115 protein-coding genes, 1 other RNA gene, 1 riboswitch and 1 other annotated feature (1 of these 118 running past the window's edge) are annotated in these 115,343 nt (G+C 38.9%); of the genes, 24 read left to right on the plus strand and 92 right to left on the minus strand.

Annotated features, from left to right (window positions below; genetic code table 11):
* Window positions 1-126: 126 nt before the first annotated feature.
* Window positions 127-1,419, plus strand: a complete 1,293-nt coding sequence (locus tag ACPWSO_RS03970; protein ID WP_426081523.1) for an ISL3 family transposase — start codon at window positions 127-129, stop codon at window positions 1,417-1,419.
* Between the two features lie 171 nt (window positions 1,420-1,590).
* Here the strand turns inward: ACPWSO_RS03970 and frr are convergent, their stop codons facing one another.
* The 11 genes from frr to ACPWSO_RS04025 all read right to left on the minus strand — a co-directional run bounded on the left by frr (window position 1,591) and on the right by ACPWSO_RS04025 (window position 15,151).
* Window positions 1,591-2,148, minus strand: coding sequence for a ribosome recycling factor (gene frr, locus ACPWSO_RS03975; protein WP_426081524.1), 558 nt, complete (start codon window positions 2,146-2,148; stop codon window positions 1,591-1,593).
* Between the two features lie 2 nt (window positions 2,149-2,150).
* Window positions 2,151-2,873 (minus strand): UMP kinase, encoded by a 723-nt coding sequence (pyrH, locus tag ACPWSO_RS03980; protein ID WP_426081525.1) that lies wholly within the window; start codon window positions 2,871-2,873, stop codon window positions 2,151-2,153.
* A 133-nt stretch (window positions 2,874-3,006) separates the two neighbouring features.
* The gene (tsf, locus tag ACPWSO_RS03985) at window positions 3,007-3,888 is read right to left on the minus strand and encodes a translation elongation factor Ts (protein WP_426081526.1); all 882 of its coding nucleotides are present in this window, start codon (window positions 3,886-3,888) and stop codon (window positions 3,007-3,009) included.
* A 122-nt stretch (window positions 3,889-4,010) separates the two neighbouring features.
* The gene (gene rpsB, locus ACPWSO_RS03990; RefSeq protein ID WP_426081527.1) at window positions 4,011-4,802 is read right to left on the minus strand and encodes a 30S ribosomal protein S2; all 792 of its coding nucleotides are present in this window, start codon (window positions 4,800-4,802) and stop codon (window positions 4,011-4,013) included.
* A gap of 456 nt (window positions 4,803-5,258) precedes the next feature.
* Window positions 5,259-6,413, minus strand: a complete 1,155-nt coding sequence (locus ACPWSO_RS03995) for a hypothetical protein (protein WP_426081528.1) — start codon at window positions 6,411-6,413, stop codon at window positions 5,259-5,261.
* 228 nt (window positions 6,414-6,641) lie between these two features.
* The gene (locus ACPWSO_RS04000) at window positions 6,642-8,024 is read right to left on the minus strand and encodes a glycoside hydrolase family 1 protein (protein ID WP_426081529.1); all 1,383 of its coding nucleotides are present in this window, start codon (window positions 8,022-8,024) and stop codon (window positions 6,642-6,644) included.
* Complete coding sequence (locus ACPWSO_RS04005; RefSeq protein WP_426081531.1) at window positions 8,021-9,364, minus strand: alpha-L-fucosidase; 1,344 nt, start codon at window positions 9,362-9,364, stop codon at window positions 8,021-8,023. The genes ACPWSO_RS04000 and ACPWSO_RS04005 overlap by 4 nt, the downstream gene beginning before the upstream one ends.
* 22 nt (window positions 9,365-9,386) lie before the next feature.
* On the minus strand, window positions 9,387-10,382 hold the full coding sequence (locus tag ACPWSO_RS04010; protein ID WP_426081532.1) for a LacI family DNA-binding transcriptional regulator: 996 nt from the start codon (window positions 10,380-10,382) through the stop codon (window positions 9,387-9,389).
* A gap of 23 nt (window positions 10,383-10,405) precedes the next feature.
* Complete coding sequence (locus ACPWSO_RS04015) at window positions 10,406-12,724, minus strand: glycoside hydrolase family 3 N-terminal domain-containing protein (RefSeq protein WP_426081533.1); 2,319 nt, start codon at window positions 12,722-12,724, stop codon at window positions 10,406-10,408.
* 31 nt (window positions 12,725-12,755) lie between these two features.
* Complete coding sequence (locus tag ACPWSO_RS04020) at window positions 12,756-14,078, minus strand: PTS sugar transporter subunit IIC (RefSeq protein WP_426081534.1); 1,323 nt, start codon at window positions 14,076-14,078, stop codon at window positions 12,756-12,758.
* Window positions 14,079-14,383: 305 nt separating this feature from the next.
* On the minus strand, window positions 14,384-15,151 hold the full coding sequence (locus ACPWSO_RS04025; RefSeq protein WP_426081535.1) for a TrmH family RNA methyltransferase: 768 nt from the start codon (window positions 15,149-15,151) through the stop codon (window positions 14,384-14,386).
* 115 nt (window positions 15,152-15,266) lie between these two features.
* On the opposite strand from ACPWSO_RS04025, the gene ACPWSO_RS04030 reads away from it, so the two are divergent.
* Together ACPWSO_RS04030 and yidC are read left to right on the plus strand one after the other, a co-directional pair.
* Window positions 15,267-15,542: an acylphosphatase gene (locus ACPWSO_RS04030; RefSeq protein WP_426081536.1), complete on the plus strand. Its 276-nt coding sequence runs from the start codon at window positions 15,267-15,269 to the stop codon at window positions 15,540-15,542.
* A 196-nt stretch (window positions 15,543-15,738) separates the two neighbouring features.
* Window positions 15,739-16,674 (plus strand): membrane protein insertase YidC, encoded by a 936-nt coding sequence (gene yidC, locus ACPWSO_RS04035; protein WP_426081537.1) that lies wholly within the window; start codon window positions 15,739-15,741, stop codon window positions 16,672-16,674.
* Window positions 16,675-16,855: 181 nt separating this feature from the next.
* On the opposite strand, the gene ACPWSO_RS04040 is transcribed toward yidC, so the two are convergent.
* The 6 genes from ACPWSO_RS04040 to recO form a co-directional block, all read right to left on the minus strand.
* Entirely contained in the window at window positions 16,856-17,314 is a 459-nt protein-coding gene (locus tag ACPWSO_RS04040) for a GNAT family N-acetyltransferase (RefSeq protein ID WP_426081538.1), read from the minus strand.
* Window positions 17,315-17,374: 60 nt separating this feature from the next.
* On the minus strand, window positions 17,375-17,941 hold the full coding sequence (locus ACPWSO_RS04045; protein ID WP_426081539.1) for a GNAT family N-acetyltransferase: 567 nt from the start codon (window positions 17,939-17,941) through the stop codon (window positions 17,375-17,377).
* Between the two features lie 534 nt (window positions 17,942-18,475).
* The gene (glyS, locus tag ACPWSO_RS04050) at window positions 18,476-20,557 is read right to left on the minus strand and encodes a glycine--tRNA ligase subunit beta (RefSeq protein WP_426081540.1); all 2,082 of its coding nucleotides are present in this window, start codon (window positions 20,555-20,557) and stop codon (window positions 18,476-18,478) included.
* 2 nt (window positions 20,558-20,559) lie between these two features.
* Complete coding sequence (glyQ, locus tag ACPWSO_RS04055) at window positions 20,560-21,465, minus strand: glycine--tRNA ligase subunit alpha (RefSeq protein ID WP_426081541.1); 906 nt, start codon at window positions 21,463-21,465, stop codon at window positions 20,560-20,562.
* A gap of 302 nt (window positions 21,466-21,767) precedes the next feature.
* Window positions 21,768-22,487, minus strand: a complete 720-nt coding sequence (locus ACPWSO_RS04060) for an AAA family ATPase (RefSeq protein WP_426081542.1) — start codon at window positions 22,485-22,487, stop codon at window positions 21,768-21,770.
* Window positions 22,477-23,256 carry a DNA repair protein RecO gene (gene recO / locus ACPWSO_RS04065; protein WP_426081543.1) on the minus strand — a complete coding sequence of 260 codons (780 nt, stop codon included), beginning with the start codon at window positions 23,254-23,256 and terminating at the stop codon, window positions 22,477-22,479. Before recO ends, ACPWSO_RS04060 begins: the two co-directional genes overlap by 11 nt.
* Window positions 23,257-23,521: 265 nt before the next feature.
* Here recO and ACPWSO_RS04070 point away from each other — a divergent pair, with 265 nt between their 5' ends.
* Window positions 23,522-23,887, plus strand: coding sequence for a hypothetical protein (locus ACPWSO_RS04070; RefSeq protein ID WP_426081544.1), 366 nt, complete (start codon window positions 23,522-23,524; stop codon window positions 23,885-23,887).
* A gap of 135 nt (window positions 23,888-24,022) precedes the next feature.
* Here the strand turns inward: ACPWSO_RS04070 and era are convergent, their stop codons facing one another.
* From era to ACPWSO_RS04110, 8 genes are all read right to left on the minus strand, one after another.
* The gene (era, locus tag ACPWSO_RS04075) at window positions 24,023-24,925 is read right to left on the minus strand and encodes a GTPase Era (RefSeq protein WP_426081545.1); all 903 of its coding nucleotides are present in this window, start codon (window positions 24,923-24,925) and stop codon (window positions 24,023-24,025) included.
* A 34-nt stretch (window positions 24,926-24,959) separates the two neighbouring features.
* Complete coding sequence (locus ACPWSO_RS04080; protein ID WP_426081547.1) at window positions 24,960-25,367, minus strand: diacylglycerol kinase family protein; 408 nt, start codon at window positions 25,365-25,367, stop codon at window positions 24,960-24,962.
* Window positions 25,345-25,821, minus strand: a complete 477-nt coding sequence (ybeY, locus tag ACPWSO_RS04085; RefSeq protein WP_426081548.1) for an rRNA maturation RNase YbeY — start codon at window positions 25,819-25,821, stop codon at window positions 25,345-25,347. Before ybeY ends, ACPWSO_RS04080 begins: the two co-directional genes overlap by 23 nt.
* Window positions 25,821-28,019, minus strand: a complete 2,199-nt coding sequence (locus ACPWSO_RS04090; protein ID WP_426081549.1) for an HD family phosphohydrolase — start codon at window positions 28,017-28,019, stop codon at window positions 25,821-25,823. The genes ybeY and ACPWSO_RS04090 overlap by 1 nt, the downstream gene beginning before the upstream one ends.
* A gap of 27 nt (window positions 28,020-28,046) precedes the next feature.
* Entirely contained in the window at window positions 28,047-28,973 is a 927-nt protein-coding gene (locus ACPWSO_RS04095) for a PhoH family protein (RefSeq protein ID WP_426081798.1), read from the minus strand.
* A gap of 396 nt (window positions 28,974-29,369) precedes the next feature.
* Window positions 29,370-29,819, minus strand: a complete 450-nt coding sequence (locus ACPWSO_RS04100; RefSeq protein ID WP_426081550.1) for a GatB/YqeY domain-containing protein — start codon at window positions 29,817-29,819, stop codon at window positions 29,370-29,372.
* A gap of 25 nt (window positions 29,820-29,844) precedes the next feature.
* Window positions 29,845-30,021 (minus strand): 30S ribosomal protein S21, encoded by a 177-nt coding sequence (rpsU, locus tag ACPWSO_RS04105; RefSeq protein ID WP_002356740.1) that lies wholly within the window; start codon window positions 30,019-30,021, stop codon window positions 29,845-29,847.
* A 184-nt stretch (window positions 30,022-30,205) separates the two neighbouring features.
* Window positions 30,206-30,634 carry a Fur family transcriptional regulator gene (locus ACPWSO_RS04110; protein ID WP_426081551.1) on the minus strand — a complete coding sequence of 143 codons (429 nt, stop codon included), beginning with the start codon at window positions 30,632-30,634 and terminating at the stop codon, window positions 30,206-30,208.
* A 96-nt stretch (window positions 30,635-30,730) separates the two neighbouring features.
* On the opposite strand from ACPWSO_RS04110, the gene ACPWSO_RS04115 reads away from it, so the two are divergent.
* Window positions 30,731-31,576, plus strand: coding sequence for a pyruvate, water dikinase regulatory protein (locus tag ACPWSO_RS04115; protein ID WP_426081552.1), 846 nt, complete (start codon window positions 30,731-30,733; stop codon window positions 31,574-31,576).
* Window positions 31,577-31,774: 198 nt separating this feature from the next.
* Here ACPWSO_RS04115 and thrB read toward each other — a convergent pair whose 3' ends face one another.
* The 8 genes from thrB to ACPWSO_RS04155 all read right to left on the minus strand — a co-directional run bounded on the left by thrB (window position 31,775) and on the right by ACPWSO_RS04155 (window position 41,317).
* The gene (thrB, locus tag ACPWSO_RS04120; protein WP_426081554.1) at window positions 31,775-32,638 is read right to left on the minus strand and encodes a homoserine kinase; all 864 of its coding nucleotides are present in this window, start codon (window positions 32,636-32,638) and stop codon (window positions 31,775-31,777) included.
* Entirely contained in the window at window positions 32,635-33,693 is a 1,059-nt protein-coding gene (gene thrC, locus ACPWSO_RS04125; RefSeq protein ID WP_426081555.1) for a threonine synthase, read from the minus strand. The genes thrB and thrC overlap by 4 nt, the downstream gene beginning before the upstream one ends.
* A gap of 4 nt (window positions 33,694-33,697) precedes the next feature.
* Window positions 33,698-34,987: a homoserine dehydrogenase gene (locus ACPWSO_RS04130; RefSeq protein WP_426081557.1), complete on the minus strand. Its 1,290-nt coding sequence runs from the start codon at window positions 34,985-34,987 to the stop codon at window positions 33,698-33,700.
* A gap of 419 nt (window positions 34,988-35,406) precedes the next feature.
* Complete coding sequence (locus ACPWSO_RS04135) at window positions 35,407-35,694, minus strand: ArsR/SmtB family transcription factor (RefSeq protein ID WP_426081558.1); 288 nt, start codon at window positions 35,692-35,694, stop codon at window positions 35,407-35,409.
* A 123-nt stretch (window positions 35,695-35,817) separates the two neighbouring features.
* Window positions 35,818-36,594 (minus strand): pyrroline-5-carboxylate reductase, encoded by a 777-nt coding sequence (proC, locus tag ACPWSO_RS04140; RefSeq protein WP_426081559.1) that lies wholly within the window; start codon window positions 36,592-36,594, stop codon window positions 35,818-35,820.
* A 223-nt stretch (window positions 36,595-36,817) separates the two neighbouring features.
* Window positions 36,818-38,542: a phospho-sugar mutase gene (locus ACPWSO_RS04145; protein ID WP_426081560.1), complete on the minus strand. Its 1,725-nt coding sequence runs from the start codon at window positions 38,540-38,542 to the stop codon at window positions 36,818-36,820.
* A 99-nt stretch (window positions 38,543-38,641) separates the two neighbouring features.
* Entirely contained in the window at window positions 38,642-39,367 is a 726-nt protein-coding gene (locus ACPWSO_RS04150; protein ID WP_426081562.1) for a nitroreductase family protein, read from the minus strand.
* A gap of 504 nt (window positions 39,368-39,871) precedes the next feature.
* Window positions 39,872-41,317 (minus strand): PLP-dependent aminotransferase family protein, encoded by a 1,446-nt coding sequence (locus ACPWSO_RS04155; RefSeq protein ID WP_426081563.1) that lies wholly within the window; start codon window positions 41,315-41,317, stop codon window positions 39,872-39,874.
* A gap of 118 nt (window positions 41,318-41,435) precedes the next feature.
* Between ACPWSO_RS04155 and thiD the strand changes: the two genes are divergently transcribed.
* Both thiD and ACPWSO_RS04165 read left to right on the plus strand, forming a co-directional pair.
* The gene (gene thiD / locus ACPWSO_RS04160) at window positions 41,436-42,269 is read left to right on the plus strand and encodes a bifunctional hydroxymethylpyrimidine kinase/phosphomethylpyrimidine kinase (protein ID WP_426081564.1); all 834 of its coding nucleotides are present in this window, start codon (window positions 41,436-41,438) and stop codon (window positions 42,267-42,269) included.
* A gap of 2 nt (window positions 42,270-42,271) precedes the next feature.
* Complete coding sequence (locus ACPWSO_RS04165) at window positions 42,272-42,808, plus strand: ECF transporter S component (RefSeq protein ID WP_426081565.1); 537 nt, start codon at window positions 42,272-42,274, stop codon at window positions 42,806-42,808.
* Between the two features lie 110 nt (window positions 42,809-42,918).
* On the opposite strand, the gene ACPWSO_RS04170 is transcribed toward ACPWSO_RS04165, so the two are convergent.
* From ACPWSO_RS04170 to guaC, 3 genes are all read right to left on the minus strand, one after another.
* Window positions 42,919-43,908, minus strand: coding sequence for a permease prefix domain 1-containing protein (locus ACPWSO_RS04170; RefSeq protein WP_426081566.1), 990 nt, complete (start codon window positions 43,906-43,908; stop codon window positions 42,919-42,921).
* Entirely contained in the window at window positions 43,908-44,237 is a 330-nt protein-coding gene (locus tag ACPWSO_RS04175; protein ID WP_426081567.1) for a PadR family transcriptional regulator, read from the minus strand. Before ACPWSO_RS04175 ends, ACPWSO_RS04170 begins: the two co-directional genes overlap by 1 nt.
* A gap of 159 nt (window positions 44,238-44,396) precedes the next feature.
* The gene (guaC, locus tag ACPWSO_RS04180) at window positions 44,397-45,374 is read right to left on the minus strand and encodes a GMP reductase (RefSeq protein WP_426081568.1); all 978 of its coding nucleotides are present in this window, start codon (window positions 45,372-45,374) and stop codon (window positions 44,397-44,399) included.
* Between the two features lie 259 nt (window positions 45,375-45,633).
* On the opposite strand from guaC, the gene ACPWSO_RS04185 reads away from it, so the two are divergent.
* Both ACPWSO_RS04185 and ACPWSO_RS04190 read left to right on the plus strand, forming a co-directional pair.
* Window positions 45,634-46,260: an MBL fold metallo-hydrolase gene (locus tag ACPWSO_RS04185; RefSeq protein ID WP_426081569.1), complete on the plus strand. Its 627-nt coding sequence runs from the start codon at window positions 45,634-45,636 to the stop codon at window positions 46,258-46,260.
* Between the two features lie 22 nt (window positions 46,261-46,282).
* Window positions 46,283-46,990 carry a histidine phosphatase family protein gene (locus tag ACPWSO_RS04190; RefSeq protein WP_426081570.1) on the plus strand — a complete coding sequence of 236 codons (708 nt, stop codon included), beginning with the start codon at window positions 46,283-46,285 and terminating at the stop codon, window positions 46,988-46,990.
* Window positions 46,991-47,131: 141 nt separating this feature from the next.
* Here the strand turns inward: ACPWSO_RS04190 and ACPWSO_RS04195 are convergent, their stop codons facing one another.
* From ACPWSO_RS04195 to ACPWSO_RS04215, 5 genes are all read right to left on the minus strand, one after another.
* Window positions 47,132-47,980 (minus strand): MurR/RpiR family transcriptional regulator, encoded by an 849-nt coding sequence (locus ACPWSO_RS04195; RefSeq protein WP_426081571.1) that lies wholly within the window; start codon window positions 47,978-47,980, stop codon window positions 47,132-47,134.
* Window positions 47,981-48,100: 120 nt separating this feature from the next.
* Window positions 48,101-49,546, minus strand: coding sequence for a PTS transporter subunit EIIC (locus ACPWSO_RS04200; protein ID WP_426081572.1), 1,446 nt, complete (start codon window positions 49,544-49,546; stop codon window positions 48,101-48,103).
* A gap of 17 nt (window positions 49,547-49,563) precedes the next feature.
* Window positions 49,564-50,454, minus strand: coding sequence for an N-acetylmuramic acid 6-phosphate etherase (gene murQ / locus ACPWSO_RS04205; RefSeq protein WP_426081574.1), 891 nt, complete (start codon window positions 50,452-50,454; stop codon window positions 49,564-49,566).
* Window positions 50,429-51,517 (minus strand): DUF871 domain-containing protein, encoded by a 1,089-nt coding sequence (locus ACPWSO_RS04210; RefSeq protein ID WP_426081575.1) that lies wholly within the window; start codon window positions 51,515-51,517, stop codon window positions 50,429-50,431. Before ACPWSO_RS04210 ends, murQ begins: the two co-directional genes overlap by 26 nt.
* Window positions 51,518-51,797: 280 nt before the next feature.
* The gene (locus tag ACPWSO_RS04215; protein WP_426081577.1) at window positions 51,798-52,286 is read right to left on the minus strand and encodes a PTS sugar transporter subunit IIA; all 489 of its coding nucleotides are present in this window, start codon (window positions 52,284-52,286) and stop codon (window positions 51,798-51,800) included.
* A 175-nt stretch (window positions 52,287-52,461) separates the two neighbouring features.
* Between ACPWSO_RS04215 and ACPWSO_RS04220 the strand changes: the two genes are divergently transcribed.
* Complete coding sequence (locus ACPWSO_RS04220) at window positions 52,462-53,289, plus strand: undecaprenyl-diphosphate phosphatase (protein ID WP_426081578.1); 828 nt, start codon at window positions 52,462-52,464, stop codon at window positions 53,287-53,289.
* A gap of 103 nt (window positions 53,290-53,392) precedes the next feature.
* Here the strand turns inward: ACPWSO_RS04220 and ACPWSO_RS04225 are convergent, their stop codons facing one another.
* The 12 genes from ACPWSO_RS04225 to ACPWSO_RS04280 form a co-directional block, all read right to left on the minus strand.
* Window positions 53,393-54,022: a V-type ATP synthase subunit D gene (locus tag ACPWSO_RS04225; protein WP_426081579.1), complete on the minus strand. Its 630-nt coding sequence runs from the start codon at window positions 54,020-54,022 to the stop codon at window positions 53,393-53,395.
* A gap of 5 nt (window positions 54,023-54,027) precedes the next feature.
* Window positions 54,028-55,404, minus strand: a complete 1,377-nt coding sequence (locus ACPWSO_RS04230) for a V-type ATP synthase subunit B (protein WP_426081580.1) — start codon at window positions 55,402-55,404, stop codon at window positions 54,028-54,030.
* Window positions 55,397-57,178, minus strand: a complete 1,782-nt coding sequence (locus ACPWSO_RS04235; protein ID WP_426081581.1) for a V-type ATP synthase subunit A — start codon at window positions 57,176-57,178, stop codon at window positions 55,397-55,399. Before ACPWSO_RS04235 ends, ACPWSO_RS04230 begins: the two co-directional genes overlap by 8 nt.
* A 200-nt stretch (window positions 57,179-57,378) precedes the next feature.
* Complete coding sequence (locus ACPWSO_RS04240; RefSeq protein WP_426081582.1) at window positions 57,379-57,690, minus strand: V-type ATP synthase subunit F; 312 nt, start codon at window positions 57,688-57,690, stop codon at window positions 57,379-57,381.
* Complete coding sequence (locus ACPWSO_RS04245; protein WP_426081583.1) at window positions 57,680-58,681, minus strand: V-type ATPase subunit; 1,002 nt, start codon at window positions 58,679-58,681, stop codon at window positions 57,680-57,682. The genes ACPWSO_RS04240 and ACPWSO_RS04245 overlap by 11 nt, the downstream gene beginning before the upstream one ends.
* Before the next feature lie 12 nt (window positions 58,682-58,693).
* Window positions 58,694-59,275, minus strand: coding sequence for a hypothetical protein (locus tag ACPWSO_RS04250; RefSeq protein WP_426081584.1), 582 nt, complete (start codon window positions 59,273-59,275; stop codon window positions 58,694-58,696).
* A 13-nt stretch (window positions 59,276-59,288) separates the two neighbouring features.
* Window positions 59,289-59,762, minus strand: coding sequence for a V-type ATP synthase subunit K (locus tag ACPWSO_RS04255; protein WP_426081585.1), 474 nt, complete (start codon window positions 59,760-59,762; stop codon window positions 59,289-59,291).
* Between the two features lie 14 nt (window positions 59,763-59,776).
* Complete coding sequence (locus ACPWSO_RS04260; protein ID WP_426081586.1) at window positions 59,777-61,777, minus strand: V-type ATP synthase subunit I; 2,001 nt, start codon at window positions 61,775-61,777, stop codon at window positions 59,777-59,779.
* A complete protein-coding gene (locus tag ACPWSO_RS04265) occupies window positions 61,764-62,093 on the minus strand; it encodes a hypothetical protein (protein WP_426081587.1) in 330 nt (109 codons plus the stop codon). The genes ACPWSO_RS04260 and ACPWSO_RS04265 overlap by 14 nt, the downstream gene beginning before the upstream one ends.
* Before the next feature lie 124 nt (window positions 62,094-62,217).
* Window positions 62,218-62,265, minus strand: a sequence feature (sodium ion sensor (DUF1646 type); this cis-regulatory element may regulate processes involved in with the transportation of sodium ions).
* A gap of 85 nt (window positions 62,266-62,350) precedes the next feature.
* Window positions 62,351-62,812, minus strand: coding sequence for a hypothetical protein (locus ACPWSO_RS04270; protein WP_426081588.1), 462 nt, complete (start codon window positions 62,810-62,812; stop codon window positions 62,351-62,353).
* Window positions 62,813-63,012: 200 nt separating this feature from the next.
* Window positions 63,013-63,462, minus strand: a complete 450-nt coding sequence (locus tag ACPWSO_RS04275; RefSeq protein ID WP_426081589.1) for a universal stress protein — start codon at window positions 63,460-63,462, stop codon at window positions 63,013-63,015.
* Window positions 63,463-63,945: 483 nt separating this feature from the next.
* Window positions 63,946-64,137 (minus strand): hypothetical protein, encoded by a 192-nt coding sequence (locus tag ACPWSO_RS04280; protein ID WP_426081590.1) that lies wholly within the window; start codon window positions 64,135-64,137, stop codon window positions 63,946-63,948.
* A 577-nt stretch (window positions 64,138-64,714) separates the two neighbouring features.
* On the opposite strand from ACPWSO_RS04280, the gene ACPWSO_RS04285 reads away from it, so the two are divergent.
* On the plus strand, window positions 64,715-65,626 hold the full coding sequence (locus ACPWSO_RS04285) for a helix-turn-helix domain-containing protein (RefSeq protein WP_426081591.1): 912 nt from the start codon (window positions 64,715-64,717) through the stop codon (window positions 65,624-65,626).
* 42 nt (window positions 65,627-65,668) lie between these two features.
* Here ACPWSO_RS04285 and ACPWSO_RS04290 read toward each other — a convergent pair whose 3' ends face one another.
* Entirely contained in the window at window positions 65,669-66,934 is a 1,266-nt protein-coding gene (locus tag ACPWSO_RS04290; protein ID WP_426081592.1) for an aminoacyltransferase, read from the minus strand.
* A gap of 379 nt (window positions 66,935-67,313) precedes the next feature.
* Complete coding sequence (locus ACPWSO_RS04295) at window positions 67,314-67,547, minus strand: hypothetical protein (RefSeq protein ID WP_426081593.1); 234 nt, start codon at window positions 67,545-67,547, stop codon at window positions 67,314-67,316.
* A 1,438-nt stretch (window positions 67,548-68,985) separates the two neighbouring features.
* Here ACPWSO_RS04295 and ACPWSO_RS04300 point away from each other — a divergent pair.
* The 3 genes from ACPWSO_RS04300 (at window position 68,986) to ACPWSO_RS04310 (ending at window position 70,706) form a co-directional block, all read left to right on the plus strand.
* A complete protein-coding gene (locus ACPWSO_RS04300; RefSeq protein ID WP_426081594.1) occupies window positions 68,986-69,183 on the plus strand; it encodes a hypothetical protein in 198 nt (65 codons plus the stop codon).
* 293 nt (window positions 69,184-69,476) lie between these two features.
* Window positions 69,477-69,746, plus strand: a complete 270-nt coding sequence (locus tag ACPWSO_RS04305; protein ID WP_426081595.1) for a cytoplasmic protein — start codon at window positions 69,477-69,479, stop codon at window positions 69,744-69,746.
* Between the two features lie 579 nt (window positions 69,747-70,325).
* Complete coding sequence (locus ACPWSO_RS04310; protein ID WP_426081596.1) at window positions 70,326-70,706, plus strand: hypothetical protein; 381 nt, start codon at window positions 70,326-70,328, stop codon at window positions 70,704-70,706.
* A 710-nt stretch (window positions 70,707-71,416) separates the two neighbouring features.
* Here the strand turns inward: ACPWSO_RS04310 and ACPWSO_RS04315 are convergent.
* The gene (locus ACPWSO_RS04315) at window positions 71,417-72,115 is read right to left on the minus strand and encodes a hypothetical protein (RefSeq protein ID WP_426081597.1); all 699 of its coding nucleotides are present in this window, start codon (window positions 72,113-72,115) and stop codon (window positions 71,417-71,419) included.
* A gap of 255 nt (window positions 72,116-72,370) precedes the next feature.
* Between ACPWSO_RS04315 and ACPWSO_RS04320 the strand changes: the two genes are divergently transcribed.
* Entirely contained in the window at window positions 72,371-72,817 is a 447-nt protein-coding gene (locus tag ACPWSO_RS04320; RefSeq protein ID WP_426081598.1) for a hypothetical protein, read from the plus strand.
* A gap of 235 nt (window positions 72,818-73,052) precedes the next feature.
* Window positions 73,053-73,193 (plus strand): hypothetical protein, encoded by a 141-nt coding sequence (locus ACPWSO_RS04325; RefSeq protein WP_426081599.1) that lies wholly within the window; start codon window positions 73,053-73,055, stop codon window positions 73,191-73,193.
* 290 nt (window positions 73,194-73,483) lie between these two features.
* Here the strand turns inward: ACPWSO_RS04325 and ACPWSO_RS04330 are convergent, their stop codons facing one another.
* From ACPWSO_RS04330 to ACPWSO_RS04365, 8 genes are all read right to left on the minus strand, one after another.
* Window positions 73,484-74,026, minus strand: coding sequence for a T6SS immunity protein Tdi1 domain-containing protein (locus ACPWSO_RS04330; RefSeq protein ID WP_426081600.1), 543 nt, complete (start codon window positions 74,024-74,026; stop codon window positions 73,484-73,486).
* 74 nt (window positions 74,027-74,100) lie between these two features.
* Window positions 74,101-74,556, minus strand: a complete 456-nt coding sequence (locus tag ACPWSO_RS04335; RefSeq protein ID WP_426081601.1) for a hypothetical protein — start codon at window positions 74,554-74,556, stop codon at window positions 74,101-74,103.
* Window positions 74,557-74,568: 12 nt separating this feature from the next.
* Window positions 74,569-74,775, minus strand: a complete 207-nt coding sequence (locus ACPWSO_RS04340; RefSeq protein WP_426081799.1) for a DNA/RNA non-specific endonuclease — start codon at window positions 74,773-74,775, stop codon at window positions 74,569-74,571.
* Complete coding sequence (locus tag ACPWSO_RS04345; protein ID WP_426081602.1) at window positions 74,772-75,467, minus strand: hypothetical protein; 696 nt, start codon at window positions 75,465-75,467, stop codon at window positions 74,772-74,774. Before ACPWSO_RS04345 ends, ACPWSO_RS04340 begins: the two co-directional genes overlap by 4 nt.
* 438 nt (window positions 75,468-75,905) lie before the next feature.
* Window positions 75,906-76,272, minus strand: a transfer-messenger RNA (tmRNA) gene (gene ssrA, locus ACPWSO_RS04350).
* Window positions 76,273-76,560: 288 nt separating this feature from the next.
* Window positions 76,561-76,989 (minus strand): VOC family protein, encoded by a 429-nt coding sequence (locus ACPWSO_RS04355; protein WP_426081603.1) that lies wholly within the window; start codon window positions 76,987-76,989, stop codon window positions 76,561-76,563.
* A gap of 87 nt (window positions 76,990-77,076) precedes the next feature.
* A complete protein-coding gene (locus ACPWSO_RS04360) occupies window positions 77,077-77,553 on the minus strand; it encodes a GAF domain-containing protein (RefSeq protein WP_426081604.1) in 477 nt (158 codons plus the stop codon).
* Window positions 77,554-77,716: 163 nt separating this feature from the next.
* A complete protein-coding gene (locus ACPWSO_RS04365; protein ID WP_426081605.1) occupies window positions 77,717-78,157 on the minus strand; it encodes an EbsA family protein in 441 nt (146 codons plus the stop codon).
* Window positions 78,158-78,239: 82 nt separating this feature from the next.
* On the opposite strand from ACPWSO_RS04365, the gene ACPWSO_RS04370 reads away from it, so the two are divergent.
* Window positions 78,240-78,644, plus strand: coding sequence for a ribonuclease HI family protein (locus ACPWSO_RS04370; protein WP_426081606.1), 405 nt, complete (start codon window positions 78,240-78,242; stop codon window positions 78,642-78,644).
* Window positions 78,645-78,682: 38 nt separating this feature from the next.
* On the opposite strand, the gene ybaK is transcribed toward ACPWSO_RS04370, so the two are convergent.
* A complete protein-coding gene (ybaK, locus tag ACPWSO_RS04375; protein WP_426081607.1) occupies window positions 78,683-79,171 on the minus strand; it encodes a Cys-tRNA(Pro) deacylase in 489 nt (162 codons plus the stop codon).
* A gap of 122 nt (window positions 79,172-79,293) precedes the next feature.
* Window positions 79,294-80,466, minus strand: a complete 1,173-nt coding sequence (locus ACPWSO_RS04380) for a class I SAM-dependent rRNA methyltransferase (protein WP_426081608.1) — start codon at window positions 80,464-80,466, stop codon at window positions 79,294-79,296.
* Window positions 80,467-80,727: 261 nt separating this feature from the next.
* Here ACPWSO_RS04380 and ACPWSO_RS04385 point away from each other — a divergent pair, with 261 nt between their 5' ends.
* From ACPWSO_RS04385 to ACPWSO_RS04395, 3 genes are all read left to right on the plus strand, one after another.
* The gene (locus ACPWSO_RS04385; RefSeq protein ID WP_426081800.1) at window positions 80,728-82,827 is read left to right on the plus strand and encodes an LTA synthase family protein; all 2,100 of its coding nucleotides are present in this window, start codon (window positions 80,728-80,730) and stop codon (window positions 82,825-82,827) included.
* A 126-nt stretch (window positions 82,828-82,953) separates the two neighbouring features.
* On the plus strand, window positions 82,954-83,658 hold the full coding sequence (locus tag ACPWSO_RS04390) for a hypothetical protein (protein ID WP_426081609.1): 705 nt from the start codon (window positions 82,954-82,956) through the stop codon (window positions 83,656-83,658).
* A 4-nt stretch (window positions 83,659-83,662) separates the two neighbouring features.
* The gene (locus ACPWSO_RS04395; RefSeq protein WP_426081610.1) at window positions 83,663-84,223 is read left to right on the plus strand and encodes a hypothetical protein; all 561 of its coding nucleotides are present in this window, start codon (window positions 83,663-83,665) and stop codon (window positions 84,221-84,223) included.
* A gap of 96 nt (window positions 84,224-84,319) precedes the next feature.
* Here ACPWSO_RS04395 and ACPWSO_RS04400 read toward each other — a convergent pair whose 3' ends face one another.
* The 4 genes from ACPWSO_RS04400 to ACPWSO_RS04415 all read right to left on the minus strand — a co-directional run bounded on the left by ACPWSO_RS04400 (window position 84,320) and on the right by ACPWSO_RS04415 (window position 87,908).
* A complete protein-coding gene (locus ACPWSO_RS04400) occupies window positions 84,320-85,783 on the minus strand; it encodes an ATP-binding protein (RefSeq protein WP_426081611.1) in 1,464 nt (487 codons plus the stop codon).
* Window positions 85,780-86,499, minus strand: coding sequence for a winged helix-turn-helix domain-containing protein (locus ACPWSO_RS04405; RefSeq protein WP_426081612.1), 720 nt, complete (start codon window positions 86,497-86,499; stop codon window positions 85,780-85,782). Before ACPWSO_RS04405 ends, ACPWSO_RS04400 begins: the two co-directional genes overlap by 4 nt.
* Before the next feature lie 162 nt (window positions 86,500-86,661).
* On the minus strand, window positions 86,662-87,189 hold the full coding sequence (locus ACPWSO_RS04410; protein ID WP_426081613.1) for a hypothetical protein: 528 nt from the start codon (window positions 87,187-87,189) through the stop codon (window positions 86,662-86,664).
* A gap of 530 nt (window positions 87,190-87,719) precedes the next feature.
* Window positions 87,720-87,908: a hypothetical protein gene (locus ACPWSO_RS04415; protein ID WP_426081614.1), complete on the minus strand. Its 189-nt coding sequence runs from the start codon at window positions 87,906-87,908 to the stop codon at window positions 87,720-87,722.
* A gap of 191 nt (window positions 87,909-88,099) precedes the next feature.
* On the opposite strand from ACPWSO_RS04415, the gene ACPWSO_RS04420 reads away from it, so the two are divergent.
* Entirely contained in the window at window positions 88,100-88,861 is a 762-nt protein-coding gene (locus ACPWSO_RS04420; RefSeq protein WP_426081615.1) for a threonine/serine exporter family protein, read from the plus strand.
* Window positions 88,862-88,871: 10 nt separating this feature from the next.
* Entirely contained in the window at window positions 88,872-89,330 is a 459-nt protein-coding gene (locus tag ACPWSO_RS04425) for a threonine/serine exporter family protein (protein WP_426081616.1), read from the plus strand.
* Window positions 89,331-89,490: 160 nt separating this feature from the next.
* On the opposite strand, the gene ACPWSO_RS04430 is transcribed toward ACPWSO_RS04425, so the two are convergent.
* The 22 genes from ACPWSO_RS04430 to ACPWSO_RS04535 all read right to left on the minus strand — a co-directional run bounded on the left by ACPWSO_RS04430 (window position 89,491) and on the right by ACPWSO_RS04535 (window position 112,584).
* Entirely contained in the window at window positions 89,491-89,913 is a 423-nt protein-coding gene (locus ACPWSO_RS04430) for a hypothetical protein (protein WP_426081617.1), read from the minus strand.
* A 175-nt stretch (window positions 89,914-90,088) separates the two neighbouring features.
* Window positions 90,089-90,529 carry a GNAT family N-acetyltransferase gene (locus ACPWSO_RS04435; RefSeq protein WP_426081618.1) on the minus strand — a complete coding sequence of 147 codons (441 nt, stop codon included), beginning with the start codon at window positions 90,527-90,529 and terminating at the stop codon, window positions 90,089-90,091.
* A gap of 73 nt (window positions 90,530-90,602) precedes the next feature.
* Complete coding sequence (locus ACPWSO_RS04440) at window positions 90,603-91,157, minus strand: hypothetical protein (protein ID WP_426081619.1); 555 nt, start codon at window positions 91,155-91,157, stop codon at window positions 90,603-90,605.
* Window positions 91,158-91,187: 30 nt separating this feature from the next.
* Window positions 91,188-91,745: a GNAT family N-acetyltransferase gene (locus ACPWSO_RS04445; RefSeq protein WP_426081620.1), complete on the minus strand. Its 558-nt coding sequence runs from the start codon at window positions 91,743-91,745 to the stop codon at window positions 91,188-91,190.
* A 191-nt stretch (window positions 91,746-91,936) separates the two neighbouring features.
* Window positions 91,937-93,775, minus strand: a complete 1,839-nt coding sequence (gene typA, locus ACPWSO_RS04450; RefSeq protein WP_426081801.1) for a translational GTPase TypA — start codon at window positions 93,773-93,775, stop codon at window positions 91,937-91,939.
* A 161-nt stretch (window positions 93,776-93,936) separates the two neighbouring features.
* Window positions 93,937-94,716, minus strand: coding sequence for an inositol monophosphatase family protein (locus tag ACPWSO_RS04455; protein ID WP_426081621.1), 780 nt, complete (start codon window positions 94,714-94,716; stop codon window positions 93,937-93,939).
* A gap of 6 nt (window positions 94,717-94,722) precedes the next feature.
* The gene (locus tag ACPWSO_RS04460) at window positions 94,723-94,998 is read right to left on the minus strand and encodes a UPF0223 family protein (protein WP_426081622.1); all 276 of its coding nucleotides are present in this window, start codon (window positions 94,996-94,998) and stop codon (window positions 94,723-94,725) included.
* Window positions 94,999-95,060: 62 nt separating this feature from the next.
* Window positions 95,061-96,290 (minus strand): voltage-gated chloride channel family protein, encoded by a 1,230-nt coding sequence (locus ACPWSO_RS04465; RefSeq protein WP_426081802.1) that lies wholly within the window; start codon window positions 96,288-96,290, stop codon window positions 95,061-95,063.
* 110 nt (window positions 96,291-96,400) lie between these two features.
* Window positions 96,401-96,475, minus strand: a riboswitch (Fluoride riboswitch).
* 437 nt (window positions 96,476-96,912) lie between these two features.
* The gene (locus tag ACPWSO_RS04470) at window positions 96,913-97,389 is read right to left on the minus strand and encodes a hypothetical protein (protein ID WP_426081623.1); all 477 of its coding nucleotides are present in this window, start codon (window positions 97,387-97,389) and stop codon (window positions 96,913-96,915) included.
* Window positions 97,389-97,649: a hypothetical protein gene (locus tag ACPWSO_RS04475; RefSeq protein ID WP_426081804.1), complete on the minus strand. Its 261-nt coding sequence runs from the start codon at window positions 97,647-97,649 to the stop codon at window positions 97,389-97,391. The genes ACPWSO_RS04470 and ACPWSO_RS04475 overlap by 1 nt, the downstream gene beginning before the upstream one ends.
* Window positions 97,636-97,821 carry a TIGR04197 family type VII secretion effector gene (locus ACPWSO_RS04480; RefSeq protein ID WP_426081624.1) on the minus strand — a complete coding sequence of 62 codons (186 nt, stop codon included), beginning with the start codon at window positions 97,819-97,821 and terminating at the stop codon, window positions 97,636-97,638. The genes ACPWSO_RS04475 and ACPWSO_RS04480 overlap by 14 nt, the downstream gene beginning before the upstream one ends.
* A gap of 242 nt (window positions 97,822-98,063) precedes the next feature.
* Window positions 98,064-98,573 carry an HD domain-containing protein gene (locus ACPWSO_RS04485; protein WP_426081625.1) on the minus strand — a complete coding sequence of 170 codons (510 nt, stop codon included), beginning with the start codon at window positions 98,571-98,573 and terminating at the stop codon, window positions 98,064-98,066.
* Between the two features lie 162 nt (window positions 98,574-98,735).
* Window positions 98,736-99,263, minus strand: coding sequence for a GrpB family protein (locus tag ACPWSO_RS04490; RefSeq protein WP_426081626.1), 528 nt, complete (start codon window positions 99,261-99,263; stop codon window positions 98,736-98,738).
* A gap of 406 nt (window positions 99,264-99,669) precedes the next feature.
* The gene (gene argS, locus ACPWSO_RS04495) at window positions 99,670-101,361 is read right to left on the minus strand and encodes an arginine--tRNA ligase (RefSeq protein ID WP_426081627.1); all 1,692 of its coding nucleotides are present in this window, start codon (window positions 101,359-101,361) and stop codon (window positions 99,670-99,672) included.
* 351 nt (window positions 101,362-101,712) lie between these two features.
* Window positions 101,713-103,893 (minus strand): alpha-galactosidase, encoded by a 2,181-nt coding sequence (locus ACPWSO_RS04500; RefSeq protein ID WP_426081805.1) that lies wholly within the window; start codon window positions 103,891-103,893, stop codon window positions 101,713-101,715.
* A gap of 446 nt (window positions 103,894-104,339) precedes the next feature.
* Entirely contained in the window at window positions 104,340-105,164 is an 825-nt protein-coding gene (locus tag ACPWSO_RS04505; protein WP_426081628.1) for a carbohydrate ABC transporter permease, read from the minus strand.
* 15 nt (window positions 105,165-105,179) lie between these two features.
* On the minus strand, window positions 105,180-106,052 hold the full coding sequence (locus ACPWSO_RS04510) for a carbohydrate ABC transporter permease (RefSeq protein ID WP_426081629.1): 873 nt from the start codon (window positions 106,050-106,052) through the stop codon (window positions 105,180-105,182).
* A gap of 32 nt (window positions 106,053-106,084) precedes the next feature.
* Entirely contained in the window at window positions 106,085-107,341 is a 1,257-nt protein-coding gene (locus tag ACPWSO_RS04515) for an extracellular solute-binding protein (protein WP_426081630.1), read from the minus strand.
* Between the two features lie 78 nt (window positions 107,342-107,419).
* Window positions 107,420-108,436 (minus strand): LacI family DNA-binding transcriptional regulator, encoded by a 1,017-nt coding sequence (locus ACPWSO_RS04520; protein ID WP_426081631.1) that lies wholly within the window; start codon window positions 108,434-108,436, stop codon window positions 107,420-107,422.
* 144 nt (window positions 108,437-108,580) lie between these two features.
* Complete coding sequence (locus ACPWSO_RS04525; RefSeq protein ID WP_426081632.1) at window positions 108,581-109,387, minus strand: alpha/beta hydrolase; 807 nt, start codon at window positions 109,385-109,387, stop codon at window positions 108,581-108,583.
* Between the two features lie 2 nt (window positions 109,388-109,389).
* Window positions 109,390-111,675, minus strand: a complete 2,286-nt coding sequence (locus ACPWSO_RS04530) for a glycoside hydrolase family 65 protein (RefSeq protein ID WP_426081633.1) — start codon at window positions 111,673-111,675, stop codon at window positions 109,390-109,392.
* A 69-nt stretch (window positions 111,676-111,744) separates the two neighbouring features.
* Window positions 111,745-112,584 (minus strand): AraC family transcriptional regulator, encoded by an 840-nt coding sequence (locus tag ACPWSO_RS04535; protein WP_426081634.1) that lies wholly within the window; start codon window positions 112,582-112,584, stop codon window positions 111,745-111,747.
* A 611-nt stretch (window positions 112,585-113,195) separates the two neighbouring features.
* Between ACPWSO_RS04535 and ACPWSO_RS04540 the strand changes: the two genes are divergently transcribed.
* Together ACPWSO_RS04540 and galE are read left to right on the plus strand one after the other, a co-directional pair.
* Complete coding sequence (locus ACPWSO_RS04540; RefSeq protein ID WP_426081635.1) at window positions 113,196-114,374, plus strand: galactokinase; 1,179 nt, start codon at window positions 113,196-113,198, stop codon at window positions 114,372-114,374.
* A 12-nt stretch (window positions 114,375-114,386) separates the two neighbouring features.
* Window positions 114,387-115,343: the 5' portion of a UDP-glucose 4-epimerase GalE gene (gene galE / locus ACPWSO_RS04545; RefSeq protein ID WP_426081636.1), read on the plus strand. Its footprint extends 33 nt past the window's final position; 957 of the gene's 990 nt are visible here — the first part of the coding sequence; its start codon is at window positions 114,387-114,389; its stop codon lies off the right edge, out of view.

Raw genomic sequence — 115,343 nt, forward strand, 5'->3', positions numbered from 1 at the left:
GGCTCTATACTTTTTGATGTTGGTGGAATTCCACCAATATCTTTTTTATTTTCCAAAACAATAGAAAAGACACCTTGAAATCCTTTAGAATTAATTTGGCGAACCAATCCAAAAGGAGGAATCAAGATGTCTCTTACTCAGCTTATCAAAGAAACACTAGATATTCTAGACCTAAATATCACTTTCGAGGAAAATTGTTTAACAAAAGAAAAGTACAAAGGACAGATTTGCGCCATTTATCGTGGAAAACTTTCTTATTCTCCACAAGAATGCATTCATTGTGGGAATGACGTTCTTTCCAATCTAATACGTTGGGGAACAACAACCGTACGGTTGTTAATGAATGACGTCTCCGAATACCGGACGTATCTTGAACTAAAAAAACAACGCTTCAAGTGTAAGGCGTGTCAACGAACCTTTGTTGCAGATACTTCTGTGGCAGAAAAGCATTGTTCTATCAGTGAAAAAGTTCGTTGGTCAGTCGTCACTCATCTAAAGAGAAACACCTCTATGACTGAGATCGCTCGTCAAAAGAACCTATCCGTTTCTTCCATATACCGTGTCATGAAACGGTTCTATCGTCCGATGAACCCCTTTCGAATGCATCTGCCCAAAGTATTATGTTTTGATGAATTTAAGTCTGTCCGCAGTGTTGCACACGCCATGAGTTTTATCATGATGGACGGTGAGACACATCAGTTATTGGATATTGTTGAGAATCGCCAACTTCATTTTTTAGAGCGTTATTTCAGTCGTTTCTCTAGAGAAAATCGTGAAAATGTGCAGTTTATCGTGATTGATATGTATACACCCTACGTTTCACTAGTCAAAAAACTATTTCCAAATGCCCAACTTATTATTGACCGATTCCATGTTGTTCAACACATTGGAAGAACCTTTCGTAACCAGCGAACAAAAGTAACCAATCGATTGCTCCAGAGTAAAGAACCGAAACAGCATTCGATTGGGAAGCAAATGAAGCGATACTGGAAACTTCTCCAAAAAGACGAAAGCAGATTGAACGATGAAAAGCGCCTTTGGCGTCCTGGTTTTAAAAACTGTTTAACAGAAACAGAGATTGTAGATCGCTTGCTTCACGTTTCGCCTGAACTACAAACGGGTTACCAACTATACCAAGATTTGCTTTATGCAGTTAAGAAACGCGATCAAAAATACTTTGAAGAACTGCTTGCTTTTGATCCGACACTTTCAGAAAGTTATCGAACCACCTTGGAGACATTTAAAAAGTTTCTTCCACAAATCAAAAATGCTCTTCAACACACCTACTCCAATGGACCGCTGGAATGTTTAAACAACCATATCAAAGTTTTAAAACGGAATGCGTATGGCTTCCGTAGCTTTTACAATTTCAAACTGCGAATTATGATTCGCCACGGCAACGCTTTAATTGTAAACTAAAAAAGACCAAGAGAAATGTTTCCTCTTGATCTTCAAAAATTCTAAGATTTCTCTTCACCAACATTAGTTGACAAAGAGCCGTTTTTTCGTTCCAAGTTCTTCAATTTTATTCAGTTTTTGTCCTACCAACACAATTTGACGTAGAACCTGTTCTTTTCAAGAGCTTTGATTCTAAACGTCTAAAAGTTCTTTTTCTTTATCAGCAGTGATGTCATCGATTGCTTTTACACTGTCATCTGTCAGCTTCTGTACATCTTTTTCAAGATTTCTAAGCTCATCTTCTGTGATATCACCATTTTTTTGCTGTTTCTTTAAATCATCCATTGCATCACGACGGACGTTTCTCACTGCTACCTTTGCATTCTCAGCTTCTTTTTTCACGTCTTTCGTCAATTCTTTACGACGTTCCTCTGTCAACTGAGGAATAACCAGACGAATCACGTTTCCGTCATTGGTCGGACTAATTCCGATATCACTAGCCTGCAGGGCTTTATCGATATCATCAATTGAGTTTTTATCGAAAGGTGTAATCATTAAAACACGTGCTTCTGGAATAGTGATTGATGCTAATTGATTTATCGGAGTAGGTGCACCATAGTAATCTACAGTGATACGATCCAGCAGACTTGCGTTTGCTCTTCCTGCGCGGATTTGACCTAATTCACGCTGTAGGCTTTGCTCTGCTTTTTTCATTTTTTCTTTTGCAGTTTCCATTGTTTTTCCAGACATTATTATTTCCCCCTAACTGTTGTTCCAATATTTTCACCAAGACATGCTCGGCGGATATTTCCTGGCTCGTTTAGGTTAAAAACGAGTAGTGGAATATCGTTATCCATACTCAAAGAGCTTGCTGTAGAATCCATGACCTGTAGACCTTTTGAAATGACATCCAAATGTGTCAGTTCCTCATACTTTACTGCATTTGCATCAAGCTTCGGATCAGCAGAGTAAACACCGTCTACATTATTTTTTGCCATTAGAATGACATCTGCTTCAATCTCAGCTGCACGCAAAGCTGCAGTTGTGTCGGTTGAGAAATAAGGGTTTCCTGTTCCGCCGGCAAAAATAACAACACGGCCTTTTTCAAGATGGCGTTCTGCTCGTCTGCGGATATACGGCTCAGCAATTTGACGCATTTCAATCGAAGACTGTACACGTGTCGGCACGCCTAGATTTTCCAATGTGTCCTGCAACGCTAAAGCATTCATTACTGTAGCAAGCATACCCATATAATCAGCTTGTGCTCTTTCCATACCCATTTGCGCACCGATTTGTCCGCGCCAGATATTGCCACCGCCGACGACAATTGCCATTTCGATACCTAATTCGTGAACTTCTTTAATCTCTTGTACGATTTCTTTGATGACAGGAGGTTTGATTCCGAATCCATCATTTCCAGCCAAAGCTTCACCGCTTAATTTCAGTACTACACGTTGATATTTAGGTTTTACCATCTTGTCTTTTCCCTCCAGCAATTCTCTACTGTCATTTTATCATAAGACAGTTGTTTTTTCAGATAGTTCTTTGAACTTGCCTAAAAAAAGGGAGCGCATTTAACTGCGTTCCCAACTGTTACAAGTAACAGAATTATTTTTTCATTTGGCTCATTACTTCATCAGCAAAGTTATCTTCACGTTTTTCGATGCCTTCACCAACAGCAAAACGAACAAATGATTTAACAGTTGCGCCTTTTGCAGCAACATATTTTTCAACAGTCATATCAGGATCTTTAACAAACGGCTGATCTACTAATGAGATTTCAGCTTTAAATTTGTTAAGACGGCCAATAACCATTTTATCTACAATGTTAGCAGGCTTGCCTTCGTTTAATGCTTGCTCAGTAAGAACTGTTTTTTCATGTTCAAGCTCTTCTTGAGGGATTTGTGATTCATTGATATAACGAGGATTGATTGCTGCAACGTGCATAGCAACATCTTTCGCTACTTCTTCGTCTGTTGTTCCTTCTAAAACAGTCAATACAGCGATACGTCCGCCCATATGCAGGTAAGCACCGAATGCAGCGTTATCAGCTTTTTCAACTACTTCAAAACGACGGAAGCTGATTTTTTCGCCAATAACTGTTTGTGCTTCAATCAAATCTGTTTCAATGGTACCTTTTTCAGTTTTGATAGCTAGTGCATCTTCCATTGTTGCAGGACGGTTTGTTGCCATTTCCTGAGCAACGTTTTTAACTAAATCCTGGAACATTTCGTTTTTCGCAACGAAGTCTGTTTCAGAGTTGATTTCTACGATTGCAGCAAAGTTGCCGTCAGTTGCAACATTTGCCAAGCCTTCAGCAGCGATACGATCGTTTTTCTTGCCTGCTTTAGCCATTCCTTTTTCACGTAAAAAGTCAACGGCTTTATCCATGTCGCCTTCTACTTCTACCAATGCTCTTTTGGCATCCATCATACCGACACCTGTCATGTCACGTAATTCTTTTACCATTTTAGCTGAAATATCTGCCATTTCTCTATATCCTCCTCAAATAGTTAACATCATTGTTTTAAAAAAGCCATCTCAAAGGAGAAACAGGCCTATTGCGCCAGCCTTTGAGACAGCTCCGTTTTATTTTTATACGTATACTCGTATTATTCTGCAGTTTCTTCGTTAGTACCTTCAACAACTTCAACGATTTCTTCGATTGATGTTGCTTCTTCAGGTGCTGTTTCAACGAACATTTCTTCTACAGCTTGATCTTCACCTTGGTTTCCTTCGATGAACGCATCAGCCATTTTAGCTGTAATCAGCTTAACTGCACGAATCGCATCATCATTTGATGGGATAACAACATCGATCTCATCTGGATCACAGTTAGTATCAACCATAGCAACGATTGGAATGTTCAGTTTTTGAGCTTCCTGAACTGCGATACGCTCTTTGCGAGGGTCAACAATGTACATTACATCTGGAACTCTAGGCATATCAGCGATACCGCCTAAGAATTTTTCAAGACGTTCACGTTGTTTGTTCAAACCAACTACTTCTTTTTTAGGAAGAACGTCAAATGTACCGTCTTCTTCCATGCGGTTAATATCTTTCAAACGTTTGATACGTTTTTGGATAGTATCCCAGTTTGTCAACGTTCCGCCTAACCAGCGATGGTTTACATAGTATTGACCAGCACGGATTGCTTCGTCTTTAATTGCTTCTTGTGCTTGTTTTTTAGTACCTACGAACAATGCAACGCCGCCTTCTTCAGCAACATTTTTCATGTAATCGTAAGCAACGTCTACCAATTTCACTGTTTTTTGCAAATCAATGATGTAGATTCCGTTTCTTTCTGTGAAGATGTATTTTTTCATCTTCGGATTCCAGCGACGAGTTTGGTGTCCAAAATGTACGCCGGCTTCAAGTAATTGTTTCATAGAAATTACTGCCATGTTGTGTTTCCTCCAATTTGGTTTTTTTGTTTCCTCTCCTGCTCTCTTCTTCATGAAGAACCGAAAACGGCACCCCTTCACAAATCAAACACGGATGTGGATTTAGCGCTGAAAAGCAGCACCTTTGATAGTATACAATAGAAAATAAGCAAACGCAAGACAGTGACACATATTTTACTTACGTTTTTATTTATAGATATTGTCAGAGAAAGTAATTGCGGTAGAAACAGCTTTCTTCAAGTACATGAATGAAACGCAATAAGAAGAAATTTACAAAAAGAGATGAAATAAGCACATAAACCATCGCTGTTCCCTGATTCCTATTTAGTACTTCTCAAATTTTTGCTGAATTTCAACTTATTGCTATAAAATTGACTCTGTCTCATCGTTCAGATTTAGACATATCAAAAGTTTAAAACTTATTTAGGTCTCAGTCACATTTTATCTATAATTTTTCTATTTCCAACGCAGCGGAACCTGCCCACGACCTGAGAAATGATAATTTCCTTTTGTGACTGACCAGCTAAAGGGCAGGTATTTTTCTGTTCCGGTAAGATTTTCCCATTTTAGCTCTTCTGAACTGTCAGTATTCTCATCCATACCTGAAGTATACGTAATGGCTTGCCCATCAAACTGAGAAGACAAAATGATTGGATCATAGATTTGATAGCTGTCTGTCCCTTGCTTCAATGTGACTGGCGTCATAATTCCTTCTGCATAAAGAGATATCTCATTTAATTGAGGTAAATTAGATAATGCTGAGATATCAGTCAATAGTGTTCTTGTGTACATATTATCCCGATTGTCGTAATATTCTTCCTCTGTGCCATATCCAGAAAAAGAGAATCTCAACTCTTTCAAACTAGTCAAGTCTTTTAAATCAATCAGTGAGCCTTGATTACTGGCTACAACACTATAAATTTCTTCAAGCTTCGTTAATTTATTAATCGGGCGTAAATCTCCAAAAGGTGTGGTTTGTTCGCCACTTAACCTTTTTAAATTTACAGCAAATTCCAAGCCGTTTAAGCTGCTGTATGGATCTGTCCAGTCTGGTGAAATACCTTCGACGCTTGCTATGAACTTTTTATCAAACAGTTCATATTTTCGAATAAATTCATTTTCATTTTCATTATTTTTATTGTTCTCAGCAAGTGCTTGGTGATAAATATTATCCTGCTCCTCTACATCCTTATCATATTTTTCCATAGCTACTTCTCTTTGCTGATCCAACTCTTCTACTTTTTTATTCAGTTCTGCATATTTACGGTCATATTCTTCTTGAGTAATAAGACCATTGTTCAAATCAGCATCTAACTGATTGTATTGTTCATCATAATCTGCCTGTATTGCTTCAAATCTCGCTACTTCCGCATCAAAGGCGGTTTGCAGCTGTTCTTGTTTTGCTTGGTTTTCTGCCTCTATTTCTTCTCTTTTTTGATCGTACTTGTCTCTCAAATAATACTCGCTTTTATAAACCAATTCATCTCTCAGCGTCGCATCTGGAAAATGAACATAGTCCAGCTCATTTGCAGAAGCCGCTAAAGGAAATCCGAACAATAATCCTAAGCCGCCAGCAACCAATACCCGTTTCAAACAATCAATTTTTTTCATTTTTATCAATCCTTTCGTTTTTAACATAATTATTATAACACAAAGAATTGTTATTTATTTTAAAAATAATTTTTTTATAAAATATCACACAAATAATTTTATAAAACATTGCATATAGTTTAAAAAGAAACCAGCATTGATACTGACTTATTTTGTCAATAACAATACTGATTCCACTCATCTTCTGTAACATTATCCAAACTATACAAAATATTTTAAGCACACGATTTAATTGTCAAACCCGTTTCTTTTAATTAATTCTTTGTACCATATCCCGCTTTTCTTTAGCGTTCGTTTATAATGGTTCTCTAGGTCAACACGATAAAAACCGTAGCGGTTCCGATAGCCGTTTAACCATGACCAGCAGTCAACAAAGGTCCAGGCATGGTAGCCAAAGCAGTTGCTGCCTGCTGTAATTCCTTTGTGAAGCTCTGTCAGATGTTCCTGTATGAATAAAATCCGATAGTCATCCTGAATCATGCCGTTCTCATCAGCAAAGCGCTCTTCCTCCGCTACACCCATGCCATTCTCAGAAACATACCAGGGAATATTCTTGTATTCTTCTTTCATCATTACTGCAACATCATATAGTGCTTCAGGATAAATTTCCCACCCTCGATATGGATTAATCCGTTTGTTAGGTAGATCGTAAGGTAGATAAAAATCCGCTGGTGTTTGCGCTGGAACCCTGACATGCTCCGGCGCCTGTACACGCCTTGGCTGGTAATAGTTCAAACCAATAAAATCGACGGTGTTCTCACGAATCAGTTCTTTATCGCCTACCTTAATTTTTGGAAGCAAATGATGTGTACGAAAAACAGCTGTCAGCTTTTCAGGAATCACTCCATGAACAGCTGGCTCAAGAAAACTTTTGGTATTAATCAAATCAGCCAGTTCTTTCGCCTGCAGGTCTTCTTTTGAGTCACTTCTAGCATAAGCTGGAGAAATATTCAGAATAATACCTATCCTGCCGTTCTTCACTTTGGCATTTCTGAACTCTTCTACTGCTCTTGTATGAGCCATCAGCGTGTGGTAGCCGACCTGAACAGCTCTTTTGAAATCAACAACTGCTGGATAATGATACCCATATAAGTATCCGCATTCAATATGAACCAGCGGCTCGTTAAACGTAGTCCAATAGCTTACAGTGTCACCAAATAGTTCAAATGCTGTTTTTGCATAAAAAGCAAAAGCATCAACTGATTCTCTCGTTTCCCAGCCGCCTTTTTCCATCAGCCACCAGGGCATATCGAAATGAAACAGATTGATAATCGGCTCTATTCCGTTTTTCTTCAGCTCTTTAAAATATGCGCTATAGAAAGCTACGCCTTCCGGATTCACATGCTTGCCGTCTGGAAGCAGCCGAGTCCAAGCAATAGACGTCCGATAGGAATTCATTCCCAGCTCCTTCATACGCTGAATGTCTTCCGAATACATCTCATAGACGTTAGAGGTATTTTCCGGACCCTGCCCCTCATTAAACTTCTCCGGTGCTATTTTGTACCACTTATCCCAAGTAGATGGTGACTTGCCGTTTTCCAGGCTATGTCCTTCAGTTTGCGGTGCTGAGGCTGCCGCTCCCCATAAAAATGCTTGTGAGAATTCTCTCATTGCGTTAATCCCTCTATTTCTATAGTAATTTCAATTCCTGTAACAGCTTCTTGCTGATCAACTGCCGGAACAATCAGAATATTATTGTTAATTGAATAGCTCTTGCCAGATTTCAAGTTGTTGACCTCCGCTACTTTTCCAGGCAACTGGAGTTTAGCTAAGTCCAGCTTTAGGCTTTCCTGTTCCTGATTTATATGAAAGCCGTAAATTTGCTTCTTTTTAGCTGTAAAATACCAGCCGTCTAATTGATCTACATGATGTTTTCGAGTACCATAAATCCCAGTCCCATAAACTGCCAGCCATTTTCCAAGCTGACCCATCAGCTCTTGTGCCTTGTGAGGTAGAGTACCATCAGGTTTTGGCCCAACTCCCAGCAAAAGATTTCCGCCCTTCGAAACGATTTGCAAAAGCAGTGTCAAAATCTCCTCAAAGGATTTATACGTATCATTTGGAACATAGCCCCAGTTTTTCGCTAAAGGAATATTGCTCTCCCAAACTTTTTTAGGCAGCTGCTCTGGTACCTTGCGCTCTGGAGTTACATAATTCTCATACATTCCGCCAATCGTACGATCCACGATTAAAAGCTGCGGCTGCTGTTCTCTGACATCGACAGCAATTTGCTGCATATCTAAAAACTCATGGTTCTCCGTATTCACCCAGCCGCCGTCTAGCCAAAGAATATCTATTTTTCCGTAATTTGTACATAACTCATGCAGCTGATTGGAAACAAACTCTTTGTACTTCTGCCAAACCTTCGGCTTTTTTTCAGGGTCATAACTGGCGTAGCGGCCTTTGGGCCGGCTGTTGGGCTCCCAGTAATAAGGGCTTGCCCAGTCAGCTTTAGAATAGTATACGCCGACAGATAATCCTGCATTTCTAAATGCCTCTGCGGTTTCACCAAAAATGTCTTTTCGCTTACTTGTATGGAAAGGACATATTTCACTGGTCACTTTATAATTCGAATATTGCGTATCATACATTGAAAAACCGTCATGGTGCTTTGTAGTGAATATCATATAACGAAACCCGGCGTTTCGGCAGAGAAGAGCCCACTCAGTTGGATTAAAGCTACGGGGATTAAACGTTTGGCTAAGCGCCCAGTAGTCTTTTCTCAGTACAGCTAAATCTTCCCGCCATGGCTGTTTTCGTGCCCAGTTGTCTTCTTCTGAAAGCTGCCAGGATTCAACAATACCTGCTACAGCGTATAAGCCCCAATGGAAAATCACACCCAACTTGTTATTCTGAAATTGTTCCAGCTCTGAAATGACTTTTTCCGGAAGTTGACTATAACCTTCCTGTTCTGTCAAAAGATTTTCTTCTATATCTTGTCTGATTGTCATTCACTTTTCTTCCCTGTTAAAATTATCGTTGGCAGATAGAATCCCGCCATAAAATTTCATTTTCAAGCATAAACTGCTGGCCTCCGGGAATCGTAGGGTCTTTAACCCGCTCAATAATTCTTTTTGCTGCTAACGCGCCAAAGGCTGCTACCGGCTGTTTAATCACCGTCAGCTTTGGATAAAATACATCGCTTGCTTCGAAGTAATCATAGCTGGCGAAAGAAATGTCCGTCCCGATTTTCAGTTCATGCTGGTGAATACTTTCCAATGCCCCTAAAGACATATTGTAATTGCAGACGAAGACTGCAGTAATATCGCCCAATGCCAGCAGCTCCTCCATTGCCTGAAAGCCGCTTTTTCTTGAGTAGTCTCCAAATAGAATACAACGTTCATCGATTTCTTCTCCCAGTTCAGCAAAAGCTTCATAAATGCCAGCCAAACGCTCACGAGCAACATAATCGATTTGCGGTGCTGCGATGAAACCAATTTTCTGATGCCCTTGTTGAATGATTCGCTTAATTAAATCAGCTGTACTTTTACGGTTATTCAGCAAAATTGAATCTACTTTTGGAAAGCTCAAAGGCGTAATTGCTGAGATAACAGGAATATCCATAGCCGCAATCTGCTCCATTCCCGGCCAGCTTTGCTCCGCACCAAAAACAATTAAGCCATCCACTGTCCGTGACGCCAGAAACTCCAGCTTTCGTCCAATTTGCTCTGCATCATCCCGATATCCTGAAAGCAGCGTGCTGTAGCCTTCCTGCTCAAACACATCTTCAATCGTTGCAACAACAGAGGAGCTGAAATGACTTTGCATGTTATTCATTAAAACACCAATTGAATAGCTCTGATTGCTTTTAAGTCCCTTCGCCCACGGATTTTCTCTGTAGTTCATTTTCTCGATTGCTTGTCTAATACGTTCGCTGTTTTCCGGCCGCAGCTTATGCCCGTTTAGATACCGGGACACACTGCCTACCGAAACTCCCGCCGCCTTTGCAACCTCTTGTATAGTGGCCAAACACAATTCCCCCTCACCAGCACTTAGTCATCTTTAAAATGAATCTGCTGCGTTAAATCATTTACTCTGATTGTAACACTATTTGTTAAATCAAACTGCCCTTGTCTATTAAAATAGGAGAGCTCCTCAAATCCTAGCTCAAAGCAAATTTTTACTGTCTGATTTTTGGGAATAGCGACTTTTTCAAAGCCTCGGAGCATCTTTTTCCGTTGAATGACATCGCCGCCATGCAGCTGACAATACAACAAAACAGCTTCCTGACCGTCATAGCTCCCTTGATTTACTACCCTAACTTCAACTAACAACTTCTTCCCGGCTTTCATTTCCTGCTTTGTAGGAAGAGGCGTCTTGATTGTGAGCGTTTCATAGGAAAATTTCGTATAGCTTTGTCCATAGCCAAAAGGAAACAGAGGGGCTCCAGATGAATCATAGTAATGTTCATTCATTGCAATAGCCCGCTGGTAATAATAGACGGGCAGCTGACCACTTGAGCGAGGGTAGCTTAAGCTGAGTTTTCCACTTGGATTCGTCTTTCCAGATAAAATATCACTAACTGCTTCCCCGCCCTTTTGCCCAGGATACCAGGCAGTAAGAACCGCATTTGATTTCCTACACACCTGCTCCAGTTCATGAGGCCGTCCCTGAACAAGTATTGTTATAATTGGTTTTCCTAATTTGTTGAGTTTTTCCAGCAGGTCAAGCTGTCTACCTCCCAACGTTAATGAAGAAAGATCGACATTTTCTCCTGAATCCATATTGATTCCTTTGGAAGAAACAGCACCGTTACTTAAAAACTCCATATCAAAATTACGGGCGCTGGAGCCGCCAAGCACTAAAATAATCTTGTCGCTTGCCTTGGCCATCTGAACAGCTTCGCTCAACAACAGCTCTTGATTTTCCAGCTTACGGACATCACAGCCTTGAGCGAAAGTCACTTTAGATAGAGGGAATCCATCTTGAATCCCTTTAAAAATTGTTTGCTCCAGCTGTTCAGTTGTTTGCGGAGCTGTATAGTCTCCTAACTGATTATATAATTCATTGGCATTTGGACCAATTACAGCCAATTTTTCCCCGCTATCCTTTAGAGGCAGAATCCCTTCATTTTTTAACAAGGTGATGCTCTCAGCCGTCAGCTGTTGATTCTCCTTCTGGTAGCTGTAAAATCGGTCCTCATACCCCGCTTCCGGTGCTTCAACATACGGACGATCAAAAAGTCCTAGTAAAAATTTGATGCTGAGTACACGATATACAGCTCGATTCAGTAACTCTTCTGGAATAACACCCTGCCTAATACCGCTGCCTATCTGCAGATAAGTCATATCCCATAAGCTTAAATCAATGCCTGCAGCCAGTGCCTGCTTTGCAGATTCTTCCTGTGTACCATAAATGGCTGCTAATCGGTCCAGCGCTGTACCATCCGCCATAACAATTCCCTGATAGCCTAACTGGGTTCGCAAATATTTTTGAAAAAGTTCTTGATTTGTATGACAAGGGATGCCATCCAAGTCATTGTAGGCAGCCATGATTCCAACAGCATTGCCAGCACTTTTCAATAATGGATAATAAACCTCCATGAATTCCCGCTCACCAATCGTTACCGCTCCAGAATTATGCCCGCCTAACGCATCTCCCTGCGCAATACAGTGTTTCAAGACAACACCCATTTGTTCCGGTTTACGATTCGCTTCATTCACTGTCTGATGCAAAAATTGCTGCTTGTCAGAAATCAGCGTACCCTGAAACCCTGATATGATGGAACGATTAAAAGCAGCAGCCAAATATGGATCTTCTCCATAACATTCTTCGGTTCTGCCCCACCGCGGATCCCGGCTAATATCTAGTGAGGAAACCAAGGCTAGATGGACCCCCTTTTGTGCCAGCTCAGCTGCCATATTGCGGGAGGTTGCCTCAATAAGGTCGCGATTAAAAGAGTTCCCTTTACCAATATTAGTGGGATATGAGATGCTTCCTAATCCTTGATGACCATGAGGACACTCTTCCGCCAATAAAACAGGAATGCCTAGCCTTGAATGACGAATAACATAGTCCTGAATTTCGTTTGCCAGCTGCCAGCTGTCACAAGCCGGCACGCCATTTTCCTGATTTACCTTAGACCAGGGATCTGCCCGAAACACGCCATATAATGCCCCCATGCCATGTCCCCAAGCAACATGCTCCTTAAAGTAATCAGTCAGCTGAAAGGTTTGTCCTTTCTTTTCATAGGCTTTCCAGCCATAAAGATGCTGGTTCACCTGACCAACTTTCTCTTCAATTGTCATGCGTGACAATAAGTCTGTTACACGTTCATGAATTGTACATTCAGGATTTTTGTAGTCCATCATTTCCTTATCCTTTCCAATCTGTTCTATCTTACTAAATTGTTTCCAATTTATTCACTTTGTTACTCGCCATAATAAATGGAATGAATAGCAGAATATCCATAATAAACAGTAAAAATGCTAAAATAGCGGCTGGCAGATTTCCACCTGTTGCAATCCACGCTTGAAATACCGGCGGTGTAATCCAAGGGGCTGCCGCAACAGTCTTCCCAATCAACCCAATACTTGTCGCAAAGTAAGCAATAATAAGATTGATCGATGGGATTATGGCACATGGAATCATAAAGATCGGATTCATAACCACTGGTAAACCAAACATAATTGGTTCTGCAATGTTAAAACAGCTCGGCGCTAACCCTAAACGGGCAACATTTTTTTGCTCTTTTCTTTTAGAAACAATAAAGATAGCGATAATTAAAGGCAGTATACAGCCGCCGCCTCCCAATAGACCAAAGCTGCCGACAAAGGGTTCAGTTACGATGTTAGGAATTACGTTTCCTGCTTCAAAAGCTGTCATGTTTTCCTGAATTGCCGTTAACATCGGCGCAGATTTAATCGGTGATAAAATGCTTGAACCATGCATTCCAAATACCCACAATGTATCAGAGATGAACTGAATGAACAGCATACCTGGGGCCGAAAGGACAAACCCTTTCAATGGTGTTTGAATAATTGTATCAACGATATCAGGAATTGTTAGTCCAGTTGTTTTATCTAGTGTAAATACGACCACTGCAAAAATAATTATTACAAGAACTTCCGGAATCAATGAGTTAAAGGATGTTCCAACTGCAGGCGGGACATTTTCCGGCATGTTAATACGCAGTTTTTCAAATCTGGAAAAACGAACAAATAATTCTGTCCCAGCCAAAGCTGCCAGCATTGCCAGAAAAAGTCCTGACGAAGACGTTAACGACTGCAGGTATACACCACCCACTTCTGCGGTAGCTCCATCCGCTAGTGTAACTGTGCTGTTCATCGGCATCATAATGCACATCAAAGCTACACTCAAGCCGCCGGCATGAGTGGGACTAAAGCCTTTGTTGTCAATCTTGCCGGAGTTGGCATACCATGTAGCTAAATTGTAGCCAATGTTGTAGCAGACCAAAATAGCCAAAATTCCCATCGTGCCATTGTTCACAATTCCCGCCAGTCCAGCTAGAAAGCTTAAATCAATAAACTGTTGTACCCAGGCATTTGAAAAAATAACAGCATTCAGTAAGATAAAGAAGGAAGCAGCCATGATTAAAGGCATGGTAATAATAAATCCATCTCGAATAGCACTTAAATGTCGCTGATTATTGATTTTCGCCGCAATAGGCAATAATTTTTCAGATAACTTATCAATAAATTTCATTAGAACTCCTCCAAATTTTATAGTTAGTTCATCATCCTAACTAATTGATTAAAAAAATATATACTAACTTGAATCGATTCAATTTGATAATAACAGGTAAAGCTCATTTTTGCAACCGCTTTTTTGAATCGATTCAAAATTTCTTATTAATTTAGAAGAACTCTTTCAAAATGAACTAAATTCATTGCAGAATCTTGATTTCATACTCTTGTATACTTTTATCCCTCTGTTTACTTGGACGTCAAAAAAATCACAATACAAGAAGTCTGCTTTGCCCCATACAGAACAAAGCAGAGACCAGAATTTTATATAGACAGCTGATACATTAATATTCCAGCGGCTACAGCTACATTTAAAGACTCCGCCTGCCCCTTAATAGGAATATAAACATTTTGCGTCGTTTCCATTAACAATTCCTTTGCGACGCCCTGCCCTTCATTTCCCATAATTAACAAAGAGCTCTCAGATGGCTCAAGAATTGAATAGTCTATTGCCTGTTCATTCAGCTCTGTTCCATACACTGGAAGCCCTGCCGCCTTAAACTGCTGCAGATAATGACTGATTTCGCCTCGAACAATCGGCAGATGGAAATGACTTCCCTGCATCGCACGCAAAACCTTTGTACTGTAGATATCGGCCGAACCTTCACCAATAATCACTCCAGCATACCCAGCTGCATCGGCAGTCCGAACCATAGTTCCAACATTTCCAGGGTCCTGTACGTTATCCAGCGCCAGCCAATTCCCTGATTGTTCCAAGGTTTCGATTTCTTTTGGAATAGCCAGTACACCGATAATTCCTTGAGGAGCAGGTAAATCAGAGAGACTTTTCATCACTTCATCACTGACAAAAATCATCTTAGTTTGATCTTGTTCCTCCAGCCATTGTTTCCATTCCTTTAATCCTCTCTGGTCCACAATCACCCATTGGATGTCAACTAGAGATTTTGCTGCTTCTTCAATTAAATGGAAGCCCTCAACCAGATACTGACCATTTTCCTCCCGATGTTTTTTCCTTTGAAGCTTTTTCAGCTTCTTTATAAACTCATTCTTGTTAGACATAATTTCTTTCATGTTTCCACCTCAACAGCATTATATCATTTTTTTTAACACTTATTCAAAACTTGATTGAAACTAAAAAAATCGCTATCATAGTAAATAAGAAAATAAAGGAACGGGGTGCCTATTCATGAGAAAAATTCGTATGAACGTTCAAGGACGAGTACAGGGTGTGGGCTTTCGCTACACAACAAAAATGGTTGCTGATCAGTTAGGTGTTACAGGAACAGTCAGAAATGAAAACGATGGTTCTGTGTCTATTGAAGCAGTAGGCTCGTTGGAACAAATTGAAGCCTTTATTCAAAAGATTAAGGATTCTCCAACACCTTCCGGAAGAGTTACTTATACTGATATTCAAGACGATCCTTTGATTGAAGATTATTCTACTTTTAAAGTAACAAATTAACCAGCTTTACTTAGCAGGCAGCTGACTGAACTGCCATTTTTCTAGACGCTGCGCTGCTTTTATCATGTACCTCCAGTAAGTAATTCTGCTTTTAATTATTCAATAAGTTTCCTCGGCTTTTCGGAATTATTATTGAAAAATGAATGATTTTAAAGTATAGTTAAGTTTGTGCAAATTTTAGTAAAGGAAGAATTATATGAAGAAATACAATAAATGGATACTTAGTTCAGGCTTAATCACCTTAATGCTTTTTCTTTCAGGTTGTGTAAAAACCGGAAGCGATGGTCAACCTACAGGCGACGGAATTGTTTATCAATTTCTTGTTCAGCCGATGAGCAATCTTATTACTTACCTTGTAAACAACTTTAATTGGAATTACGGCTGGGCGATTGTATTTATTACTGTCATCGTTCGAATCATCATTATGCCTTTAGGCTTGAATCAGTCACGTAAAAGTATGATTCAGACTGAAAAAATGCAGGCAATCAAACCACAGATTGATGCGGCACAAGCCAAGATGAAACAGGCTGTAACACGTGAAGAACAGATGCAGGCACAAACAGAACTGAATCAGGTATACAAAGACAACAATATGAGCATGATGGGCGGAATTGGCTGTTTACCTCTGCTGATTCAAATGCCGATATTCTCTGCTTTGTTCTTTGCTGCCAGATATACAGAAGGTATTAGCGAAGCGAACTTCTTCGGCATTAACTTAGGTACGCCGAGTATTGTTTTCGTAATTTTAGCCGGAATCGCTTATTTAATTCAAGGATATATTTCAACAATCGGTATTCCTGAAGAACAGAAAAAGACTATGAAATCTATGCTGATTATCTCGCCATTGATGATTGTCTTCATGTCCTTTAGCTCTCCTGCCGGAGTAGCATTATATTGGGTTGTCGGTGGTATTTTCAGTTGTATCCAAACCTTTATTTCAAATATTCTGCTGAAACCTAGAATTAAGGCTCAAGTAGCAGAAGAACTCAAGAAAAATCCGCCAAAACAGGTAGTCAGTACCGTAAAAGATGTTACTCCTAAAGAAGTATCATTGACTAAAAGCAATGGGCATCAACCTAAGTATTCTTCTAAAGGCGGACGCAACGCCGGAAAACAGCAAAAAAATAAATAAGTAAACAAAAGCTGGTGTATGAGAAATAATCCAATTCTCACTCACCAGCTTTTTAGTAATAAAAAAACCTACACTCTATTATTAGCCAATGTAACGGTGCAAAGGCCTCTACACACGAGCAGCTATTCCCCACTTTGTCCAGGAATTTTTAACAAGGAATCTGAATGTGAAAACAGCCATCCTAATTCAGAGTTTTTCTCATTTTTATCGTTTCTTTTTCATAGCCCAACGATTCATAGAATGCGGCAGCATGAGTATTTCCAGCAAAAACATTTAAACTGATTCCTTCAAATCCCTGCTCCGCTGCCCAGCGCTCCGCTTGAGTCATCAAAGCTTTACCGACACCTTTTCCCTCCATGTCTTCCGTTGTGCAGATTCTTGAAACATAAGCTTGTTTCTCGCCAGTTAGCCAGTCTTCTTCTGCCTTCATCTCAATAAAGCCTGCACGCTGTCCATCTAAAACAGCAATCAAAAGATGAACCTGTTCCGCTTTTTCTAAATCTAAAACCATCCAATCCATCTGCTGCTTTCTAAATCCTGCATGCTCAATGCGCTGAGGAAGAGGAAAATCAGCAAAACGGCCACATAATTGAATAAGCCACTCCCGATCCTGCTCAGCGATATAATTTCTAAATTGCATCTACTCTACCTCAACTCTCTCTGATAAACTAAAAAATATTTGTTCATTAATAATTCTGCTCTACATCTGTTCTAGTAATACTGCTGACAGTTCTTCATGTGACAATAGATGAATAGGTAAAAAAGGTTCTGGTTCAGAATCACCAGTCAAAAGCTTCTTTTCAAACAAGGCAACATCATGCCAGCGGCCGCACTTGTATCCGATACTGTGATAAACACCTATTCGTTGAAAGCCAAATACTTTATGTAGTTTTTCACTTTTTTCATTAGGAACTGTAACAATGCCATAGACTGTCCTAACCCCTTGGCGTTTCAAGATTGCCAGAAGCATTTGATAAAATCGACGTCCCACTCCTCTTACTGCAGATTTCTGGTCAACATAAACTGACAGCTCGGCAGTCCATTGATAAGCTTCTCTTTCTTTATAACGATGTGCATACGCGTACCCAATAATACGGCCATCCTCTTCCCAAACTAAATAGGGATAGTCTTGACTAATTTCCTCAATCCGCTGTGAAAATTCCGTCTCTTTGGGAAGAGCACATTCAAAGGTCACTGCTGTCTCAATATATTGGGCGTAAATTTTTAATAATACCGGACCGTCCTCTACTCCTGCAAAACGTATCATGCTATTCCCCCTCAATTTCCGATAAAATCTAAAAAAAAGATAGGTTTATCATAGCATATTATCAGTCGTTCAGCTGATTATTTTGTTGCTTTTTTTAAATAATATTAGTGTTTCAAAGATATAGTCAGAATAATCTGGAAATATTAATCAGTTGACAAGTGAAAAAATCGAATGCTTCAGCAATGGATGACTCTTTTCCAGAATTTGTACGAATTATTCAACTAATAACCAAGTACGATATTCTTCACTTAAAACGTTTAGCCATCAGGCCTGTTTCTCTCCAACCAATTTTCTCTTGGCTCAGAAAGGAGCGCTTTAGCTGAAACAGGCTGGCGCTTGCTTGACTTCATTTAGGAATGGCCATAATTTTCTACCGACTTGCTTCCGGCTTCACTGCCTATTCTATTTGTCTGAAGCATGATAAACTATCTTATTTTCTTTACAACACTAGTGAAAAAATAGAAAACGCCCTAAAACAGTTTTTTCCACTGCTTTAGAACGTTTTTCCAGATTCCTATTACCCTGTTTTATAGATTATTTAACATTTAATAAATCAAGACTTGCCAGGGAAAGCACCATTTCAGCAATCCGGTTTAATTCGGCAATTCGGTTTGCTTTGATGTCTTCATCCTCTACCATGACCATCGTCTGATCAAAGTAAGCTTCAATCAACGGTTTCAAGCTCACCAAAGCTTGATAGTTTTCCGCCATTGTATTGCCTTTGAAGTTTTCCTCTACTTCATTGACAGCTTGGTGAAGAGCTTTCTCTGTCTCATTTTCAAATAACGCTTTATTGATTTTTACATCTTTCTGACCGAGTTCCTGACTCTTCTTAGCTAAATTCAATACACGAGTCAACGCTTCAATAGAAGGACGGAAATCCTCATCCTTAAGATGTTCACGAATAATCATTGCTGAAGCAAACAGCTTCATCATGTCTTTTTGTTTCGCTGAAATCACCGCGTCGATGATATCATGACGAATATTTTTAGTTAGAAGCAGCTGGCGTAATCGTGCTTTGACAAAATCAACAACTTCCTTTTGACCGCTTGTTAGCTGAATTCCAAAACGTTCTTGATCTGCATTGATTTCCTGATCAATTTCTTCCTGAAGCTCAACTAGCGGAAACTGCCAGCCCTTGTTCTCAATAATTCGAATAATCCCATAAGTCTGACGACGCAGAGCATACGGATCGTTCGAACCGCTAGGAACCATTCCTACTGTAAAGAATGTAAGGACGCTGTCCAGTTTATCAGCAATCGCCAAAACTGAACCAATTGCCGACTCCGGCAGTTCACCCTCACTGGAAATCGGCAGATAATGTTCGCGAATGGCCTGTGCAACTGCTGCTTTTTCACCTTGCAGCAGGGCATATTTTTCACCCATAATTCCCTGTAGCTCGGGAAATTCTCCAACCATATTTGTAACTAAATCAAACTTATAGATTTGTGCTGCCCGATTTAAATCTGTCAGTTCCTCGTTGTTTAAGCCAATTTTTTCTCCAATGATTTTGGCTATCGCTGCTGTACGCTGCATTTTTTCATAGATAGAGCCAATTTTTTCATGGAAGGTTACATTTTTTAGTTTATTTACACATGTATCAATCGATAATTTTTTATCTTCATTATAGAAGAACTCTGCATCTTCCAGACGGGCAATCAAAACCTTCTCATTCCCCTTAACAACATTTTCCAGATGAACATTGTTGCCGTTTCGAACTGCGATAAAATGAGGCAGCAGTAATCCTTTTTCATTGCGGACATCAAAATAGCGCTGATGTTCCTTCATCGATGTGACTAAAACTTCATCAGGAACAGAAAGATATTTTTCGTCAAATCCGCCAACAAATACTGTAGGATATTCCACTAAATTATTCACTTCTTCTAATAAATCACCAGCCAAAGCTACAGTCCACTGATTCTTTTCAGCAATAGCTTCTGCCTGTTCAACAATCATCGCTTCTCTCTTAACAGGATCAGCGATAACAAATTGCTCTAAAAGCTTTTGTTCATATTCATCTGCGTGAGCAAATGTTGCTTCATCCCCAAGGAAGCGATGCCCTCTTGATTTTCTATCTGTTGCTACATCAAGAATCGTAAATGGAATGACCTCTTCATCTAAAAGAGCGACAATCCAATGAATTGGACGAATGTATTCAAACTCATGATCCGCCCAGCGCATTGTCACAGGGAAAGTTAAGCTCAAAATAACATCCTTTAGGCCTTTCAAGACTTCTTTCGATGCTTGCCCATGAACATATTTTGTTACGTAGACATACTCAACACCATTTAATTCTCTAAAGGTAATCGCATCTGTTGTCAGCCCTTGACCTCGAACAAAGCCCTCGGCCGCTTTGGACCAGTTGCCTTCAGCGTCCTGAGCAATTTTCTTTGCAGGTCCTTTGACTTCTTCTTGCGTGTCTTCTTGTCTTTCAGGAATCGCCGTCACATAGATGGCTAAACGTCTAGGCGTAGAAAAAGTCTGAACAGATTCATAACCTAAATTATGTTCATCTAAAAAGTTTACTACTTTCTCTTCCAGCTGTTTCCGGCTTGGTGTCACCACATGAGCCGGCATTTCTTCTAAGCCAATTTCCAATAATAAATTATTCGCCATAATTATTCCGCTCCTTTCTCAGCAGCTGTTTTATTAAGCAGAGGGTAACCCAGTTTCTTTCTTTCTGCTACAAAGATTTTGGCTACTGAGCGGGCCATATTCCGAATCCGTGCCAGATAGCCGGCGCGTTCTGTAACTGATACTGCGCCGCGGGCATCCAGTAGATTGAAGGTATGACTGCATTTTAAGATATAATCATAAGCCGGGTGAACCAAATCCTCATCAATACATCGTTTCGCTTCTTTTTCAAATTTGTCAAAATTAGCTAAAAGCATTTCCTGGTCGCTAATTTCAAAAGAATATTTTGAATGCTCATATTCCGGCTGCTTAAAAATCTCACCGTACTTTACATCTTGTGTCCATTGTAAATCATAAACACTTTCAACCTCCTGAATATAAGAAGCTAATCGTTCTAAACCATAAGTGATTTCCGCTGTTACTGGCTTACACGGCAGCCCGCCTACCTGTTGAAAATACGTGAACTGTGTAATTTCCATACCATTTAACCAAACTTCCCATCCCAGACCAGCACAGCCCATTGATGGATTTTCCCAGTTATCCTCTACAAACCGGATATCATGCTCTAATGGTTCAATTCCTAATAAACGCAGACTATCCAAGTACAGCTCCTGAATGTTTTCCGGAGATGGCTTCATAACCACTTGGAACTGATGATGCTGATACAGGCGGTTGGGGTTCTCCCCATATCGTCCGTCAGCCGGCCGTCTTGAAGGTTCTACATAGGCAGCGTTCCAAGGCTCTGGACCGATTGCACGAAGAAATGTATACGGACTCATTGTTCCGGCACCCTTCTCTGTATCATATGCCTGCATCAGCATACAACCGTTTGATGACCAAAATTTCTGCAATGTCAGAATCATGTCTTGCACAGTTAATTTCTGTTTCATTTTTTCTCCTCCTATTGACTGTCTTTCTCCCCTTCAGAGTATAGGTGGCACAAGTAAAAAAAGTCCCTATGCCTCTAAAGAGACATAGGGACGAAAAGTCATTCGCGGTTCCACCCTACTTCTGATTAAAAATCAGCAGCTTCATTTACTGTACTCAAAAGCGCCCTTCGAAAGGTTCAGCTTCCGGCTTTCACTCTCCCGAAATCGCTTCTTGTCTGAAAATCTTTCTACTCTTCTTTCTCATTGTACATATTCGTTACTATTCATAATAAGCCGTTCAATTTCAGATGTCAAATTATTTTTCATTCGGATAGAAGTTTTTCGAAAAAATACTGCTCTCTTTCAAAAATCATCGACCAATCCTGATAAATTCTCGTTTCCTTCAATTTCTTCTCCTGAATACTGTCGGCTGAAAACTCATATATTTTAGCATTAGGAAAAAACAGCAGTACAGGGGAATGCGTGGCAATAATAAACTGAGAATCGGCACCAATCAAATCCTTCAGCAGTACCATAACCTGCAGCTGGGTACTCAGCGAAAGACCTGTCTCAGGTTCATCAAGCAGGTAAAAGCCTTTGCCGAAAAAACGGTTTGTTAAAAGCTCTACAAACGATTCTCCTCTCGAATAGCTATGAAGATCCCGTTCAAAAACAGACGGTCCAAAAGCATCCGTTTCCTCTATTTCAGTCATTAAATTATAAAAAGATTCTGCCCGGTAGAAATAGAAATCCTTAGGGTAGCTGGGATACCGTACTGGACGACAAGCATCAGCCAGCGAGTAGTTTTCTTCATAAGTGGAGAAGAGCTGATTCCGTGATCCGCCCTCCATATTCATCCCCATCAAACTGGCTATCATCTCAATCACGGTGGATTTCCCTGTCCCATTTTCCCCTACGAAAAAAGTCAGCGGCTGGTCAAAAACAAGGTCATTCAAATCGTTGAGCGCTGATAGATTGAAGGGAAAGTCTTGTTGCTTTGGCTTTTTATAAACAACTTTTTTTAGATAATTGCTAGTCTCCATTTCGCTGCTCCTTCAAGGTGTTCTCCCAGCTTTTCATCTGATCAATAAATTTTTTACTTTTCAAATGGATTCCCACATACTCGTCATAAAGCTCATCAATAATCTTTCTGATTTCTAGCTTTATTTCCGGCTTAACCTCTATTTTATTCAATTTATCATAGGAAACAGCTGAAAAGAGACGAATAAAGTGAATGGCTCTTGAATCCCCATGATAACGATAGGCATCCATGTGCCAATGAGCTTCACATAGTACACCATTGTATTTAGAGGAATAGTCAAACTTGCCTTTTGTCTGACCGCACACCCGGCAGCTCATCCAGTCAATGGAAATACCAAATCGATGAAGCAGCTGAATTTCATATATATTTGTAATGATTTCCGGATCTTTCCCTTCATTAATCAGCTGTAGTGCCTGTAGCGTAAAAGAGTATAAGCTAGGATCATAGATGCGGTCTTCAATTGCTGTGTCTGCAAGATTAAGAATATAGGTTGCATAAGCATTGAGGAAAATATCCTGCTGAATCGCCAGAAACGGTGTCACTTCTTTACTGCTGTTGATAAAAGATAGTCCTTCTTCTCTAAAATCACCGATGTAAACAGCTTGAGTAAACGGCATAATTGCAGGAGTTAAAGGATTATTTTTACGATGAGCCCCTTTGATAAAAAACATTTGCTTGCCAAAGGATTCTGTAAAAATCTTTACCAGCTTATCCTTTTCTTTATAATCTCTGGCAAATAAAACCAGTCCTTTGCTTTCACCTAAAGCCATTTTCTCACCTGCCTCCTCACTTTATCTATTTTATTTAGAAATCCTATATGCTAAATAGCCCTTTTTTCATGATGAAGACAAAATTATTTTTTTAAGCCTCTATCACTAACTAAATTCATATACATTTTAGCAAAAACTACTATAAAAGAACAGTTACGCATTTACATTCATTTCAGAACCCCGTATACTTTATTAGTCGCTCTATCCATCATGTCTCTACACAGAGCAAACTGAATAGACGATAAATCATTAAGGAGCTGTTTAAATGAAAATAAATATACAAAGAAATACAGGGATTGTTGGAATGGGAACTAAGATTACCTTGAAATCCAACGGAAAATTAGTTACACATTTAAAGAATAATCAACAATATCAAATCGAAAACAACGAGGAGCCCGTTCAGTTAACTGCAAATCAATGGTATTTAGGCAGTACACCCGTCACTGTTCAAGCTGGTCAGACAGTAGAAATTGTTACCAATCCCACAGCACTACTGCTTTTCTTTATCTCTATTGTAACAGTCTTTTTAGGCAGCCTGATTACTCCTGTTTTCAGTGTAGTAGGATTGCTTCTTCTTATAGGAACTATGATTTTTTCATTAAAAAACTGGTTCCGTCTAAATGTAAACTAATTAAACAAGCTAACTGAATCAGTCAGCGAATAAAGCAGCAGCCGTACGCCTTTTTGGCTCCTACAGCTACTGCTTTATTTTACATATACTTTTGTTGTATACTTACTATCCTCTAGTGAAGCTCAACAGCCGGCTTTAATAATCCTCTTCCCGATAACCGAAGTCCTGAAGATAGATTTTTTTATCTCGCCAGTCTTTCTGAACCTTTACCCAAAGCTCTAAGTACACCTTATCATCAAGTAAATGTTCTATGTCACGGCGCGCCTTTGTCCCAATCTGTTTCAGCATCTTTCCACCTTTACCGATGATGATCCCTTTTTGGCTATCCCGTTCAACGATGATTGTTGCTTGAATATGAACCTTATCATTTTCATCCCGTTTCATTGAATCCACAACAACAGCTACGGAATGAGGAATCTCGTCTCTTGTAAGAAGAAGAACCTTCTCACGAACCAGCTCAGAAACAATGAAGTATTCCGGGTGATCCGTGATTTGATCATCTGGGAAATACTGCGGTCCTTTCGGCATCCGTTCAACCAGAATTTCCATCAGACGTTCCGTATTATTTCCTTCTGTTGCAGAAATAGGAACGACCTCGGCAAATTCCATCTGGCTAGAATAATCTTCAATAATTGCCAACAAATCATTAGGATGAACCTTGTCAATCTTATTAATCACCAGAAAAACAGGCGTATTTTGTTGCTTCAGACGATCGATAATAAAATCGTCGCCTTTTCCCCGCTTTTGATCGGCACTAATCATAAAGAGAACAGCATCTACTTCTCTTAATGCGCTATACGCAGTTTCCACCATGAAATCGCCTAATCGATGCTTCGGTTTGTGAATCCCCGGGGTATCAATGAAAATCAATTGAGCCTCTGGTGTGGTGTATACTCCCTGAATCTTATTTCTAGTTGTTTGAGCCTTATCACTCATAATAGCAATTTTTTGTCCGACAATTCGATTAAGCAAGGTAGATTTCCCAACATTAGGGCGACCTACGATTGCTACAAAGCCAGATTTGTGTGTTTCAGTCATTCGTTCTCTCCTTCTATCTGTTCAGTGTCAGTGATTATAAAAAATGGATAAGCAGCTGCCATAGCTTTGGCAGAAAAATGATTGCTCCTACAAGTAAAGAGAAGCACGCTGTTAATAGAACCGCACCTGCCGCCATATCTTTGATTTTTTTTCCAATAGGATGAAAATGATAGTCCGTACACATATCAACGACATTTTCAAATGCAGTATTGATAATTTCAACAAGCAATACCAGAAAAATTGTTAATAGCAAAAAAAGCCATTCCATCGCTTTTAACTGGAAAACAAAACCAGCAATCACTGCTACTCCTCCCATCACTACATGGGTGCGCATATTCCGTTCTTCTTTGAACACTGTACGAATTCCCTGAACAGCAAATTCCAGTGAACTGATAAAATGTTTATTTTTTTCGGTTTGTTTATCTTTTAAGGCCATAAGCATCCAATATCTCTTTCTGTAAGCCGAACATCTCTCTTTCATCTTCATCCGTCATATGATCATAGCCATTTAAATGAAGAAAGCCATGAACCGCTAGAAAACCAAGCTCACGTTCAAACGTGTGTCCATACTCTTCCGCCTGCTCAGCTGTACGTTCAATCGAAATCATCAAATCGCCCAAATTGCGCGGCAGCTCCATTTCCTCATCTTCAAAAATGATTGGAATTTCTCCGTCGCCTTCCTCTTCCATCGCAAAGCTAATGACATCCGTCGCCATATCTTTGCCCCGGTAATCTCTATTGATTACACGAATACCTTCGTTATCCATGAAGGTGACAGACAGCTCCGCATCCTCGGGAATATTCAGAAAATCTGCTGCAAACTGCAGCAGATTTTCTACTTCCCTCAAATGATCAGAAGAGACTTTTTCAGTTTCATCAATAAACGTAATGTCCATTAAACATCTCTCTTTTCTTGTTCATCTTTCATTCTCTCTGCTTCGTCCTTCATTTTTGGATATTTAATCCTTGAGTGGAAGGTACTGCACAGACCATTTACTAAAGATTTTTCAACCATTCGAATTTCTTTCATTGTCAGACCGCATTCATCCAGTTGCCCGTCAGCAATACGTTCTTGAATAACAGAATGTACAAACTCTTTGATTTTTTCATTCGTCGGATTGCTCATTGCCCGCACTGCTGCTTCACAAGTATCAGCGATGTTCACAATACCAGCCTCTCTCGTCTGAGGCTTTGGACCAGGATAACGGAAATCTTCTTCCAGTGTATCCGGGTTCCGTTCCTTTTCCTTCATATAGAAAAACTTCATTAACGTCTTTCCATGATGCTGGCGGCAAATATCGATGACCATCTGCGGCATATTGTATTCCTCTAAGATTTTTGCTCCATCAATAACATGGCCAAAAATAATTTGTTTACTATCTTCCGGCAGTAAAAAGTTGTGTGGATTTTCAGCACCTGACGGCAGATTCTCCACAAAGAAATTAGCATGCTTGATTTTTCCAATATCGTGATAGTAACAAGCCACTCGTGTTAACAACGAACGCCCGCCGATTTCAGCTACAGCATTGGCACTCAAACTTGCAACCATCATGCTATGGTGATAGGTTCCAGGTGCTTCCTCCAAAAGCTGCTTCAAAAGCGGATGATTAGGGTTGCTCAGTTCATTCAGCACAATCATACTGTCATCCGTCACAATTAATTCAATATACGGATGCAGCCCCATTGTTAGTAGAAAGGCCAGCAGTTTTCCGGCAAAAGCCGAAATAAGCAGAGTCCAGGTTTTTCCGTCAACAAAGGACATCCCCTGATAGATAGTTAAAATAAGATCCATCCCTACTGGAAAAGCCACAACCCAAACCATTGCTGTCCAGCCCTGCCGGCTGATTCGTTTTCGATTCACTACAGCTGCCAGCAATCCTGAAAATAAATAGGATACTAGAATAATAGTTAAGATATTCGTTCCAATGGAATCATAAAACACAAACAGTGCAAAGACTACCTGAAAGACTCCAGATAAAATACCAGCACGCCGGTTAACAAAATAACTAAGTACCAATGGTACAAACGCAGCTGGGAAAAACAGTGGAATATACAAAAGCTGTTCACTTTGGAAAATCTGGAAGAATTTCATCACCAGAATACTCAAGGACATTGCGCTCACATAAAATAGAACAAAGGAGCGACGTGTCTGCTCTAAGGTTATTTGCTTCGTAAAGAACAGCAGTACAGCTATCTGAAAGAGAATGGTCAGTCCCAGAGCAACAATCGGAAAAATAGACGGATTCTGATTCGTCATTCCCAGCAGCTCCAGCTTTTCGATGGCTTTTGCATCAATCTGTGTTCCTTCACGAACAATGATTTCACCTTGATAAATCATTACAGGCTGAATCGCTTCACGCGCTGTTTTTTTCAGCTCTTCGGTTTTCTTTTCATTTGTAAATTCGTTAGCAACAATACCAGCGTTCACAACGTAGCGAATCTCCTGCTGCATTAGAGAACTTACATCCAGAAATTGAATTTTATTGATTGCTTTCTGGCGAATCTCAGCTAATTCACTCTCGCGGACATGGTCCTCCATAGTATCATCAATCAGCTTCAGACTTTCGGTTTCAACGGTCGCAATCTGTTCATCCGTCAAATTGAATATATTTTGATAAAACACATTAGGAAATGACTGAAACATTGTTATTTCTTCTTGTGTCAATTTTTCAAAAGTTGCCTTTAAAGCTGCAACCCGTTCCTCATTTGTTGGCTGAGGGATCGTTTCATCTTTTTTAGCTGATGTTTTTTTATTTTCATAGTCCTTATCGATTTTAGCGTTTATTGAATTAACAAGTTCAAAGAGCTTTTCTACCCGTTCATGCTGAATTCCAGCAGTATCTTCCTGATAAATATACTCAGGTGTAACCGCCTCTTCAGCAAGCTTTTTCTTCTGCTCCGTCTCATATGTATTTTCAATATTTTTATTTGCTCTAATTGTCGTTTCAGCTAATTGTCCTTCTTTAATTTCAACTTTCTTTTCATGAACGCTGCTAAACATTATGACGAATATAAGTAATGAAAAAACAACCAGCAACACTGGAATAAACGCTTTTCCCAGTTTATCACGTATTTGTAGCAACCATATTTTCAACTAATTATCCCTCCTTTTCCAGAAGTGCTAAGAGTCTTTCTTTTGTTCTTCATATGCTTGAATGATTTCCGCCACGATTGGATGACGAACTACATCCCCAGCTTCAAAGTGGATAAATGCAATTTTCTTGATAGGTCTCAGTGTTCGTTCAGCGTGAACTAACCCGCTGACAACTCCTTTAGGCAAGTCAATCTGACTTGTATCACCATTCACAATCATCTTGGATTGATAACCAAGACGTGTTAAAAACATTTTCATCTGAGCGACAGTTGTATTCTGAGCCTCATCTAAAATGACAAAAGCATCATCCAATGTACGCCCGCGCATATAAGCCAACGGAGCAATTTCGATGACACCGCGCTCCATCAGCCGGTTGGTATGTTCTACACCGAAAATTTGATACAACGCATCATAAACCGGTCGTAGATAAGGATCAACCTTTTCTTTTAAATCACCTGGCAGAAAACCAAGATTTTCTCCTGCTTCTACCGCCGGACGTGTCAAAATAATCTTTTGAACCTGTCCCTTTTTTAAGGCTGCGATGGCCATCACTACTGCCAGATATGTTTTCCCTGTTCCGGCAGGACCTATACCAAATACAACATCATGATTCTTCACTGCATCAATATAACGTTTTTGACCAGTATTTTTTATACGGATTGAACGCCCTTGGTGGTCTTTAAGAATCTCTTCTTCATACATGGCGATAAACGAATCCAGCTGCTGGCTCCTAGCCATCTTTAAAGCAGTCACAACATCAGGTGTCCCAATCTTGATTCCTCTCTTGATTAGCTCCTGTAACGCCCGAAAGACAGACTCTACAATATGAACATTTTCTTCTAAGCCAATAATCTGAATGGTTTCTCCTCTAGTATTGATGACAACTGCACCATTCTCTTCAAGAAACTTCAAATGCTTGTCATGCGTACCAAAAAGCATACTTGCATCATCCATATCCGTTAATTTTATTTCTAAAGATGTTGCCTGATTTTCGTTTTCCGTCAAAAAATTTCCAGCTCCTTTTTTTCGTACATTCCCTACAATAATACCATATTCTTCCTCTTTAAAAAAGAAGCACTCATAATGGATTAAAAACTTTATCATTCTCTTTTAACGTTTGTTTAGAACTGTCACAGCTTAACCACATTCAAAACAGTAAACCTCGCCAGCTACCTCAGTCTTGACGATTATACTGCGCAACAGGAACCAAAAGCAACTAAATTGAGTTACAGAAACAAATGCCTATGTCCTTCTGTTTTTAAATGGCGGATATCCTCTTTTAAAAATCCCTATAGGACAACGAATAAAGAGACTGGGGATTCTAAAATCCCCAGTCTCTTTAGTTCTTGATCAGTTCTTTTGTAGTGAGTCTTTGACAATTGCATTTACCAACCCGCCATCGGCTTTGCCTCTGACTTGCGGCATTACCAGTCCCATAACTTTCCCAAACTCTGCTTGGGAGGTGGCACCAGTTTTATCGATTGCTGTCTGAACAATCTTGCGGATTTCGTCCTCAGAAAGCTGTTCAGGCAGATATTTCTCAACGATTGCCATTTCAATCTTTGCTTTTTCTGCAAGATCTTCTCGTCCCGCTTTTTCAAACTCTACCAAAGAGTCTCTTCTCTGTTTCATCTCTCGAGACAAAACAGCCAACTCTTCTCCTCCGTCCAAATCACGGCCTACTTTGATCTGCTCATTCTGAATGGCGGCTTTCAACAAGCGAAGAACACCTAAAGCACTTTTATCTTTAGCTCTCATCGCTGTTTTAATATCGTCATTCAACGTTGTCAATAATGACATACAACCAGCTCCACTTCATCAGAAACTAGAATTTTTTACGTTTTCTAGCAGCTTCTGATTTTTTCTTACGTTTTACGCTTGGTTTTTCGTAGAATTCACGTTTACGAGATTCTTGTAGAGTACCCGCTTTCGAAACGGAACGTTTGAAGCGACGAAGAGCGTCATCCAGAGATTCGTTTTTACGAACGACAGTTTTTGACATTGTAATTCCCTCCCTCCGAGCTTAAAAAGTAACCGTTTTTCTTATTTATAAATGTATTTCTTATAAATAAAATACTGTCCTTTTTACATTATATCTAATGCAGATTTTATCGTCAACCTCTCCAACGAAAATTGACAAAAATATTTTGACAATTCAATAATTTTAGACAAATTTTTCTGAAAAATTATTGGCAGTTTTCACATCTTCCTAAAATTTCAAAGCGATGTCCTTCAATACTGCAGCCATTTAGTTGTTCCTCAAAAAAGGTCATTGGGCACATATGGATTTCTTTGGTCTTGCCACATACCACACAGATAAAATGATGGTGATGCTCCATATCATGACTACAGTGGAAACGAAACTTCTTTTCTCCATTTAAGTCTGTTGTCTCCAGCAGCGCCATATCTTCAAAATCGTGAAGATTCCGATAAATCGTATCATAACTGATGCCTTTGTATTCATTGTTCATGAACTCGTAAACTTCTTTAGCAGAGATATAGCGATTGCGTTTAATGAGATAGGCAATGATCGCTTCTCTCTTTTTAGTATATTTTAATCCATGAGTTTTCATGATTTCAAGTGCTTCTGCTACTTGGGACTTCGTCTGCGCCATTTTTTATGCTCCTTCTCAAATCAAAATTATTACGAACTAACTCTTGGCTTGTATGGTATAATAAAGTCATTAAAAAATCAAGAAAGGTCGTTTTTAATGGAAAATAATGACAAAAAAACAGTCACAATATTTGTAATCTCTGATTCTGCCGGTGAAACTGCGTCAAAGCTCGCAGCGGCGATTATGGCACAATTTCCAACCGTAGATTTTTCTTTATACAGAAAAACATTTGTTAAAGAAGAGGAAAAACTAAAAGCAGCACTGGAAGATGCCAAAAATGAAAATGCAATGATTCTTCATACGATTATTAGTAAAGATTTGGTTAAAATCGCACATGAATTTTTTGAAGAGAATGCTCTTTACCATTTTGATATTCTAACTTCTCCAATTGAAGAAATTGAACGTTTCACTGGTATTCAGCGTAGCGGTGAAGCCGGAGCTTTGCATCATTTGAATGAAAATTATTTCAACCGTATTGAAGCGATGGAGTTCGCTGTAAAATATGATGATGGAAAAGATCCCCGAGGCTTCCTAGAGGCTGACGTTGTTCTCCTTGGTGTTTCCCGTACGTCAAAAACACCGTTAAGCTTATTCTTGGCTAATAAAAATCTGAAGGTAGCGAATCTGCCGTTAATTCCGGAAGCACATCTGCCAAACGAGCTTTGGGAAATTGATCCGAAAAAAGTTGTTGGTTTAACTAATGATCCAGATATCTTAAACGGTATCCGTAAAGAACGGATGCGTGCTTATGGTCTGCCTGCCGACACGTCTTATTCTGATATTGAAAAAATTCGCAAAGAATTGGAGTATGCAGCAGATTTATATAAAAAATTAGGTTGTGTAACGATTAACGTTGCTTCTCTTTCAATTGAAGAAACTGCTGCGATGATTCTAAGCGCTCTTCATCTTGAAGATCACAGCTACTTCACTACAGAAGATTAACTAAAAAAAAGAACGGATTAGATGCTTTTGCATGTTTAATTCCGTTCTTTTTATTTTTAGTGAAGTGAGTGGGACATAACTAAATATCCAAACTTTGCCTCATTTAGAATCCGAATCAACAGCGAGATACTAAAAACCCCTAAGTTAGATTTTCGGCTCTAACTTAGGGACGCACTTCATATTGAGTTATGTGCCATGTTAAAACACCTGAACCCCTTCCTGATCAACGGAAAGCAAATGAATCGAAGCGTCTTCTGAAAGCTTTTCAAGCTCTGAAATCATCGCATTCGTCTTTTCTTCCTGTGTCAGGACAAGAACAGTTGGACCAGCTCCACTGAGAAACGCACCGTATACACCGACTTTATGTGCTAGTTCGCGAATATTTGTCAAATGCGGAACAAGATGGCTGCGGTGAGATTCGTGCCAGCGGTCTTTCTCCATCATTACCCCGGCCAAAGGCAAATTGCCGTTCAGAATAGCGGCGATCATCACATTGGCAATCGCACTTGCCTGAACCGCCTGCTGATAAGGCATCATTTCAGGCAGCACACTTCTACTTTCTTGCGTTAGAAGTTCGTGATTAGGCACGTAAGCTATCACATCACACATTGGAAAATGGTGTTTCACATGGCGAACCTCTCCATCAACATAACTGGCCACTACAAAATCACCACAAATTGCCGGTGCTACATTATCTGGATGTCCTTCCATTTCAGTTGCAATCTGTACTTTATCTTTTTGAGACAGATGCATATTCCCTAATCGGTTTGCCAGTTCAATTCCCGCTACAATTACACTAGAGCTGCTGCCCAGTCCTCTTGCCAAAGGGATATCTGAAGTCATTTTTAGTTTTTTTGGTGACAGTTTCGGATTAACCTTCAGCGCCGTCTGAATTAGCAGATTTTTCTTATCTTTAGGTATATCTTCTCCTAAAGAATGATCAATCTCCCAAGCTTCAGCGTCCTTGATGATTTCAATGTACAGGTACTGAGATAAAGCAATCCCGCAGGAATCAAACCCTGGACCTAAATTAGCGCTGGTAGCCGGAACTCTTATTTTCATAAATTAGCCACTCCGTTGCGCAGATGCAGACGCATCTCTTCTAAATCACTCATTTTTGAAATCGAAACATCAACAGCCGTCATCGCTGTATCCGGATCTTTCAAGCCATTTCCTGTGAAGACAGCTACGACTGTTTCTCCTTGCTTGATTTTTCCTGATTTCACATGCTGAATCACCCCAGCAAGTGAAGCAGCAGAACCAGGTTCAATAAACACGCCGTCCTGCGCTGCCACTTTACGATAAGCATTTAAAATCTCTTCATCCGTAACACTGTCGATGTAGCCTTTAGACTCATCTCTAGCAGCTTCTGCCAGTTTCCAGCTAGCCGGATTTCCAATTCTGATTGCTGTTGCAATTGTTTCCGGCTGTTCAATCACTTCACCTTTAACAATTGCTGCTGCTCCTTCAGCTTCAAATCCGTGCATCCGCGGCAATAATGTCCCCTGTACATCATGCCATTCTTTAAAACCTTTCCAATAAGCAGAAATATTGCCGGCATTTCCTACTGGAATCGCCAGAACATCTGGTGACTTACCTAGCTGCTCACAAACTTCAAAGGCAGCCGTTTTTTGTCCTTCCAAACGGTAAGGATTTACTGAGTTTACTAAAGCAACTGCTTCCGTTTCGGCAATATCTCTCACAGCTTTTAAAGCTTCATCAAAGTTTCCTGGAATTGAAATAATATCTGCACCATAGATAATCGCCTGAGCCAGTTTCCCCATCGCAATCTTTCCATCAGGGATAATGACGTAAGCCTTGATGCCTGCTCGGGTAGCATACGCCGCAGCCGCAGCACTTGTATTACCTGTTGAGGCACAGATAATTGCTTTGGCGCCGTCTTCAACTGCTTTAGCGACAGCCATAACCATTCCGCGGTCTTTAAAAGATCCCGTCGGATTCAATCCTTCGTATTTTCCATACAAGGTAATGCCCAATTCCTTTGACAAGCTGTGTAGCGGAATCAAAGGTGTATTGCCCTCTGCTAAAGACAGCATCGGTGTCTTTTCTGTGATGGGCAGATATTCCTGATATTTTTTTAATAGTCCTTCATACATAAAATTATCCCTCCAAAACTTTCAGCGTATTCAATAATTTAAACCCAGCTATTTTCTCAATTCCAGCAGTAACCTGCTGCATCTGTGCTTTACTAATTGTATGAGTAATCGTTGCAAACTTCGCTCTTTCCCCATCCGATTTCTGCTGCAGCAGCTGGTCAAAACTCACATTGGCTTCTGCCATCAGCTGTGTTAACAATAGAATTTGACCAGGCTTGTCCGGTACTTCAATAGAAAAATAATATTTTCCAAATATATTCGCCGCATCAGTCAGTTTTGTCTCATGCTGGTAGGAATTGAACATATGACCGGTTGTTCCTAAACGCATGTTTTTAGCAATAGTAATAATATCACTGACTACGCTAGTCGCTGTCGGCTTGGCTCCAGCACCAGGGCCATAGTACATCGACTCACCCACACCTGCACTGTAGATAAATACCGCATTGAACTCGTCTCTGATAGAAGCAAGCGGGTGAGCAGCCGCTACCAGCATAGGCGCTACCTCAGCTGCAATACCGCCGTTGCTTTTTTCAGAGGAGCCAATCAGCTTAATCTCATAACCAAGATGAGAGGCCATCGCTACATCATCTGACGAAATGCCGCGAATTCCTCTTGTATCTATTTGATCGAGGCTAATGTTCATACCGAAGGCAAACTGGCTAAGAATAACCATTTTGTACGCTGCATCAATCCCGTCAACATCATTTGTCGGATCAGATTCTGCAAATCCCAGCTCCTGTGCTTCTTTTAACGCTGCATCATACGTCTTTTTCTCTGAAACCATCTTTGTCAGCATATAGTTAGTCGTTCCATTTACGATACCAAGAACTTTTTGAATATCGTCTGCTGCAAGACTATTAGCGATTGTTCGTAAAATTGGGATACCGCCCGCTACACTAGCTTCATAATAAAGGTCACAGTGATTTTTTTGAGCTAAGGCAACTAGTTCGCTGCCATGTTGTGCTAACAAATCCTTATTAGCTGTTACAACATGCTTGCCGTTTTCCAATGCTTTGGTAATAAATGTCTTTGCCGGCTCAACCTTGCCAATCAGTTCCACTACGATTTTAATTTCTTCATCGTTGATAATTTCATCTATCGATGTCGTTAAGTCAATATCAAACCGCTCAGATTGATACTGTTTTTCTGCTTCATCACGTACTAAGGCTTTACTGACAACAATCTCCATTCCGGTTACTTGGGAGATTTTTTCACTGTGCTCCTGCAGGATTGTCGGAACACCTGAACCAACTGTTCCCAAACCTAATAAGCCAATCTTCAATTTTTCCTTCATTGTGCTTCCCCCAACTAATTTTTTTATAGATGATACTAGAACCTATCAAAAAATACCAAGTGCCATTACTACTACAGCTATAGCAGAATCAGCTGTTCTTAAGAAGTAAAAGCACCACTCTTTCAGCTCCAGTGTACGAATGTATTGATGGTCTCGTTATTTTGAAAGAATATCGCTTTTAGTGAAATCACTGAGATTATCTTTCAAATACGTTATAAAATGAGAAAAATTTCATTTCATTCTCATAAAACATGTCTCTAGTATACCTAACCGTAAAACAAAAAACTAGCCTTTTCTTTTAATTTCTCACTAAATTAAAAGAAAAAGCTAGTATGAGATTATTGTATTGATGCCCTCTTAAATACCAGTTTCCTGCCATGATAAACATCGGCTATTGTCAGAAAACTGCAAATGAAGAACTAACGATGGCTAATATGTTCAAAGGTCTGGTTCAAAATATCAATCACATGATTATCATCTAGAGAATAATAGATTGTTTTTCCTTCACGTCTTGATTTAACGACGCGATTTTGTTTCAGTAGTTTTAGCTGATGAGAGACTGCTGACTGTTCCATAGCCAGTTCCCCTGCCAAAGCAGTGACATTCAGCTCCCCTTTTTTCAATACAAGAAGTATGCGAAGTCTTGTTGAATCGCTAAGAACCTTATACAGCTGACTGACTTCTTGGATTTCTTCCGTTAATTCCATATACCTCAACTCTTTCTATGGTTCTGATAAATCTATCAGATATAATTATTTTTCTACAGCACCATTAGTTGAGGATAAAGTTTTCTTCAAACTAATAGTCGTTTCAAATCCGCAGTTTTATCCTTAACTGTTTGCCTGCTTCACAGCGTCGATTAGTGCGTAGCGAAACCCGTTTTTCTCTAAAGCAGCTACTCCCTTAATTGTACTTCCGCCGGGAGAAGTAACGCCATCTTTTAACTCACCAGGATGTTTCCCGGTTTCAATGGCCAAACGAGCCGAACCTAAAACCATTTGTTCGACAATTTCATAGGCAAGTGCTCTGGGCAAACCTTCCATTACGCCGGCATCTCCTAAAGCTTCCATAAATATGTCCACAAACGCCGGACTACAGCCGGCAACTGTTCCTACTGTTGCTAACAGATGTTCTGGAACCTCTGTTACTTTGCCAAGGCTTTCCAGCAGTTCCTTTGCTGTTTCTTTTTCTGCTTCTGGAAGGTTGCTGCCGTAGACCACTCCAATCATGCCTTCATTTACGCTGACAGGTGTATTAGGTATCGCATGTACTACATATTTTTCTGACCCAAGAGCTTCCTGCGCCTGCGCAACAGTGTGACCTGCTGCAACAGAAATTACAAGACAGTCCTTTCCTAAAAAAGGAGATAGCTCCTTCAAAATAGACAAAACAATATTTGCACCAGTCGCAATAAAGACAACCTTGCATTCTTGAAATGCTGCATAGTCATCAGCAAGTTGAAATCCCAGCTTACGTTGCAGCTTTTCTGCTGTGCCGCTGGATCCTCCTTTTACATAAAGATGATTCGGTGCGACAGCTTCTGCTTTCAGCAGTCCTTCAATCATTGCACCGCCCATATGTCCTGCTCCAATAAATCCAATATTCATCCCGATTACTCCCTTCATAAAATATCGCCTATATAAATCTCACAAAAATTTAGCTGTTGTCTTATTCTCTATGCTGCAGCTTTTAATTGGCTAGACTGTACTAAAAAATAAAAGCTGACAATTTCTTGTGCACTCAAGTCATTTTACAGTATTCGTATAGAAAAGAAAAGCTGGGACAACCGTCTAAACGCCTGCCCCGCCACTTTACTTTTCTAATGATTTATTATTCAGTAATCTTGTTGATGGCTTGTTCAAAGGCAGTCAGCTTATTGTCCGATTCTTCCTGTGTTTCAGCCACTGTAGCCACATAAAACTTAATTTTCGGTTCAGTTCCTGAAGGACGAATAGCAATCCAACTGCCGTCTGCTAAATGATACTTCAGCACATCGGAAGGAGGTGTAGTCAGTGCTTCCACCTGACCATCAGCCGTACGGCTGGTCAATGCTTTAAAGTCTTCTGTTTTACTTACAGCAATTCCGGCAAATTCACTTGGTGCTTCTTTGCGGAATTTCGCCATCAGCTCTTTAATTTTTTGACTTCCTTCGATTCCGCTAAGTGTAACCGAAATCGTTTTTTCTTTGAAGTAGCCATATTCAGCGAAAATATCCTGAAGTCCATCGTATAAAGTTTTACCTTGTTTCTTATAATAAGCAGCTACTTCTGCAAGCAGAACCAGTGCTTGAATTGCATCCTTATCACGAACGAATGATTTCACCAGATAGCCGTAGCTTTCTTCAAAACCGAACATAAATGTTTGAGAATGATCCTGTTCATATTGCTCAATTTTTTCAGCAATAAATTTGAAGCCAGTCAATACATTAACCATTTTAGTCTGATACTTTTCTGCAATTGCTGTTGCCATTTCACTGGAAACAATCGATTTCAAAACAACCGCATTTTCAGGCAGCTTTCCAGCCTGTTTGTGCGCTTCTAAAATATACTGAATCATGATGGCACCTAATTGATTTCCAGTTAATACCTCATATGAACCGTTTGGCAATCTAACGGCTGCTCCTAAACGGTCAGCGTCGGGATCAGTCGCAATCAGCAAATCGGCATTTTCTTTTTCTCCCAAACGAATTGCGTATTCAAACGCTGAATGTTCCTCTGGATTAGGTGATTTCACTGTGGTAAAGTCCGGGTCAGCAACAGATTGTTCCGGCACTAGCATAAACTGCTTGAAACCAGCCTGCGTCAAAGCCTTTTCTCCCAGCATTTTGCCGGTACCATGAAGGGGCGTATAAATAAGCTTCAAGTCGCCGCCCATTTCATCAATCAGATTTTGATTAATTGTTACAGCTTTCATTTCTTTCAAATAAGCTGTATCTACTTCTTCACCGATAATAGTAATTAAGTCACTTGTTTTTGCAGCTTCTTCACTTAACACTTCTACTTTTAACGGATTCTCTACCTCACGTACATAAGCAGTCAAAGCATCTGCATCAGCTGGCGGCATTTGCCCGCCATCTTCGCCATAAACCTTATAGCCATTGTACGCAGCCGGATTATGAGAAGCAGTAATCATGATTCCTGCAAAAGCTTTAAAATATCTAACAGCAAAGGAAAGCTCCGGCGTTGGGCGTAAGCTCTCAAATACATAGGCAGGAATGCCATGCTGAGCTAATGTTTTTGCAGCCTCCATGGCAAACTCAGGAGACATATGTCGAGAATCGTAGGCGATAGCAACTCCTCTTTTTTTCGTTTCCAGATTCTGGGCATCCATAAATCTAGCTAACCCTTCTGTCGCCTGACGTATAGTAAAAATATTCATGCGGTTGATTCCAGCTCCAATGATTCCTCTCATCCCTGCTGTTCCAAACTCCAATGGTGCATAAAATGCATCTTCACATGTTTCCGGATTGTGTTTCAATTCTGCTAATTCATTTTTTAAGACTTCCGGTAAATTTTCCTCACTTACCCACTGTTCATAGACTTGCTCCCAAGACATGAATAAACACCTCTTTTGACTTTGTTTTTGACTCTCTAATAGTATAGCATTCCTCAAAGGCTTAAGAAAGTAATCCGTGAAAAAACATCTGGGACTTTCTTATTTCAGTAAACGACTTATCCGTAGTACCTGGTCACTAATTAATGCCGGTTCAGCAGCAAAATAATCAGCGAACTTTTGACTCCATTTTTTCGTTTCTCTTGCTTCGCCAAATTTTTCCATAATTTGATCATATTCTTCAATTACCAAATAACTATAAGGTAAAAATTTTTCATAATGAACAACAGCTTCTTCGGGAAGACGAGGCTTCACCGTCATTTCTACTATTGGCTTGCCAATACTTAGTCCAAACAAAGGAAACATTCCCTCAGGAAGCCCCAGCAGTTCACTGATTTCCCGACTGTGTCTTCTAATGCTGCCGACAACCACTGAGCCCAAACCTAAACTATCTGCAGCAATAACGGCATTTTCCATCGCAAGTGCGGCATCAGTTGTCGCAATCAAGACCGGCTCCACACTTTCCCCAGTATGATTTTCTACTCCATACTCCTCGCTTACCTGTCGTGTTCGAGCTAAATCACCAGTAAAAATTAGAAAAACTGAGCTATCAAGCATATGAGGATTGCCCGGATTCCATTCTACCAGCTGTCTCCTTGTTTCAAGATCCCGAATGACAAAAATACTGTAAAACTGACCATTCATCCAGCTCGGTGCCTGTCTGGCTGCATCTACTATTAACTGCAGCTCCTCTTCCGGCAATTCGTAGTTCTCATCAAAATTGCGGTGAGTCCTTCGATTTTTTAACAGTTTAATTGTTTCATTCATCTACTACCACTCCCTTCATTTCACTTTTTATTTTAGCATACCCCGTAATACTATTTATCCATCTCTCACATAAAAAGCTTATTATGCTTTTTCAGATTAAACGCTAAGCTTCTAAAATATTTTTGAAAACCTGCTCTTTTAACTAGAGTATCTCTGAAAAGTAAATTGGCATTCGGATGTTTCAGTGATTATTGTGGAAATTAAACACAACCACAAGCTAGCTCATTTCAGAGTAATCATTTTTACTACTATTGATTGAAAAATGACTTTTACTTTCGTCTGCATACCATTCTGTTAGCAGGTCTTTAGGCAAACAGAACTGGTAATGTGCCGCATAAGCGAGTCGCCAGTTCTGTTTACTTAACTTAAGTATGGTAACAGAATGGTATACACTGTTGCGATGATTATTCCTTGAAAGAAATGAGCGCCGCTTATCTTTGAGAGATAGTCTATATAGTCATTCTCCGCCTGTGTTTTCAGACACGCTCTAAAAACAACGCTGAATCATATATTTGCTGTTCGATTAGCCACTATTTTTTCAGTTACTGTTGCGATCTTTCTTTGGAAATCCGGCAGCTGAGCTTCTGATACTCTGGAAAAATTAATTCGTATACTTTCTCTTGATTCCCCAAATAAAAAGCTTGGCGCAACAAGAAGTCCTTCTTTCAGAAAAAATTGCCATTCTTTTTGACTCAGCTTTCCTCGTTTAAAGGTTGCCCATAAGTAAAAACCTCCTTGGGGACGTTCAACCTGCCAATGCGGCTGCTCTTTCATTATTCTATAGACATTGTTTTCTCTTTTTTTCAGCTCTTTTTTTAATTCAGAAAGCCGGTTGTCAAAAGCTGGATCATTCAAAGCAATAGCCGCTAATAGTTGCGGAAAGATACTTAAAGAAAAATCCATAATTTTTCGTGCCTCTGCAATCTGCCGGTTGACAGAGGGCGGTGCACTTAGCCAGCCTATTTTGGTTGTTGAACCTAATATCTTAGATAGGGAACCGATATAAAGAACATTTTCAGGGTCAAGTTTTTTGAGCGGCGGAATTTGACTGCCTGATACTTCACTAATTTGCCCAAATACATCGTCTTCTAAAATAGGAATCTGATAGCTCTGACACAGCTCAACTAATGCTTGCCTGCGTTTCAGACTCATGACCTTTCCTGTCGGATTCTGAAACGAAGGATTAACCATCACCATTTTTACCCTGTGCTGTCTGATGACCTGTTCCAAAGCCGATAGTTCAATCCCGTCTTCATCCATCGGTACACCATAAAGCCGAATCCCTGCGGCTTGAAAGATGGGCAAATCGTATAAGAAGGACGGGTCCTCTATAGCTACACTATCTCCAGACGTTAAGAGAACCTGCAAAATCAGAAATAGCGCCTGCTGCGCTCCAGAAGTAATGAGCAGACTTTCCTCCGGCACTAAAAATCCATACTGCTGCTTAATCATACGGCTAACCGCTGTTCTTAGCCCTTGATAGCCAAACTCATCCTGCTGCTCTTCTTCCAAAAATTGCTTCCACGTAAGTGAAGGAAGATCAAAGGCTGGAATTAGCTCCAATGGCAGTTCTCCAGTATAAAGATCAAGTACTTCATTATTTTCCTTAGTAAGAAGCTGCTTCATCTGCTCTATAAACGGTTCTGTTTTACTAAAGGCATTTTGCTCCAGATATCTTCGCCAGTCTGTTCTTGCCGTTGACGTAATGCCCCACTTTCCCTCAGCAACAAACGATCCGCTCCCTTGTTTTCGAAGCAGCCAGCCCATTGCCTCAAGCTCTTCTAGTGCATGAACCACAGTAGAACGATTCACCCCCAGCATATCTGCCAGCTTTCTTTCTGCCGGCAGCTTTTCACCTGGAAGCAGTTCTCCGTTTTTTATTAGACCTAAAATATGTTCAACGATTGCCTGATAAAAAGGCAGCCCATCTGTTTTTTTTATCTCCCACATATACTCACCTTCAAATAAAATTGGATGAGTTAAAAATAATCCAATTGGCTGTTTTTGTCAATGAATGACTAGGATAAAATACAACTACTTATTCATTTACTACTAAAGGGGGATAACAATGATTAAAAAAGTTCTTACTGTGGCTGGTTCTGATTCAAGTGGGGGAGCAGGCATTCAGGCAGATTTAAAAACCTTTCAGGAATATGGTACCTTTGGGTTTTCCGCTCTAACAAGCATCGTAACAATGGATCCTGATGAAGGCTGGAGCCATACCGTAACGCCAATCGATCCTGAACTTGTAGATAAGCAATTAAAAACGATTTTTGCCGGCGGTGCCTTAGACAGCATGAAAACCGGGATGCTCGGAACTGTAGAAGCTATTGAAATTACCAGAAAATATATTGATCAGTTTCACATGAATAATGTTGTAATTGATCCTGTGATGGCTTGTAAAGGAACCAGCGAGCTGCTGCAGCCGGAAAATGTAGCTGCGATGACCCGCCTGCTTCTTCCAACAGCGACCATTACTACGCCTAATCTGGTAGAAGCTGGAATTCTCTCTGAAATGGGCGATTTAACCTCTGTGGAGCAAATGAAAGAAGCGGCTAAAAAAATTCGTCTGCTTGGTCCTGACTATGTTGTCATTAAAGGCGGACATCGTTTGCAGACTGAAAAGGCGACCGACCTTTTCTATGATGGAGAAAACTTTACTTTATTAGAAAATGAAAAAATCTCGACAGACTTTAACCACGGTGCCGGCTGTACCTTTGCAGCAGCAATTGCTGCTGGATTAGCAAAAGGATTCTCTGTAGAAAAAGCTGTCCGGACGGCTAAAGCTTTTGTTGCTGCGGGAATTAAAAACGGTCAGCGAATCAATCCATTCTTAGGACATGTGTGGCATGGTGCTTACAATCAAGCAGAAAAACGAATGACTGATATTGAAGGAGTGTAAGGATGACTAAAAAGAATACCACACTTTCAATTGTGCTAATTGCCCTTTTTGCAGCGCTGACTATTATGGGAACAATGATTAAAATTCCTATGCCAACTGGTGCTTTCGCTCATTTAGGAAATTCAGTCCTGTTGCTGGCAGTCTTACTGCTAGGGTATACGAGAGGCGCCTTGGCGGGCGGTTTAGGCTTTGCCATTTTCGATTTGATGAACGGCTTTGCTGCTGAAGCACCCTACTTTTTTGTTGAAAGCTTTATTGTTGGCGGTGCGGCGGCTTTGACTATAATGGCGTTTAACAACAACATCGACAGCTTTAAAAAGCTGATTACTGTCGCCCTCATGACTGGTATTGCCAAAATCATTATGACTCAGCTAAAAAATACTGCGCTAGCTATGTTTGCCGGCAGCAGCTTTACCTTAGCCTTTTCCAGTGCCACCTCAATGCTCTTAGCCACTGTCCTAAACGTTATAACCACAATTGTCATTGTTTCATTTGCTTATTTCCCGTTAAAAAAAGCAATGACTACGATTTTCAGATAAACTAAAAAAGACGAGATAGAAACTGGCTCATTTTGAGCGCTTGAATCTTCTATTCCGTCTTTTTAACTTTTTTCTAAATTCTTGTTTTCATATTTTACTGATTTTCTAAATTACCACTTGTCTTTACTAGTAAAAATACTTTCCAGAATGCCAAATAAAATCCCTGCTACTGGATAAACAATCCAGAAAGTCGTCCAATTTCCAACTACAAACGCTTCAAAAAGTGAAATAATCACGACTATCGGCCAGTAAACTCGCTCAACGATTTGCCAAAAATATGGTTTTTTTTTACGCTTTTCTTCTTTCGCACGCGGTCCTAGCTTATCTTCGTCTGAAATAAAGTATTTGTGCTTCAACAGTTGAGTAAAGCTACCCATAATCACACCAGCATAGATGAAGAGAAAAACGCCAGCTGAAACAATCAGACATGTTAAACCTAACCCCAGCATAGTATATCGATCCGAATCACTGTATGCCGAAAGGGCTACTACTGGGGTTGCAGAGATAATACAAAATACCACCCCAGCTGAAATACTAAACACATAAGAACGCTGGAAGCTCTTTTTTTTCTTTTCAACCAGTCGCTTCACTTGAATTGGAATCAGACGATCATCTAATTCTTTGCGATTATTTCCCATACTTGTTCCTGCAGTGATAAATAGCGGAACTCCTGCAGCGACACCTAAAAATAAGAAGATAATCCCAAACATCTCTCCAACCCTTTCACCATACCAACCTGAAATTCCAAAAAATATAGCTGAACCAATTAAAATAAGAGCAACGCCAATTCCAATAAATAGAGCTCCTTTTTTCTGAACGTTTAAAAATGTTTCTGCTTCTTCAATAGTAATCTCATCTACATCATGGCCAATTTCATCCCGATATTCTTTTTTTAGATTCATTTCTTCCAGAAGCTCATCAATATTTCCAAATTCAGAAATAACGGCTCCAATTGCTTCATTTTCTGTTTTCCCCTGGTTCTTCAAATCTTCATATCGATCCTCCGCCCCTGCAAGCAAATCCTCTTTTAGTTTTAACACTTGTGGTGTTCCTTCAATCCCTAAAAATAGGCTTTCTATGTACTCTCGAATTGTTTTCATCATTTTTCCTCCTTGATAAAGCGTTCAACGACTTTCTTGGTCAGTCGCCATTCTTCTTTTTTTTCTTCCAGATAAATTTTGCCAGATTCTGTGATTTTATAATAGGTTCGTTTTTTACCATGAGTGACCTGTCCTGGATAAGACTCAATGAATTTATTTTTTTCCAAACGGGTAAATGCTGAGTACAACGTCGTTTCTTTTATCGAGTATTTCTCTTCTGAAACCTCCATGATACGTTTAGATACCTCGTAACCATACGAATCACCTTCTAAAAGAATCGTCAAGATGAACGTGTCATTGTATCCTCTGATTGCATCACTGCCAATCATTGAATCACCTCCTAAATTACTTCATCTAACGTACTACGTCTGTCGTTGTAATTATAATAGCACAATTACTACGACAGGTAAAGTAAAAAAAGAAAAGAAAATAGAAAAACAGCAACCTGTCAAAAAAAGACAAATTACTGTTTAATAGTTAATATTTTATTAGATTGTATCTCCATTAAAAATAGAGTTTTTAACAATAACATAGTCCACTTTGCGAATGGATTCTAAATCTTTTCCGCCGGCATAAGAGATAGAGGATTGTAAATCTTGGCGCATCTCAACTAAGGTATCTTCTAGTTTGCCTTTGTAGCGCAGCCAGATTTTTTTCCCTTCTACGTTCTTCTTTTCTCCTTTTTGGAACTCAGAAGCACTACCGAAATATTCTTTGTAGACAACACCGTTCTCTACCTTGGTTTCTCCCGGAGATTCTTCGTGGCCTGCAAATAGAGAACCAATCATGACCATCGTCGCCCCAAAACGAACGGATTTAGCGATATCTCCATGTGTACGAATACCGCCATCTGCAATAATCGGTTTACGTGCTGCCTTTGCACACCAGCGCAGTGCTGCTAACTGCCAGCCACCAGTACCAAAGCCAGTCTTGATTTTTGTGATGCAGACCTTACCAGGACCAATCCCGACCTTTGTCGCATCTGCACCAGCATTTTCAAGCTCGCGAACCGCCTCAGGAGTCCCCACATTTCCCGCAATCACAAAGGTATCCGGAATATGTTTTTTCAAATGCTGAATCATCCGAATCACTGCATTGGAATGCCCATGGGCAATATCAATTGTTACGTAATCAGGAATCAACTGCTGTTTAGCTAGTTCTTCAACAAAAGCATATTCCCCTTCTTTAACACCCACACTAATGGATGTAATCAGATTCTTTTCCTTCATTCGTTTGATAAAAGGAATACGTGCTTCCTCATCAAAACGGTGCATAATATAGAAATAACCTTTTTCTGCTAAAAATTCTGCTATTTTTTCATCAACGATTGTCTGCATATTTGCAGGAACCACCGGCATTTTAAACTGATGCTTACCTAACTGCACTGTTGTGTCGCATTCAGAGCGGCTGTCTACAATACATTTATTCGGAATTAACTGCACATCTTCATAATCAAAAACTTTCATTCTACTATCTCCTAGCATTTTTAATAGTTTTTTAGGCTTAAAATACGTAAAAAGAACAGCAATTATAAAATAATTGTTCGTCTTTTTTTGCGCCCATGATAATTTACATCATTTTGAGAGCTTTGTCAAAGGAATTCTTTAAATCCTTGCTTTTTTCTTCCAGTCCTTAAGATTTTTTAGTACCGAACTTTGTCCCTCGCTAAAAAGTTGTTGTATAATTAAAGCTGAGACTACGAAAAAGAAAGGTTCTGATTTTTTTATGTTGAAAATTGAACAAATTAAAACAGGTATCATTGAAGAAAACTGTTACCTTATTTATAACGACAAATCGCTGCTGATTGTAGACCCAGGTGCGCAGGCACAAAAGCTGCTTGATGCCATTAGTAAAATCAACAAAACGCCTCTAGCTATCCTTTTGACGCATACTCACTACGATCATATCGGTGCTGTTGAAGAATTACGAAAAACATTTGATATTCCAGTTTACGTCAGCCCATTAGAGCAAGACTGGTTATCTAACCCGCAAATGAATCTATCTGGTTTAGCACGTCATGACGATTTGCCTGATATCGTCGTTCAGCCTGCTGAATATGAATTTGAAATGAAAGACTACACCATCGGCGGCATGTCCTTCACCGTTGTGCCGACACCCGGTCATTCAATTGGCAGCGTTAGTTTTATCTTTGATGATTTTGTAGTGACTGGGGATGCGTTATTCCGAGGCAGTATTGGCCGTACTGATTTGCCGACCGGCAATCAGGAACAGCTCCTGCATAGCATTAGAACCTATCTGTTTACTTTACCAGATGAATTTCCAGCGTATTCAGGGCATGGTGAAGCAACAACTATTGGTCATGAGAAGAAAACAAATCCCTTTTTTCAGTAAACGATATAAATGAGGTGAACGTATGACAGAAACAAAGCTTTATATCATCCGCCACGGAAAAACAATGTTTAACACAATTGGGAGAACTCAGGGCTGGTCAGACACCCCTCTGACTGCAGAAGGAGAAGAAGTAATTCATCAATTGGGAGTTGGATTGAAGGGCGTAGCTTTTGAAGAGGCCTACTCCAGCGACAGCGGACGTGCTATGCAGACAGCGCGAATTATTCTACAAGAGCATACTCACGGCGAGCAGCTTCCCTACCGTACAGACAAGCGGATTCGTGAATGGTGCTTTGGTTCACTGGACGGCGGCTATGATGGGGAATTATGGGGCGTAGTTCCTCGAATTTTAGCGTTTAAAAATTATGAAGATATGATGTCCAAATCCATTACGTATGAAGAATTAGCCAGCGCTATCATGGCAGCTGATACGGCTGACTGGGCAGAACCTTACGAAAAGATTCGTGAACGCACATGGAACGGCTTTGAGGATATTGCACACCGCCGTGAAAAAAACGGTGGGGGCAACGTTATGATCGTTTCTCACGGGTTAACAATCTCCTTTTTGCTTTCCCTCATCGACGACTCTCTTCCTATGCAGATGGGATTGGAAAACGGCAGCGTTACGACGCTTCTTTATAATAACGGGAGCTTTACGATTGATAAAATCAATGATTTGAGCTACATCGAAGCTGGAAAAAAAGAACTAACCGAAAAAAATCTTCTATAAGTTAAATATCGTAGAACTTGGAGCAAAAATTAACTGGCTTTGTTTCAAATTCTTCTTGTAAAAGAGTGTAGAACCGAAATAAAAAGACGATAAGAGGATGTTCCCTTCTCCTCCTATCGCCTTTTTGTCTTGTTCTATTTGTTATTGTTTCAGCTGACCAACCGTTTTTCTGGACTGCTGAATATGTTCCAACGTCTCATCATAATTACTGGATGCATAAAGGAAAAACAAAACATCAACTACATACATCTGTGCAATCAGTGAAACCGTCGCCGCACTTCTCAGCGGTGCCTCCTCGCCTTTGGCTGTTAGCAAGACAATATCGCTGTATTTCGCAACCGTTGACTGCTCATTTTGAGTTATTCCTATGGTAGGGATACCATTTTCAGCAGCAATACTCAATAGAGAAATCAGTTCCCTTGTCTCTCCAGAATTGGATACCGCAATAAATAGACTTTTTCCCTTTGTCGTTCCCATAGCTGAAGCAAATAAATGATGATCCAGTGTACAGAATACATTTTTTCCAAGTCTGGTAAACTTTTGATGAATATCCTGAGCGACTAAAGAAGACGCGCCTAAACCATAAACAAAAATCAGTTCGGCCTGTTCAATCAGCTCAAACACTTCAGTTATATTCCTTTCATCTAAAAGATCTGCTGTGCGCTCCACTGCATGAACAAAACGAACGTTCAGCTTCTGTTTGATTGCCTCTACAGATTCATCCTTTTCCACTTCTGTATACATATCTGTTGCCATTGAGCCCAAATTTGCAGAAAGCAGAAGTTTCAATTCGGTAAACCCATTAACATTTATCGAGTGACAAAATCGAATGATAGCCGCAGGACTAGAAGCTGCTTTTTTTGCCAGCTCCTGCGCACTTAAAGTGATCACTTCATTCGTATTATCCAAAATATAGTCTGCAATCTTCTGTTCTGACTTCGGCAGCTGTGCTCGATAATCTTTAATTGACAAAATAATATTCTGCTTCATTCTAATCACTCCCCATTCTTTTTTTCATTAAATGATGTATTCCACATTCTCTATTATAATATATATTTTTGCTTCTTTAACAAAAAAGACAAGAAAATTTTTCTCGTCTTTTTCTGCTATTTATTTCATATCCTTTGGAATCCCAAAGAAGAGCGTCGCTGCAAAACCGCCAGCGTATGCAGCCAGCAAACCTAAAACATAAGCCAGCCATTGATTATTAGCAATCAGCGGAATTAATGCAGCACCACTTGGTCCAATAGCAATTGCTCCAACATTGCCAAATGCCCCGATTACAGCTCCGCCAATTCCTCCGCCTATACAGGCTGTGATAAAAGGACGACCTAATGGTAATGTCACACCGTAAATTAGCGGCTCACCAATTCCCAGAATACCGACGGGAAGTGCTCCTTTAATCATTTCTACAAGCTTCGTATCTTTTCTGCAGCGTATCCATAACGCAATTGCTGCACCTACTTGCCCAGCACCAGCCATAGCCAGAATTGGCAGCAGTAAAGTTTGTCCAGTTTGAGTAATCATCTCCATATGAATCGGTGTTAGAATTTGATGTAGACCAAACATAACCATTGGCAGGAAAGTCAGCCCCAGCACGAAACCAGCAAATGCTCCGCCAGTTTGCAAAACAGTATTAATAATTCCAACTAGACTATTTGAGATAAAACCAGCAATCGGCATAATTAGAAAGATAGTAGTCAAACCGATAACGAGCAACGTAATCGTTGGAGTAATAATAATATCAATTGAATCCGGAATTACCTTATGCAGTTGTTTTTCCAATAAAGAAAGCAACCAAACCGCAAAGATAACACCAATAATGCCCCCTTGACCTGCTGACAACGTCCCACCAGTAAATAAGTTCGGCAATGGTGCATCAGGATTCATCCCTGTCAGCATTGTTACGCCGCCGATAACTCCGCCAAGAGCTGGAGTAGCGCCGAACTCGCTGGCACTATTAATCCCTGTATATAAAACCAGATAAGCAAAAATTCCGTTTTTGATGATATTCAGTACATCCACATACTGCTGCCACGAAGCAGCTAAGTCTCCTGCAACAATCAGGTTGGACATAACCGCAGCAATGCCGCCAATAATTCCGGCGCCTACAAATGCTGGAATTAGCGGAACAAAAATATTAGAAATAGATTTTAAAATGGCTTTAAATGGAGAATTACTTTTGTGCTTTTCTTTTTGTTCAGCCTTCATTTGTGCTGCTTTTTCTTCAACAAGTTCTTTTCCTGATTTTCCGGAGATAGCTTCTGTCTGTTCAGAAGCAGGAAATTCCTCTCCCAGCTTTACGCCGGCAATGTCCACCATTTCCTGTGCAACCTTATTGACTGTTCCTGGTCCAATAACTACTTGTAATGTGTCGTCTTCAACAACCCCCATAACGCCGTCAATCGCCTTCAACTTTTCCAAATCGACTTTATCATAGTCCCGAATATCCATCCGGACACGCGTCATACAATGCCGCAGCTTTTCCACATTACCCATTCCGCCTACTTCTTCATAGATTTCTCTGGCGATTCGTTGAATTTTTTCCTCTGCCATTCTCTTTTCCTCCTTGATTAAGAAATTGTATTTTTAATAAAATGATTGCCCTTAATTAATTTTTCCTCTGCCTCTTCTTTTGAAGAGTTAGTTAAAATCATTACAATTGCCAACTTGACATTCTTATCGGCTTTATTAAAGTAATCAGCAGCTTCCTCATATTTACAGCCAGTTGCTTCCATAATTATCCGCTTAGAACGTTCCACTAGCTTTTCATTGGTTGGCTTGACATCAACCATCAGATTACCGTAAACCTTACCAATTCCGATCATCGAAACCGTTGACAGCATATTCAAAATCAACTTTTGAGCAGTACCAGATTTCAAACGAGTCGAGCCAGTCAAAAATTCCGGTCCAGCATCAACCTCAATAATTGACTGTGCATATTGGCTGATTTCAGCATGCTTATTGCAGGCTAACGAAGCTGTTCCTGCACCAACTTCATTGGCATATTCTAGTGCGCCAATGACATACGGTGTCCGTCCGCTGGCAGCAATACCTACTACATAATCCTCTGCTGTCAAATGAAGATTGATTAGATCCTGCCTGCCAAGCTCTTGAGAATCCTCTGCGCCTTCAACGGCAAGAGTCATCGCTTGTTCACCACCAGCAATTAGTCCCTGAACCATTTCTGGTGAAACACCAAAAGTCGGTACGCATTCCGCTGCATCTAAAACACCTAGTCTACCACTTGTTCCTGCACCAAGATAAACAAGACGGCCGCCTTTTTTAAAGCTTTGAATAATTTTTTCTACCACTACTTCAATAGCAGGTAATGCTTCTTTGACTGCCAAAGCTACCTTTTGATCCTCTTCGTTCATTTTGAGTAACGCTTCTTTCACTGTTAGCTCATCTAAGTTCATCGTATTTGTATTTCTTCGCTCAGTTGTCAAGTTTTCTAAGTTCATTTGTTAAAAATCCTTTCTTAACTAATTTAAATTTCACGCCGCCTTTAATTTGACTAACTAACGACTTATCCAAAGCAGCAATCTCAGCGGCAATATTCACTTTCTCGTCTTTCGGAAGATACTTCCGAATGATTTGTATTTCCCCCATATATCGACCATATTTTTTATTGTCTACAGTTACTAGTCCTAATGTCCGTTCTCTAATAATTTCAGGCTCAATTACAGGGATTTGTCTAAAACGCGCAGCTGCACTGCGAATCACATCTCTTGCTGCATCCAGCCGATTGGTGTGTTCGCCTAAAACATATTCATAAAAACGGCTGCCTACATCTTCTGTTTCCAAAATCAGCTGTTTTTGACTCAGATAACCTTCAAATTGTCGAATCGTTCGGAAATCAATCTCTGGATCGCCAATATAAACTGCATCAACTGCCAGTTCTTTTAATTGGAGTGCAGCAGCCAACGGATTGAGTCCCCGGTGTTCTTCTAAAGTCGGTAGTCCTTCAAACAGAGGACCGCGCAATTCTCTATTTCCCGGAACAAACGCAAAAATTTCAAAACCATTTTCACTCAACCAACGATTTTTTTCTACAAACATTGTTTTATCTAAACCTGTTTCTGGTCGGGGATAATAATTGTGCCAAGCTTCAAAGCTGGAAAAATCTGCCTCATATTTCTTTAGTTCAGCAATATCCTCAGCAGTAATGGTACTGGCATTCAAACCAACAGTTAGCTGATGAGATAGTTCAGCAATCTCTTTATTAGAGATTGCGTAGTCCATTCGCAACCCAGTTACTCCCAGCGCTAAAATTTCATTGACTCGATTAGTGGATAAACCAGCCCGTTCCAACGCAGCCCCGGATATGTCCACCATTAATTTCATTCCTTCAGAAGCTGCAACCCTGCCAAGAGCTTTGAGTCTTTCCAGGTATAATGAAGCATCATCTTCGGGAATATGAAGTGATGTAAAAATTCCTCTAAAACCAATCTCACGTAACTCTTGAATATACTTAATCTTCTGTTCTGTCAGACCCTCTCCTAAAAATATAGAGATTCCATACATAAACTGCTGCCTCCTCTTTAATACGCTTACATTATATATCGATTGAAATAAAATTTCAAGTATAATCAGAAAAATAATCTTATTAGTAAAATTAAATTTCACAAAAATAAAAATAGAAAAGCACTTGCCAAATTGACCAGTGCTCCACTCTCGCTATTTGAATAAATGATTAGTTAAACTATGGAATAGTGTAATCATTAAAATCATCCGGTTTCTTTGATTATCGTTTCAATCTGATTAGTCTACAGTAAATCCATCCATTCTATGTATTTGGTTTTTATCAATCAATGATTTCTCCTATTTTTTCTCCAACCTTTACTTTACCAGACTTTTTCATGACAAACTTTTTTGCTTCGTCATTTGATGTAATCGCAACAATCATATCTGTTTCTTTTCCAAACTCCTTCAACTCATCGAGATTCACCTCTGCGACAACCATTTGAGGCGTTACTAATTCCCCTACGGTGACTTTCAAATCAAAAGGAAATCCCTGTAATTCCCACGTATCAATTCCCATATGAAGCAAAATCTCCACATCATTATCCATTCGTAAATTCATTGCATGTTTGGTCTTATAGATACTAATGATTCTGCCGAAAACAGGCGCATGAATGATGCCGTTTTCCGGAAAAACGGCATAGCCGTCCCCTAATAATTTTTGTGAAAACACTGGATCTGCCACTTCATTAATCTTTACTGCTGTTCCGTCAGCAACAGCATAAAATGAGTTTCTCGCGTCTGCTGCATTTTTTGATAATGGTCTATACATTTCTATTCCTCCAGTATAGCCCCCCTTGTTTCTAGTATAGAAAAACATCTGCAAAAACACAATTAAAACAAATTACTTAAAATTTTAATACATGTAATCTATAGTTGGTTGGTTTTTTTTCCACTTAACGGTATACTATACATGTATCTATTTTTATATAGAAAGGAATGAACTCATGTTATCTAATTTATGGAAAGCAATTATTCTTGGAATTATCGAGGGTATCACTGAATGGCTTCCAATCAGCAGCACAGGACATCTTATTCTAACCGATGAATTTATCAAAATGAACCTTAGTGCTGATTTTATGGAAATGTTCAATGTTGTTATCCAATTAGGTGCTATTATGGCCGTTGTTGTCTTGTATTTTCATAAGCTAAATCCTTTTGCCAAAACAAAAACCGAAGAAGAAAAACAAGACACTTGGGAACTTTGGAAGAAAGTTCTGGTTGCCTGTGTACCGGCAGGCGTGATAGGCATTCTGATGGATGACTGGCTGGATGCCCATTTTCATAACTTTGTAACTGTGTCTATTATGCTGATTGTTTATGGTATCGGATTTATTCTTGTTGAGAGACAAAATAAAAACAAAAAGCCAAAATGTACCAGCTTAAACCAATTCACTTATAAAGCAGCAATTATTGTCGGTTTCTTTCAGGTATTATCTTTAGTTCCTGGAACTTCACGTTCCGGTGCTACAATCTTAGGAGCCATTATGATTGGTGCTTCCCGTTATGTTGCAGCTGAATTCTCCTTTTTCTTGGGAATTCCTGTTATGTTTGGAGCCAGCTTCCTAAAAATTGTTAAGTATTTAATGAAGGGAAATCTGTTTAACTTCTCAGAATTCTTTATTCTGTTAGTAGGGGCAGCTGTTGCTTTCCTAGTTTCAGTTGTCGTCATTAAATTCCTGCTTAACTATATTCGAAAACATGACTTTACTGTTTTTGGCTGGTATCGAATTGTTTTAGGGGTACTTTTAATCAGCTACTGGTTATTCTCGTAAACAAAGAAGAGTCGAAGGATTGCCGTCCTTCAGACTCTTTTTTTGTCGTATTTTGTATTTATTTAGATAGAAGGCAAATAGAGTGGCTGTACTACGCTTCTCTTTATGAACCCATATCTTTGATTTTAATCAAACGCGTAATTTCTCCACGTTCATTTTCTTCCAGCTTCATCTTGATGTAATAGATGGTTTCTTCCAGCTGAGGAATGGTCATATACTCCAGAGCATTTACCCGTCTACGGGTCTTTTCAATCTCCTCTGCCATTAACTGACACGTTTTTTCTACTTCGGCCAGCTCTAAAAGCTTAGGCAAAACAGAAGAAATTTTGTCAAAGGAACGATCCAGCTCTGCATTAGAATTTAGATAACCATAATTTAACGGCGCATCGACAATTTCCTCATCATAATGAAAATTCATAATAGGAACAGCCACACTCATCACATTTTTCTCAATGATGTCCATTGTGACATCACTTGCCGGGATGGAAACCAGTTCCTCAATGAAGGCTTCATTCAGCGTGCTACTGGACAAAACAAAGCTGGACAGGGCTCCGCTTAATTCTTCTTCTACTTCAAGACGAAGTTCATTATTTTTCCTTACCAGCAGAATAAAACGGCGAATCAGTTCATCCTGCTTGTCTTTCAACAGCTTGTGTCCGCGACTGGCAGTGCCCAGCTGCTTTTTCAGACGGGTAAGCTCCATACGTGTAGGATTCACATTCAATCTAGCCATTGTGCTCACTCTCCCTTAGTCAAATAAGCATCCAGCATATCATCCTTGATACGTTTTAATTCAGTTCTCGGCAGCATAGCTAACAATTCCCAGCCAAGATCCAGTGTTTCCTCAATTGAACGATTTTCATAAAATCCTTGATTGATATACTCATTCTCAAAGCGATCTGCAAATTTCGCGTAGATTTTATCTACATCAGATAAAGCCGATTCCCCTAGAACAACTGCTAATTCTTTGGCCTGCTTCCCTTGAGCATAAGCAGCAAACAACTGATTCATCGTTGCCGCATGGTCTCCTCTGGTTTTACCTTCCCCAGTTCCTTTATCCTTCAAACGAGAAAGCGAAGGTAAAACATCAATCGGCGGCTGAATCCCCTTCTTATCAAGCTCTCTTGACAAGATAATCTGCCCTTCAGTAATATAGCCAGTCAAATCGGGAATTGGATGCGTTTTATCATCCTCTGGCATAGTCAAAATAGGAATCTGCGTTACCGAACCTTTTAAACCACGAATACGGCCGGCGCGTTCATACAAAGTTGCCAAATTGGTATACAGATAGCCTGGATAGCCGCGACGCCCTGGTACTTCCCGGCGGGCCGCAGAGATTTCACGCAGCGCTTCACAATAGTTTGTCATATCCGTCATGATAACCAGCACATGCATCCCTTTTTCATAAGCAAGATATTCTGCAGCAGTTAAAGCCATTCTTGGTGTAGCAATCCGTTCAATCGCCGGATCGTTCGCCAGATTCATAAACAGCACCGAACGGTCGATAGCACCTGTTTGACGGAAATCCTCCATAAAGAACTCCGCTTCTTCAAACGTAATACCGATTGCCGCAAAAACAACAGCGAAATCATCTTCACTATTCAGCACGTTGGCCTGACGGGCAATTTGTGCTGCTAAATCTTTATGAGGCAGACCTGAACCGGAAAATACCGGCAGCTTCTGACCACGAACCAGTGTATTCAGATGATCAATTGCAGAGATTCCAGTCTGAATAAATTCATCGGGATAATCTCTACTGACAGGATTGATTACTTCACCATTTATATCCAGACGTTTCTCAGGAAGAATATCAACACCATTATCTTTCGGACGACCTAAGCCATCAAATATCCGGCCAACCATATCTTCCGAAACACCTAGTTCAAGTGGATGACCTAGGAAACGGACTTTTGAATCACGAATATTAATTCCGCTCGTTCCTTCAAAAATCTGAACCATGGCTTTATCACCATTGACTTCAAGCACTTGCCCCCGTCTAATATCGCCGTTTTGCATCCGAACCTCAATCAGTTCCTCATACTTTACGCCTTCAACCTTTTCAACAATCATTAAGGGTCCAACAACTTCATTAATCGTACGGTACTCTTTAATCATTTGTCATCCCCCCATCAGCAACAATTTGTTTCATCGTAGTCTTAATTACTTCTACAAGTTCATCCAGACGGTCAATTTCTTCCTCTGGTACATATTTGCTTCGGGCAATGCGATCACGGATTTCACCTGTTCCATTAATAATCTCAGAGAAGTATGCGTTGAGCTCCAATGCTTTCTTTCCTTCTTCAAAGAAAGTCAAAATCAGTTTCAACATTTTAAACTGTTTGTCTCTTGAGGTAAACGTATCTACGTCGTCAAACGCATTTTGCTGCAAATAATCTTCTCTCAATGATTTTGCGACTTCCAAAGTTAAACGGTCTTTATCAGATAAAGAATCAATTCCGACTAAACGAACAATTTCTTCCAACTGAGATTCTTCCTGTAAAATTCTCATCCCTTCGGCAACCATACCAGACCAGTCGTTTTGCAGCTGCTGATCCAAATACTTCCCGACCTCTGTGCTGTATAGCGAGTAGCTTTGAAGCCAGTTAATCGATGGAAAATGACGTTTTTGAGCGAGGATTGAATCCAATCCCCAGAAGACTTTCACTACGCGCAGCGTGTTTTGCGTCACCGGTTCCGAGACATCTCCACCGGATGGAGAAACCGCACTGATTGCAGTAATACTTCCTTCTCGATGATCTTTTCCAAGTGCCACAACATGACCTGCCCGCTCATAATATTCAGCTAAACGGCTGCCTAGATAAGCTGGATAACCTTCATCTCCGGGCATCTCTTCCAAACGTCCGCTCATTTCCCGTAAGGCTTCTGCCCAACGAGAGGTAGAATCGGCCATGATAGCTACCGAATAGCCCATATCACGGAAGTATTCAGCAATTGTAATACCTGTATAAATTGATGCTTCCCGTGCTGCTACCGGCATGTTTGATGTATTGGCGATAAGCACCGTTCGTTCCATCAATGATTTACCTGTATTTGGGTCAATCAGCTCTGGAAACTCATTCAGAACATCCGTCATTTCATTTCCCCGTTCACCACAGCCCACATACACAACTAAATCCACATCCGCCCACTTGGCGATTTGGTGCTGCACAACTGTTTTCCCAGCGCCAAAAGGCCCTGGTACTGCTGCTGCTCCGCCTTTTGTCACAGGAAAGAATGTATCAATAACCCGTTGACCAGTAATCATAGGTGCTTCCGGATTCATTTTTTCATAAATTGGACGCCCCTTACGAACCGGCCATTTTTGCATCATAGTAAATTCTTTCTCTCCCTGCTCGGTTTCCAAAGTATAAACGGTCTCTTCTATCGTGAATTCTCCGCTTTTCACTTCCTTCACAGTTCCTGATATACCTACAGGAACCATAATTCGATGCTGGATAACATCAGTTTCCTGAACAGTACCAATGATATCCCCAGCAGTAACTTCTGTTCCTACAGTGACAGATGGCTCAAACAGCCATTTTTTCTCACGGTTTAAAGCGGGAATTTTAACACCTCTACCTAAAAAGTTACTGGCAGTTACTTCCGCAAATGTATCCAGCGGACGCTGAATCCCATCAAACATTTGTGAAACTAGCCCTGGAGCTAACTCCACAGAAAGCGCTTCTCCAGTTGAAGTTACGTGTTCTCCTGGTCCAATTCCAGTTGTTTCTTCATATACCTGAATTGAGGCAACGTCTTTGCGCATCTCAATAATTTCTCCGATTACGCCTAAATCTCCTACATGACAAATATCCTGAACACTTGCATCAGACATATTATCTGCCATGATCAGAGGACCAGATACTTTGACAATTTTTCCTTTTTGCACTATCTTTCCTCCTGTTCCGAGAATGAAGCTGAGACAGTTCCAGTCAACCAATCTTTTTAAGTAATAGTCCATTAGAACTATTACTTATTAAAAGAATAAAAAATTAGCTGAACAATAATCATACAGAAATTTCTGTCTCGAACTTTATCATCTGAGAAAGCCGTTATCCCCGCTTTCTCATTGTCTAATTCAATTTAAATTTATAGTATATTCTGTCCAATTGCCTTTTCGACATTTTCCTGAACAGCCTTTCGTCCAATTCCAGTGGTTCCATCATGACTTGGTATCAGGATGATTGCCGGCTTCATTTTGCTCTTATAGCGGTCAATCGTTTCTGTCACTTGTTCAGAAGCCTGTTCAGTGATAAAAATCACGCCATAGTCTTCTTCTGCCATCTGTTCAATACTTTCTCTAATCTGTCTTCCAGACATACCGTAGCGAACATCAAAGCCAAAAAGCTTAAAAGGCATCACAGAATACTTGTCTCCAATTACTCCAATTTTATGAGCCATTGACTGATCGCATCCTTTCCTTCAGTTGTTCTGCCGGGAAATGATTTTTCTTACCGACTACAAGCAAACGTAGATTTTTCCACTCAACTTCTTTAGCATTAAGATAAGAGAGCAGCGGTAGTGGACCAAAGGCTACCACATTTGATTTATTAAAAATATTTGTCAGATAATCATCCTTAACCCTTTCAAAAGCAACTAAATCAAGCTCATGGGTTTCCGAATCAATTAACGGTGTTAAGATATCTCCATATTTTGTAGCTGCAGCAAATGTCGAAAAAACTTCTAATGTGCTTTCAGCGTACGGCAGATAGTCACTTTTCGGAATACTTCCAGAGCTGGAAAGAACCGTAGATAAGAAAGTCTCCGTCTGCTTCTGAACAATGCCTCTCGCCATGATTGAAATATTGGTTAAATCGATGAAACTCATCACTTCAGCCAAAACATCTGCATAGCCGAGCTTTTCAGCTAGCTGTCGTTGAAAGGTAAGAAATGTCCGGTCATAAATAATATCTATAGCCTGCAGTACAGTTGATTCTTCCAAATAATTAAGCACTTCTCGAATTGCCTCCATCAGAATCTCAGGCAGCTCACTAGATACTCTAGTATGAATAGCGCTTTTCACCGCTTCTAACGTATAACGCCCGTCTTCAACAAACAAATGATCCAGATTCTGTCCAGTGACCTCGGCCTTCGTCAGCACCTTCAGGTTATGAAAGGTGAAACGCGAAGTATAAATAGAAATAATTTCAGGCTCAGGCGCCATCTGATATAGCCATTCGTAAAGCTTGCCCTGTTCTTTGGAATAAATGTACTCAAAGTTATCCTCAAAGTCTTCCTGCAAGTAATTGCCATAGACTGTATTTTTCAGCAAATCTCTCATGTCATCGATGCTTTCTGCTGCTAAAAGCTGATCATACTGTCCGGCAGTTAAAAGCTCCGTTTCTTTCAAACGAATTAGAGGATTAATTTGATTGTATGCTGTTTCTTTCATCGTTATCCTCTCCTATCTGAATAACATCTCAGCAATTTTGTAGCTTTCCGCCGTTTGAATTTCCTGTACTAGTGTTGAAAACAGAAAATTATACTCGATACCGTCCTTTGCAAGAACAAAGCCGCTTTCTTTCCTGATTAGCTGATCAGACAACGTTAGCTTTAAGTCTGTCGTGTTAAATGTCTGCAGCCATTCTTGACTAATTTTATCCTGAGAAAACTCTCCAACACTTACTTCAACTTCACCAGCCAACTCCAAATTTGCTAGAATACCTGATGCAAACTGTTGAAACGTAGTCAAATCCCAATGATTCATCTTTTCAACGGTCTCTTTAAATAGTCTGGATAAAAGCTCTTGTTTGTCATTCAATGTAGTTTGTTTTACCTCAAGCTGCTGACGGTTCTGCTTTTGCTTGAATGCTTTTTTCATCTGTTCATCGTTTTTTTTGATTTGCTTCTTTTCCTGAATCTCTACAGCAGCGGCTTGCTCAGCAAATTCATTTTCGATTCGCTCTTTTTCTACTGTCTTGTAGGCCGCCGCTTCCTCTTTTCCTTTTTCGAGGATTTGCTCGACGATTTTTTCAATTGCATCCATAATTAGCCTCCTCTTACTTCACATTCAGTACAAGTAAGAAGGAAATAACGAATCCTAAAATCGCATACGTTTCTACCATTGCTGCATAAATAATCCCTTTTGTGGAATGCTCAGGTTTTTTAGCTAAAATCTGAATACCAGCCGCTGCTACACGACCTTGGGCAATTCCAGAGAACAATCCTGCAAAAGCAATTGGCAGAGATGCAACGAAGTAATCCAACCCTTGAACCATTGTCATACCATTATCCAAATTAATAAAAATTAGAAACGCAATAACGAACCCATACAAGCCTTGTGTTCCGGGCAGCAGCTGTAGAATCAATGCCTGACCAAACTTTTCCGGCTGTTCTGTTGTCAATGCAGCAGCCGCTTCACCAGTGAAGCCAACCCCTTTAGCCGAACCAATCCCTGAAAGAATTGTTGCCATTGCCATTCCTAAAACTGCAAAAATTATACCGCCGTTCTCATTTATTAAATAATCAATCATCTTCTATTCCTCCACTATTTCTTCAATTTCGTCTTTTCAATATTTAAATATTTTTCTTCTGTTTTCAAAGGCTGAAAGGCTCTGCCGCCTCCGGTGTAAAATTTCCCAAAGAACTCCACATATTGTAAACGTGCACCATGTACATAAGCACTCAGCAGACTTAAAAATAGATTCAGTGCATGAAGCGCAATGATTAGCAGAATTCCTACTGTAAAACGTGCAACAGGAGGCATAAATTCCACCAGCATATTAAATGCTGCCGCAATACTCCCGCCGGAAATTCCTAACGCCATCAGACGTGTATAGCTGACTAAATCACCAATGTAGCCTGTTAAGTTGTAAAGCTCGTAAAGTCCTTTAGCCAGACCCTTCGCTTTCGATTTTGTCTGAATAACAGGTACAGCTACAATAGAAAGCGCCGAAATCACTGCAATTACAATGCCCGTAAGGAAAAAGCCGTTGTTTTTCAACACAATTGTTCCCAGTACCGCAATTAAAATCCCCAGCAGCAAGCCCTGCCAAGCAAAGCTAGAGCCAATACTTTCCAGATACTGTTTCCGTTTAGTTAACTCGATTCCGTTAACAATTAGACCGGTCATCAGCTGGATAAACCCAAATGCTACAGACAACAGAAGAATCGTATTTACGTCTTCTGAGGTCGAAAGGATTGGGAACGGCAGCTGAATGCCAAACAAGCTTTCCGGGAAAGACGCTCCGAAAAAGGAACCATAGATAAAGCCCCAAATAATCGTAGGAAAGGATAAGATGAAAAAGAAATCTGCGAAACGCTTCATCCCTCTTGGTAAAATCATCGTTTTCCTTACAACCAGCGTTGCCAGAAGCATCAACAATCCATAACCTAAATCCGCCACCATCATTCCAAAGAAGACCATATAAAAAGGTGTCATAACCGGTGTTGGATCAATCTCATCATATTTTGGCAGGCTGTACATTTCGGTCAACATTTCAAAGGGAGCAACCACCTTATTATTTTTCAGCTGAACCGGCATATCCCCGGCAATTTCTTCCGTTGTCGGCTGTTCAAACACGCTGTATATTTCTGATTTTGGTACCGCATCATACAGCACATCAAGAAACACTTGTTTTTCATCCGATGGAATCCAGCCCTGAATTAAAGAAAAATAGGCAGTATTTAACAAATGAGCCTTTGCTTCTTCACGGTAAATCAATGCGTAAATCATCTCTTCACCGGTATATAAATCATCTAAATGTTCCCGATAAGCTGCCAGTTCATATTTAATCTGCTTCTCTTCGTCAACTAACACAGCGAGTTCTTTTTTAGTTGCCTCATATGCTTCTCGAGGCAATACATCGAAAGAATAATTCAGCTTGTCAAAGCTGACCCGGTTTAACAAATCACTAATCAGCGCTTCACTCTCTTTTAAATAAATTAAACTGTAGTAGACATGATTCGTACTGTGATACAGCTCTTCAGCATAGACAAACGAAAGCTCTTCCATAGCAGTTAAAAAATCCTGATTGTTCGCTGCGTTTACCGAGCCCGAAACAAGAACTGCATCATTTAGGGAAACCGTCTGTGGAACTACATCAAGAGACTGCCACCGCGCCAGCCAATCTTCATCCGTCAACAGCTTTTTACGCTGTGTTTCCACATAATTTAAACGGCTTTTCAACTGTTCAATACCTTCCAAGTATTCAGTTACTTTCTTTTTATTAAAAGAAGCTTCCAAGGATTCCAAGCTTTGAATTCTACGCTTAAATCCTCTTCTTTTTCCGTCGTTAGTTGAAAAATGTTCGATAAACAATAAGGCATCCTGAATTCTCAAAAGCAGCTCTTCGTAAAATTTCTTTTCCGCTTTTTCTTCGCCGACCCGATTTGAAGCAAAATAATTTTCAATATATGATTGATCGACGCTTGCATGGTGAAAATCTTTAATCTCAATTGTCTGCAAACCCTGTATTGCTTGGAGGATTACTTCTTCTTTCTCAGCAGCCGCTATTAGCGTAACCTTTTCCATTTTATTGACTGCCATAAAGCTCATTCACCCTCTCTATGATATAATCAATCATCTGTTCTTTGTTCGCATCATATTTTTCGTGAAACAGCTTCATCTGCTCTTGGGCATCCTTCAGCAATTCCTCTTTTTCTTTTTGAAGATGTTCCTGTTGGAAGTGTTCCGTTTCCTGAAGCAGTTTTTTTACTTTTTCCTGGCTGTTCTTTTGAGCCGCCAGAACTTCTTGTTCCTTTCCTCGCCCGTAATCAGCCATTTCCTTTTGTACGTCCTGTTTCATCTTCTGCACCTGATTTTCAGCTTGACGAATTTGCTCTAACGCATTCAGAACCATCATTTCACCTCCAGTTAAATCTATGTTTTATGACTGCCTTCCAACAGTCATGCGGAAGGCTTCTTTCAATAGAACCTGTACCTTCCTAATAAAATAATACAGAAAAAAGACCGAACTCAACAAACCATCCTTCTCACCCCTTGAAGAACATGATCCTTGAAGCTTCCGCCCAACCATTTTTCTTATTCACATAACAATCATTGTATCAAAAAGCCGACAGAAATTCAATTGCTATCCAAACATTTTCTGTCAGCTAGCAGTTAATTTTTTAGACGGATATTTTTATAATCCTGAGCATTTCCACCGACAATAATGTCTTTAATATCCTCAACGATTAGCCAGTCATCCATGTTCTTTTGGCGGTCATAGGTCATCGGTTCAATTGCTTCTGGATTCTCAATCGTCACTAGGCAAAGTACCTTTTTTCCATACCAGCGCTTTTTCTGTGCTGCAGAGAGCTGCAGCTGTTCTTGCTTGCTTTCTAAAATAGCCGTTGATTCATCTTCCGTCATTTTTTCCGAGTTAAAAACATCTTTAACTACAGCTTTAGCTTTTATCTGACATGAACCATCATTTTCGACAAAGTATAATGTTTCTCCTTTAAACACTCTACTGTGAGGCATTTTCCGGCCGGCAGCTCCCCTGACTATCATAGTTTTTTCTCCTGACAAAATCTTATCAAGAACATTGGATTTTTTATCTGTATACACTAAATGTTCCATAACATACGCTCCTCTCTTTTTTCTGCTTAACAAGCAGTTCTAATTAAGTTTATCATAATTTTCGCTTTCTATTAAAAAAAGAACGAAACAAAACGAATTATTCGTTTTGTTTCGTTCTTCAAGTTCGCATAGGCTCTAAGACAAACGCACTTGCAGCGGTAAAATACTTTGACCGAAGCCTTTTTTCTTAAGATACGGTTTTATTCTTCCTCTGTAACAACCAGCACATCACAAGCGGCATGATTGACCACATAGGAAGTAGTTGAACCAACTAACACACGCTGAATTGCATTTAAACCAGTTTTTCCGATAATAACTAAATCAATTGTTTCTTCCGACTCAGAAAAACCTGCCAACAAAGTTTTAGGATAACCATACAGTACATATGTGGCAACATCATCCAGTCCACCTGCATAAGCTAAGTCAGCTCTTTGCTGCATCTTCTCTTCTTCTTTCACTCTAAGGTCTTCCATCGCATTGGTGACTGAAACTGTCAACTCACCAAAATAATTACTGATTTCTTCAATTATATAGACAATATGAAGTTTGGCCTGATTTCGTTTGGCAATTTCCAATGCTTTATCAAACGCCTTTTCAGCCTGGGGTGAACCGTCTACTGCAACTAAAATATTTTGATATTTATAATCCATGATGAATCCCTCCCTACACTTTCATTCTACTATGAATAGAGTAAAACGGAAAGCAATTCTCTCAGATTCTAAAAGCCCTTTTTCACTGGCAAGCAGCAAATTGTCTTTTCATAAAAAATATGCTATACTAACTACAGAATTTCGTTATCATACATCGTTGCCTTTCATAATTAACACGAAAGGAGAATGATCACTATGACATTCAAAACAAACACTATTAGTTACCGTGTAGCATTTGATACAAAGAACAACGTGTTTATGGTCTATGATGCAAACGACCATAACAAAGTCGCATACGGTGTTACTATCGAACGAGCTATACAGCAACTAAAACAAACTGCTTAAGGAGCTAAACAATCCAATGGATGATTTGTGTAGTACCTCTAGAACAGAATAAAAAGGTATCAGAACAGGAATAAACCTCTCTGATACCTTTTTTGTTTTCACTGCTAATTGATTATTTATCCCACAACCGTCTTTTGCCTATTTTTTAAAGAAGCCTTTTACTTGATCTGCAATCCCGTTAATATCCATATTATCTGGAAGAGATTTCATCAGTTTCGTATATTGCTCTCCAATCTCATCCTTATGTTCTTCCAAGAATTTTTTAGCTTTTTCAAAATTCCCTTCTCCAATCAAATCCGTAGCTTTCTTAATCAATTCGTCCTTATTCATAGTCCGTTCAACTCCCCAATTTCTTTTAAAAATTTATTTTACCTTATTTTATTGCAGAAGAAAACTGTTAATTTCATCAAACAGATATTATTCATTTTATAGCTTTTCCAACAGTATTTTTAGCAATAAAAAAATAAGCTGCAGCATCTCCCCAGACACCACAGCCTATCTTTGCACTTTCCAACTTATTTTTTTCTTTTAGTTGTTTGTTGTTCTTACCTTTTTGTTCTTTCGCACTTACTTGTTTAGCCGATTCGCACTATCGACCTTTAAAATCTTTTTTCGTAAAAACTAGTTATCATACACCCCCCTGTATTACTAAAGTTGTAATAAGAGTTACAGTTACAATTGCTAGACCTGTCATCATAAACCTCCTTATTGCTATTTAAGAAAAATATACTAATGGATAATTTATTTTTCTAGGTAAAGAATAACAAACAAATATGAAGAAATAAAGAGCAACAACTTGTATTTGCATTATTTGCAAAAATTATTCAATTTTTTATAATAAATAAGTTAAATATAGAAGAAATCACACTCTTTTATGTTATAATAGCAAACAAAGGGAGGATTACCTATGAATATCGGGGATACTTTGCGTTTTTTTCGCTCAAAACTAAATTATACTCAAAAAGAAATGCTATCAAATCATAGTGATCCATCTTCATACTCTCGTATTGAAAATGGCAAGCAAGCTATACGAATCAATGAACTTGAGCAAATTCTTGATCGTTTGTCAGTAACAACAGAAGAATTTTTAAGCTTCTCTTCTCAAGATGATGAGCAACAAATTTTTCGAGAACTTTTTTATTATTGTGCACTTCATTTAGAAAATAAAGTCAAAAAGAAGAAGCTTTTAGATTATTATGAACTATTAAAAAGAAATAACACTCGATCATTAAGAGAACTTTCAAACTATATGGGAATTAAGAATTATTTCCATCAACGTTGGGAAGAAGTAGATCCCATTTCTGATCAAGAAATCACCCTTGTCTTCAACTACCTGATAGCCAAATCATATTATATTCAATATGATTTTGTTTTGATGTCGAATACAATGCATTTGTTTAACAGCAAACAAGTTGATTTATTATTTAATCGTGTATATCCCATTAAAGATGAAGAAAAACGGGACACTACTACTAAAAAGTTCGCCTATAATGTAATTTTGAATGTTATATCTATGAAACTATATGAACGTGATTATAATGCAGCAGAAAAATTTATTTTATTAGCAAAAAAATTAGATCGATCTAGTAAAAATTACAGTTATCGCATGAATCTTCAATATCTCAATAACTTACTAAATTATTTAAAAACAGGTGATCTTGCCTACATAAACAAAGTCTACCAATTTATCAATTTATTAGAAGACATAGGTGATAACTTTCATGCTTCACAGATTAATGCAGAAGTAAAAGTTCTTATTTATGATATTAACGATATTAAATCTTCCGATTATAAAGTCGGTTTAATTAAAGACAACTAAAAACAAGCCAGAATAATATTATTTTGGCTTGTTTTTTTCTCTTTACCCTCTTCCTCTTAGCTTACTAATAAACTCACGTGTATGCTTCAGCAGCATATACCCTTTGTATTTAGTCGGGTTGATAATTAGCTTAAAGGTACCGATTTTTTCTTCTGCATATCCGTTAAATGCCTGTTTAAACTTCAGTATTCCGTCCGAACCATCGAAAACACCTTCGATTCCATAAAAATTATATACGGGAATATTTTCGGCAACAGAGTACTTAAGCATTTTGTCTTGAATTAAAAATGGTGCATATAATTTTTTGTATTTCTCTTCTGTACCGGAAAAAAGATATACAGTTTCGTGAGGACACGTTAAAAACAAGGCACAAGCTAAGGACACATGCTCTCCGTTTTCCTTCAGCATCTGCTCACCATCAAGTATCCGCTTTTCGAAGGTTGACAGTTCATCAGAGAACTCGCGTTTTTGATTATTCTTTTTACGGCTGTTAGGATTTACTTCAAGAAACGCTTCAACATCCAGCAGCTTTTGTTCAAGCTTTTTCTTTTGCTCGCTTAAACTATCTAAGTATGTTTGAAAATTGATTTCCGCAACAACAAACTTAGCCCGCTCTCCGTAGGCTTGAAAAACTGTTTGATAGTACTCCAACGTTTTATCCGTAAAATTTCTTCGAACGCTGGTTCGTTCAGTAATTTCTTTAAAAAGTCCAAGCTCTTCATAAGCCAATTCCCGTGTTCTAATACCAAAGCTGCCAGCTTTATTTAAACTGTATTTCGCATCTTTACCATACGATTTCAACAAATCCGACTCTGAGTAACCCGCAAGATCTTTCTTATAAATCCATTGTGGATTCCCGTCAGCAGCATAGCCTTGATAAAAACCTTCATGAGCAAAACCAGAATTTACAAATGTACGCATCAACGCTTCATTTTTTTCACTTAAAGGATTTCCCCGATAATCATAGGTGCTGTATGGTGCGTTAGGTGTGACTGTTAAATACAAGCCCGCTTCATCTTTTGCATGTTTTTTTAGCTTTTCAAAAAACTCTGAAAGCAGTGCTTCGTTCTCCTTTGGAACTTCCAGTCCATCGATATCAAATACATAACCAACACCCAGCTTGGTTTTAGTCATCAGTGCTGCTATTACAACATTATTCTGTTCATCTTTCAGAGCTGGAAAAGACACACTGGCGCCTCGTTGTGTTTTTAGTCTGCCCATCTCTTTCGTTTGAAGGTAGTTTCCATGTTCAGCTTGATTAACATAGCTCTCAAATTCACTTTCATTTAATAAACAAAATATATACATTCAATGTGCTCCTCAATCTTTAACTATTTCCATTAAATTATACCTTACACGAAGTTGGAATTCATCTTATTTTTCTAATGGTCTTTGACTATTATACCTATTCTTAATCTAGGAAAGCAATCAATTTCCATTAAAAGATAATTGCTGTTTTTTATTCTTTAATAATTTTTAACAGTGTCTTATGCAGTCTATGTTAATAGCTGGATACTATTCAATAACAAATAATGAGTAAAATTTTCTAATAGCTTTCAAATAAAAAGCTGTCTTTCTTAATAGTAGGTTTCTACTCTACTTTTAAGAAAAATCAGCTTAATTCTTTTGGATTATTTTTTTGCTGTTCAGGTACGTCTCTCTTTTTTTATAAAGTTGAGTTCCCGAACTATATATCCGCAGCTTCACTGCTTTCCATTTCAGAATTACCTTCCATTCCAGGTGGGCCATCTTCTGGACGATCTCCGTCATTTGGCAGCTCTCCATCCATTGGCTGACGCTCTCTCATGTTTTCCATGCTTGGCTGAGATATCAGCTTATAGCCAAAAAAGCCGATGATTCCTACTGATAGAATGCTGACTACAATGATGCTAATCATCCATTTATTCACAGATTTCTTCATAAAATATTTCTCCTCTCTGACAAAACAAGCATACGCCAGCTTGCTTAAACAGAGCTTAAACAGAAAACAAATATAAATCATACTTTATTAAAAAAATAAAAGATCAGCCCCCAAGCTGATCTTTCTCTATTGGTAATTTTTCATTTTACTTTGCTTCACCATAGCAGCAGCTTTCCAACAAACCATCCAACACTGCTGTTTTTGTGTCAACAAACTCCTTTTTTGATGCTGATCAATAAAAACTATGTCATTTTATCAATCTGTTAAAACGTTCTGAACTCTCTTAGCTTCAGTATGTACTTCACTCCTGCTGTCAGCCCTGTCAAAGCTGAACTTGAAAACATACCTAACAAGTCACCTGTTTTCATTTATCCTCTCCCTTCTTCTGTATTAAAATAATAACATAATTTTTTCCTTGTTTGCACATCTAAAAACAAGTTTTTTTATCACATTTTTTCATTTTTATGCCATTTTTTGATATATAACTATTGTTATTTTATAAACGTTATATTTTCGGATAACAGCACTGAAAGTCAGCTCTCTTCACCCTGGTACTCGTTTAAACCATCCTTCTCTCTTTTACTCATTACATTCTATTTTTCATTTATGCTTTAAACTATTGTTTTTTTACCTGTATTGTTTTGAGTTTTCACCTCCACCATATAGCCTATTTGAACAGTATTTATACTTGGTGATTAGGTTCAGACTTTAGTCTCATTTGCTTTAACTCAGCTTTCTGCTATAGTTAAGTCAGAGGTGTTGTACATGAAAAAAATCTATGGATGGGCAATTAATGTATTGTCCGAGATTATTCTTTGCTTGTTTTTTGAAACTTCCTAATAATTAGGAAGTTTTTTTATTTTATTAGTAAAAACAGTTTTAATATCTTCGTCTTACTTCAAAGTCTTGAATTTTCTGTTCACTCACTCTTCCTCACAATCAACCTTGGTTAAAAAAAGGAGACAATTTTATCCTAAACTCGTAGTATTGAAACTATTACTTGTACTGAGTCGCTAAAAAATTTCAGGTAAAAGCCTTTCCAATGTTTTGATTCCTGTTTTTATTATCTTTTTTTACGTTTTAATTCTATTTTTTTGTATCATTTTCATATTTACTTATGATTTAGTAAACAGTATAATGCGAACAACCTATATTTGGAGGATGTTTTGTGAAGAAATTTAATGTTGGTGAGTTAGTTTTAATAAAAAAAGGAAGATGGTAAAAAGATGTGGGTAGTCATTACAGCGGCTTCTCAAAAAATATTTAGCGGTTCTATATTTGGATGTAATAGCTTAATTATCTCGGAAGTAACGTTCTTAGAAGAAGATATTGTCACTACAATTTCTTCTTTTGAATAGCATCATTCTAGCAAATCCACGTTTAACAAGGGGATTCTTTCTGATATACTTAACTCAATAGCTAAAAGGGGTTGGGAATTATGATGAAAGCTGATGTCTGTCAATACTGTGGTGGTCTGGAAACAGTCCGGGCCAAACAAGTTCATGAAGGGAAAGTTATCCCTGAAAATGCGTTATTAATGATTTCTGGCGAGACCTTACATCATGTAATTTGTAAAGATTGTGGAACGGTTATTCGGTCATTTGTTACTAGTACAGATATATTTAAAGAAGATTAATACAAAAGAGCGGGCAACCAAGAGCGTATTTTAGATTATTGAATAATTTTATAGAAAAAGTCCTACCGTCATTTTCTGATAGTAGGTCTTTTTTGCTGACAACGCTTTAATATTAAACTGCGATTCATTCTTGTTCTCTATCTTTCTGACCATGAGTTTCACTCTATTATTACAGAAAAAATCTAGAATTTTCCAGTTTTTTTTAAGTGCTGCATCCTCTATTCATTATAGTATTTCTCTAACTTCTCTGATATCATTAGCATAAAATTATCCTAACTAAAAAGAGGTTATTTATGAATTATTCCAAAGAGACGCTTAAACATGCACATATTTATTGTACTGGTAATAAAAAGTATTTTGACTATACGGATACATGCGGCTGTTTCTATTGTTTAAAAATATTCTCTCCTATTGAAATCACTTTTTATCTGAATGAAGAGATTGGAGATACAGCGATTTGTCCTTATTGTTCAATTGATTCAGTTTTACCTAACATGAAAGCTCTCAAAATTTCAAATGATTTCCTTACTGCAATGTATGACTATTGGTTTAGCATAAGTTAGTGGAAAAGAGGTGTGTTAAATGAATACTACAATAAATCTATTTATATCCTTAATATTACTTGCTTATCCAATCTGCTCATTTCCTGGAATTTTACGTTCTAAAAGAGAAAAAGGAAAATATTTTTCTGATTCCAGATTTTTGATTACTAAATATCAAGGAAATGGAAACAGCCTGAATATGCACAATGTCCTCGGCTTTTCTTTAACTCTGCTATTGGGACTGACATTTCTAATTACATGCTTAATCGATCTATTCTCTTAAATAATATTTAGTAGTCAAGTGGTGAAGTATATACTTTTTTCAAGTTTAACATATATGCTTAAACAAAAAGGCAGCAGAAACATTATATAAATGCTGATGTTAAGATATCTATTTTTGATGAAAAAGAAAATCGAGCTCTTTTATTGGTTGTTTGTTTGGAGATAACCTCATTGAGCTAAAACTAAAAGAAGAAACTTTTAGGAGCATTCACTACAAAAGATTGGATTTAACAATTAAGTATATCTAGTTTCCTGATAAGTGCTTTTATATTTTTATGGTATATACTTTATTCATTAGAGTAGTTTGGAGGGATTCTTATGTTCAAAAAAGAATTTGATGCTTTTAAAAAAATGATTATCCCCGCAAGTAATCAGCGTTATCTGAGTACACCTAAAAAGAACTATGAACCATTTGGAAAAACGATTGAACGATCACCTGATAACCCATTTAAAACTTCAGATGGTCAGTATATTTATGACTTCTTTGCTTTATTCGAAGGTACTAAGCCTGATATTCTTTTTTCTGAAAAATTGATGCAGCTTGGTGAATGGCACAACTATGGTTCAAAGATTTATCGACTTAACACAACTCATCCAGCAGATGAAGTGAAATCGCTACTTGTTAGTGAGTTAGGAATTAATGATAAAGATGTTTTGATAAGCTCATCTAGTAATGGTAAATGGCATCATTCAAGTTAGAGGTTGTGACAAAAGTGTCCAGCTCCAAGAACCAAGTAGGTACTGTTTAACATCAGCTCGTCCCTCACTGTATTTCACAGCAATAATAAGAATAATCCGAAAATTGTCAAGAAACACTACGAGGGGACCGAGTAACTATTGATTGATCCCCACTTGGAGCTTCTCATATTTTTGATATTATTCGGCTTATTTTCGAGAAAGCTGTTTTTGTAATACTGTTTATTCGGTTTTAAGGATGCCAAAAGTCTGGGATTTTGTTTATGTCTCAGACTCTTTTTCTGTTCTATTATTTGTCCTCCTTAAATCGGTCAATAATTAAATATATATGTTTGCCTTTTTAACTTTTTAGTATTTCAAATAGTGTTGCAGCTACCCTTGCACTGGATAGCAATAAACATTTATGCACATGTCACAAAAAAGACTGCTGAGCCATTCACAAATTATACTGGAATGTGGCTGGCATTTAACGTAAATAATAGACAGCAGAAACACTGTACAACGCATTTCTACTGTCTATTATTAAATCTCTTATGGAGACGGCGGGATTAGAAAATTCGATTTCATACGCCTTAATTATGTGTCAGTATCAATAAAACTAAATACTTTCACTTATCTAAAGTATCATCAAGTTTCATATATTTTAAACTGTCTCGTATTCAATATCGTATTCAATAAAATTCTCATAAGCGTGGGGCGCTTACTATATACTTCTATTCAATTGAGTATCTCAATACATCTTCTACTATTTTACAAATATATATTTTCTTTTTGTTTATTCGATAAATGTATCTTCCTACAGTGAGCGCATATATAGTAACAGTTATAAAAAAAGCGCTACTAGCTTTTAACATTTCAAAGCTAAACAATGGCGAGATTGTTGCAAGTATACTTAAAATACCAAATATATAATACCCTGAAAAAAAATTAAAAGAATTACTATTATAGTTTCTAATATGTATTAACGCAATTTTTTTCTGACTAGGGTCTAACTTTTTCACTCCTGAATCTAGTTTTTTTATGAAATCAACATTATTTCCTCTTACTCCTTCACCTAGATAGATACCTTTTATAAAATCATTTGGAAATGAAAAGTCAAATTTCGAAGCCTCCCCTTCATATTCTTGCAATAAAGAATCTAGTTTTCTCCATTCTTTTGTATAAATCTTATAAGTAAATATAAACATTTGAATCACGCCGTAGATTGCAATAAAGAGATTTACCCATTCAAAAATCCAATAATAATTTTTATGAAATTCTGGAAAAGAAACACGAATTAATGCTATTACGATTTGCATTATAATCATTTGTAATGCTACTTTGTATAGATGTAAAGCTTCCTCGACTCCTTCTTTTATTCCTGAAATAATTATTTTTAATTTTTCAAATAATTTCAACAACTTTCTATTCATCTTAATCACCTCAAATTGATTGTAACATCAAACATAAAGAATTGAAATGCAACCTATTAACTACATCTGTAATTACCTTCTCAATCACAATCCAGTCTGAAGTAACTTACTCAAAAAATGTTGAAGTACTCTTTTTGATTTACTCTATTTTTACAACAATCCATGAGTGCGTAATTATTGTGCTACAAAAGCCTATGAGTAAACTTCTTTATTTGGTATAGTTTCAGTAATATCAAAGGGAGGAGTATAACAGCTATGGGCGAAAAGAGATTTCGAAAAGTCTATGTTTTAAAGTTGAAAGACAAAACATTTTATGTAGGACATACTTCAAGAGATATAGATAAAGTGTTTAATTATCATTTAAGGGGAGATTTTTCATTGACAAGAAATAATCCTCCAATAAAAATACTCGAAGTGCATGATATTGGACTGACGAGCCATTATGAAGGGAATATATATGTTACTAATAAAGTTATTGAGTATATGCTGGAGAACGGAATTGAAAATGTTAGAGGCGGACATTTAACAATTGCTGATAAAAAGCATCATATTGAAGGTGTAGCTTTAGTCAGCATAAATGATAGCTATGTGAACCGAGAAGGATTAAGGCAGTTGGTAGAAGTATATAGTGACGTTTACCCACTTGTTAAAAACATTTATACAAGAGAAGATAGGTATCAACAGCAAATGAAAAAAGATTAGATCGCTTATGCTTCTTTTTTTATTACATAAAAGAAGATGGGCTTATGGCTGTATTAGATAATCAGAAACATGAAAAATTTGTTCAGTTCCTAATCAAAGCTTATATAGAAGATTTCGGTAATTCTATTAGATGGAAAGATTAAACTGTGGATAATAAGCCAATAAAATTTTTAGAAAAAATGTGATTTTGGCTAGGTTCAAGGATTTGCAAGAAATTTCTCGAGATGAAGTGATAATGATAAGAAAGCAAAGGATGGTAAAGCTTTCTGAAATAGCCAAGAATGATGAATATCCAGGCAATCAAATTAAAGCTACAGATACTTTAAATAAAATGGATGCGATTATATCAAGAAAATTAAGTAATCAGGAGAAATAAAATCCTTGGGAAAGTAAGTCGGAGAAAAATAAAGTTAATGTAATTAAGTTTTATGTTACTGATGAATAGTAGCAGTAGGGTATCGAATGCTAACAGTGGTGAGCAGAGACTCCCCCCACCTAGAAAGTAAGTATGTGAAGTCGCAGGAGAACGGTGCAGTCCTTCCCTCGTAGAATTACCGCTTTTCAACTTTTTTATCATATAACTTTTTTTTACAAGCTTTTTTGATATATATATACGATTAATCAACAAAAAGGCTCTCATAATTGAGCAGCCTTTTCTCCATTTTTTCAAATTATAGTACCCATCAATTCAGTAATGAGCATCAGGTGTTCCCTAAGCTTCACTACTTTCAAATTGTTAACATGTTCTGCCCCACCTAATCCTAAAAGAGGAACATAGCCAAAACATTCGTCAAACTTAGGCTTAACATGCATCTCGATAGCGCAAAGATACGGAGACCACTTTAAAACCTCTGCTCTGAAGTCTTTATCAGATAAATCTTCAAAGAAAAATTTAAAACCAGATATTACCGTATCAGTCTTACCATATCTAAATCTTAATATTCTTACAAAACTTCCTTCCCAAATAATTAAGTCCCCCATTGCAGTTGCGAACAAGACAATTCCATCATGGAATCGTTGACTGCCTTCAACCAGTAATTCTTTAAAGTTATCAGGGTTTACAGATTTCATGAATCCGTTTAAAAATGTACCAAATCCGTATTCTTTCCAAAGTAATAACATTTCTTCTGGGATTCTGCCTTGATACATTTTAATTAATTCTTTATTGACTTTCTGCTCTATTATAAAATCATCAAATAATTGATTCATAAACAGTCTCCTTTTCTACCTAGTTAAATCAACTTAACATTCAAATCATTATTGAGCAGTCAAAGCGTTTTGTTTTATCCTTCGATTTCTTTTTTTACTTCGTCAAACCATTTGTCAAAAATATCGGAAGCATCTTTATAGTCAGAATCCGAATATTTAAGATCATAGCTTAAATTTGAGTTGAATTTTCCACTGTTAATGTCATATATCATTTTGAACTCTGTCGGAACTTCTCTATTATCTTCTTTAAATAATTTCATCAGACTTTGTAAATCTTCTGAAAATAGTCCCAGCATTCTATACTGCATTTCATCGCCCATGTTAATATTGCTAAAGTCATTTAATTTAGATAACTCATGCTTTTTAAAGATTCTTTTCCCTACTTGATAAAACACATCACCTGTCACAACGCCTTCTTCTATTGAACCATAAACAAAGGCTTTATCTGCTTTTTTATTAACAAATTCAACGGCTACACTAACCATAGCAAACTGTAAATCCATGAATTTATTGTCAAATGTTTCTGTCATTTCGGCACCTCGCTAAAAATTTTGATTTAATAAAGTTACTGTTTTAATTTCGCCATCTATTTTAGATTTAATATCAAATGATGAAGGTCGTAAAGCGTTATCAGTGTAGTTCACTTTAATTTCTACTGATACATTTTTGCCTTCTGCTATGGCTTGTTTCCATTTCGTTTCCAGTTTATAATAAGATTTTTTATTAACATCTTTTGCTTGTGAAACTATAAAATTTGATTTAAAGTTAGTAGTAGACCTAGAATTGAAGCTACAATTGCAATAAAACCTGTAATGATTTTATTAATAAAAGATAACTTTGCTTTTAAGATATCATTGTTATTTTCACCTTCATCTACTATCCAATTTTTAACTTTTTTTATCTTATCAATAATTTTATCAAATATCAGACAGACTAATTTCGTCAACATAAAGGAAATTGTGTAGACATCCAATAGAAACACCAAAAAAAATAAGCCACTTAAATCCTCTTCTTTAGTTTTGACAATTTCGATAAAATCTAATCCTGCTAGTATATTCAGCATAGCTATTCCTATCACAAAAATTATAAAAAATATTGTTAAGATTGGCATTTTTTTTATACTCGCTTTATACATGAAATATGCGTCCAAACACAATATAGGAATAGCTAACAGTAATCCTGAAATCTGTAATCCAGATTTTATTTCCTCGTGATTAGTAATATTATTAGCGATATTAGCAATTATGTAATAAAACATTATAAAAAGAGGGATTGCTATGATTGTTGATACTACAAATATAAGCCAATTGTTTTCAACAACTTTTTTGATGGGAACAAACTTTATTTTTATTCTTTCAAAAAAACCTTTTTTTTCTTGAGTCACCGATCTTTCATTTTGGTACTCATTCATCTTGTTTACCCATTCACCCACAATTTTCATATTATTAATGTACACTCCTTTTTGTTCAATCATACCAAAAGAAAAAATAAAACACCATATTATATTATTTTATTTTACAATTAGAACTATCACCCTTGGCATTCCTCCTCGATTCGTTGACAAATGTTGACATTTTTATATCTCTTAGCTGATTACAAAAATGACATATACGCTATTGCCTTATTCCTATAAAGGCTAACAATGGTTAACTACTGTACATAAAAAAACGCTCCTTTAGAAAAGGAACTTTCCATAAAATGCTTTGTATAACAACATTTCATTTATGCTCATGTCACTAAGGATACCAAAGAAAAGACCACAAAATTATTCGCTAATTATGTTGGCATTTAAGCTAATCGTATTCAATCTCGTATTCAAAATAATAATAGACAGCAGAAACACTGTACAACGCATTTCTACTGTCTATTATTAAATCTCTTATGGAGACGGCGGGAGTCGAACCCGCGTCCAAACATATTGTCACTTAAACCTCTACGTCCATAGTCAACTCATTTAGGGTTTCGCTTTACAGCTTGCCGAGTGACAGACATTCTGTATTGCTAGTCTGATAAGCTCTTCTAAATTTTACAGACGGAAAAATTTAGCGTATCCCACTTAGTTTGAGACCCTTACTCGAGCACATGGGCGATGCCGAGAGGATCTTCACCCGCTGTTTTTACGCAGCTAGAGCGAAAGTTTTGTTTTCGTTTTTAGCAGTTATATTTAACTGTAACGTTTTTACGTAGACGTAACCTACGAAACGCAATTCAAGCTCAACTATGCCTGTCGAATCCGTAACGCCCCCATGAAAAATTGGTGCTAGAATAGTATAACATAATTATACCATTAAATAAAGCGAGCAGCTCATTCATTTAATATAGTCTTTTCCCGCCTTTAAAACGTTTTTACATATCAGAAAAACATCTACGCAAAATATTTCTCATTTTCTCCATAACAAATCAGCTATGAATCCAATCAGTTTCGCCAAAATCGACCAACTCATTTTTGCGGTTTCAAAGAAGCAGCCGATACTCCTGAGCAGGAACATCAGCTGCTTTTTAATAATTCAACTGGTCAATAGCAAAGGCTGGTCCTAATTGTTCTCTCCTTCCGCATAATAAGAGAACATCCAATTGATGCCGAACTTATCTGTCAGCATCCCATATTTCTTCGACCAAAATGTTGGTCCTAAAGGCATTTCAACAGTTCCACCTTCTGCTAAACGGTTGAATTGACGGTCTATTTTTTCTTCATCATCCGTACTTACGACTAACGAAATATTATTTCCTACGGTCAATGGCTTCCCCATTCCATCCGGCACATCAGAAATCATGACATATGTACCTTCGATAACCATACTGGCATTCAATATTAAATCCTTTATATCTTCTGAAACTGGGTGCTCCGGATCTTCCGGCATATCACCAAAGGTCATAACATTCGCCGAAGGCGTATCGAAAACCTCTTCATAGAATTTGATAACCGCTGCTGCTTCATTTTTAAAATTCAAATAGACTTCCATGACGTTGACATCTCCCTTGTTGTTTTCTATGATTATCTCACAGAAAAGGGCTTTGAACGAAACATCTGCCTACCATTTCTCCACAAGTTAAAACTCAGAATTTTTAAGAAGAATATCTGCAAATTTCTCCAGATATTCCTGATCTATTTCATCATAGCCGGAAGTCACTCCTGCATCAATATCTAAAACACCAATCAATTCGCCTGCTTTTACCATCGGCACAACAATTTCTGATTGGGCTGCAGAATCACAGGAAATATAATTTTCATGCTTTTTCACATCATCAACAATTAATGTTTGACGTTTTTCTGCAGACTCTCCGCACACACCTTTTCCCATTTTAATTCTTGTACAGGAAACTTTTCCTTGAAATGGACCTAAAACCAACTCATCTCCATTGTACAAATAGTATCCAGCAAACACCGTCTCTGGTAAAGCATCAGCTAAGAGTGCTGAAGAATTTGCTAAATTCGCTATTCCATCATGTTCAATTTCTGTCAATCCAGTCAACTGCTGCAGCATTAACTCATAGGCATCTCTTTTTTGTTTATCATCTTTCCACATCTATTTCTTTCCCTTCAGTTTTTTTACCTATCTTATCTTATTTTCCTAAAAAATAAAAGACAGAGAAAACCGCACCATTTTGACGTTCTACTCTATCTAAATAATTGCCCTAAAGTTTTTATCCCCAGAAACGCTATTCCCACAGCGAAGTTTTTGCCAACCTTCAATGTTCTCCTAATTTAAGCTGATCGTCATAAATAATTTTATCTGAAAAACGTTCAGTTTTCTTCAAAGCCTCAATAAGCCCCTGCTTTTGTTTCTTCGTCATAAGATAAATTCTGGACCCGGAAGAAAAATCCTCAGAAATAATCTCGATACTTTTAGTGCCTACTTTGACTAAACGAATGTTTTCCAGCAAAAGTTCTTTTTTATGAAAGGGTAAAAAATAATGAATATACAGACTTGTTGCAGTCAGCTTAAAATAGCGGTTAAATCCTAAATAAGCAAAGATAAAAAAGACGACCATCACTAGATTACTAACAAGATAAGGTCTTGTATACTCTAATGATAAGATTAAACTCATAAATAATATGGCGAACGTGCAGGACCAGTATATAACAGCCGTTGACAATTCTGGTTGCCAGAAATATTTTTTTTGTTTCATACAACGACTCCTTACCTAAAATTTCATATGGTACAATAGTAACACACTTAGACTTTAAACAGAAAATATAAAGGAGAAAATCATGTTACGAATTTATGTAGATGCTGCTACTAAGGGAAATCCCGGACCAAGCGGCGGTGGAATCGTCGTCACAGGGGAGCAAATCCATGAACAGCTCCATTTCTCTTTAGGTGAATGTTCCAACCACGAAGCAGAATTCAAAATCCTTATCCTTGCTTTGGAATGGCTGATTAATCACCAGTTTACCACAACCAGCATTTTTCTTCATTCAGACAGTAAAACCGTCGTACAGACGATTGATAAAAATTATACGGGTAATCCTGTTTTTCAGCCGTATCTCAAACGATTCCAACAATTAGAGTCTCATTTCACACTTTTGCTGATTCAGTGGATCCCTGAAAATAAAAACAAAGGGGCTGACAATCTTGCCCGGCAGGCACTCCAGAAATCATTAAAAGGAAAGTAGTTATTTTTTCAACTGCTTCCTTTTTTTAGAATGTAGATTCATAAAGTAATATCCACGATTTTAGCTCTTGTAAGAGCTGCAATATCCTTTGGTGCAAGCTCAAACTGAAGACCACGCTGACCTGCGGAAACAATAATGGCGGGGTATTGCTCTGCCTCCAATCCGATATAGGTTGGAAACAGCTTCTTCATCCCTATAGGGGAACAGCCGCCGCGAATATAACCAGTTGTCTCTTCCAGCTCTCTCAAATGAAGCATATCAACTTTTTTGTTGCCGCTGACTTTCGCCAATTTTTTTAAATCCAATTCGGTATTTCCCGGAATCACGGCAACAATTGGTCCAGTCTTATTTCCAACAGCTACTAAGGTTTTAAATATTCGCTTTTCTTCAACTCCTAACAGCTCGGATACGCTATCTGTCCCTAAATGTTCTTCACTCCAAGGAAATTCGTACTGCTTGTATGGCAGCTTCTTTTGCTCCACAATTCTCATTGCATTGGTTTTATGAACTTTTGATTTTTTTGCCATTTTAATCACCCCATTATTAAATGTTCACCTAAAACAAAAAGCAGGTCCCTATACAGTCTCTGCTTTTTGAATCTTTATTATTCCCTTAAATCAACTACTGTATGTCGCTTTTTATCATATAGCTATTTTTTTATAGTTAAGAACAATACTTTTAAATAATTTCCCTCAGGAAAATCTTCACTTACTTTAAAATCTCCCGGAAGCTGATAGATAGTTTCTATCGTGTATGAGGAAATACTTTTTTCTTTCAATGCGTCTTTTACTAATTTTGTAAAACGTTCCAGCGAAAGATTCGCTGCATTTGTTGACGCAATGATTTGTCCCTGCTCTGCCAGTATATCAATCGATTGTTCAATCAACTCACCATAATTTTTTCCTACAGTAAAGACTTTTTTCTTATTTCTTGCAAAACTTGGCGGATCAAGAATGATACAGTCAAAAATCAGGTCTTTTCTTTTAGCATACTTGAAGTACTCAAACACATCCATCACAACGATTTTCTGCTGTGCAAGCGGCAGCTGATTTACTTCAAACTGCTCCGTTGTTTTTGCCAGACTCCTTTTAGCCAAATCTACACTTGTTGTACTAATTGCACCGCCCATCGCTGCCGCCACAGAAAAAGCACCTGTATAGCTAAACATGTTCAAGACTGTTTTCCCTGCTGCATAGCCATTTATCAACTCACCACGTACTTCCTTTTGATCCAGAAAAATCCCTGTCATCAGCCCTTCATTCAAGTAGACTGCGTAGGAGACGCCGTTTTCAGTAACCAACAGAGGTTCTTCTGCCTGCTTTCCGTACAAATGCTGAGATTCTGGATAAGAAGAAGTAAATCGAACCTTTTCATATGCGCCGGTTATTTCGTCAAAAACTTTTTTGAAACTTTGGATAATGGCTTCACGCTTCTCATAAATCGTTTCATTATACCAGGAGAACACGACGAAATCGTTGTAGCAGTCAATCGTTACTCCGCCTAAACCATCACCTTCTCCGTTAAATAACCGATAGGCAGAGGTACTACTGTCATTCGCATAAACACTTCTTTCCAGCTTTGCTTTTTTAAATAGCCTTTCAAAAAACGGTACAGATATTTTCTCGTCCCAGCTCAACAGCCAGCCAAGTCCTTTATTCTGTTCTGCCAAATAACCATAAGCGACAAATTTACCAGCCGGATCAGTAAACTCTATCCAGTCTGTAGGCAGCTGACTAGGGCGCTGCTGTAAATCTTCCTCTTTTACCAGCGGGTATCCTTGACGAAACTTATTGGCTGCTTGTTTTTTTACTTGTATTTTCACTTTTTCACCTTATTCTTCTTTTTATTGATTCACAATCAACTGTCCAAAAAAGTATATCAAAAAAAGCCTGTCCTGTCTTTAATTCTATAGATTATTAAAGTTTCTCAAAATTCTTGACAAAACGCTAGAATAATCGTAGGAATAATTGACAGTCTTCGGCGGAAAAGGTAAAATTACATGTATGCAAATCACAATTTTCATGAAAACACATCTAAGTTTTTTCGAACTTAGGGTTGGAAAGGAATTATCATGTTAAATAGAATAAAAAAAATTAAATTACCTGAATTTTTGAATACGCGATTAGGTCTTTTCACAACGGTTGCAGTCCTGTTATGGCTGAAGAATTTACTGGCTTATGTCACGGACTTTCACCTAAGGCTCGAAAATATCAACGAGTACATCATTCTTGTAATTAATCCAATCGCTACGACCTTTTTCCTTTTGGCGATTGCTTTATATGTCCGTAAAACCAGACGCGCTTATATTACGATGATGGTTGTCTTTTTCCTCATGACGCTGTTGCTGTTTTCAAATATTGTCTACTATAGAGAGTTCACCGACTTTATTACAGTCAATACAATGATGGGTGCCGGCAAAGTTGCCAGCGGACTTGGAGAGAGTGCTCTGCGCTTATTCCGTCCTTACGATGTTATTTACTGGATTGACTTTATTATTGTAGGCGGTTTGCTCCTTACTAAAAAAATTAAAATGGAAGACCGGCCAGTCAGAGCTCGGGTGGCTGTTTCAATTAGCTTAGTTTCAGCGTTATTCTTCCTGTTTAATCTATTTCTTGCTGAAACGGAAAGACCTCAGCTGTTAGGCAGAGAGTTTTCTCGTGACTATATTGTAAAATTCTTAGGATTAAATGCCTTCACTGTCTATGACGGAGTGAAGACCTACCAGACAAACCAAGTACGGGCGGAAGCCAGTGCCAATGACATGAAAGATGTTGAAAGTTATGTCGACAGCCATTATGCAGCTCCCAATGATGAAACCTTTGGCATTGCTAAGGGAAAAAATGTCATTTATATTCATTTAGAAAGCTTCCAGCAGTTTCTTGTTGATTACAAGCTGAAAGACGAAAATGGTGTTGAGCATGAAGTAACACCATTTATCAATAGCCTTTTCCATAATCAAAGTACATTCAGCTTTGATAATTTCTTCCATCAGGTTGGACAGGGAAAAACTAGTGATGCTGAAACCTTGTTTGAAAATTCTTTATTCGGACTAAGTCAAGGATCATTATTCACGCAAATCGGCGGTAAGAATACCTTTGAAGCGGCTCCTGCAATTCTCGATCAAACACAGGGATATACAAGTGCTGTTTTCCATGGAAATGCCGGCAATTTCTGGAATAGAAATGAAACTTACAAGCATTTAGGCTATGATTATTTCTTTGATGCCAGCTACTATGATGTCAACGATGATAATTCATTCCAATACGGACTGCATGACAAACCATTTTTCCAACAGTCCGCACAGTATTTGGAACACTTACAGCAGCCGTTTTATTCAAAATTCCTAGCCGTATCTAATCACTATCCTTACTCTCAGTTCACAAATGATGAAGCAGGATTCCCGATTGCGGATACTGGTGATGAAACAATTAACGGCTACTTTGCTACAGCAAACTATCTGGATAAATCAGTTGAAGAATTTTTCAACTACTTGAAGTCCTCTGGATTATATGAAAATTCTGTAATTGTTCTTTACGGAGATCACTATGGTATTTCCTCTTCAAGAAATCAGAATTTAGCTGAACTGTTAGGTAAATCAAAGGCTTCATGGAATGACTTTGACACTGCTCAACTGCAGCGCGTACCATACATGATTCATGTTCCTGGTCAGGAAAACGGCGGTATCAACCACACATATGGCGGACAAGTTGATGCACTGCCTACACTGATGCATTTGCTGGGTGTAGATACAAAAGACTACATCATGCTTGGACAGGATTTATTCTCAAAAGAAAATGAGCAAATCGTTGCTTTCAGAAATGGAAACTATGTTTCACCAAAATATACAATGTTAGGCTCCAACATTTATGAAACAGGAACTGGCAGACTAATTGTTTCCCCTACTGAGGAAATTCAACAGGAAGCTGAAGCAATGAAAGAAAAAGCCAATACTCAACTGGAAATATCTGACCAGATTAATACTGGCGACCTGTTGCGCTTCTATCAAGGCAGCGGCTTGAAATCAATAGATGTATCTCAATATAGCTACAAGGATCAGTTGAAACAACTGGAAGAAATCGAGAAAGATAAAGGCGCTGATTCAACTAGCGTTTACAGTAAAAACGATAATAAGTCCACTGTTGATGAGTATAAAACAAACACTTATCAAGGCTACGAAAAATAAACATACAATAAATACAAAAAGGCTTACGGTTTTTTAAATACCGTAGGCTTTTTTGCTACTTTTTCATAATTAATTCATATTCTTTCTATATACTTTTACTGTAAGTAATTAAAGAGGTGAGTATTATTGAAAAGCCTTCACTATGCTTTTGCAGACTTGCATTATTATAAAAAGTCAACACTTTCAAGTATCGTTTCCGGTTCGTTCTTTCTTGTATTTCTAACAGCACTACTAAATATGTTGGATATCAACAGAATCTGGACAAAGGAACTGCTCACTCTTTCACCTGATAAGGAGACAATTGCAGCTTCCTTAAACTGGAATACCATTTATCTATTGATTTACGTTATTGCAGCTCTTCTATACACAGCTGCTGCTGGAATTATGGCTTATCGTGAAATAGCACAACGGAAAGCAGTTATTCAAAAATGGCGCCTACTTGGTTTTTCAGATTTTTACATTATTAAGCAGTCACTACTCGAAACGATATTGGTTCTTATTAGCGTTTTACTGATAAGCAGTATGTTTTTGCTGGTTTTTCAAAATTCATATGAGTCCTTACTTTTGAAAATACATTCGCTTGTGGGAACGACAGATTTTCGTTTAAGTATTCATGCCTTACAGGATGTTGATAATGTTCCTGCAACTACCAGCAGCTCTATTTATGAATCTGTAGGTGTTTTCGCTGTTAATCACCACAGTCTGTCCTTAACGACAATCTTTAAACGGCTTTTGCAGAACACAGTTTTATTAACTCTAATCAGCAGCAACTGCGCTTTGATTTTTACTATTTTAGGTACGCGTCAATCAAAACTTTTTCTTAGGAAGTGATTATTTGGATACAGTAATTGATTATCGGGAAATCATTAGAAAAATAAACGACACTAGCGACTCAAAGCTTTTTGCTGTTCTAGAAAATGAACAGCAGCTGGAAGCAGAGTTGCCCCACTTCATCCATTTTGCGCTATCACAGGAGCAGAACAAAAGCTTCGGACTGATCTTAGAAGAGTTCACCTTTCTTCCCTATTTATCCGTGATAGATAATTTGTTTGTCTGCAGTGCAACAAAGGAAAATGAACGTAAACGCATTTTACGGGAATGGTCAGCTATCTTTGATCTTCCCATGACAGTTTTCTCTTCTCCCTTTGAACAGCTTTCGCCTTTTGAACAGCTAAAGCTCCAGTTGATGCAGCTAATCTTATCAGAAAAGAAAACAATTATTTTAACAAATGATTTATCAGAGCTGAGCATTCATGAAAAACAGCAGCTGCTCCCATTACTAAAGACCCTGACAAAAAAAGCTTCTGTCAGCCTTTGGCTAATTACTAACGATGAAAAACTGGCAGCCAGCCCCTACATTGATGCTTCACCATCTATCAGTAGATCCTATACATAAGTCTAAGTCAGAAGCATTCTGTCCTTTAGGTTAAATTGAAGAAGCTGAAAAAAGAGTTTAGGAATGATTATTCCTAAACTCTTTTTCTACACTCTTTTATTCTTCAATTTCAACATCAGGGAACGTGATGATAAACGTGGTCCCCTTATCTGGTTCACTTTCTACATCGATTTTTCCTTTATGCAGACGAACGAGCTGCTGCACAATCGGCAGACCTAAGCCGGATTCTCCATATTTAGTATTTTTTCTAGAAGGATCAGCTTTATAGTAGCGGTCCCAGATATTTTTCAGCTGCTCTTCCGACATTCCAATGCCAGTATCAGAAATTTTAACAATTGTTTCCAGATAGCCTTTTTCCAATTGAACATGAATCTCTCCATCGGTTGTAAACTGAATCGCATTCTGCAAAATGTTCACTACAATCTGCACAAAACGGTCGTAATCAGCAAAAACATCAATTGATTCTTCCGTATCAAGATAGAGCTTATCTCCTGCTGCATCTGCTTTAGCTTCCAGCTGGGTGAAGATATTCTTGATGGTTTCAGTAGCATCAAATTTTTTCACAACAATACTAATTTGATTGGTTCTGATTTTTTCATAATCAAGATTTTCATTAACCAGCCGAATTAATCGAGCCGTTTCATTCTGCATCAGCTTAATTGCATTTTCTTTCTGGTTTTCCGGAATCGCATTGTATTCCAACCCTTCCAGCAGACCATTAATTGTCGTCAGCGGTGTTCTCATTTCATGAGAGGCATCTGCCATAAACTGACGCCGCCTTTCCTCTTGACGCTCAATCTCTTCCTGAGACTCAGCCAGAGACTCAGCCATGCGGTTGAAGTCCTCTGCTAAATCATCAAACTCATCTTTGTCATGGACAGCTAGCTTAATATCGAAGTTCCCACTGGTAATTTCCTTCGTAGCCTTACGCATTCGATTAATTCGTTTCACCTGTAAAGTGGCGAAACCATAACTAACAAAAACAGCTACTACACTGGAAATCACAAAGCCTTTAAATAAGTTTGAGGTAACGGAGGTTACACTGTTCGATACATTTTTAGCCGGCTGCGTAATCGTTAAATAACCGACAATCGTTTCAATGCCTAAATTGGTCAATTCAACCTTAACAGGAACCGTCACGTAAGAGGTCGCTCTCGTATGACCAAAAATATCCTTGTCAATCGTCTTATCAACCCGATCGCCTTCGGCCAGGCGATCCAGTTCCTGACTGGAAATTGAAAAATCAAGCTGTTCATTATTTATTTCCGGAAACAGCCGATTCATTTCCACATCAGTATAGACAAACTGAGCCCCCTGATTACTCAATATTTCCTGAGTCATCTCCAAAGCGGCATTCAGTTTTTGTTGTTCACTCCAGCCAACCTGATTGTCAAAATATTTTTTTACATTTAAAGCAGATTTTGCGTATCCGTTGAGCTGGTCATAATTTTCAGCCTGCATCGTCTGTTTCGTAAACTGCGTAAATGATGTCCCAACAATAATAATAATCAAGACAATCAATCCCCAAAAAGCTAAGAGCTGCTGATACAAGTATTTCATGAAGCCACTCCGGAATCATCAAATTTGTACCCAACTCCCCAAACAGTCTGAATAACCTGAGGACCCACCTTTTCAATTTTCTGTCTCAGCTTTTTGATATGAGCGTCCACTGTCCGCTCATCGCCGAAATATTGGTAATCCCAAACCATTTCCAACAGCTGCTCTCTTGAAAAGACCTGCCGCGGCTTTTTCGCTAATGTATACAGCAAATCAAATTCTTTTGGCGTCAATCCTTCAATCAGCTGATCGTCAAGATAGGCTTCTCTGGTTTTCGTATTCATTTTGAAATGCTGTGTCACCACATCAAAGGTCTCATCGCTATTTTCATCGCCGCCTACGTGCTCTACTAATTCAGAACGTCTATGCAGAGCTTTCATTCTTGCGATTAAAGTCAACGGGCTAAACGGTTTAGTCACGTAGTCATCTGCACCCATCTCTAAACCAATTACCTGATCACTTTCCGAATCACGTGCAGTCAGCATAATAATCGGTACTGAGTGGGAAACCTTTCGGATTTCCCGGCAAACAGCCATACCATCCATTGAGGGCAAATTTAAATCAAGCGTCACCATATCCCATTTTTCAGGATTTTCCAAAAACGTGTCCAAGCCTTTTTTTCCATCATACTCAAAAACAGCTTCCCAGCCTTCATTTAAAAAGAACATCTGCATCATTTCCGAAACGGATTCATTATCTTCTATCATTAATACATTCATACGTTTATCATTCCTTTACCAACAGTAGTTATCTCTTTATTAGTATACTCTAAAAACCCTGCAGCTCCAATAAATTCTATATTTCTTCAAGAAAGGTTTGTTAATTATTCATTAATTTTGAGAGACTCTTCCATACTATCCCCATATTCCTCTCTTTTCTGCTTAAAGAGACTTCGTCAAAATAATCATGTGACAATTGTTGCCGTAGACATTCGGCTGAATACCAATGACTTGAAAGCCCCAATCCAGCAGCCAAGAATAATCAATACGTGTTGTTTCCAGGCTGTTCATTGCAGCTGCAACATCTGTGATTTTCTCTCCATTTATCGTAAAATCAACAGTGCTCATTCCCGTTCTCAGCATGGTATACCCTTTGCTCCTTGCATAATTCTCTGCTTGTTCGAACAGCTTTTCCAGTTTATGCTCCAGCTTAAATACACCCTGATCATCATAACCGCAGCATTCCAGTTCCAATGTATTATACGCCTTTAGTTCTCTAAACAACACCCAGCCAGTTGGCTGCTTCTGATCATTTTCCAGATACCAGCCGACAGTATCGATACTTGCCTGAACATCTGTCAGCTGAGCTAAACCATCATGAGCTGTCGGCCACCACTCAGGCTTTATCCGATTCATGAAAGAAGCCACTAACGGAGCATTCTCTTCATTTAAATTGATAACTCTTTCCATTTGTTTCTCCTGACCTATGACCATATTTTATTTTTTCTTTTCAATTAAAAAAATAATGTAAGGTTTCTCCAAAACTATATAAAAATTTCTTACCTCTGTCAATTCTTGTTTAATTGTAGGATTTTTTTGCAGAATTTATAATGTTAGATAGATTAGAAAAGCTGATGGCTCATTCGCCATCCAATCAATAGGTCCCGCATTCAGACGCATGATGCTCTTTATCATAAGGTGGATTCCCTTATTGTTGAAGATAGCTTGCTCATGTAGAGTCTAAATTTCCAGACTTTTGTCACAGTGGATGAGACAGAAGCGCTAAACTTTGAGAAAAGTCGACTTTTTTCCGAAAACTTCAACTCTTAGTGCTTTTAGCACTTAGAAATTGATGCTATCTGAACGAAGTGTAGTAAGTTGTTTTTGTCTCACCGTTTATCGGATTTTAGAAAGGGCAGCGTTTGGACATGTAGTTATGTTCCAAACGCTATATTCATAGATAATTTATAGTCTCTCTACCAACAAAAAAATCCTGACTTCTATTTAGAAGTCGGGATTTCTTTCTTCTTCTTTGTCTGATAAAAGCAGATAATGCTGCCTGTCACCTGTACCAGCAATAACGTTAATAATAAGCCGCTCAGAAAATAATGTTCTCGAAGAATTGCCCTTCGAAGTAAAACCAATACAATCAAGCTACTTGCCGAATACAGCGACCATTGTTTATCCATGCCCAAAGACCCCTTTGTTTTGTTACGTCAAGCATAGGACTTTCATATAGAAAAATCAAGTATCTTTCGGATGAAGGCGGATTCCATTAGAAAATTCTCATTATATCTAAATAGACTTCTTTCATTTGAATCTGCCGCTAAAAATGGTACACTATTTTTGGTATATATCACATTATTTATCGAGGTATTCTATGGAAAAACAATTGGATACAAATATCCAGCTATTATTTGATATCTGTCTGACTGCTGGAAAAATTATGATGGAAAATGGTTCTGAGGTTTACCGGACTGAAGACACAATGAACAGGATTGCCCGAAATGCCGGCTATCCTGATAGTGTTACCCATGTTACTGTTACCGGCATTTTTATGAGCTTTCGTTCCCTACCCTATACTCAACTGGAAAATATTACTGAGCGCAGGATGAATATGGAGAAAGTCGCTGCAGTTAACCATCTTTCCCGCAAATATGAAGAAAAGCAACTATCTCTTGCAGAGCTTCAACAGCAGTTGAAAGCTGTAGATACACAAACGCCTTCTTTTTCTGTTGCTTTACAGATTTTTGCGGCTGGCATTGTCAGTTGTACTTTAATGTACGTATTTGGAGGCTCTTGGATGGATTTTTTACCAGCCTTCTTTATTGGGATGCTGGGTTTCGCAGTCTCTTTCTATATTAAAAAATTCTTGAAACTAAAATTTCTTGATGACTTTGCAGCTGCTGTAGTTATCGGCTTAAGTGCCTATCTGTTGGTTACATTTCATTTGGCTGAAAACATGGATAGTATTATCATTGGTTCAGTAATGCCGCTGGTTCCCGGTGTAGCTATTACAAATGCCTTTAGAGATATTCTTGCAGGTCATCTAATCAGTGGAATGGCACGGGCTACAGAAGCGATTTTTGTTGCCGGATCTATTGGCATTGGCATTGCTATGGTATTTATTTTATTTTTGTAGGAGTGAACAAATGGACGTTATTATTCATCTTTTATTTAGTTATTTAAGTACTGTGGCTTTCGGCATTATCACCAATGTTCCCAGAAAAGCGCTAAATGCCTGCGGGTTAACGGGGGCTGCCGGCTGGGGGATTTTTATGCTGACCAGACATTTAGAGACAGGAGAGGTTTTCGCCAACTTCTTCAGTGCAGTTTGTATTGGACTGCTAAGCATTTTCTTTTCCCGGAAGAAAAAAATGCCGACCATTATCTTTAACATTCCTAGCTTGGTTCCTCTAGTACCTGGTGGTCCAGCTTATCAGGCAATGCGAAGCTTTGTGCTGGACAACTATATCTCTGGTCTGCACCTTACTATGACTGTAATTATGACTGCTGGAGCTATTGCTGCTGGTTTCATGATAACTAATTTGGTTGAACGAATACTCAAACGTTTAAGCACAAGAAAACAGCAGACAAACAACCAGCTTTGATTCATTCAACATACTTTCCTTTTTACGAGAAGATGATTTCACTAAAATAATGGGACAAGCATGGATAAGAGCCACTGCTCTATCACTGCTTATCCCATTATTCATATTTCCTATGCACTAAAACTTGTACAAGAGTCCATATCCAAATAAAGCATTGCTCTTATTCTGTTTCTTCTAGCTGCTGTTGAAGCTCTTTGGCTCGTTCCTTTATCCTCTCCGGTTTTACAGAATAGGTCTTTCCAACAGCAGCCGCTTTAAGCTTCTGCAATACATAATACCAGCCTGCCAAATCTAAATAAAGATTGGGAAAGGTTAAAGGTAGTGTTTCAAAGAAGCGCAGCTTTGTTTCTCCAGTGGTTGTTTCACTTATTGACAATATCACTCTGCCATCCGCCCATGAAAAACCTAACAAGCTTTCTTCCTCATATTCAAAAACAGCCAACTGTTCGCTGAATCCCTCACTTTCGAAGTTCAATACCCGTTCTGCTAATAAACAATCTGCCTTAATCTCGGGAAACCACTGAGAAAATCCTTTGGTGGTTGTTATCAGCTGCCAAATAGCTTGCTTTGGCGCCTGAATCAACAGCTCATTTTCATACTCTATCCGATCACTTTTTTTAATAGGTTTAATGAGGATTCACCTTCCTTGTAGTTCGTTTATCTGTGAGAGCCTGCCGCAAAATAGATTGAGAATTCTGCCGCAGGTTTCTGGCATCTTTGCCTTGATAAGATAATTATAACAGGAGCCGCTGTTTCTATTAAAGATCACGGCTCAACGTCTGACAAGGTACACCATCCTCGTAGTATACTTCAGAAATAAGCTGATAGCCAATTTTTTCATAGAATGGGACTGCTTCTGCTTCTGCATGAATCAAGGTCTTTTTTATATCTAATTGCTTGGCATATTCTTCAAGCCCACGAACAATTTGGGTACCAAGCTGTTGACCTCTATAGTCTGATAATGTAGCAATTCGGGTAAGTCTGGCTATATCGTCAGTTTCTTTGATAAATCGTCCAGTAGCAATTGGCTGATATCCAGCAGAAATAACAGCATACACCGTATCCGGCAAATCAAATGCATCAAATTCCAGCTCCGGCTGCATTCCTTTTTCTAAAACAAATACATTCATCCGCACAAAGCAGCTTGCTGCACGCTGCCACGGCTGACTGCCTAACGTCAGCACCATTTCTTCACCCATCTTTACCTCTCCTTCCTCTTTCAGAACAAAACGATTTAAGTAATCTGTTTTATGAATTTTGCTGCTCATATAACTACTCAGGTATCTTTCCTTGCCGCCATTTTGATACTTTTGACAAATCGGTTCTTCTTCTTAGCCGCAATACCTTCTTCTTATTTTTTAAGATGAATACAGCCTTATAAATACGCCCGTGTCTGACGTTTCGCCCTTTCCAATCAAACTTATGGGAAACCAGCTCATCTTTATCAAGGATAAATGATGGCAAACTAAGCAGATAATGCCGGGTAAAATATAGTTCTTCCAGCCATATAGCCGGCTGATTCATTTCGCCATTTAATAATTCCAACAGCTCTTCCTGTTTTTCTTTGGTTCCATCTTCAAGATATTTCCTAAGTTGATAGTAGGTAAACAGTAACGGGATAAGCTGAAATGAACTAACGAGCAGGAACACGAACAATGATAGAATAAAACTTACTAAAACCAGCTCTCCAAATGAAGTCTCTGATTCCTGTGTTTGTCCAAATACTAAAACCAGCCCCATTATGACTGCTAAAGACCCGCCAGAGAAAATTCCCAGCAGAAGGCCAACACGAATTACTTTTTTTGTATAGTCCCTTAATATTATCATGTTACTCCTTTAACGTTTTTTTCTGGTAGATTAACAGTCTGGTGTATAGTCTGATTGCAGCAAGCAATACTCATTTAAGTCACGCAATTCCCCATAAATCAGCTTATCTTGTTTGCGGATTCCCACCAATGAAAATCCGCATTTTTCAGCAACGGCATTGCTACCTGTGTTTTCAGTATCTGCAATTATTGTAAGCTTATTCAGGTTTAGCATACTAAAGGCGTATCTACATAGCGTCTTAACCGCTTTCTGGGTAATACCCATTTTTGTATAGGATGAATGCAGCCAGTAGCCGATTTCAGCTTTCCGGTCAGATGAATTGATAAAATGGAAGTCAATACAGCCAATGATTTTTGTACCCATCGCTATGAAAAATAACTTATCTGTTCCTTCAGCTGCTCCTTTTAGCTTCAGCTTGATATAATTTTCCTGACTTTTGCAATCGACTACATCATCAACAAAATCTAAGAACTGACGCAAATGTGTTCGGTCAGAATCAATTAATCGAAAGACTTCTTCGGCCATTTGAAGCTCCGGATAGATAAGACATAGCTCATCTTCAATGACTAATGAGAAATAACTATTCATATATCCTCATCCCTTCTTATTTCTTTACGTGATTATAACAAAGAATACATCTTCTTGAAAGGTCGTTTCCATAATCTAGTATTTTATAAAACTAGATACCTGTGAAAGCCAGCCGCTCAGATAACTTATAAAAAAAGCATTTTTTCAACCAATTTTCAGGTTGAAAAAATGCCTTTGTCTTATATCAACTATTACTCTGCTTTTTTCTTTTTCTTAGAAGCTTTTTCACGTTCATTTTTATTCAGAATTTGCTTTCTCAAACGAATACTTTCCGGCGTTACTTCACAGTACTCATCATCATTCAGGAATTCCAAAGATTCTTCTAAAGTCAACTTTTTAGGTTTCTTAATAACTGAAGTTTGATCCTTTGTTGCTGAACGAACATTCGTCATTTGTTTTGCTTTTGTAATATTTACCGTCAAGTCATTATCCCGGTTATTTTCACCAACAATCATGCCTTCGTAAACTTCTGTAGTTGGTTCTACAAAAACCGTTCCGCGTTCTTCAATACTCATGATACTATAAGTCGTTGCTTTTCCAGTATCAATAGAAACCAGTGCGCCCTGATGACGTCCGCCAATTGTTCCCTGAATCATCGGTAGGTATTGATCAAACGTATGGTGCATGATTCCGTATCCTCTAGTCATAGACAGGAATTCAGTTGTGTAGCCGATTAGACCACGAGCAGGCGCTAAGAAAATCAGACGAATCTGACCGTTTCCAGTATGAATCATATCCTGCATTTCGCCTTTACGCTGACTCAGGGATTCGATAATACTTCCCATATATTCTTCAGGTGTATCAATTTGAACTCGTTCAAACGGTTCACACTTCACACCTTCGATTTCTCGTTCGATTACCTCTGGACGCGATACTTGCAATTCATAACCTTCACGACGCATATTTTCAATAAGGATAGATAAATGAAGCTCTCCACGACCTGAAACAGTCCATGCATCTGGTGAAGCAGTAGGATCTACTCTCAAAGATACATCTGTTTGCAGCTGAGACATCAATCTTTCTTCAATTTTACGTGCAGTTACAAACTTCCCTTCACGTCCGGCAAAAGGAGAGTTGTTTACTAAAAAGGTCATTTGAAGAGTTGGTTCATCGATATGCAGAATTGGCAGTCCATCCTGATGATCCACTGGAGTAACTGTTTCTCCAACAAAGATATCTTCCATACCAGATACAGCAATCAAGTCGCCAGCTTTCGCCTGCTCGATTTCTAAACGCTGTAAACCGAAGAAACCAAATAATTTTGTCACCCGGAATTTCTTCACAGAGCCATCCAGCTTCAGCAGGGCAACCTGATCGCCTACGCTGATTGTTCCGCGGAAAACACGGCCAATCCCAATACGTCCCACATAATCGTTATAATCAAGTAGAGAGACTTGGAATTGCAGTGGCTCATCACTATTGTCGACAGGAGCAGGAATATGTTCGATAATCGTATCAAAAATCGGTGCCATAGTTGCTTCCTGATTCGCAGGATCATCTGAAAGACTAGATGTTCCGTTGATCGCTGAAGTATAAATAACCGGGAATTCCAACTGGTCTTCATCCGCACCTAATTCGATAAATAATTCCAGCACTTCATCAACTACATGCTCTGGACGTGCAGAAGGCTTGTCAATTTTATTTACAACTACAATTGGCGTCAAATGTTGTTCTAAGGCTTTTTTCAATACAAAACGAGTTTGAGGCATTGTTCCTTCATAAGCATCTACAACAAGCAATACGCCGTCAACCATTTTCATGATACGTTCTACTTCACCACCGAAGTCCGCGTGCCCAGGTGTATCCATGATATTCACTCGCGTACCGTTGTAATCAACCGCTGTGTTTTTAGCTAGAATTGTAATACCACGCTCTTTTTCAATTGCGTTCGAGTCCATTGCCCGTTCCTGCAGCTGTGTATGTCCATCTAAAGTTTGTGATTGTTTCAGCAGTTCATCCACCAGTGTTGTTTTTCCATGATCGACGTGGGCGATGATTGCTACGTTACGAATATCTTCTCTATATTTCACCATTAATTTGTTTACTCCATTCTCTTAACTTCTGACTTGAATAAAAATCCGACTGTTTATTATAACAAATTTTTTTCATGAAATATAGTCTAAAGTTTTCAGAAATCATGAAAACTTTAGACTATCTGCCCTTTTCTCTCATTATTCAGAGCATTTTAACGCTAATCAGCTGTATTTTCATGAAAAACAGCCATGATTTCTTGATGTGCTTCCGGCGGTGCCGCCACAAAATACTCTCTGCCGTCAAAGGACAGCTGTTCACCGAAAATCGTCGTTGCTTTATAATCAAATGCTTCGATAAGCGCCATTCCAGGTGCGTAATCCCATGGTGCAAGATTGGAAACATAGCCAACATGATTCCCTTTCAGTAAAGCAATCATCTCTAGACCGGCACAACCGCTTACTCGAACACCCATGCTTTTATTTGCAACAGCTTTAGCGCCATGAATATTTTCTCCATACATATAAGCATTAAAACCCAGCAGTCCAGCTCCCAATTCTGTTGTCTGAGGCTTAGACAATTTTTCTTCATTTCGGAAAACACCAGTCTCTTTGCCGCCCCAATACAACTCATTACGCATGACATCATAGATGAATCCTAGTTTACCAATACCGTCTTCAAAGATCCCCAGCATGATGCAGAAATTTTCCTGCTCCATCACAAAGTTCATCGTTCCGTCAATCGGGTCAATAATCCAAACACGTCCGTCCATAGAATCCAGGGTGTTATAGCCTTCTTCCTCACCAAGAATTTTATCCTTCGGGTACACCTGCTGAATTTTGCTAATCAGCAGCTGCTGCGTTTCCTCATCAATATTCGTTACTAAATCTGTACGATTGGATTTCTCCTTGACCTTCAGCGTATTATTCAAGCTACTTTTGATGAATTCTCCTGCTTCCGTCAGCCAGTTTTTGACTTCTTCAACATTAATCATCTGCATCTTTTCTTATCCCCCTACCTTTAATCTGCCTGTCCCCTTTTTCTTGGCTTCTTGTACGGTTCGATACAGCGAATAGCCGGAGACTCGTTCAAACTCATGGCCTAGACGTTTCTCTTCGCCGATACTCCGCACAACCTGTTTGAATTTTTGATAAGCATCAAGAAAGACTTCTACTGCAATTCCTGATTCATTCGCTTGTTCCAAAGCAGACCACAGATTTGTCACACTAACCATTTCATCCGTTGTCCAGTCTAAATCTAGTGGATACTGATAATCCTTCATAGTTTCACCTCATCTACCTCAGTGTAGCACATCTGGAAATTCGCTGAAAGTATTCCCGTCGATTATCTATCATCTTTTTTTTGACTCCAGTTTTCATAGAGCGGGAAAAACAGCTTGCCTTTTCCAGCACCTACCTCCTGAGCTCCATAAATCCCAGTATTTCCAGAGCACATATAGCTGATAATGCAAATCATTAAAAGAAAAACTGCACCCTCACTTCCAAACAGCTCTACGCCCATAATGAAGCAAGCGATCGGTGTATTGGTTGCTCCTGAGAAAACACCAATAAAGCCTAACGCCGCCAAAAAAGGAACGGAAACGTGAAGGACCTGAGCCAGACTACTTCCCATTGTCGCACCAATTTCAAATAAAGGCGTGACTTCTCCCCCTTGATAACCCGCACCTAGAGATAAAACGGTAAACAGCAGTTTTCCGACAAAATCGAATAGCTGACCAGTCCCTTCAAACGCATCTGTCAGCAACGGTAAACTTAAACCAAGATAACGGCTGGTCCCTAAAAGCAAAACAGCTGCAACCACTACTGCTCCCCCTATAAAGTTACGCAGAACCGGATTGGAAAACCAATTACTGTACATCTTTTTCAGAAAAACAATCGACCGGCTAAAAAACCAGCCCATCAGACCAAAACAAATGCCCGCCAATAACAATTTCATAAATAAAGCCACTGACCATTCTGGAATTGTTCCCATTGCATAATGAGTATGAGTAACACCATACATTTCCGTCACTGTGTTCGCAAAAAAAGCAGCAAAAAAACTAGGGAAAATTGCTTCAGAACGGAGCTTTCCTAAAGCCAGTACCTCTAAGCCAAAAATAGTACCTGCAAGAGGTGTACCAAAGACAGAGCTAAACCCTGCACTAATTCCGCTTATTAAGACAATTTCACGTTCATAGCCACTTAACCTGAATATTTTGCCAACTGCATCTGCTATAGCACCGCCCATTTGAACGGCTGTTCCTTCCCGCCCAACAGAACCACCAAAAAGGTGTGTAGTCACTGTGCCAAAAAATGTTAGCGGAATCAGACGCAGCGGCACTTCTTCTTCTCCTCCGTTCGCCTGACGAATGATTAGATTATTACCTCCGGCAGCATTTTTTCCGTATTTTGAATAAAGAAATGCAAAAACTGCACCGCTAAACGGAAGCAGGTAGAGTAAATACGGATGACTTTCGCGAGATGAAGTTACCAGAGTCAGACTGTTTAGAAATAGAGCAGAGAGACTTCCCATTATCAATCCAATAATTACTGTAATCAAAAGCCATTTAACCATGTATATTCCTATAAAAACACCTTTATGTTCTATTTTTTTCAACTCACTCACTCCAGTATCAGTAATTTAGAAAAGCAAAAAAAGCCTACCAAATAAGGGACTCATCCCTTGGTTTGGTAGGCGTCATTAATTTATTTCTTTTCAAAAATAAATGCTTATCGGCGAACACCATCGCCATCATCTTCTGTTTTTCTGTACATAACTTATCATATTATTTTCATTAACGCAAGTGATAGCACTAAAGGATTGGAATACAGATATCAGTTAAACTTCTATTATTTATTCATTTTCATTCTAAAGATTTAGAATGTTCATAACACCAATCTTGATTAAATAGCTGCTCTTTAACTTTTTTTAATTCCGCCAAAGTATAGCTTCTATCCATTATCGGAGTGCATCACAAAAGTGCAGTGGTTATACTGGTGGAACGCCAATTAAAATCGATTATTCTCTTGAACCAGAAGGATAGAAGACGAAAGACATTGAGGCGAAATTAAGCAAATAGTTTAAAACTATCCTTAGCAATCTATTCAAAATGATAACGTTTGATTGCGGAAAAGAAATATAATTACTACCCAATTCTTCGCCTCTATCAATAAATCTGCTACTGGTATAGAAAATATCACATCATCTTCATTTTCTTTTCCTTAAAAGAACTACTAAGTAAATGTATAGTTTCTGCATTTAAATATTCTTTTTGATAGTCCTCCAGATTATTGTTAATCCATAATTGACCTTGTTCTTTTCTAAATAATTGTCGATCGCCAATTTCAAGAAAAAGTGCACTAGTACTTTTTTCTAGTAACATACCCATCAGTTGTAAAGCCTCTAAAATCCCTTTATCAAAGGTTTTATTATAAACCTCAATTGAAAAATATGTGTTTACATTTATCTGATAATTATCTGATACAAAATCAATATCTGATTGCTCATCCAGTTCTATTGAAAAAGAGAATTTATCCATTCCCATATAAACACTTTCTTCTGTCTGGATTATATTCATTTCTTTATTGAAAAAGAGCTTAAAACTCCTTTCGACTTCCTTAAGTAATTCTTCGTAGGTCAGTTTTGTATAAATAAATAACTCATATTCCATCATTACTCCCTCCAAAATACCTGATTCACTTGTCTATCTTTGACAAAAATTACCTCTTTTAACCGCTTTAAATCTTGATTTGGATTTGCTTTTCTATGAATAGCTTCAATTAAATTATCAACTACTTGTTGATCAAAACCATCCAAATTTAGAACTAATCTTTCAGATTGCTTTTTAGTCTTACCTTTCATTTCTCGTATTATATTATCTATACTCTTTCCATTACTAGAAGCATAGCAATCAAAAACTTCATTTTCTATCAGCCAATGTCAGTGTAGTTAGCTCATCAATCGCCGTATGAGCCGCACCATTTCCTGTCACGGTTGTTCGGGTATCCTTTGTAATCATACGTGACTGACTAATCCCTTGAACCCCTTCACTAATACCTGTGGCCAACTGACCAGCAACAGCTGCGTTTGAAAATACAGTCTCCATATTCATCCACTCATTTATTTTAGCAAACTTAACATATTTAAAATTATCAATTTTTAAAAAAAATACAGATAAAATGATAAAATAACTAATTTAAAGACATAGATTGATAACAGCTTAGAGCGCACTTATTCTTTGAGATTCAAACAAACAAAAAAGCCATCTGAGCAATGCCCAGATGGCTTTATACTTGTTATTTCATTTTTTGCTAGTATTACCTATTATTACCAGTAGATGTCATGGTTTTACTGAACAGGTTCCTGATTACGGCTAAAGTATTGAGCCCATTTGCCTTTTACAGCGGAAACAAAAGGAATAGACGCTTCCTTTATTGCACAATATTTATCCACCATTGTCACAATATAGCTTTCTTTATATTTCGGAGGCGCAATCGTTGCCCCCCACATGTGCTTAATAATGATATCACGTTCAAGATCAGATAATTCCGTAATTTTTTCAGCATTTCTTGCTGCAATCCGCGGATGCATATATGCGTGCGAACCTTCGTCGAACTTGGTTGTACGCCAGTCGTAATAAAATAAATCATGAAGCAGACCCGCTCTAGCAGTAGCTCGGGCATCACCATTCCATTTTTTTGCCAGCTTATAGCTGTAGTACGACACGCTGATTGAATGTTCTAAACGAGTTGAGTTTACATGCTGAATGTAATTCCCTAGTCTCTGCACTTCTTCAGTTGCTAATAAATCCTCTACATAAGACATATACTCTTTATCTTCAGTCCATTTTTCCGTCATAGATATGGGTGCCACCTTTATATGTAGTTAAGCTCTTAAGCTTGTGAAAATTATAGCACCCTTTTTTCAAAAATACTAGATTATTTAAACACCGTAAACAAAGCTTAATATTTGTCATCAAAGGGCTTGACAGGGATACCGACCACCCAACAAAGACATCTGTTATTTATTCAACCACAGCCATTTCAAGGCTTCCTTTTCAACTTTCTTCACAAACTCATCCTTGTAATCTCCATAGCTTTCAATATCTTCAGGATAAGCAGCTGCAGCTGTCTGTTTTATTTCACCATACGTTGAAGCTATTTCCCGATGATTGCGCAGAAAATCTCTAAACGCTATGTGCCGGCCAATTTCACTTAAATTATCAAACTGATAGGCATGGATATGATGACTGCGCTGATCTCCCCCTTTAGGAAAGTATCTTCTACCAGGCAATCCATAGGCTCCCCAGCTTTCATAGCCTATTTCAGCCATTACTTCCTGATATTTGTCCAGTTCAGCTATATCTTCTACAATCAAGCAAATATCAATAATCGGTTTTGCCGCCAGTCTCGGAACTGAAGTGCTGCCGATGTGAACTACACTGACAACCAGTTCATCCGGCAGAGCTTGCTTTAAGCACGCCTTCTCCTCTTCAAACAAATGCGGCCATGCTGGATTATAAGGAACCACTTCAATTTTTCTGCTCATTTTCTTTCCTTCTTTCTTCAAATATAAAGTCTTTGCCTAAAAATGTACTCCATCCTTTTCAATTCTTTCCATTGATAGTTTGTGTTAGTAAAAACTCTTTAAGAAAAAATCGCCAATACTTTTAAGAATTCCTGCATAAAAGAACAACTAACCGTAAACTGAATTTTTTTAATGTTACAGTTTATCAGAAAGCTAGTCATCTCATAGATAGAATACCGAAATTCTACTTAAACCTATAGCTCTCTTCTTTGGAAAAAAGGATTGTGTAGGGAATGATAAATAACCTAGCATCATACGTTTTTTGATGTAGAGCTTTTAAATCAATCATAGTTTATCAAGAGTAAAAACCGGACAACTATGCTACAGCACAATTATCCGGTTCTAGCTATTTACTTCTACTTAGCTTCTACATTTCATCTGGTGCATGCAAACCTAGCAAACGCAAATCCTCTTTTAACAGCGTAGCCATGCTGTAAACTAGTGCCAGACGAGCATCCCGCTGTTCGTCCTCAACTAGAATTTTTACATGAGCATAATATTTATTAAAAGCTTGTGCTAGTTGAATAGCATGCTTCGCAATAACAGATGGCTCATATTTTTCAGCAGCCAACAGAACTGTATCTGGGAATTTCTGCAGCAGCTTGATAATTTCCCAGCTTTCCGAATCATCCAAAACATATGTTGCTTTTTCATCCGGTGTAAATTCTGCTTTTCTTAAGATACTCATCGCCCGAGCATGTGTATACTGAACATATGGACCTGTTTCTCCCTCGAAACGAACCACTTCATCAAGAACAAAATCGAAGTTGTTCAGACGATCATTTTTCAAATCGTGGAAAATAACTGCGCCGATCCCAACCTGTTTTGCAACCTCTTCACGATTGTTCAAATCAGGATTTTTCTCCATAATCTGCTGTTCAGCCGATTGAACCGCTTCGTTCAGCACTTCTTCTAATAAAACAATCTTCCCTTTACGAGTAGAAAGCTTCTTCCCGCCTTGTGTAATCAAACCAAAGGGAATATGGTGCATATCATCTGACCAATCAAAGCCCATCTCCTTGAGTACAGCTTTCAACTGCTTAAAGTGGTTTGACTGTTCATTACCAACCGCATAAATAGACTGGGCAAAATCATAAGTCCGTTTACGATACAAGGCTGCAGCCAAATCTCTGGTAATGTACAGCGTTGCTCCATCTGATTTCCGAATTAGCGCCGGATTCAAATTATAGGCTGTTAAATCAACAATATCTGCTCCCTGATTTTGTTTTAGCAAGTGCTTCTCTTCCAGCATAGTAATAACTTCATCCATTTTATCATTGAAGAACGCTTCTCCATTGAATGAATCAAAGGTTACACCAAGCATATCGTAAATCTTATTGAATTCCTGTAAAGACTCATCTCTGAACCATTGCCACAGCTGGATGGCATCTTCATCGCCTTCCTCCAGCTTTTTGAACCAGGCTCTTGCTTCATCTTCCAGCTCCGGCTCTTCTTCTGCCACTTCATGGAAATGTACGTATAGACGCAGCAGTTCGCTAATCGGCTCTTTTTTAACAGCTTCTTCTGAACCCCATTTTTTGTATGCCACAATCAACTTACCAAACTGTGTGCCCCAATCGCCTAAGTGATTGATTTTAATCGGCTGGTAGCCAATCTTAGCCATAATATACGCCAGTGAATTACCGATTACTGTAGAACGTAAATGCCCCATAGAAATTGGTTTTGCGATGTTTGGTGAAGACATATCGATGGTTACATTTCTATCGTTCCCCACGGACGCGTCGCCATAATGTGCTTTTTCTTCAACGACAGCTTTGATGACTGCCCCGCTGACCATTTTTTTATCCATGAAGAAATTCAAATACGGTCCGACTACTTCAATTTTTTCAAATGAGGTTTTATCAATTTGATCAGCCAAATCTGCGGCTATCTGCTGAGGAGCTTTTCTAAAGATTTTAGCTAGTGAAAATGCTGGAAAGGCCACATCCCCATGATCAGCTGACTTAGGATTTTCTAAGAGCTGAACAATTTGTTCAAATGTCAGGTCATCTTTTACAACGGCAAAAATTGCTTCTGCAACGAGTTGTTTGTTATTCATATTCTGCCTCCTATAAATTAAAATAAAAAACGTCCCTAACCACCCGACAACCGGATGATTAGAGACGAGAAATTCCCGCGGTACCACTCTACTTATTTGCTGTCTAGCCAGCAAATCTGCTTCACTCTGATAACGGTTGATTAACCGGTCGCTATACGACAGTAGTAAAGTGCGCTTCCCGCTATCTGCTCATTTTCGGCTCCCATCGCCCCGAAATTGCTGTGATGATTTAAATAGGGTACTCTCTTTACTTTTGTACTTACTTCCCGAAGTATATCAAAAATTTTTGTATTTGACTAGTGGTTTTCTTATTTTCAGCAGCTTTTGCAGAAAATTGCTTTTGCAGCTCCCTTAATCTGCTGCCTCAATATATATTAACTGACTTGCGTAGTCTCCCCATGCTTCTGTATCAATATAGAGTCCAATATTCATTAGTTCGTCGCCGCCCACAACTTTGTCCTTAATCCGATAGCTTTTCTCAGGATTCAACCCTGTTAGCTTCAACACATGGAAAGGAGCAGAGGCTTCTGCCAGTACTCTGCTGTAAAAGACCAGCGCTTCTGATTGATCAGGAGCAACAAACTGCCAGGAAACTTCATTCCCTTCAAACGGACTCTTCAAACGATAGTATGTGCCGTATTGAATCAGTTGCCGATGACTTTTATAAAAGTTTGTTTGCTCCTTCAGCTCCTCCCTTTCTCCATCAGAAAGATGCGTCAAGTCCAGCTCATAGCCGAAAAGTCCAGACATCGCCACATTCCCTCTTGTTTCCAAGCTAGTAGTACGACCGGTCTGATGATTAGGGACTGCTGCAACATGAGCGCCTATTGTTGAAACTGGATAAACCAAGCTAGTGCCATATTGAATTGCCATTCGTGATACAGCATCTGTATTATCGCTCGCCCAAACTTGAGGCATGTAGTAAAGCATCCCCGGATCAAAGCGGCCGCCCCCTCCTGAACAGCTTTCAAAAAGAATGTCAGGATATTCTGTGGTCATTCGTTCAAGAAATTCGTACAACCCTAAAATATAACGATGAGCGGTTTCACCTTGTTGTTCTTTTTTTAGAAGTACCGAATAGACATCCGTCATATTACGGTTCATATCCCATTTAATGTAATCCACTTGAACGTGATCTAAAATAGCCTTCATTTGCTGATAAACAGTTTCCCGAACATCCGCTCTGGAAAAATCAAGAACAAACTGACCGCGCCCAATCGTTTTTTCACGTCCTGGAACATGAAATGCCCAGTCTGGGTGTTTTTTATAAAGTTCGCTTTGTTCTGATATCATTTCCGGCTCAAACCACAAGCCAAAGGACAAGCCGAGTCCATGAATCTCTTTTGACAACTGAGCCAAACCTCTTGAAAGCTTACCTTCATATTCATACCAGTCACCTAAGGAAGAATTATCTGCATCTCGTTTTCCAAACCAGCCGTCATCCAAAACAAAAAGCTCTGCCCCCAGTTCTTTCGCTTCCTTCGCAATCTCCATAATCTTTTCTTCGTTAAAATCAAAAAAGGTTGCTTCCCAATTATTCGCCAGAACAGGACGCGGTTCATACTTAAATCTTCCCCGGATTAGATGGTGTTGAAATAGATAGTGAAAGCTTTGAGACATGCCGTTTAATCCTTCATCAGAGTATACCAGTACTGCTTCTGGCGTATAAAAATCATTGCCTGCTTCAAGACTCCAAGAGAACTGCTGAGAATTAATGCCCATTGTGACTCTTGTTTGCTCATAAGGATCACGTTCAATAGTCGTCTCATGATTGCCGCTATACACAAGAGAAAAGCCATAGGCTTCTCCCGCTGCTTCCGTCGTCTCAGGTGCTACTAATGCTGCAAAAGGGTTTTCGTGATGGCTGCTTGATCCTCTTCTACTACTTAAAGCTTTTGTACCTGGAGCAACCACTTCCCGCTGAATCATTCGTTCTCGTGACCATGAGCCGCTAAGATGAACCAGTTCAAAAGAACTGCTGGCAAAATCCAAAGACAGGCTAGCTAATTTTTGAATAGCAAGCGTTTCTGCCGACTCATTCCTCAGTCGGCTGGAGCGCACAAGAACGGCTTGATTGTCAAAAACAGTGTAAAATAAATCCAGATAAATGTCATAAAGCTGGTCTTTTAATGTAATAATCAGAGTGCTTGCTTCTTTTTCCATAGCATATGTAGCCGGCAGTCCGGGAATGGATTTTTTCCCTTGAATGATTTCATAATCTTCAAAACGAAAGTCACTCACACTGCTGCCGGATTCGTGTAGAAGCTCAAGCGCAGGCACTCGAAAGTCTCCAGGATTTCCGGGTAATTCCTGCAGCACAGTATCAAAAGAAAATAACCGATCCTTTGCCAATGGTGGATTGGGAGAAAAAGAACGGTCTGCTCTAGGATAACGAAATTGTCCGTGATAGCTCTGGACTGCTTTCCCAAAATAGAGGTGAGCCAGCAGACCGCCGTCCTCCACTTGAATCAAGTAGCTGATTTTATTTGTTGACAGATGGAAAACCTGCTGTTTTTCATCGTAAGTTATCATTTTCATTTTTTTCAGAACCCTTCTTTCCAAAAACTGAAGCAGACAGTATCCTAGTTTTACTACAAACGTAGGTTCTGCTGTTCTTTTTTGTTCAATAAATATATAGTTAATCTTTTTAGTAGAGTGGAAGCATATTAACAAAAAAGGGATGCAACATTCATTAAAAAAGCAATGCGACATCCCTGAAAAGCATCTTCCAAGTTAAATCCTTTAAAATCTGCTTCTTTCTCTTTAATCGACTAGATGAGTCTATTTAATTGGAACACATACCAATCAGCTGCGATTCAAAATAAGCCTTTAGTCGCTTTCATCTGCCAAGTCATCCGCAGCTTTTCTAACCCAAACAAATAATAAGTAAACCAAAATCTTTTGAGGCTATCGTACTTCATTTTTCGCTTATGATATAGACTCTTCTAAGAGACCCATTTATTCATTATTCCTTTATTTTATTTAACAGAACCATTTGTCATACCTGAGATGATGTTCTTTTGGAAAATCAGATATACAATCAAGATAACCAAAATCCCTACAACATAGGAAGCAAAAGAAGGACCAAAATCGTTAAAGTATTGTCCAGAGTAATTGTACTGGAACAGCGGCAGCGACCAATTAGATGAATCCTTATTCAAAATCAAAAGCGGCAACAGGAAATCATTCCAAATCCAAAGTGCGTTAATGATTAATGTTGTTGCATGCATTGGCTTCATCAATGGAAAAATAATTTGAAAATACATCCGCAGCTTCCCTGCGCCATCAATTTCAGCAGCTTCGTCAATTTCTTCTGGAATCGTATTTTTGATGAATCCGACATATAAAAACAACGTCTGCGGAATGGCGTAGGCTAAGTATAAAAGAATCAGCCCAGGTATATTAGACATATTCAGCTTGCTCATTAAGCTGGTAATTGGAATCATGATTACTTGAAAAGGAACAAAAATCCCTAAAATCAGCAAGCTGTACATAATACCAAATGCTTTCTTCCTCGAAATATTTCTAGCAATAGAATAAGCTGCCATTGGAACAAAAATCGTGATTAAAAAAATTGAACAAACGGTGATAATAACTGAATTTTGAAAATATTGACCAATCCCATCATCCAGTAGACGGGTAAAGTTCTCACCTATGAAAGGTGCTGGTATACCTAGAAAATCTCTAGTAATCTGCTTCGTTTCTTTAAAGGCGCTGATAAATGTGTAAAACAGCGGAATAAAAATCAGAACCAGTCCAATCATTAAGCCAAGATATTTAAAAACAGCTGACTGCTTTTTCATGATGTTTTCCCCTCTCTACACTTCATATTTCCGTGACGTACGGATTTGCAGAACTGATATCAGACCAATAACCAGAAACAGAATAACTGCAATCGCGTTTGCATAACCAAACTTATTACTCTTGAATGCATAATTGTAGACCAACAAACCAACCGAGGTTGTTTTTCCACCTGGACCACCACCCGTTAGAGAGTAAAGAAGATCAAAAGCAGTCAGTCCGTTCTTCAATGCCAGGATAAAGACCATGCTGATTGAAGGCAGCAGAAACGGAACCTCTACATTCCAGAAGCGCTGTCCCGCTGAAGCACCGTCAATCTCAGCAGCTTCCATTACATCTTTTGGAATACTTTGTAATCCAGAAAGGAAAATCACCACGGGAATAGCGATTCCCTGCCACAAAGCGACAAACAAAACGCCCAAAACCGCTGTTTTTTCATTTGCAATTAAATTTTCCTGCAGAAACGGAATATTCAAGGCCTCACCAATCTGGGGCAGCCCGTAATTAAATATCTGTTTAAAAATCAATCCTAATGTAACCGTACTCAATACTGCCGGAAAAAAGTAAACAGTTCTAAAAAAACCAGAACCCTTCAATTTGCTGTTCAGCAATCTGGCAATAAAAATACCGATGACAATTTCTCCTACAATCAGGCCCACCGTGAACAATACGGTGAACCAGATTGAAGAGCGCAGCTTTTCATCAGCCAAAATTTCCTTGAAGTTGTCTGCGCCGATAAAATTGTAATTTGATGTTAGACCTGTCCAGTCCGTCAAACTATAAAAGAACCCCTGCAGCATTGGAAAATAGAAGAAAACCAGCTGCAAAACGATAGGGATGATCAAGAATGAATACGCCCAGCCAAGATTGAGGACACCCTTCTTTTTCATTTGATCGTTACCCTCTTTCTATAATAAAGTTATTATTTCATGCTGTTGAAGAATGTGTTCAAATTTTTGGCCAGCTGACTACGGTCGCCGCTGACAATATAGTCAACTGTGGCATACCAGAAATCCGCCTCTGAATCCCATTCATTATGCAGCCAGATAATTTGCTTATCTGTTCCTACTAGTTTAGAAACTTCTTCAATTTCAGGGAACTTATCAGCAGTATCTACTGATGTAACAAATGTTGGCGAACCGTCTACATCATAATACTTCTGCATTGCTTTTTCACTGGCCAGATAGCTGACAAATTTCTCAGCAGCTTCTTTATTTTTTGTCGTTTTACTGATGGATACAGCCAAATCAGCAGCTCCTGCTGTCAGCTCTTCCCCAGCTTCTTTACCCGGATAAGCGAACATGCCAACTTCAAAATCGGGCTCCTGACTTTGAATAGCAGGCAATGCCCAGATACCATTAGGGAAAATTAAAGCTTCTCCTGTAGCGAAAGCTGCAACTGCGTCATCATAGGTCGCGCCATTTGCATTTTTCTGAGTATTTTCGTGCATGATATCCAATTCATCAGCAACTTGTTCAAAGGTTGAATCATCTACCTTGATAGCATCCTTAGGACTGCGAAGTAGGTAGTCATTGGCTTGTTCATGTCCACCGGTTAGTGTTGCCCAGGCTAATTGATGGAAGCCATTTAAGAAGCCTGCCGCATCCGTTGTCAACGCAGCAGAAAAAGGTGTTTGGCCGTCTTTCTTAATAGCAGCAACTGTTTTTTCAAACTCTGCCCAGGTTTTAGGTGCTTCCAAGCCTAATTTTTCAAAAGCTGTCTTGTTGTAGAAAAAGCCGTAAGCATTGTTGGTCAAAGGAACCGAATAAACCTTATCATCTACAGCATACGATTCAGGTACACCTTCCTTGATATCTTTCAAGATGTCGCTGTCTGTCAGATCCTCAAACATATCGTTTTTTGACCATTCAACAAAATCCGGTAAGGCTGGAAAAGCGTGAACAACATCTGGAACATCATCACTTGCCATCCGTGTTTTTAAAACAGTCAACCCATCGGGAACATTCGTCAGATTGACCTTAATATCAGGATTTTCTTTCTCGAAATCTTTAATGATTTCCTTCATCGTCGGCACCATTTCCTGCTTTTGGAAAAAGAACTCAATTTCCTTCTGTTTACCGCTATCCGCAGCTCCCTCCTTTTTACTTCCACAGGCGGTCAAAATCCCTCCTAATGTTAATGCAGCTGTCAGTAACACTAATTTCTTCATCGGTTTCATTTCTGTTACCCCTTTCATCATTTTGAAAAAGCGTTTCCACTAACTATGTGCACACATTACTGTTTACTAAAATTCTTGTCAATACTTTTGTTCACTTTCCCGAATAATTATTTCACCCGGAATGACACAGCGAATTGGATAGCTTCTCACTCCATCTATTTTCTCTTTGGCAAAGCGAATTGCCTGTTTTCCCAGTTCCATTGTCCGCAGCTCTACAGTAGACAGCGGCGGCGTCAAATATTCCGCTACCTCAATATTGTCAAAAGAAACTAGCGAGATATCTTTCGGAATCTTGACCTCCGCTTTCTGCAACGCCCGATAAACCCCTACAGCCATCGGATCGCTGGCAACCATTATTGCCGTGGGCAAATCGCCTTTTTGCTCCTCAATCAGCTCTTCTGCCAGTTTCATACCATTTTGTGTATTCCATTCACCTAGCTTCATAACAATATTTGCTTCCAATCCACGTTCAGCCATCCATTTTTTATAAGTAACTGCCCGAACATCTGCATCATCCTTCACCGTGACTCCCTCAGGGCGATGGCTTGTATGAACCCCGCCGATAAAAGCAATCCGCCGATGACCATTTTTATATAAGCGGTCAAGATTCTGCCTAGCTGCTCCTTCAATATCAGAATAAACCGTATCGTATTTTTCCGAAGTAAACGGGTCGTCAACAACCAGCAGCTCATTATTGTGCTGATAAATTTCCTCTAGAAAAGACTCTTCCAAATGCCCAAGAATAATCAGGCAGCCAAAGGCTTCCAGCTCTTCCAGTTTGACTCCGCTATCTAAACGAAAGAAGCGGTTAGCAGCTATCTTCTGTTTCTTTGCCTCTTCAAAAATCCCTAGGCGAATTGACCGGAAATACGGATCATCAATCTCTTCAGCTTCCGATACAGTAGTGATGATAGCAATTGAAGCTGTTCTGGAACGCGTACTTTGCCCCTTTTTATAATCCAGCTCCTTCACTGCCTCTTCAATTCTTTTTTTCGTTTCATTTGTAATGGACAGCTTTACATCTTCATTCAAAAAGCGTGAAACGGTTGTGGGCGATACGCCAGCCCTTCTTGCTACATCTCTAATTCCTGCCATATTCTTTTCCTCCTACTATAAGTAATCAACTATTTTTGTTTACTGTTTACCGTAACTATAAATCTAATTATTGTTTTTTTCAAGAGAAAACACAAAAAAAGTAAACAGCATGTTCACCTGTTTACTTAATTGCTTTTTTATTCCTTATTTCACTTCATCCAGCCATTTAGCCATATCCTCAGGCCATGATTGAATACGAGGTAAAATCATATCACGTTCTGGTGATTTCGTTTCTTCTGTTCCCAAAGATAAGCCGTGAGGTCCCTTAGGATATAAATGGAACTCACAGAAAATTTTTTTCTTCACCAACTGTTCAACTAACAATAAACTGTTTTGAACAGGAACTACCTGATCTTCAAGTGTATGCCAGATAAAAGTCGGTGGAAACGCTGCTGTGACTTGTTGTTCAATGGATAATTGATCTCGCAGGGTTTCCAGCCGATCTCCTAAAAGTTTCTTAAAGCTGGAGACATGCACATGACTACCGCCTGAAATGACAGGATAACATAATATCAAGCCTGCTGGTCGAAGTTGCTCTGAATCATTTGTCAAATCCGACAACAGCTTATCCTGCCAAAATGCACCCAAACTAGCCGCCAGATGCCCACCTGCTGAAAAACCCATCACGAAAATTCGCTGATGGTCAATCCCATGAACTGCTGCCAGGTCTTTGATGCAAAGTAGTGCCTTACCCAGCTGTCTTAGAGCTGTTGGGTATTCTGCCGGTGCGACACTATACTTCAAAACCGCCGCGTGGAAGCCTAATGCAAGCATTCTTAACGCCACCGGCTCCCCTTCCCTGTCGGAAAGATTTTCATAGCCGCCCCCGGGACAAATTAGAATCAGCGGCCGTTTTCGTTTTGGATCTATCCCTGCAAAGTTGTCTTGAATGTAGAGACTTAATTCAGCAGTCCAGCCCTCTTCTAAAATTTCTTGCTTGGCATAAAACATAATTAGCCCTCTTTTCTGTAGGGAATTTTTAAGCTCTGACTGGCTGTTAGGGTATACTCATGGTCATAAACCACAATCCTCTTTGGTTCATTTCCCTCTGTTGTTAGAATAATTTCCTGCTTTCCAGCAGCAACCTTTATTGGACTGCCCTGATAATTAACCGTGAAATGTAGTGCGTGCCATTTTTTAGGTAGTCTTGGATTCAATGCTAAGTGGTCTTTTCGAATCCGTAATCCGGCAAAACCAAAAACCAATCCTAAATAGGTTCCTCCCATGTTCGCAGCATGAATACCGTCCTGCGTATTGCCATGAGAATTTGTAATATCAATTTTAGAGGACTCGTCAAAATAGTGATAAGCCTTCTCTACGTCGCCGATTTGATTTGCGACAATACTAAAGATACAGGAGGACAGAGAAGAATCATGAGTCGTCAGCTTCTCATAATAATCGTATCCTCGTTTCATCTCTTCTTTATTAAATGCTTGATCATGTAGAAAATAAGCCAAAACTAAATCAGCCTGCTTACAAACCTGATGACGGTATAAGAATAATGGATGGTAGTTAAGCAGCAGCGGGAACTTCTCTTTAGGCAGCTCCTCAATCGGCAGTACTGGTTTAGCCAAAAAGCTATCATCCTGCGCTTGTATCTGCAATTCCTCAGAATAAGGCAAATACATAGCTTCAGATGCTTTTCGATAGTCTGCTATTTCTTCGTCAGTTACACCGAGACGGTCTAAAAAAGGCGCCTGTTTTTCTTTCAGCAGTGGATAGTGATCCGCTAGCCAAGACAGTTGGTACTGTACAGATATATTTGTATAGTAATTATTATTAACGACACAGGTGTATTCATCCGGACCAGTCATACAGTTCAGCTTAAAACTGCCGTTTTCGTAGCTGCCTGCGTCCAGCCAGAGGCGGCTTGTTTCAATCAGGATTTCTCCACCGTAAGAGAGTAGTGTCTCCAAATCTCCAGTTGCCTGATAATACTGAATAATAGAATACGCAATGTCGCTGTTGATATGGTATTGGGCAGTACCAGAAGGGTAATAGCCGGAACATTCCATACCGCTGATTGTCCTCCAGGGGAACAAAGCACCTTGCTTATGCCCAAGAACAGCCGCATTTTCTTTAGCCGATTCCAATATATTGTAGCGAAATTCGATTAGCTTCTTAGCAATCTCAGGATGAGTCAAAGTAAAGAATGGCAGCATATAGATTTCAGTATCCCAAAAATAATGTCCTTCGTATCCTTCTCCACTCAATCCTTTTGCCGCAATATTAGAAATACCGTCTTTGCCAGCAGATTGAAGTAGACTGTATAAGCTGTAATTCAACGAGTCATTCAACAGCGGATCCCCCTCAACAGAGACGGAAGATTGATTCCAAAAAGCAGCTAAATATTCTTTTTGCTTCCGATACCAGCCCTCCAGCGGCTGTTTTTTCACCTCTTTAGCCAGAAGGCTGGCATCTGTTTTTAAATCATATCGGCGTGAGTCTAAAAATAGGCTATACTTATTCAGACTGATTGTTTCTCCCTCAGTTATTTCACCGTCAAAAACAGTCGTTATTCCTTCGTGTTCTTCAATAGCCCCTAATTCCAAGCTGTCGGATACTTCATGAAAAACCACTGTTTGTACACGTAAGTTGGAGTTGGTTGTTTCTGCGGTAATAGAAGACATCTGCTTTTCCTCGTCATATACGCACTCCTTAACGGTTAGATACTTCTCTGCTTCAGCAGCCATTCTGGGATCATCAGGATTCACAAAGTTTTCAGCAGTCCCGAAATGCTCGGAGACAATTGAGACTTTCCCGGAAAAATCTCTAGATTTCACTTCAACCTCAATCGTAAACAAGGGCAATAATACCAGTGAAGTCATTCTACGGTAGCTAATCTCAACCTCTTTGCCCTGTTTGCTTTTCCAGACAAAGCTGCGCAGCGCTAAACCATTCTCCATATCTAAAACTCTGGTTAACCCGTGTATCCTATCGGTAAAAACTGTCACTTCCTCTTCATCCAGATAAAGGTGAATGCTCTGAGTATCTGCAACGTTTAGCAGCACCTGCTTCTTATTAGGAAAACCATATAGCTGTTCCGCCTGTTTCATATCAGCAATATCATAAAATCCATTGATGTATTGGCCTCTGCTGGAAACAAAACTCTCTGGATACCCCTCTTCAAAATTTCCACGAACACCAATATAGCCATTTGCAGTATGAAATAGTGTCTCTTGCAAAAGAAGTTCTTCATTTGTTAAGGAAAAATCTTTACGAACCATTTTTTTACTCATGCTGAACGCTCCTCTCATTTGGCTTTAGTTTATCATTGATGCTGGTTTTATTTCTCCTCGATTCCTCTTTTATTTATGTTGATTTCTTATTTTCATTTGATATTCTTTTGGCGTCAGCTGATATTTTTTCTTAAAGCCCTGAATGTAGGAATGAATACTGGAAAAGCCGTTTTCTATTGCGATATCAGTCACTGTTTTATTGGCGTAGTGCAGCTCCTTTAATGTTTTATTTAAACGAAACTCTATCAAATATTGATAAAAACTTATTTTCATTGTTTCTGTAAAAATTTTTGAAAAATAAGAAACTGAATAACCAGAGGCTTTGGCAGCCTGCTCCAAACTTAATGGATTTTGATAGCTCTTTTCAACTAAACTCAACACGGGAGAAAGCCGCTCTTTAATCTCCAACTGACTTTCCGCTGCAGTAGCTGCCGCCCAAGTATTTCGGTAAAGCTGAACCAGTAAATCCAGCAGCAGTGAACCAATTTCTCCTTCATAGTACGCTTCTTCACTTTGGTAAAGACGTCCGATTTCTTCAACAATCGGATAGAAAAGATGCTGTTTGCTCTGTACAGCCAGTTGGTTAAAGCGACCTTGATCATAATAAGGAAACCAGCTTTGGACAAAATCTGATGGAATCAACAAGGTAACACCTTCCATTTTATCCTCAGCAGCAACTGAAAAAATCTGATGGGTATCCCCACTATTAATGACTATTAGTTCTTTTTCTTGTAGTATTTGCTGCTTGCCTTCTATTTCTATGCCAACTCGCCCCGAAGCGATGAGTAGTATTTCAAGACTCCTGTGCCAGTGAACAGGAGAAGAAAGCTCAGGACCACTCAGCCTCTGATTCCATATTTTTAAAGGCAGCAGCGGGTTCTCACTGCGAACGACTTCATGTATCAACATTTCAACTTCCTCACTTCCAGCAACAGCTGTTACTGTTGCTTATTATACCCTACGACACAGCACAAAACTTTCGACAGCTCTCTTATACTTATCTAAACAAACATCACCAGCGACAAGCTCTGCTAACTATTGCTTGTCAAAAATGTTCTTTTAATGATGCTAAAAAGAGTTTGGACAAAAATAAATACTCATCCTTTTCTTTAAAAGACAATAAAACGGCGTTCCAGCAATCGTTTATTACACTACGCTTCGATAGCATCAACTTCTAATGTACGAAAGCACTAAGAGTTGCAGTTTTCGGAAATCAACCGAACCATTCCAAAAATACGGGAAGCTCCAGCTGGGCAACAATCAACAGCTACTCGATTTCCTCGTAGCATTTCTTGACAATTCTCGGATAACTTGTCTTGTTGCTGAGAAACACAGTGAAGGACGAGCTTTGAGAACCGCACCTTCCTGGTTCTCAAAGCTAAACACTTTTGTCTCGCCCTCAAACGCCTACCTACTATACCACAAATAAAAAACAATTTAAAACGCTTTCTATTTTCCTCTTGAGTTTATTTAGTAAATATTTTATAATATATTTACTAAATAAATTACGAGGTGATTTTGTGAAGGCAAAGCTGCAAGAACTCTATAAAAATCGTTTTAACTCTGAAAATGGTCAGTTTTATTTTGCTCCCGGCCGCATTAACTTAATTGGTGAACACACAGACTACAACGGCGGACATGTTTTTCCAGCAGCAATTTCCATAGGCACGTATGGTTTAGCTGAAAAAAGGACAGACAGAAAAATTTGTCTCTACTCAGAAAACTTTCCTCAGCTAGGTGTTATTGAGTTCAGCTTAGATGACTTGGATTATCGTAAAGAGGACGATTGGACTAACTACCCTAAAGGCGTTATTCGCTATTTAATTGAAGATGGAGCCGTTATCAATCATGGCGTGAATATCCTTTTCTACGGTACGATTCCTAACGGTGCCGGCCTTTCTTCTTCCGCTTCTATCGAACTACTGACGGGCGTAATTCTGACTGATTTGTTCGACTTAGATGCAAATACACTTGACCTAATCCGAATTGGAAAGCTTGTTGAGAACAAATTTATCGGCGTAAATTCAGGCATTATGGATCAGTTTGCCATTGGCATGGGTAAAAAGGACCACGCTATTCTATTGGATACCAACACGATGTTTTATGAGCTGGTTCCCGCTGCCTTTGGAGAATACGCTGTGGTTATTATGAACACCAACAAACGCAGAGAGCTGGCCGATTCTAAATATAATGAACGCCGGGCAGAGTGCGAAGAAGCGTTAAAAAGACTTCAAGAAGCTTTAGATATTGATTCTTTAGGTGAATTAGACGAAGAAACCTTTGAAGCAAATACTCATCTGATCAAAGACGAAACCTTAATCCGTCGGGCAAAACATGCAGTTACTGAAAATCAGCGGACATTAAAGGCCAGACAAGCACTAAAAGAAAATGATTTGATTACCTTTGGAAAGCTGCTAAATGCTTCCCATTACTCCCTACAGTTTGATTATGAAGTAACAGGTATCGAACTCGACACACTGGTAGAAGCGGCACAGAAACAGCCGGATGTTCTTGGAGCTAGAATGACTGGAGCCGGATTTGGCGGCTGCAGCATTGCCTTGGTGAAGGAGCAGTCTATCCCTACCTTCACTCAGGCTGTTGGCACAGCCTACAAAGATAAAATTGGTTATGAAGCAGACTTTTATACAGCTCATATCAGTGATGGTGCCAGAAAATTAGACATAGAGGAAGCATTCTAAGGAGGAAAAATAATGGGTATTTTAGTATTAGGCGGAGCCGGTTATATTGGTTCCCATGCAGTCGATCAGTTAATTACTGCAGGTGAAGAAGTGATTGTCATTGACAATTTATTGACCGGACATAGAAAAGCAGTCCATCCAAAAGCAGTCTTTTATGAAGGCGATATCCGCGATAAAGAATTCATGGAAAAGATTTTTGAAAAAGAAAATATTGAAAGCGTCCTTCATTTTGCTGCCAGCTCTCTGGTGGGCGAATCGATGGAGAATCCTTTGAAATACTTTAACAACAACGTTTACGGTATGGAAATCCTATTAGAGGTTATGGCTGCTTATCAGGTGAAGCACATTGTCTTTTCCAGCAGTGCCGCAGTCTACGGGGAACCAGAAACCTCTATTATTACAGAAGAACTGCTTCCTAACCCTAAGAATCCCTATGGAGAAAGCAAGCTGATTATGGAAAAAATGATGAAGTGGTGCAGTCAAGCCTACGGCATTCAGTTCGTTGCTCTCCGTTACTTTAATGTTGCCGGAGCTAAGTCTGACGCTTCAATTGGAGAAGATCATACGCCTGAGACTCATTTGGTACCGATTATTCTGCAAACTGCATTAGGACAAAGAAAAGAGCTGGCCATTTTTGGTGATGACTATGCTACACCTGACGGCACCTGCATTCGGGATTATGTCCATGTGGAGGATTTGATTGCTGCTCATCTTTTAGCTTTGAAGTACCTGAAATCAGGAAACAACAGTGCCGTTTTCAACTTAGGCAGCAGTCGAGGCTATTCAGTTAAGGAAATGCTGGAGGCTGCCAGAGAAGTCACAGGCAAAGAGATTCCTGCTGTTGTAGCGCCAAGAAGAGCTGGCGACCCAGCGGTTTTAGTCGCATCCAGTGAAAAAGCAAAAGCAATTTTAGGCTGGACACCTGCCTACACGACAATCAAAGATATTATTAAAACTGCCTGGGATTGG

This window comes from Enterococcus sp. LJL51 (assembly GCF_049894025.1).
GTDB lineage: Bacteria > Bacillota > Bacilli > Lactobacillales > Enterococcaceae > Enterococcus_L.

Excerpts from the sequence above, each read along its gene's own strand:
- ACPWSO_RS03970 (WP_426081523.1), top strand. The coding sequence starts at position 127 with ATGTCTCTTACTCAGCTTATCAAAGAAACACTAGATATTCTAGACCTA.
- frr (WP_426081524.1), bottom strand. The coding sequence starts at position 2,148 with ATGTCTGGAAAAACAATGGAAACTGCAAAAGAAAAAATGAAAAAAGCA.
- pyrH (WP_426081525.1), bottom strand. The coding sequence starts at position 2,873 with ATGGTAAAACCTAAATATCAACGTGTAGTACTGAAATTAAGCGGTGAA.
- tsf (WP_426081526.1), bottom strand. The coding sequence starts at position 3,888 with ATGGCAGATATTTCAGCTAAAATGGTAAAAGAATTACGTGACATGACA.
- rpsB (WP_426081527.1), bottom strand. The coding sequence starts at position 4,802 with ATGGCAGTAATTTCTATGAAACAATTACTTGAAGCCGGCGTACATTTT.
- ACPWSO_RS03995 (WP_426081528.1), bottom strand. The coding sequence starts at position 6,413 with ATGAAAAAAATTGATTGTTTGAAACGGGTATTGGTTGCTGGCGGCTTA.
- ACPWSO_RS04000 (WP_426081529.1), bottom strand. The coding sequence starts at position 8,024 with ATGAGAGAATTCTCACAAGCATTTTTATGGGGAGCGGCAGCCTCAGCA.
- ACPWSO_RS04005 (WP_426081531.1), bottom strand. The coding sequence starts at position 9,364 with ATGACAATCAGACAAGATATAGAAGAAAATCTTTTGACAGAACAGGAA.
- ACPWSO_RS04015 (WP_426081533.1), bottom strand. The coding sequence starts at position 12,724 with ATGATGGACTACAAAAATCCTGAATGTACAATTCATGAACGTGTAACA.
- ACPWSO_RS04020 (WP_426081534.1), bottom strand. The coding sequence starts at position 14,078 with ATGAAATTTATTGATAAGTTATCTGAAAAATTATTGCCTATTGCGGCG.
- ACPWSO_RS04025 (WP_426081535.1), bottom strand. The coding sequence starts at position 15,151 with ATGAAAGAAATTATGTCTAACAAGAATGAGTTTATAAAGAAGCTGAAA.
- ACPWSO_RS04030 (WP_426081536.1), top strand. The coding sequence starts at position 15,267 with ATGAGAAAAATTCGTATGAACGTTCAAGGACGAGTACAGGGTGTGGGC.
- yidC (WP_426081537.1), top strand. The coding sequence starts at position 15,739 with ATGAAGAAATACAATAAATGGATACTTAGTTCAGGCTTAATCACCTTA.
- ACPWSO_RS04040 (WP_426081538.1), bottom strand. The coding sequence starts at position 17,314 with ATGCAATTTAGAAATTATATCGCTGAGCAGGATCGGGAGTGGCTTATT.
- ACPWSO_RS04045 (WP_426081539.1), bottom strand. The coding sequence starts at position 17,941 with ATGATACGTTTTGCAGGAGTAGAGGACGGTCCGGTATTATTAAAAATT.
- glyS (WP_426081540.1), bottom strand. The coding sequence starts at position 20,557 with ATGGCGAATAATTTATTATTGGAAATTGGCTTAGAAGAAATGCCGGCT.
- glyQ (WP_426081541.1), bottom strand. The coding sequence starts at position 21,465 with ATGAAACAGAAATTAACTGTGCAAGACATGATTCTGACATTGCAGAAA.
- ACPWSO_RS04060 (WP_426081542.1), bottom strand. The coding sequence starts at position 22,487 with ATGGAGACTAGCAATTATCTAAAAAAAGTTGTTTATAAAAAGCCAAAG.
- recO (WP_426081543.1), bottom strand. The coding sequence starts at position 23,256 with ATGGCTTTAGGTGAAAGCAAAGGACTGGTTTTATTTGCCAGAGATTAT.
- ACPWSO_RS04070 (WP_426081544.1), top strand. The coding sequence starts at position 23,522 with ATGAAAATAAATATACAAAGAAATACAGGGATTGTTGGAATGGGAACT.
- era (WP_426081545.1), bottom strand. The coding sequence starts at position 24,925 with ATGACTGAAACACACAAATCTGGCTTTGTAGCAATCGTAGGTCGCCCT.
- ACPWSO_RS04080 (WP_426081547.1), bottom strand. The coding sequence starts at position 25,367 with ATGCTTATGGCCTTAAAAGATAAACAAACCGAAAAAAATAAACATTTT.
- ybeY (WP_426081548.1), bottom strand. The coding sequence starts at position 25,821 with ATGGACATTACGTTTATTGATGAAACTGAAAAAGTCTCTTCTGATCAT.
- ACPWSO_RS04095 (WP_426081798.1), bottom strand. The coding sequence starts at position 28,973 with ATGGATGATGCAAGTATGCTTTTTGGTACGCATGACAAGCATTTGAAG.
- ACPWSO_RS04100 (WP_426081550.1), bottom strand. The coding sequence starts at position 29,819 with ATGTCATTATTGACAACGTTGAATGACGATATTAAAACAGCGATGAGA.
- rpsU (WP_002356740.1), bottom strand. The coding sequence starts at position 30,021 with ATGTCAAAAACTGTCGTTCGTAAAAACGAATCTCTGGATGACGCTCTT.
- ACPWSO_RS04110 (WP_426081551.1), bottom strand. The coding sequence starts at position 30,634 with ATGGCGCAGACGAAGTCCCAAGTAGCAGAAGCACTTGAAATCATGAAA.
- ACPWSO_RS04115 (WP_426081552.1), top strand. The coding sequence starts at position 30,731 with ATGGAAAATAATGACAAAAAAACAGTCACAATATTTGTAATCTCTGAT.
- thrB (WP_426081554.1), bottom strand. The coding sequence starts at position 32,638 with ATGAAAATAAGAGTTCCGGCTACCAGCGCTAATTTAGGTCCAGGGTTT.
- thrC (WP_426081555.1), bottom strand. The coding sequence starts at position 33,693 with ATGTATGAAGGACTATTAAAAAAATATCAGGAATATCTGCCCATCACA.
- ACPWSO_RS04130 (WP_426081557.1), bottom strand. The coding sequence starts at position 34,987 with ATGAAGGAAAAATTGAAGATTGGCTTATTAGGTTTGGGAACAGTTGGT.
- ACPWSO_RS04135 (WP_426081558.1), bottom strand. The coding sequence starts at position 35,694 with ATGGAATTAACGGAAGAAATCCAAGAAGTCAGTCAGCTGTATAAGGTT.
- proC (WP_426081559.1), bottom strand. The coding sequence starts at position 36,594 with ATGAATATTGGATTTATTGGAGCAGGACATATGGGCGGTGCAATGATT.
- ACPWSO_RS04145 (WP_426081560.1), bottom strand. The coding sequence starts at position 38,542 with ATGTCTTGGGAGCAAGTCTATGAACAGTGGGTAAGTGAGGAAAATTTA.
- ACPWSO_RS04150 (WP_426081562.1), bottom strand. The coding sequence starts at position 39,367 with ATGAATGAAACAATTAAACTGTTAAAAAATCGAAGGACTCACCGCAAT.
- ACPWSO_RS04155 (WP_426081563.1), bottom strand. The coding sequence starts at position 41,317 with ATGTGGGAGATAAAAAAAACAGATGGGCTGCCTTTTTATCAGGCAATC.
- thiD (WP_426081564.1), top strand. The coding sequence starts at position 41,436 with ATGATTAAAAAAGTTCTTACTGTGGCTGGTTCTGATTCAAGTGGGGGA.
- ACPWSO_RS04165 (WP_426081565.1), top strand. The coding sequence starts at position 42,272 with ATGACTAAAAAGAATACCACACTTTCAATTGTGCTAATTGCCCTTTTT.
- ACPWSO_RS04170 (WP_426081566.1), bottom strand. The coding sequence starts at position 43,908 with ATGAAAACAATTCGAGAGTACATAGAAAGCCTATTTTTAGGGATTGAA.
- ACPWSO_RS04175 (WP_426081567.1), bottom strand. The coding sequence starts at position 44,237 with ATGATTGGCAGTGATGCAATCAGAGGATACAATGACACGTTCATCTTG.
- guaC (WP_426081568.1), bottom strand. The coding sequence starts at position 45,374 with ATGAAAGTTTTTGATTATGAAGATGTGCAGTTAATTCCGAATAAATGT.
- ACPWSO_RS04185 (WP_426081569.1), top strand. The coding sequence starts at position 45,634 with ATGTTGAAAATTGAACAAATTAAAACAGGTATCATTGAAGAAAACTGT.
- ACPWSO_RS04190 (WP_426081570.1), top strand. The coding sequence starts at position 46,283 with ATGACAGAAACAAAGCTTTATATCATCCGCCACGGAAAAACAATGTTT.
- ACPWSO_RS04195 (WP_426081571.1), bottom strand. The coding sequence starts at position 47,980 with ATGAAGCAGAATATTATTTTGTCAATTAAAGATTATCGAGCACAGCTG.
- ACPWSO_RS04200 (WP_426081572.1), bottom strand. The coding sequence starts at position 49,546 with ATGGCAGAGGAAAAAATTCAACGAATCGCCAGAGAAATCTATGAAGAA.
- murQ (WP_426081574.1), bottom strand. The coding sequence starts at position 50,454 with ATGAACTTAGAAAACTTGACAACTGAGCGAAGAAATACAAATACGATG.
- ACPWSO_RS04210 (WP_426081575.1), bottom strand. The coding sequence starts at position 51,517 with ATGTATGGAATCTCTATATTTTTAGGAGAGGGTCTGACAGAACAGAAG.
- ACPWSO_RS04215 (WP_426081577.1), bottom strand. The coding sequence starts at position 52,286 with ATGTATAGACCATTATCAAAAAATGCAGCAGACGCGAGAAACTCATTT.
- ACPWSO_RS04220 (WP_426081578.1), top strand. The coding sequence starts at position 52,462 with ATGTTATCTAATTTATGGAAAGCAATTATTCTTGGAATTATCGAGGGT.
- ACPWSO_RS04225 (WP_426081579.1), bottom strand. The coding sequence starts at position 54,022 with ATGGCTAGATTGAATGTGAATCCTACACGTATGGAGCTTACCCGTCTG.
- ACPWSO_RS04230 (WP_426081580.1), bottom strand. The coding sequence starts at position 55,404 with ATGATTAAAGAGTACCGTACGATTAATGAAGTTGTTGGACCCTTAATG.
- ACPWSO_RS04240 (WP_426081582.1), bottom strand. The coding sequence starts at position 57,690 with ATGGCTCATAAAATTGGAGTAATTGGAGACAAGTATTCTGTGATGCCT.
- ACPWSO_RS04245 (WP_426081583.1), bottom strand. The coding sequence starts at position 58,681 with ATGAAAGAAACAGCATACAATCAAATTAATCCTCTAATTCGTTTGAAA.
- ACPWSO_RS04250 (WP_426081584.1), bottom strand. The coding sequence starts at position 59,275 with ATGGATGCAATTGAAAAAATCGTCGAGCAAATCCTCGAAAAAGGAAAA.
- ACPWSO_RS04255 (WP_426081585.1), bottom strand. The coding sequence starts at position 59,762 with ATGATTGATTATTTAATAAATGAGAACGGCGGTATAATTTTTGCAGTT.
- ACPWSO_RS04260 (WP_426081586.1), bottom strand. The coding sequence starts at position 61,777 with ATGGCAGTCAATAAAATGGAAAAGGTTACGCTAATAGCGGCTGCTGAG.
- ACPWSO_RS04265 (WP_426081587.1), bottom strand. The coding sequence starts at position 62,093 with ATGATGGTTCTGAATGCGTTAGAGCAAATTCGTCAAGCTGAAAATCAG.
- ACPWSO_RS04270 (WP_426081588.1), bottom strand. The coding sequence starts at position 62,812 with ATGGAACATTTAGTGTATACAGATAAAAAATCCAATGTTCTTGATAAG.
- ACPWSO_RS04275 (WP_426081589.1), bottom strand. The coding sequence starts at position 63,462 with ATGGATTATAAATATCAAAATATTTTAGTTGCAGTAGACGGTTCACCC.
- ACPWSO_RS04280 (WP_426081590.1), bottom strand. The coding sequence starts at position 64,137 with ATGAATAAGGACGAATTGATTAAGAAAGCTACGGATTTGATTGGAGAA.
- ACPWSO_RS04285 (WP_426081591.1), top strand. The coding sequence starts at position 64,715 with ATGAATATCGGGGATACTTTGCGTTTTTTTCGCTCAAAACTAAATTAT.
- ACPWSO_RS04290 (WP_426081592.1), bottom strand. The coding sequence starts at position 66,934 with ATGTATATATTTTGTTTATTAAATGAAAGTGAATTTGAGAGCTATGTT.
- ACPWSO_RS04295 (WP_426081593.1), bottom strand. The coding sequence starts at position 67,547 with ATGAAGAAATCTGTGAATAAATGGATGATTAGCATCATTGTAGTCAGC.
- ACPWSO_RS04300 (WP_426081594.1), top strand. The coding sequence starts at position 68,986 with ATGATGAAAGCTGATGTCTGTCAATACTGTGGTGGTCTGGAAACAGTC.
- ACPWSO_RS04305 (WP_426081595.1), top strand. The coding sequence starts at position 69,477 with ATGAATTATTCCAAAGAGACGCTTAAACATGCACATATTTATTGTACT.
- ACPWSO_RS04310 (WP_426081596.1), top strand. The coding sequence starts at position 70,326 with ATGTTCAAAAAAGAATTTGATGCTTTTAAAAAAATGATTATCCCCGCA.
- ACPWSO_RS04315 (WP_426081597.1), bottom strand. The coding sequence starts at position 72,115 with ATGAATAGAAAGTTGTTGAAATTATTTGAAAAATTAAAAATAATTATT.
- ACPWSO_RS04320 (WP_426081598.1), top strand. The coding sequence starts at position 72,371 with ATGGGCGAAAAGAGATTTCGAAAAGTCTATGTTTTAAAGTTGAAAGAC.
- ACPWSO_RS04325 (WP_426081599.1), top strand. The coding sequence starts at position 73,053 with ATGATAAGAAAGCAAAGGATGGTAAAGCTTTCTGAAATAGCCAAGAAT.
- ACPWSO_RS04330 (WP_426081600.1), bottom strand. The coding sequence starts at position 74,026 with ATGAATCAATTATTTGATGATTTTATAATAGAGCAGAAAGTCAATAAA.
- ACPWSO_RS04335 (WP_426081601.1), bottom strand. The coding sequence starts at position 74,556 with ATGACAGAAACATTTGACAATAAATTCATGGATTTACAGTTTGCTATG.
- ACPWSO_RS04345 (WP_426081602.1), bottom strand. The coding sequence starts at position 75,467 with ATGAAAATTGTGGGTGAATGGGTAAACAAGATGAATGAGTACCAAAAT.
- ACPWSO_RS04355 (WP_426081603.1), bottom strand. The coding sequence starts at position 76,989 with ATGGAAGTCTATTTGAATTTTAAAAATGAAGCAGCAGCGGTTATCAAA.
- ACPWSO_RS04360 (WP_426081604.1), bottom strand. The coding sequence starts at position 77,553 with ATGTGGAAAGATGATAAACAAAAAAGAGATGCCTATGAGTTAATGCTG.
- ACPWSO_RS04365 (WP_426081605.1), bottom strand. The coding sequence starts at position 78,157 with ATGAAACAAAAAAAATATTTCTGGCAACCAGAATTGTCAACGGCTGTT.
- ACPWSO_RS04370 (WP_426081606.1), top strand. The coding sequence starts at position 78,240 with ATGTTACGAATTTATGTAGATGCTGCTACTAAGGGAAATCCCGGACCA.
- ybaK (WP_426081607.1), bottom strand. The coding sequence starts at position 79,171 with ATGGCAAAAAAATCAAAAGTTCATAAAACCAATGCAATGAGAATTGTG.
- ACPWSO_RS04400 (WP_426081611.1), bottom strand. The coding sequence starts at position 85,783 with ATGAAATACTTGTATCAGCAGCTCTTAGCTTTTTGGGGATTGATTGTC.
- ACPWSO_RS04405 (WP_426081612.1), bottom strand. The coding sequence starts at position 86,499 with ATGAATGTATTAATGATAGAAGATAATGAATCCGTTTCGGAAATGATG.
- ACPWSO_RS04410 (WP_426081613.1), bottom strand. The coding sequence starts at position 87,189 with ATGGAAAGAGTTATCAATTTAAATGAAGAGAATGCTCCGTTAGTGGCT.
- ACPWSO_RS04415 (WP_426081614.1), bottom strand. The coding sequence starts at position 87,908 with ATGGATAAACAATGGTCGCTGTATTCGGCAAGTAGCTTGATTGTATTG.
- ACPWSO_RS04420 (WP_426081615.1), top strand. The coding sequence starts at position 88,100 with ATGGAAAAACAATTGGATACAAATATCCAGCTATTATTTGATATCTGT.
- ACPWSO_RS04425 (WP_426081616.1), top strand. The coding sequence starts at position 88,872 with ATGGACGTTATTATTCATCTTTTATTTAGTTATTTAAGTACTGTGGCT.
- ACPWSO_RS04435 (WP_426081618.1), bottom strand. The coding sequence starts at position 90,529 with ATGGGTGAAGAAATGGTGCTGACGTTAGGCAGTCAGCCGTGGCAGCGT.
- ACPWSO_RS04440 (WP_426081619.1), bottom strand. The coding sequence starts at position 91,157 with ATGATAATATTAAGGGACTATACAAAAAAAGTAATTCGTGTTGGCCTT.
- ACPWSO_RS04445 (WP_426081620.1), bottom strand. The coding sequence starts at position 91,745 with ATGAATAGTTATTTCTCATTAGTCATTGAAGATGAGCTATGTCTTATC.
- ACPWSO_RS04455 (WP_426081621.1), bottom strand. The coding sequence starts at position 94,716 with ATGCAGATGATTAATGTTGAAGAAGTCAAAAACTGGCTGACGGAAGCA.
- ACPWSO_RS04460 (WP_426081622.1), bottom strand. The coding sequence starts at position 94,998 with ATGAAGGATTATCAGTATCCACTAGATTTAGACTGGACAACGGATGAA.
- ACPWSO_RS04465 (WP_426081802.1), bottom strand. The coding sequence starts at position 96,290 with ATGGTTAAATGGCTTTTGATTACAGTAATTATTGGATTGATAATGGGA.
- ACPWSO_RS04470 (WP_426081623.1), bottom strand. The coding sequence starts at position 97,389 with ATGATGGAATATGAGTTATTTATTTATACAAAACTGACCTACGAAGAA.
- ACPWSO_RS04480 (WP_426081624.1), bottom strand. The coding sequence starts at position 97,821 with ATGGAGACTGTATTTTCAAACGCAGCTGTTGCTGGTCAGTTGGCCACA.
- ACPWSO_RS04485 (WP_426081625.1), bottom strand. The coding sequence starts at position 98,573 with ATGACGGAAAAATGGACTGAAGATAAAGAGTATATGTCTTATGTAGAG.
- ACPWSO_RS04490 (WP_426081626.1), bottom strand. The coding sequence starts at position 99,263 with ATGAGCAGAAAAATTGAAGTGGTTCCTTATAATCCAGCATGGCCGCAT.
- argS (WP_426081627.1), bottom strand. The coding sequence starts at position 101,361 with ATGAATAACAAACAACTCGTTGCAGAAGCAATTTTTGCCGTTGTAAAA.
- ACPWSO_RS04500 (WP_426081805.1), bottom strand. The coding sequence starts at position 103,893 with ATGATAACTTACGATGAAAAACAGCAGGTTTTCCATCTGTCAACAAAT.
- ACPWSO_RS04505 (WP_426081628.1), bottom strand. The coding sequence starts at position 105,164 with ATGAAAAAGCAGTCAGCTGTTTTTAAATATCTTGGCTTAATGATTGGA.
- ACPWSO_RS04510 (WP_426081629.1), bottom strand. The coding sequence starts at position 106,052 with ATGAAAAAGAAGGGTGTCCTCAATCTTGGCTGGGCGTATTCATTCTTG.
- ACPWSO_RS04515 (WP_426081630.1), bottom strand. The coding sequence starts at position 107,341 with ATGAAACCGATGAAGAAATTAGTGTTACTGACAGCTGCATTAACATTA.
- ACPWSO_RS04520 (WP_426081631.1), bottom strand. The coding sequence starts at position 108,436 with ATGGCAGGAATTAGAGATGTAGCAAGAAGGGCTGGCGTATCGCCCACA.
- ACPWSO_RS04525 (WP_426081632.1), bottom strand. The coding sequence starts at position 109,387 with ATGTTTTATGCCAAGCAAGAAATTTTAGAAGAGGGCTGGACTGCTGAA.
- ACPWSO_RS04530 (WP_426081633.1), bottom strand. The coding sequence starts at position 111,675 with ATGAGTAAAAAAATGGTTCGTAAAGATTTTTCCTTAACAAATGAAGAA.
- ACPWSO_RS04535 (WP_426081634.1), bottom strand. The coding sequence starts at position 112,584 with ATGTTGATACATGAAGTCGTTCGCAGTGAGAACCCGCTGCTGCCTTTA.